The 115343-nt window shown below is 71.5% G+C and carries 103 protein-coding genes and 3 tRNA genes (2 of these 106 only partly in view); 43 read left to right on the top strand and 63 right to left on the bottom strand.

Going from position 1 to position 115343, the window contains the following annotated elements; genetic code table 11:
- The 3 genes from CP973_RS01670 to metG all read left to right on the top strand — a co-directional run.
- Positions 1-422, top strand: partial view of an MFS transporter gene (locus CP973_RS01670; protein WP_150236928.1) — the 3' portion only. The gene continues 1111 nt to the left of window position 1, outside the view; 422 of the gene's 1533 nt are visible here — the last part of the coding sequence; its start codon lies off the left edge, out of view; it ends in the stop codon at positions 420-422.
- A 61-nt stretch (positions 423-483) separates the two neighbouring features.
- The gene (locus CP973_RS01665) at positions 484-1254 is read left to right on the top strand and encodes a class I SAM-dependent methyltransferase (protein ID WP_150236926.1); all 771 of its coding nucleotides are present in this window, start codon (positions 484-486) and stop codon (positions 1252-1254) included.
- A gap of 172 nt (positions 1255-1426) precedes the next feature.
- A complete protein-coding gene (gene metG, locus CP973_RS01660) occupies positions 1427-3136 on the top strand; it encodes a methionine--tRNA ligase (protein ID WP_150236924.1) in 1710 nt (569 codons plus the stop codon).
- Between the two features lie 72 nt (positions 3137-3208).
- Here the strand turns inward: metG and CP973_RS01655 are convergent, their stop codons facing one another.
- Both CP973_RS01655 and aspS read right to left on the bottom strand, forming a co-directional pair.
- On the bottom strand, positions 3209-3892 hold the full coding sequence (locus tag CP973_RS01655) for a Uma2 family endonuclease (RefSeq protein WP_150236922.1): 684 nt from the start codon (positions 3890-3892) through the stop codon (positions 3209-3211).
- A 68-nt stretch (positions 3893-3960) separates the two neighbouring features.
- Positions 3961-5724 carry an aspartate--tRNA ligase gene (gene aspS, locus CP973_RS01650; RefSeq protein ID WP_150236920.1) on the bottom strand — a complete coding sequence of 588 codons (1764 nt, stop codon included), beginning with the start codon at positions 5722-5724 and terminating at the stop codon, positions 3961-3963.
- A gap of 174 nt (positions 5725-5898) precedes the next feature.
- Between aspS and CP973_RS01645 the strand changes: the two genes are divergently transcribed.
- Positions 5899-8130, top strand: a complete 2232-nt coding sequence (locus CP973_RS01645; RefSeq protein ID WP_150236917.1) for an ATP-binding SpoIIE family protein phosphatase — start codon at positions 5899-5901, stop codon at positions 8128-8130.
- On the opposite strand, the gene CP973_RS01640 is transcribed toward CP973_RS01645, so the two are convergent.
- The 3 genes from CP973_RS01640 to CP973_RS01630 all read right to left on the bottom strand — a co-directional run bounded on the left by CP973_RS01640 (position 8043) and on the right by CP973_RS01630 (position 10892).
- The gene (locus tag CP973_RS01640; protein WP_244409234.1) at positions 8043-9179 is read right to left on the bottom strand and encodes an AI-2E family transporter; all 1137 of its coding nucleotides are present in this window, start codon (positions 9177-9179) and stop codon (positions 8043-8045) included. The genes CP973_RS01645 and CP973_RS01640 overlap by 88 nt on opposite strands.
- A 94-nt stretch (positions 9180-9273) precedes the next feature.
- The gene (locus CP973_RS01635) at positions 9274-10230 is read right to left on the bottom strand and encodes a pirin family protein (protein WP_150236915.1); all 957 of its coding nucleotides are present in this window, start codon (positions 10228-10230) and stop codon (positions 9274-9276) included.
- Between the two features lie 191 nt (positions 10231-10421).
- Positions 10422-10892, bottom strand: a complete 471-nt coding sequence (locus tag CP973_RS01630; protein WP_003980379.1) for an SseB family protein — start codon at positions 10890-10892, stop codon at positions 10422-10424.
- 82 nt (positions 10893-10974) lie between these two features.
- Here CP973_RS01630 and CP973_RS01625 point away from each other — a divergent pair, with 82 nt between their 5' ends.
- The 6 genes from CP973_RS01625 (at position 10975) to CP973_RS01600 (ending at position 18646) form a co-directional block, all read left to right on the top strand.
- A complete protein-coding gene (locus tag CP973_RS01625; protein WP_150236913.1) occupies positions 10975-11433 on the top strand; it encodes a hypothetical protein in 459 nt (152 codons plus the stop codon).
- Between the two features lie 268 nt (positions 11434-11701).
- Positions 11702-13528 carry an acyl-CoA dehydrogenase gene (locus tag CP973_RS01620; protein ID WP_150236911.1) on the top strand — a complete coding sequence of 609 codons (1827 nt, stop codon included), beginning with the start codon at positions 11702-11704 and terminating at the stop codon, positions 13526-13528.
- 406 nt (positions 13529-13934) lie between these two features.
- Positions 13935-15230 (top strand): M18 family aminopeptidase, encoded by a 1296-nt coding sequence (locus CP973_RS01615; RefSeq protein ID WP_150236908.1) that lies wholly within the window; start codon positions 13935-13937, stop codon positions 15228-15230.
- Position 15231: 1 nt separating this feature from the next.
- A complete protein-coding gene (locus tag CP973_RS01610) occupies positions 15232-17229 on the top strand; it encodes an AfsR/SARP family transcriptional regulator (RefSeq protein WP_150236906.1) in 1998 nt (665 codons plus the stop codon).
- A gap of 348 nt (positions 17230-17577) precedes the next feature.
- Positions 17578-18318, top strand: coding sequence for a DUF4232 domain-containing protein (locus tag CP973_RS01605; protein WP_150236905.1), 741 nt, complete (start codon positions 17578-17580; stop codon positions 18316-18318).
- Positions 18319-18415: 97 nt separating this feature from the next.
- Entirely contained in the window at positions 18416-18646 is a 231-nt protein-coding gene (locus CP973_RS01600; protein ID WP_150236903.1) for a DUF6458 family protein, read from the top strand.
- A 27-nt stretch (positions 18647-18673) separates the two neighbouring features.
- Here the strand turns inward: CP973_RS01600 and CP973_RS01595 are convergent, their stop codons facing one another.
- The 4 genes from CP973_RS01595 to CP973_RS40645 form a co-directional block, all read right to left on the bottom strand.
- Positions 18674-18925 (bottom strand): DUF7848 domain-containing protein, encoded by a 252-nt coding sequence (locus CP973_RS01595; protein ID WP_244409233.1) that lies wholly within the window; start codon positions 18923-18925, stop codon positions 18674-18676.
- Positions 18926-19115: 190 nt separating this feature from the next.
- The gene (locus CP973_RS39815; protein WP_208853117.1) at positions 19116-19601 is read right to left on the bottom strand and encodes a hypothetical protein; all 486 of its coding nucleotides are present in this window, start codon (positions 19599-19601) and stop codon (positions 19116-19118) included.
- 93 nt (positions 19602-19694) lie between these two features.
- Entirely contained in the window at positions 19695-20897 is a 1203-nt protein-coding gene (locus CP973_RS01585) for a helix-turn-helix domain-containing protein (RefSeq protein ID WP_150236899.1), read from the bottom strand.
- A gap of 315 nt (positions 20898-21212) precedes the next feature.
- A complete protein-coding gene (locus tag CP973_RS40645) occupies positions 21213-21434 on the bottom strand; it encodes a hypothetical protein (RefSeq protein WP_244409232.1) in 222 nt (73 codons plus the stop codon).
- Between the two features lie 76 nt (positions 21435-21510).
- Here CP973_RS40645 and CP973_RS40640 point away from each other — a divergent pair, with 76 nt between their 5' ends.
- A complete protein-coding gene (locus tag CP973_RS40640; RefSeq protein ID WP_280119012.1) occupies positions 21511-21930 on the top strand; it encodes a DUF4232 domain-containing protein in 420 nt (139 codons plus the stop codon).
- A 52-nt stretch (positions 21931-21982) separates the two neighbouring features.
- Here the strand turns inward: CP973_RS40640 and CP973_RS01575 are convergent, their stop codons facing one another.
- Together CP973_RS01575 and CP973_RS01570 are read right to left on the bottom strand one after the other, a co-directional pair.
- Positions 21983-23833, bottom strand: coding sequence for an NHL domain-containing thioredoxin family protein (locus CP973_RS01575; protein ID WP_150236895.1), 1851 nt, complete (start codon positions 23831-23833; stop codon positions 21983-21985).
- Between the two features lie 68 nt (positions 23834-23901).
- Positions 23902-24090 (bottom strand): hypothetical protein, encoded by a 189-nt coding sequence (locus tag CP973_RS01570; protein WP_150236893.1) that lies wholly within the window; start codon positions 24088-24090, stop codon positions 23902-23904.
- Between the two features lie 228 nt (positions 24091-24318).
- Between CP973_RS01570 and CP973_RS01565 the strand changes: the two genes are divergently transcribed.
- Positions 24319-24813: an LURP-one-related/scramblase family protein gene (locus CP973_RS01565; RefSeq protein WP_150236891.1), complete on the top strand. Its 495-nt coding sequence runs from the start codon at positions 24319-24321 to the stop codon at positions 24811-24813.
- Positions 24814-24864: 51 nt separating this feature from the next.
- Here CP973_RS01565 and CP973_RS01560 read toward each other — a convergent pair whose 3' ends face one another.
- Complete coding sequence (locus CP973_RS01560; protein ID WP_150236889.1) at positions 24865-25653, bottom strand: carbon-nitrogen family hydrolase; 789 nt, start codon at positions 25651-25653, stop codon at positions 24865-24867.
- Between the two features lie 143 nt (positions 25654-25796).
- Here CP973_RS01560 and CP973_RS01555 point away from each other — a divergent pair, with 143 nt between their 5' ends.
- Positions 25797-26621, top strand: a complete 825-nt coding sequence (locus CP973_RS01555; protein ID WP_150236887.1) for a maleylpyruvate isomerase family mycothiol-dependent enzyme — start codon at positions 25797-25799, stop codon at positions 26619-26621.
- 186 nt (positions 26622-26807) lie between these two features.
- Here CP973_RS01555 and CP973_RS01550 read toward each other — a convergent pair whose 3' ends face one another.
- The 4 genes from CP973_RS01550 to CP973_RS01535 all read right to left on the bottom strand — a co-directional run bounded on the left by CP973_RS01550 (position 26808) and on the right by CP973_RS01535 (position 32396).
- Positions 26808-28127: an MFS transporter gene (locus CP973_RS01550; RefSeq protein WP_150236885.1), complete on the bottom strand. Its 1320-nt coding sequence runs from the start codon at positions 28125-28127 to the stop codon at positions 26808-26810.
- Positions 28124-28813 (bottom strand): GntR family transcriptional regulator, encoded by a 690-nt coding sequence (locus CP973_RS01545; RefSeq protein ID WP_150236883.1) that lies wholly within the window; start codon positions 28811-28813, stop codon positions 28124-28126. The genes CP973_RS01550 and CP973_RS01545 overlap by 4 nt, the downstream gene beginning before the upstream one ends.
- Positions 28814-29144: 331 nt before the next feature.
- Positions 29145-30806 carry an MFS transporter gene (locus tag CP973_RS01540; protein ID WP_244409230.1) on the bottom strand — a complete coding sequence of 554 codons (1662 nt, stop codon included), beginning with the start codon at positions 30804-30806 and terminating at the stop codon, positions 29145-29147.
- Between the two features lie 156 nt (positions 30807-30962).
- Complete coding sequence (locus tag CP973_RS01535; protein WP_150236881.1) at positions 30963-32396, bottom strand: UDP-glucose dehydrogenase family protein; 1434 nt, start codon at positions 32394-32396, stop codon at positions 30963-30965.
- 257 nt (positions 32397-32653) lie between these two features.
- Between CP973_RS01535 and CP973_RS01530 the strand changes: the two genes are divergently transcribed.
- Positions 32654-33340 (top strand): TetR/AcrR family transcriptional regulator, encoded by a 687-nt coding sequence (locus CP973_RS01530; RefSeq protein WP_150236879.1) that lies wholly within the window; start codon positions 32654-32656, stop codon positions 33338-33340.
- Positions 33337-35016, top strand: coding sequence for an MFS transporter (locus CP973_RS01525; protein ID WP_150236877.1), 1680 nt, complete (start codon positions 33337-33339; stop codon positions 35014-35016). The genes CP973_RS01530 and CP973_RS01525 overlap by 4 nt, the downstream gene beginning before the upstream one ends.
- On the opposite strand, the gene CP973_RS01520 is transcribed toward CP973_RS01525, so the two are convergent.
- Positions 34970-35953 carry an NAD-dependent epimerase/dehydratase family protein gene (locus CP973_RS01520; RefSeq protein ID WP_150236876.1) on the bottom strand — a complete coding sequence of 328 codons (984 nt, stop codon included), beginning with the start codon at positions 35951-35953 and terminating at the stop codon, positions 34970-34972. The two genes, CP973_RS01525 and CP973_RS01520, sit on opposite strands and share 47 nt — an antisense overlap.
- 160 nt (positions 35954-36113) lie before the next feature.
- Here CP973_RS01520 and CP973_RS01515 point away from each other — a divergent pair, with 160 nt between their 5' ends.
- Positions 36114-36899, top strand: coding sequence for a TetR/AcrR family transcriptional regulator (locus CP973_RS01515; protein WP_150236874.1), 786 nt, complete (start codon positions 36114-36116; stop codon positions 36897-36899).
- 62 nt (positions 36900-36961) lie between these two features.
- Here the strand turns inward: CP973_RS01515 and CP973_RS01510 are convergent, their stop codons facing one another.
- The 3 genes from CP973_RS01510 to CP973_RS01500 all read right to left on the bottom strand — a co-directional run bounded on the left by CP973_RS01510 (position 36962) and on the right by CP973_RS01500 (position 38747).
- Complete coding sequence (locus CP973_RS01510) at positions 36962-37258, bottom strand: hypothetical protein (RefSeq protein ID WP_150236872.1); 297 nt, start codon at positions 37256-37258, stop codon at positions 36962-36964.
- 297 nt (positions 37259-37555) lie between these two features.
- Positions 37556-37768, bottom strand: coding sequence for a DUF397 domain-containing protein (locus tag CP973_RS01505; RefSeq protein WP_150236870.1), 213 nt, complete (start codon positions 37766-37768; stop codon positions 37556-37558).
- Positions 37769-37901: 133 nt separating this feature from the next.
- On the bottom strand, positions 37902-38747 hold the full coding sequence (locus CP973_RS01500) for a GNAT family N-acetyltransferase (protein WP_150236868.1): 846 nt from the start codon (positions 38745-38747) through the stop codon (positions 37902-37904).
- A gap of 284 nt (positions 38748-39031) precedes the next feature.
- On the opposite strand from CP973_RS01500, the gene CP973_RS01495 reads away from it, so the two are divergent.
- Both CP973_RS01495 and CP973_RS39810 read left to right on the top strand, forming a co-directional pair.
- A complete protein-coding gene (locus tag CP973_RS01495) occupies positions 39032-39442 on the top strand; it encodes a GNAT family N-acetyltransferase (RefSeq protein ID WP_208853116.1) in 411 nt (136 codons plus the stop codon).
- A 207-nt stretch (positions 39443-39649) separates the two neighbouring features.
- On the top strand, positions 39650-39826 hold the full coding sequence (locus CP973_RS39810) for a hypothetical protein (protein WP_167538255.1): 177 nt from the start codon (positions 39650-39652) through the stop codon (positions 39824-39826).
- Positions 39827-39964: 138 nt separating this feature from the next.
- Here CP973_RS39810 and CP973_RS01490 read toward each other — a convergent pair whose 3' ends face one another.
- The 3 genes from CP973_RS01490 to pdhA (CP973_RS01480) are packed head-to-tail and all read right to left on the bottom strand — an operon-like array spanning position 39965 to position 43641.
- Positions 39965-41443: a dihydrolipoamide acetyltransferase family protein gene (locus tag CP973_RS01490; protein WP_150236864.1), complete on the bottom strand. Its 1479-nt coding sequence runs from the start codon at positions 41441-41443 to the stop codon at positions 39965-39967.
- Between the two features lie 21 nt (positions 41444-41464).
- Positions 41465-42448 carry an alpha-ketoacid dehydrogenase subunit beta gene (locus tag CP973_RS01485; protein ID WP_150236862.1) on the bottom strand — a complete coding sequence of 328 codons (984 nt, stop codon included), beginning with the start codon at positions 42446-42448 and terminating at the stop codon, positions 41465-41467.
- Positions 42449-42450: 2 nt separating this feature from the next.
- Entirely contained in the window at positions 42451-43641 is a 1191-nt protein-coding gene (gene pdhA / locus CP973_RS01480) for a pyruvate dehydrogenase (acetyl-transferring) E1 component subunit alpha (protein ID WP_150236860.1), read from the bottom strand.
- 353 nt (positions 43642-43994) lie between these two features.
- Between pdhA (CP973_RS01480) and CP973_RS01475 the strand changes: the two genes are divergently transcribed.
- From CP973_RS01475 to CP973_RS01465, 3 genes are all read left to right on the top strand, one after another.
- A complete protein-coding gene (locus CP973_RS01475) occupies positions 43995-44657 on the top strand; it encodes a response regulator (protein WP_150242979.1) in 663 nt (220 codons plus the stop codon).
- A gap of 324 nt (positions 44658-44981) precedes the next feature.
- Positions 44982-45398, top strand: a complete 417-nt coding sequence (locus tag CP973_RS01470) for a pyridoxamine 5'-phosphate oxidase family protein (protein WP_150236858.1) — start codon at positions 44982-44984, stop codon at positions 45396-45398.
- Positions 45399-45421: 23 nt separating this feature from the next.
- Positions 45422-46462, top strand: a complete 1041-nt coding sequence (locus tag CP973_RS01465; RefSeq protein WP_150236856.1) for a phosphotransferase — start codon at positions 45422-45424, stop codon at positions 46460-46462.
- 317 nt (positions 46463-46779) lie between these two features.
- Here the strand turns inward: CP973_RS01465 and CP973_RS01460 are convergent, their stop codons facing one another.
- Positions 46780-48444, bottom strand: a complete 1665-nt coding sequence (locus CP973_RS01460; protein ID WP_150236853.1) for a protein kinase domain-containing protein — start codon at positions 48442-48444, stop codon at positions 46780-46782.
- 472 nt (positions 48445-48916) lie between these two features.
- Here CP973_RS01460 and CP973_RS01455 point away from each other — a divergent pair, with 472 nt between their 5' ends.
- A complete protein-coding gene (locus CP973_RS01455; protein ID WP_150236852.1) occupies positions 48917-50650 on the top strand; it encodes a Stk1 family PASTA domain-containing Ser/Thr kinase in 1734 nt (577 codons plus the stop codon).
- A 319-nt stretch (positions 50651-50969) separates the two neighbouring features.
- On the opposite strand, the gene CP973_RS01450 is transcribed toward CP973_RS01455, so the two are convergent.
- The 9 genes from CP973_RS01450 to pdhA (CP973_RS01410) form a co-directional block, all read right to left on the bottom strand.
- Entirely contained in the window at positions 50970-51536 is a 567-nt protein-coding gene (locus CP973_RS01450) for a bacterial proteasome activator family protein (protein WP_030374491.1), read from the bottom strand.
- Positions 51537-51730: 194 nt separating this feature from the next.
- Positions 51731-52195: a hypothetical protein gene (locus CP973_RS01445; protein WP_150236850.1), complete on the bottom strand. Its 465-nt coding sequence runs from the start codon at positions 52193-52195 to the stop codon at positions 51731-51733.
- A gap of 811 nt (positions 52196-53006) precedes the next feature.
- The gene (locus CP973_RS01440) at positions 53007-53984 is read right to left on the bottom strand and encodes an NAD(P)H-quinone oxidoreductase (protein WP_150236848.1); all 978 of its coding nucleotides are present in this window, start codon (positions 53982-53984) and stop codon (positions 53007-53009) included.
- Positions 53985-54202: 218 nt separating this feature from the next.
- On the bottom strand, positions 54203-55348 hold the full coding sequence (locus CP973_RS01435) for a potassium channel family protein (RefSeq protein WP_150236846.1): 1146 nt from the start codon (positions 55346-55348) through the stop codon (positions 54203-54205).
- The gene (locus CP973_RS01430) at positions 55345-57351 is read right to left on the bottom strand and encodes a molybdopterin-binding protein (protein WP_167538254.1); all 2007 of its coding nucleotides are present in this window, start codon (positions 57349-57351) and stop codon (positions 55345-55347) included. Before CP973_RS01430 ends, CP973_RS01435 begins: the two co-directional genes overlap by 4 nt.
- A gap of 380 nt (positions 57352-57731) precedes the next feature.
- Entirely contained in the window at positions 57732-58808 is a 1077-nt protein-coding gene (locus tag CP973_RS01425; protein WP_425281924.1) for a DUF6457 domain-containing protein, read from the bottom strand.
- 45 nt (positions 58809-58853) lie between these two features.
- A complete protein-coding gene (locus CP973_RS01420; protein WP_150236844.1) occupies positions 58854-60428 on the bottom strand; it encodes a dihydrolipoamide acetyltransferase family protein in 1575 nt (524 codons plus the stop codon).
- Positions 60428-61462, bottom strand: a complete 1035-nt coding sequence (locus CP973_RS01415; RefSeq protein ID WP_150236842.1) for an alpha-ketoacid dehydrogenase subunit beta — start codon at positions 61460-61462, stop codon at positions 60428-60430. Before CP973_RS01415 ends, CP973_RS01420 begins: the two co-directional genes overlap by 1 nt.
- Entirely contained in the window at positions 61459-62655 is a 1197-nt protein-coding gene (gene pdhA / locus CP973_RS01410) for a pyruvate dehydrogenase (acetyl-transferring) E1 component subunit alpha (RefSeq protein WP_150236840.1), read from the bottom strand. The genes CP973_RS01415 and pdhA (CP973_RS01410) overlap by 4 nt, the downstream gene beginning before the upstream one ends.
- A gap of 227 nt (positions 62656-62882) precedes the next feature.
- On the opposite strand from pdhA (CP973_RS01410), the gene CP973_RS01405 reads away from it, so the two are divergent.
- Complete coding sequence (locus CP973_RS01405; protein WP_150236839.1) at positions 62883-63374, top strand: Lrp/AsnC family transcriptional regulator; 492 nt, start codon at positions 62883-62885, stop codon at positions 63372-63374.
- Positions 63375-63413: 39 nt separating this feature from the next.
- On the opposite strand, the gene CP973_RS01400 is transcribed toward CP973_RS01405, so the two are convergent.
- Together CP973_RS01400 and CP973_RS01395 are read right to left on the bottom strand one after the other, a co-directional pair.
- Positions 63414-64001, bottom strand: coding sequence for a TetR/AcrR family transcriptional regulator (locus tag CP973_RS01400; RefSeq protein WP_150236837.1), 588 nt, complete (start codon positions 63999-64001; stop codon positions 63414-63416).
- A 2-nt stretch (positions 64002-64003) separates the two neighbouring features.
- Positions 64004-65524, bottom strand: coding sequence for a 3-hydroxyacyl-CoA dehydrogenase (locus tag CP973_RS01395; RefSeq protein WP_150236834.1), 1521 nt, complete (start codon positions 65522-65524; stop codon positions 64004-64006).
- A 222-nt stretch (positions 65525-65746) separates the two neighbouring features.
- Here CP973_RS01395 and paaN point away from each other — a divergent pair, with 222 nt between their 5' ends.
- Positions 65747-67453 (top strand): phenylacetic acid degradation protein PaaN, encoded by a 1707-nt coding sequence (paaN, locus tag CP973_RS01390; RefSeq protein ID WP_150236832.1) that lies wholly within the window; start codon positions 65747-65749, stop codon positions 67451-67453.
- Between the two features lie 9 nt (positions 67454-67462).
- On the opposite strand, the gene CP973_RS01385 is transcribed toward paaN, so the two are convergent.
- From CP973_RS01385 to CP973_RS01375, 3 genes are all read right to left on the bottom strand, one after another.
- Positions 67463-68293, bottom strand: coding sequence for a TrmH family RNA methyltransferase (locus CP973_RS01385; protein WP_150236830.1), 831 nt, complete (start codon positions 68291-68293; stop codon positions 67463-67465).
- Between the two features lie 89 nt (positions 68294-68382).
- The gene (locus CP973_RS01380) at positions 68383-69648 is read right to left on the bottom strand and encodes an HTTM domain-containing protein (RefSeq protein WP_244409228.1); all 1266 of its coding nucleotides are present in this window, start codon (positions 69646-69648) and stop codon (positions 68383-68385) included.
- Positions 69649-70055: 407 nt separating this feature from the next.
- On the bottom strand, positions 70056-70724 hold the full coding sequence (locus tag CP973_RS01375) for a DUF5819 family protein (protein ID WP_150236828.1): 669 nt from the start codon (positions 70722-70724) through the stop codon (positions 70056-70058).
- Positions 70725-70891: 167 nt separating this feature from the next.
- Between CP973_RS01375 and paaA the strand changes: the two genes are divergently transcribed.
- The 6 genes from paaA to CP973_RS01345 all read left to right on the top strand — a co-directional run bounded on the left by paaA (position 70892) and on the right by CP973_RS01345 (position 75832).
- A complete protein-coding gene (gene paaA, locus CP973_RS01370) occupies positions 70892-71851 on the top strand; it encodes a 1,2-phenylacetyl-CoA epoxidase subunit PaaA (protein ID WP_150236826.1) in 960 nt (319 codons plus the stop codon).
- Entirely contained in the window at positions 71848-72240 is a 393-nt protein-coding gene (paaB, locus tag CP973_RS01365) for a 1,2-phenylacetyl-CoA epoxidase subunit PaaB (RefSeq protein ID WP_425281923.1), read from the top strand. The genes paaA and paaB overlap by 4 nt, the downstream gene beginning before the upstream one ends.
- A complete protein-coding gene (gene paaC / locus CP973_RS01360) occupies positions 72237-73058 on the top strand; it encodes a 1,2-phenylacetyl-CoA epoxidase subunit PaaC (RefSeq protein WP_425281922.1) in 822 nt (273 codons plus the stop codon). The genes paaB and paaC overlap by 4 nt, the downstream gene beginning before the upstream one ends.
- Positions 73052-73546, top strand: coding sequence for a 1,2-phenylacetyl-CoA epoxidase subunit PaaD (paaD, locus tag CP973_RS01355; protein WP_150236824.1), 495 nt, complete (start codon positions 73052-73054; stop codon positions 73544-73546). Before paaC ends, paaD begins: the two co-directional genes overlap by 7 nt.
- Positions 73546-74616, top strand: coding sequence for a 2Fe-2S iron-sulfur cluster-binding protein (locus CP973_RS01350; RefSeq protein ID WP_150236821.1), 1071 nt, complete (start codon positions 73546-73548; stop codon positions 74614-74616). The genes paaD and CP973_RS01350 overlap by 1 nt, the downstream gene beginning before the upstream one ends.
- 82 nt (positions 74617-74698) lie before the next feature.
- Positions 74699-75832, top strand: a complete 1134-nt coding sequence (locus CP973_RS01345; protein WP_150236819.1) for an acyl-CoA dehydrogenase family protein — start codon at positions 74699-74701, stop codon at positions 75830-75832.
- Between the two features lie 22 nt (positions 75833-75854).
- Here CP973_RS01345 and CP973_RS01340 read toward each other — a convergent pair whose 3' ends face one another.
- The 4 genes from CP973_RS01340 to CP973_RS01325 all read right to left on the bottom strand — a co-directional run bounded on the left by CP973_RS01340 (position 75855) and on the right by CP973_RS01325 (position 80253).
- On the bottom strand, positions 75855-76199 hold the full coding sequence (locus CP973_RS01340) for a rhodanese-like domain-containing protein (RefSeq protein ID WP_167538253.1): 345 nt from the start codon (positions 76197-76199) through the stop codon (positions 75855-75857).
- Positions 76200-76209: 10 nt separating this feature from the next.
- Positions 76210-77139: a hypothetical protein gene (locus tag CP973_RS01335; protein ID WP_425281983.1), complete on the bottom strand. Its 930-nt coding sequence runs from the start codon at positions 77137-77139 to the stop codon at positions 76210-76212.
- 169 nt (positions 77140-77308) lie between these two features.
- Positions 77309-78727, bottom strand: a complete 1419-nt coding sequence (locus CP973_RS01330; protein ID WP_150236817.1) for a DUF2252 domain-containing protein — start codon at positions 78725-78727, stop codon at positions 77309-77311.
- Between the two features lie 221 nt (positions 78728-78948).
- Entirely contained in the window at positions 78949-80253 is a 1305-nt protein-coding gene (locus tag CP973_RS01325) for an ABC transporter permease (protein ID WP_150236814.1), read from the bottom strand.
- 102 nt (positions 80254-80355) lie between these two features.
- On the opposite strand from CP973_RS01325, the gene CP973_RS01320 reads away from it, so the two are divergent.
- Positions 80356-80790: a MarR family winged helix-turn-helix transcriptional regulator gene (locus tag CP973_RS01320; protein ID WP_150236812.1), complete on the top strand. Its 435-nt coding sequence runs from the start codon at positions 80356-80358 to the stop codon at positions 80788-80790.
- Between the two features lie 70 nt (positions 80791-80860).
- Here the strand turns inward: CP973_RS01320 and CP973_RS01315 are convergent, their stop codons facing one another.
- The gene (locus tag CP973_RS01315) at positions 80861-81223 is read right to left on the bottom strand and encodes a winged helix-turn-helix transcriptional regulator (RefSeq protein WP_150236810.1); all 363 of its coding nucleotides are present in this window, start codon (positions 81221-81223) and stop codon (positions 80861-80863) included.
- Positions 81224-81342: 119 nt separating this feature from the next.
- Here CP973_RS01315 and CP973_RS01310 point away from each other — a divergent pair, with 119 nt between their 5' ends.
- On the top strand, positions 81343-81993 hold the full coding sequence (locus tag CP973_RS01310) for an FMN-dependent NADH-azoreductase (RefSeq protein ID WP_150236808.1): 651 nt from the start codon (positions 81343-81345) through the stop codon (positions 81991-81993).
- Between the two features lie 127 nt (positions 81994-82120).
- On the opposite strand, the gene CP973_RS01305 is transcribed toward CP973_RS01310, so the two are convergent.
- The 3 genes from CP973_RS01305 to CP973_RS01295 form a co-directional block, all read right to left on the bottom strand.
- Positions 82121-82807, bottom strand: a complete 687-nt coding sequence (locus CP973_RS01305; protein ID WP_150236806.1) for a response regulator transcription factor — start codon at positions 82805-82807, stop codon at positions 82121-82123.
- Between the two features lie 84 nt (positions 82808-82891).
- Entirely contained in the window at positions 82892-84682 is a 1791-nt protein-coding gene (locus CP973_RS01300; protein ID WP_244409226.1) for a sensor histidine kinase, read from the bottom strand.
- A 110-nt stretch (positions 84683-84792) separates the two neighbouring features.
- Positions 84793-86004: an MFS transporter gene (locus tag CP973_RS01295; protein WP_150236804.1), complete on the bottom strand. Its 1212-nt coding sequence runs from the start codon at positions 86002-86004 to the stop codon at positions 84793-84795.
- Positions 86005-86142: 138 nt separating this feature from the next.
- Here CP973_RS01295 and CP973_RS01290 point away from each other — a divergent pair, with 138 nt between their 5' ends.
- Positions 86143-87021 carry a LysR family transcriptional regulator gene (locus CP973_RS01290; protein ID WP_150242962.1) on the top strand — a complete coding sequence of 293 codons (879 nt, stop codon included), beginning with the start codon at positions 86143-86145 and terminating at the stop codon, positions 87019-87021.
- 114 nt (positions 87022-87135) lie between these two features.
- On the opposite strand, the gene CP973_RS01285 is transcribed toward CP973_RS01290, so the two are convergent.
- Positions 87136-87219, bottom strand: a tRNA-Leu gene (locus CP973_RS01285).
- Between the two features lie 630 nt (positions 87220-87849).
- On the opposite strand from CP973_RS01285, the gene CP973_RS01280 reads away from it, so the two are divergent.
- The 6 genes from CP973_RS01280 (at position 87850) to pknB (ending at position 95916) form a co-directional block, all read left to right on the top strand.
- Complete coding sequence (locus tag CP973_RS01280; RefSeq protein ID WP_150236802.1) at positions 87850-88710, top strand: FhaA domain-containing protein; 861 nt, start codon at positions 87850-87852, stop codon at positions 88708-88710.
- Positions 88711-88720: 10 nt separating this feature from the next.
- Positions 88721-89248 (top strand): FHA domain-containing protein FhaB/FipA, encoded by a 528-nt coding sequence (locus tag CP973_RS01275; protein ID WP_150236800.1) that lies wholly within the window; start codon positions 88721-88723, stop codon positions 89246-89248.
- 128 nt (positions 89249-89376) lie between these two features.
- Positions 89377-90876 carry a PP2C family protein-serine/threonine phosphatase gene (locus CP973_RS01270; RefSeq protein ID WP_150236798.1) on the top strand — a complete coding sequence of 500 codons (1500 nt, stop codon included), beginning with the start codon at positions 89377-89379 and terminating at the stop codon, positions 90874-90876.
- Between the two features lie 23 nt (positions 90877-90899).
- A complete protein-coding gene (locus tag CP973_RS01265; protein WP_003978841.1) occupies positions 90900-92297 on the top strand; it encodes an FtsW/RodA/SpoVE family cell cycle protein in 1398 nt (465 codons plus the stop codon).
- Positions 92294-93763 (top strand): peptidoglycan D,D-transpeptidase FtsI family protein, encoded by a 1470-nt coding sequence (locus CP973_RS01260; protein WP_150236796.1) that lies wholly within the window; start codon positions 92294-92296, stop codon positions 93761-93763. The genes CP973_RS01265 and CP973_RS01260 overlap by 4 nt, the downstream gene beginning before the upstream one ends.
- 146 nt (positions 93764-93909) lie before the next feature.
- A complete protein-coding gene (pknB, locus tag CP973_RS01250) occupies positions 93910-95916 on the top strand; it encodes a Stk1 family PASTA domain-containing Ser/Thr kinase (RefSeq protein WP_150236794.1) in 2007 nt (668 codons plus the stop codon).
- Positions 95917-96077: 161 nt separating this feature from the next.
- Here the strand turns inward: pknB and CP973_RS01245 are convergent, their stop codons facing one another.
- From CP973_RS01245 to CP973_RS01225, 6 genes are all read right to left on the bottom strand, one after another.
- Entirely contained in the window at positions 96078-96824 is a 747-nt protein-coding gene (locus tag CP973_RS01245) for a class E sortase (RefSeq protein ID WP_150236792.1), read from the bottom strand.
- A gap of 25 nt (positions 96825-96849) precedes the next feature.
- Complete coding sequence (locus tag CP973_RS01240) at positions 96850-98340, bottom strand: class E sortase (protein WP_244409683.1); 1491 nt, start codon at positions 98338-98340, stop codon at positions 96850-96852.
- Between the two features lie 113 nt (positions 98341-98453).
- Complete coding sequence (locus CP973_RS01235) at positions 98454-99104, bottom strand: aminodeoxychorismate/anthranilate synthase component II (RefSeq protein ID WP_150236790.1); 651 nt, start codon at positions 99102-99104, stop codon at positions 98454-98456.
- Entirely contained in the window at positions 99101-99277 is a 177-nt protein-coding gene (locus CP973_RS39805) for a hypothetical protein (RefSeq protein ID WP_030678019.1), read from the bottom strand. The genes CP973_RS01235 and CP973_RS39805 overlap by 4 nt, the downstream gene beginning before the upstream one ends.
- Before the next feature lie 93 nt (positions 99278-99370).
- Positions 99371-100069, bottom strand: a complete 699-nt coding sequence (locus CP973_RS01230) for a class E sortase (RefSeq protein ID WP_150242958.1) — start codon at positions 100067-100069, stop codon at positions 99371-99373.
- Positions 100070-100195: 126 nt separating this feature from the next.
- On the bottom strand, positions 100196-100966 hold the full coding sequence (locus CP973_RS01225; RefSeq protein ID WP_150236788.1) for a DUF881 domain-containing protein: 771 nt from the start codon (positions 100964-100966) through the stop codon (positions 100196-100198).
- Positions 100967-101115: 149 nt separating this feature from the next.
- Between CP973_RS01225 and crgA the strand changes: the two genes are divergently transcribed.
- On the top strand, positions 101116-101373 hold the full coding sequence (crgA, locus tag CP973_RS01220; protein ID WP_003978850.1) for a cell division protein CrgA: 258 nt from the start codon (positions 101116-101118) through the stop codon (positions 101371-101373).
- A gap of 436 nt (positions 101374-101809) precedes the next feature.
- On the opposite strand, the gene CP973_RS01215 is transcribed toward crgA, so the two are convergent.
- Positions 101810-102721, bottom strand: a complete 912-nt coding sequence (locus CP973_RS01215; protein WP_150236786.1) for a rhomboid family intramembrane serine protease — start codon at positions 102719-102721, stop codon at positions 101810-101812.
- Between the two features lie 152 nt (positions 102722-102873).
- Positions 102874-103401, bottom strand: a complete 528-nt coding sequence (locus tag CP973_RS01210; RefSeq protein ID WP_150236784.1) for a peptidylprolyl isomerase — start codon at positions 103399-103401, stop codon at positions 102874-102876.
- A gap of 320 nt (positions 103402-103721) precedes the next feature.
- On the opposite strand from CP973_RS01210, the gene CP973_RS01205 reads away from it, so the two are divergent.
- Positions 103722-104426 carry a DUF5324 family protein gene (locus CP973_RS01205; RefSeq protein ID WP_150236782.1) on the top strand — a complete coding sequence of 235 codons (705 nt, stop codon included), beginning with the start codon at positions 103722-103724 and terminating at the stop codon, positions 104424-104426.
- Between the two features lie 497 nt (positions 104427-104923).
- Here CP973_RS01205 and CP973_RS01200 read toward each other — a convergent pair.
- Positions 104924-104996, bottom strand: a tRNA-Ala gene (locus CP973_RS01200).
- 129 nt (positions 104997-105125) lie between these two features.
- Here CP973_RS01200 and CP973_RS01195 point away from each other — a divergent pair.
- Positions 105126-105674, top strand: coding sequence for a helix-turn-helix domain-containing protein (locus CP973_RS01195; protein ID WP_150236780.1), 549 nt, complete (start codon positions 105126-105128; stop codon positions 105672-105674).
- An 80-nt stretch (positions 105675-105754) separates the two neighbouring features.
- Positions 105755-107305: a protein kinase domain-containing protein gene (locus tag CP973_RS01190; protein ID WP_150236778.1), complete on the top strand. Its 1551-nt coding sequence runs from the start codon at positions 105755-105757 to the stop codon at positions 107303-107305.
- A gap of 27 nt (positions 107306-107332) precedes the next feature.
- Here CP973_RS01190 and CP973_RS01185 read toward each other — a convergent pair whose 3' ends face one another.
- The 7 genes from CP973_RS01185 to CP973_RS01155 all read right to left on the bottom strand — a co-directional run.
- The gene (locus CP973_RS01185) at positions 107333-108715 is read right to left on the bottom strand and encodes a hypothetical protein (protein ID WP_244409225.1); all 1383 of its coding nucleotides are present in this window, start codon (positions 108713-108715) and stop codon (positions 107333-107335) included.
- A gap of 263 nt (positions 108716-108978) precedes the next feature.
- A complete protein-coding gene (locus tag CP973_RS40345) occupies positions 108979-109113 on the bottom strand; it encodes a DLW-39 family protein (RefSeq protein WP_003958712.1) in 135 nt (44 codons plus the stop codon).
- Between the two features lie 230 nt (positions 109114-109343).
- Positions 109344-109420, bottom strand: a tRNA-Ile gene (locus CP973_RS01175).
- A gap of 117 nt (positions 109421-109537) precedes the next feature.
- Positions 109538-110257 carry a DUF3566 domain-containing protein gene (locus CP973_RS01170; RefSeq protein WP_150236776.1) on the bottom strand — a complete coding sequence of 240 codons (720 nt, stop codon included), beginning with the start codon at positions 110255-110257 and terminating at the stop codon, positions 109538-109540.
- A 15-nt stretch (positions 110258-110272) separates the two neighbouring features.
- Complete coding sequence (gene gyrA / locus CP973_RS01165; RefSeq protein ID WP_150236774.1) at positions 110273-112897, bottom strand: DNA gyrase subunit A; 2625 nt, start codon at positions 112895-112897, stop codon at positions 110273-110275.
- Between the two features lie 71 nt (positions 112898-112968).
- Positions 112969-115023 carry a DNA topoisomerase (ATP-hydrolyzing) subunit B gene (gene gyrB, locus CP973_RS01160; RefSeq protein WP_150236772.1) on the bottom strand — a complete coding sequence of 685 codons (2055 nt, stop codon included), beginning with the start codon at positions 115021-115023 and terminating at the stop codon, positions 112969-112971.
- A gap of 262 nt (positions 115024-115285) precedes the next feature.
- A protein-coding gene (locus CP973_RS01155; protein WP_244409223.1) for a DciA family protein crosses the window boundary here: on the bottom strand, positions 115286-115343 show its 3' portion. 518 nt of this gene lie beyond the right edge of the window; only the last 58 of its 576 coding nucleotides appear in the window; its start codon lies beyond the right edge, outside the window; the stop codon is at positions 115286-115288.

Genomic DNA, 115343 nt, shown 5'->3' with positions numbered 1-115343 from the left:
ACGTATCGCATGTGCTCCCGTCGGAGATTCTGGTCGGGCTGGGAATGGGCCTGATCTTCATGCCGGTGATGGCGACGGCCACGGCCGGGGTGGCGCCGCAGGATTCGGGCGTCACGTCGGCGACCGTCAATACGGCTCAGCAGGTGGGCGGTTCCATCGGTACGGCGCTGCTGAACACGATCGCCACGTCGGCGAGTGCGACGTACATCGGGAGTCATCTGGCGCGCGCGGCACGGGAAGCGGGCGGGCGCCTGACGCCCGCCGCGCGGGACGGGGTCGTGAAGGACGGCGTCGTGCACGGGTTCACGGTGGCCATCGGGTGGGGCGCGGGGATCATGCTGCTGGCGGCGGTCGTCGCGGGCGTACTGGTGAATGGGAAGGCGCCCAAGCATGGGGAGGGGGAAGGCGCCGAGGTCCCGTAGGTACACGGGACGCGCTCCGCGTACCGCTGCGGCAGCACCGACGGCTCAGTACGCTGACCCCGTGTTCTCTCCCCAGGGCCCCACGCTCCGCGAGCTGACCGCGCAGGCCCTCTCCTCCGTGGAGCGCGGCTACGACTTGCTGGCCCCGAAGTTCGATCACACACCGTTCCGCACCCCCGGCCGGATCCTCGACGCGACGGCCGAGGCGCTGTGTGGTCTCGGCCCGTCCGAGGGACGGTTCGGGGCGGGGCTCGACGTCTGCTGCGGCACGGGCGCGGGCATCGGCGTACTGCGGTCCCTGTGCCGGGAGCGGGTCGTCGGCGTCGACTTCAGCGCGGGGATGCTCGCGGAGGCCCAGGAGGCGGAGTACGGCCGTACGAGCGGCCCTGCCGTGGCGTACGGGCACAGCGGCACCCCCACCGTCACATACATCCGCGCCGACGCCCGCACCCTCCCCTTCACCACCGCCTTCGACCTCGCCGTCACCTTCGGCGCCCTCGGCCACTTCCTGCCCGCCGAGCGTGCCGCCGTCTTCGCCGGTGTCCACCGGGCCCTGCGTCCCGGCGGGATCTTCGCCTTCCCGATCGCCGCGCCGCCGCCCCCGCGCTCCGCGCTCTACTGGACGCTGCTCGGTTTCGACGCGGTGATGCGCGTGCGGAACGCGCTGTGGCGTCCGCCGTTCGTCATGTACTACCGGACTTCGTCGCTGGGGGCCGTACGCGCCGACCTGCGCGCGGCCGGGTTCGGCGTGGAAGTGGTGCCGGTACAGGGTGCCGCCCGGCGCCCCGACGGCAGCCCCGCCTGGGGGCTGGTCGTGGCCCGTAAGCCCTAACGGCCCCGTAAAGCCCTGAACGCCCCGTGAGCCCTGACCGCCGGCCCGGAACGATCAAGGGACGTACGGGACGCGGAAAACCGGGCGCGGCGGCCGGACACCGGTCCAGTACGATATTGACGTTCCGTAGAACAAAACCTCACTCACCGTAGCGACTTGGGAGCAGCCGGCAATGGCTCGACACCTCATCACCAGCGCCCTTCCGTACATCAACGGGATCAAGCACCTGGGCAACATGGTGGGGTCCATGCTCCCGGCCGACGTGTACGCGCGCTATATGCGCCAGCGCGGGCACGAGGTGCTCTACATCTGTGCCACGGACGAGCACGGCACCCCCGCCGAGCTGGCCGCGAAGGACGCCGGCCAGTCGGTCGACGCGTTCTGCGCCGAGCAGCACGACGCGCAGAAGGCGGTCTACGACGGCTTCCACCTGCGGTTCGACCACTTCGGGCGCAGCTCCTCGCAGCAGAACGTGGAGCTGACCCAGCACTTCGCGCGCAAGCTGCACGAGAACGGCTTCATCGAGGAGCGGGCCATCCGCCAGGTCTTCTCGATCGCCGACGACCGCTTCCTGCCGGACCGCTACATCGTGGGCACGTGCCCGCACTGCGGTTACGACAAGGCCCGCGGCGACCAGTGCGAGAACTGCACCCGCGTCCTGGACCCGACCGACCTGATCGACGCGCGTTCGGCGATCAGCGGCAGCAGTGACCTGGAGGTGCGTGAGACCAAGCACCTCTTCCTGCTCCAGTCCAAGCTCCAGGGCGAGGTCGAGAAGTTCATCGACGAGGCGGGCGACGAGTGGCCGACGCTGGCCTCCTCCATCGCCCGCAAGTGGCTGACCGAGGGCCTGCACGACCGCGCGATCACCCGCGACCTCGACTGGGGCGTGCCGGTGCCGGGCGACGTGTGGCCGGAGCTGGCCGCCGAGGGCAAGGTCTTCTACGTGTGGTTCGACGCGCCGATCGAGTACATCGGCTCGACGAAGGAGTGGGCGGACGCCGACCCGGCGAACCGCGACTGGAAGTCGTGGTGGTACGAGGCCGACGACGTGCGCTACACGGAGTTCATGGCCAAGGACAACGTCCCGTTCCACTCGGTGATGTTCCCGGCCACCCAGCTCGGCACCCGCGAGCCCTGGAAGAAGGTCGACTTCCTCAAGGCGTTCAACTGGCTGACGTACTACGGCGGCAAGTTCTCCACCTCGCAGCAGCGCGGCATCTTCACCGACGCGGCGCTGGAGCTGCTGCCCGCCGACTACTGGCGCTACTTCCTGATGGCCAACGCCCCGGAGTCCGACGACACCTCCTTCACCTGGGAGCTGTTCTCCTCCTCGGTCAACAAGGACCTGGCGGACACGCTGGGCAACTTCGTCAACCGGGTGCTGTCCTTCTCCCGCAAGCGCTTCGGCGACGAGGTGCCGGCGGGCGCGGCGGCCGGTGAGGCCGAGCGGAAGCTGGGCGAGCAGATCGCCGAGCTGCTGGCGGAGTACGAGAGCCACATGGAGGCCCTCCAGTTCCGCAAGGCGGCCGCGGCCCTGCGCGCGCTGTGGAGCGCGGGCAACTCCTACCTGGAGGAGAAGGCCCCCTGGCTGGAGATCAAGACCGACCAGGAAGCGGCGGCGCTGACGCTGCGCACCGCGATGAACCTCATCCACCTGTACGCGATCGTCTCGGAGCCGTTCATCCCGGGCGCCGCGAAGGCCATGCGCGGCGCGTTCGCGCTGGACGGCGACACGGCCGCCTGGGTCACGGCGGACGAGGCCCGCGCACTGGCCTCGGTCCCGGCCGGCACGGCGTTCACCGTGCCGCCGGTGCTCTTCGCGAAGATCACGGAGGACGACCTGGAGGCGTACCGGGAGCGGTTCGGGGCGGCGGAGTAGACCGGCCGATGACGTAGGGCGGGGGCCCGGAACCGGTGACCGGTTCTGGGCCCTCGGCATGCGGGGCGGCGCCTACGCGGACGTACCGCCGGTCCCGCCGTACGGGTGCCAGCCCGCCGTCCGTACCGTGAAGCCCATGGGTTCGGGCATGGGGATCTCCTGGCCGAAGATGCCCTTCGCGGTCTCGACGTAGTGGCGGCCGTCGAGCTGGAGCACATGCCAGGTGGCGTCGTTGGGGTCGACGATCAGGTAGACGGGGATGCCGGCCTCGGCGTACGCCTTGGGCTTCTCCTCGCGGTCCCGGCGATTGGTGTCGTAGTCACGGGAAGTGACCTCGACGGCCATGAGCACTCCCTCGGCATCCGCCCACTCACCCTGGCCGACGAAGGCATCGCTCGATGCGAGGCAGCCGTCGGGGCGGGCATTGCCCTTGCGGTACTTCTCGACCCGCAGGCCCTGCCCCACGTGAAGCCACCACCCTGCATCGATCTGGGTGCACAGACGCGTCAACCACGCGATGATCTCCGCGTGATCGCCGTCCGGTATGGGCTTCTCCCGGATCCTCCCGTTGATCAGTTCCAATCGCAGCGCCTCTTCCACACGCAGACCAAGGTGAGCCAGCTCTTCGAACTGCTCCTGGCTGAGGACACTCGCGTGCGCCTTGAGGACGCCCACGTCGGGCTCCTCCGGGACCGATGGTGCGTTGCACCGTACGCCCTCCCCCTCCGCCGCCGAAGCCACTCCGGTTTTCGCCATGCCCGGAGCGTGGCACGCGAAAGGGCCCGCGATCATAGGATCGCGGGCCCTTCACACGTACGAACGAACTACTTCACCTGGGGCTTCCGGATCGACAGGTGCAGCTCCTTCAGCCGCGACTCGTCGACCTCGGTCGGCGCGCCCATCAGCAGGTCCTGCGCGTTGCCGTTGAGCGGGAAGGCGATGGTCTCGCGGATGTTGGGCTCGTCGGCGAGGAGCATGACGATGCGGTCGACGCCGGGGGCGATGCCGCCGTGCGGCGGGGCGCCGAACTTGAAGGCGCGGAGCATGCCGCCGAACTCGGCCTCGACGGTCTCCTTCGAGTAACCGGCGATCTCGAAGGCCTTGTACATGACCTCGGGCTCGTGGTTGCGGATGGCGCCGGAGGACAGCTCGACGCCGTTGCAGACGATGTCGTACTGCCAGGCGAGGATGTCCAGCGGGTCCTTGGTCTCCAGCGCCTCCAGGCCGCCCTGCGGCATGGAGAACGGGTTGTGGGAGAACTCGATCTTGCCGGTGTCCTCGTCCTTCTCGAACATCGGGAAGTCGACGATCCAGCAGAAGCGGAACTCGTCCTCGACGAAGTGGCCGGTGCGCTTGGCCGCCTCGACGCGGACCGCGCCCATGATCTTGGAGACCTCGTCGAACTCGCCGGCGCCGAAGAAGACGGCCGAGCCGGGCTTCAGGTCCAGGGCCTCGACCAGCGCCTTCACGTCGTTCTCGGTGAGGAACTTGGCGATCGGGCCGGTGAGGGCGTTCTCCTCGCCGACGCGGACCCAGGCCAGGCCCTTCGCGCCCTGCTGGACGGCGAAGTCACCCATCTGGTCGAAGAACTTGCGCGGCTGGTCGGCGGTGTCCGGTACGGCCAGGGCGCGGACGTGCTTGTCGGCGAACGCCTTGAAACCGGAGCCGGCGAAGACCGACGAGACGTCGACCAGCTCCAGCTCGGCGCGCAGGTCCGGCTTGTCGGAGCCGTACTTGAGCATCGCCTCGCGGAACGGGATGCGCGGGAACGGCGAGGTGACCGTGCGGCCGCCGCCGAACTCGGTGAACAGCTCGGTCATCAGCTGCTCGATCGGGCCGAAGACGTCCTCCTGCTCGACGAAGCTCATCTCGACGTCGAGCTGGTAGAACTCGCCCGGCGAGCGGTCCGCGCGGGCGTCCTCGTCGCGGAAGCAGGGCGCGATCTGGAAGTAGCGGTCGAAGCCCGCGATCATCAGCAGCTGCTTGAACTGCTGGGGGGCCTGCGGCAGCGCGTAGAACTTGCCGGCGTGCAGGCGGGACGGGACGAGGAAGTCGCGGGCGCCCTCGGGGGAGGTCGCGGACAGGATCGGCGTCGCCATCTCGTTGAAGCCGAGCGCGGTCATCTTGTGCCGGATGGCGGAGATGACGGCGGTGCGCAGCATCAGGTTGCGGTGCATGCGCTCGCGGCGCAGGTCGAGGAAGCGGTATTCGAGGCGCTTCTCCTCGTTGACGCCGTCCTCGGTGTTGATCGTGAAGGGGATCTGCTCGGCGGCGCCGAGCACCTCGACCTCGGTGACCTCGACCTCGATCTCGCCGGTGGGCAGGTCGGGGTTGACGTTGTCCGCGCCGCGCGCGCTGACCTTGCCGTCGATACGGACGACGGTCTCCTTGGTCAGGGACGACAGCGCCTCGTTGGCGGGGGTACCGGGGCGGGCGACGAGCTGGACCAGACCGTAGTGGTCGCGCAGATCGATGAAGAGGATGCCGCCCAGGTCACGTCGGTTGTGCAGCCAGCCGCTGAGGCGGACGTCGGTGTCGACGTCCGCGGCTCGGAGCTCGCCACAGTTATGGGACCGGTACCGATGCATCGCTCATCCAAGTCGTCGCAAGTTGGAGTGTGAGAGTTAACTGCTCCAGGTTACCGGTCGGCACGGGCCGCCGATTGACATATACGCGTCAATGGGGCCATGCGAAGATAGGGGTGTCCGCCGCGGTATCCGCCGCGCTGGTCGGCTCCCGTCAAACCCACCTAAAGTGATGCAATGCGCACCAAGGACCTCCTGGCCGCCACCGCGACCGGCCTGTGGCGCTGGGACAACGTCTCGGGACAGGTGACCCTCGACGCCGAGACCGCCCGGCTGCTCGGGCTGCCCGCGGAGCCCGTCGAACTGTCCGAGGCGGCGGTGCGCTCCCACCTCCACCCGGCCGACTTCGCCGAGATCACCGGCATCGTCAACCTCGCCGTCACCGAGAGCACCATCGCCGAGGCCCGGCTGCGCGTGATGGACAGTGAGGGCCGGGTGCTGCGCGTCGTGCGCAGCCGCTCCCGCGCCTTCCTGCGCAGCGAGACCGACCACACGGACTACGAGCTGGTCGGCACCGTCCAGGAGATCCCCGAGACCCAGCCCGGCACCGCCTCCCCGCACGCCCCGGTCACCGGCGACTGGCGCCGCTCCCGCGAGGCGTTCCTCCTGGACGCGGGCCGCGCGCTGGCCGAGGCGCACTCCACCGCCGAGGTGCTGCGGGTCGCCGCCGGCCTGTCCATGCCCGGCTTCAGCCCGGACGGCCTGGCGGTCTTCGGCATCGAGGGCGACCGGATCTCCGTCATCGGCCACCACGGGCACCAGCAGGGCGACATCGAGCCTTTCGTCGACATGCCGCTGGACACCGAGTACCCGGCCGCCGAGGTGGTGCGGACCGGCCGCGCCATCTATCTGCCCACCCCCGAGGCCTACCGCCGCCGCTTCCCCGCCACCTGGCCGCTGGCCGAGCCCTTCAACCGCACGTCCTGGGCCTTTCTGCCGCTGGTCAGCGCGGGCCGCACGATCGGCGCCTGGATGGCCGGCTTCGGCACCCCGGTCGCCTTCACGCCCGACGAGCGCGCGGTGCTCACCACCGTCGCCCGGATGCTCGCCCAGGCGCTGGCCCGGGCCGGCGACCAGGAGTCGCGGCGCGAGCTGACCGACGGCCTCCAGCGCAGCATGATGCCGACCGTGCAGCCGGACATCCCGGGCATGACGGTGGCGGCGCGGTACGTGCCCACCGGCGGCGGGCTGGAGGTCGGCGGCGACTGGTACGACATGATCACGCTGCCGTCCGGCCGGATCGCGCTGGTCATCGGCGACGTACAGGGCCATGACGTACGGGCCGCGGGCCTGATGGGACAGCTTCGCATCGCCCTGCGCGCCTACGCCTCCGAGGGCCACCACCCGGACGCGGTGCTCTCCCGCGCCTCCCGCTTCCTGTCCGGGATCAACGACACCGAGTTCGGCGGCGAGGACCCGCGCTTCGCCACCTGCCTCTACATCGAGGTGGACCCGGCCACCGGCCTGCTGGACATCGCGCGGGCCGGGCATCCCGACCCGACCATCCGGATGGCCGACGGCACCGTGCTCGTCCGGCCCACCGCGGGCGGCCTGCCGCTGGGCATCGTGCCGGACACCGACTACCCCACCACCCGGCTGGTCCTGGAGCCCGGCGAGACGATGCTGGTCTGTACGGACGGGCTGATCGAGACCGGCGGGCACGACCTGGAGTCGGGCTGGGCGCGGCTGCGGCACGTGATCGAGACGTACGGGGCCGAGGACGCGAACGGGGAGCCCACGGAGACGGTGGTGGCCCCGGCCCTGGAGGACGCGGCGGGCCTGGAGCGGCTGGCCGACGCCCTCGTACAGGCCGTGCACGGCCCGTCCTCGTACCACACCACCGGCCCGTTCGTGGACCGGCGCGAGGACGACATAGCGATGCTGCTGCTGTGCCGCGAGGGCGGCAGCTGCGGGGTGGGCAGCGGCGGCGCGGCGGCGCACCAGCCCGTACGCCGTACGGTGCTCACCGTGCGGCAGGCCGAGCCCGAGCGCATAGCGGAGGCGCGCAACCAGGTGCGCGACGTGCTGCACGACTGGACCGACGAGGACCAGGTGGACTCCGCCGTCCTGATGGTCTCCGAGATGGTCACCAACGTGCTGATGCACACGGACGGCGACGCGCTGCTGGTCGCGGAGATCACCGGGGCGCGGGGCCACCGCCGTATCCGGGTCGACGTGGCGGACGGCAGCGACGAGCTGCCGCACCGCCGCACCCCGGGCGAGCTGGCGTCCTCGGGGCGCGGCCTGATGCTGATGGAGCTGCTGGCCGGCGCGTGGGGCGTGGACCCGCGCGGCGACGGCAAGTCGACGTGGTTCGAGCTCTACGAGGACGCGGCGGCCGGCGCCGAGCCGTCGCTGCCGGACCTGGACGCCTTCTCCGACGACTCGCTGCCCGAGCCCGCGGCGTAGTGCCGGCGCAGCTCCGAGAGCACGCCGAAGGCCGCCGCGGTCAGCGGTACGGACAGCAGCATGCCCATCACCCCGGCGACGCTGGCGCCCGCGGTGATCGCGAGCATCACGATCGCCGGGTGCATCTGGACCGTACGGCTCTGCACGATCGGCTGGAGGATGTGGCCCTCCAGGAAGAACACCACCAGGACGATGCCCAGCGTCCACAGCGCGATGGCCGGGCCGCGGTCGTCGGCGAACGCGACCAGCACGGCCACCGAGCCGGACAGGAACGAGCCCAGATACGGGATGTAGGCGCCGACGAAGACCAGCGCGCCCAGGCCGACCGCGCCGGGCACCTGGAGGATCAGCAGGCCGATGGTGATGCCGACGGCGTCGATCAGCGCGATCAGCGTCGTACCGCGCATGAAGCCCTCGATGGCCTGGAAGCCGCGGCGGGCCATCTGCTCCAGGCCCGGCCCCGAGTCGCCGGGCGCCCAGTCGTGCAGCGCGCGGACGGCCTTGTCGGCGTCGCGCAGGAAGAAGAAGGTGAGGAACAGGGCGAGCACGGAGGCGGCGAGCGTGGCCGCGACGACGCCGACGCCCTCCAGCAGACCGCTGGCCGCGGTGCCGCCGAACTTCCCTATGAACGGCTTGGCGTTCGAGACGATGTCGTCCAGTGACGTGCCCGCGGCGCCGAAGTGCCGGGACACCTCCTTGGCGGCGTCCTTGAGCGAGGCGAGGATCTGGTCGCCGGTGTCGATCAGCGCGCTGACGACGATGTAGCCGGCGCCGCCGACCACCACGACCAGCAGCGCGCAGGTCAGCCCGGCGGCCAGCGACCGGTTGAGTTTCATCGCCACCAGCCGCCGGTAGACCGGCCCGAGCAGCGCACTGCCGAGCAGCGCCAGCAGCACAGGGGTGACGGCGGCGCTCAGCAGCACACACAGCCAGACGCCGACGGCCACCACAGCGGCGACGAGCAGGCCCACACCGCACCAGGCCGCGGCACGGCGGGCGGCGACCGGGAGGAGCGGCTGACGGTCCGGGGATCTCAGATCGTTTCGCACCCTGCCAGTGGATCACGGGGCCGCCCGTACGTGACGGCATTCCGCGGGGAGCGGATGCGCTCCCCGCGGGGTACCGGGCCGCGCGTCCTCGTCCTCAGTGCCCCTCGGCCGGCACCGTCCCCAGCCGCCCCGCCTGGAAGTCCTCGAAGGCCTGGGCCAGTTCGGCGTGGGTGTTCATCACGAACGGGCCGTAGTGCATCATCGGCTCGCGGATCGGCTGACCGCCCAGGAGGACGACCTCCAGGTTGGGGCTGCGGGACTCCTGCGTGGCGTCCGCCCGGAGGGTGAGCGAGTCGCCGCCGGGGCCGAACACCACGGACTGGCCCATGCGGAACGGCCGTCCGACCGGCCCGGCGGTGCCGCGCCCGGCCAGCCCGTACGCCAGCGCGTTGAAGTCCGAGCGCCACGGGATGGTCACTTCGGCACCCGGGTTGACCGAGACATGCATCATCGTGATCGGTGTGTGGGTGATGCCGGGTCCCTGGTGACCGTCGATGTCACCGGCGATCAGCCGCAGCAGCGCGCCGCCGTCCGCCGACGTCAGCAGCTTGACCTGGCCGCCGCCGATGTCCTGGTAGCGCGGCGCCATCATCTTGTCCTTCTTGGGGAGGTTCACCCACAGCTGGAGGCCGTGGAAGAGCCCGCCGGTCATCACCAGTTCCTCCGGCGGCGCCTCGATGTGCAGCAGGCCGGAGCCCGCCGTCATCCACTGGGTGTCGCCGTCGTTGATCACGCCACCGCCGCCGTGCGAGTCGCGGTGGATGAAGCTGCCGTCGATCAGGTACGTGACGGTCTCGAAGCCGCGGTGCGGGTGCCACGGGGTGCCCTTGGGCTCGCCCGGCGCGTACTCCACCTCGCCCATCTGGTCCATCATGATGAACGGGTCCAGGTACTTGTAGTCGATGCCGGCGAAGGCACGGCGTACCGGAAAGCCCTCCCCCTCGAAGCCGCTGGGCGCGGTGGCCACGGCGAGCACGCCGCGCGGCCGGGCCCCGGCGGGCGCCGCGACACGCGGCAGGGTCAGCGGATTCTCTACGGTCACTGCGGGCATGACGGCCTCCTCGGTCGTTCGCCGTTCAATTTAGTTGAAGGCTGAACAACTAGCAAGGCGGCCGGCATTCCCCGCCGGGCCCCGGCGGGAAGCAATCGTTCCGGCAGCGCGAAAACGCAAAAAGCGGCGGCACCCTCCGGTGCCACCGCTCGAAACGGGCCTCAGCCGTACGTACGCGGCCGCGCGAAGCCTCAGCCGTACATTCGCCGCATCGCGAAGTCGACCATCTGCTCCACCGACTTGGCGTCGAAGACCATCCGGTGGTCGCCCTCCATGTCCAGGACGAAGCCGTAGCCGGTGGGGAGCAGGTCGAGGACCTCGGCGCCGGTGATGACGAAGTACTTGGACTCCTTGCCCGCGTACCGGCGCAGTTCCTTGAGCGAGGTGAACATCGGGATGACCGGCTGCTGGGTGTTGTGCAGCGCCAGGAAGCCGGGGTTGTCGCCGCGCGGGCAGTAGACCTTGGACGTGGAGAAGATGCCCTGGAAGTCCTCCGCGGACATCGACCCGGTGGTGAAGGCACGCACCGCGTCGGCGAGGGACGGCGGGGACGGCTCGGGGTACAGCGGCTGCTCGCCGTAGCCGCCGGGGGCCGGGTGCTGCGGCGGGGGCGCACCGTACTGCTGCTGCCCGGCGCCCGCGTTCTGGTCGTAGCCGTACATGCCGCACAGCGTACTGAGTCCGCACGCCCACTACGTTGGAACGGCCAACGAGACCGTCCCCCACCAGCCGAGGCCGCCACCGATGACCGACCGTGACCGCCGAAAACCGCGCATCACCCGCGGCGGCGTGCTGCTGACCGTCTCCGCCCTGACCGCCTGCGGACTGATGCTGTACGGCGCCGTCCAGCTCCGGGACGCGGGGGCCGCCTGGTCCCTGACGTACGAGGCCACGTCCACGGGCGGGCCGCCGCACGCGGCCAAGATGCGCTACCTGCACGACTCCGGCCCGGACCCGGGCGGCGAGCGGCGCGAGACGGAAGCCGGTGAGACGCGACTGCCGTGGCGAAAGACGGTCGTCGTGGACGGCGGGGAGGAAGCGCTGCTGGAGGTCACACCGGCCGGCAACGGCACCGCCTCCTGCCGGATCCTGCTCGACGGCGAGCGCCAGGTCGCCTCGGGGAAGTCGCCGGGTCCGGGCAAGCCCGCCGTGTGCCGGGTGACCACCAGCGACAGGTCGGGGAAGTGGTCGGACCGGCCGTGAGCATGCTGCGGGGTTCCGAAGGGGGCATGAGCATGCCGCAAGGCCTTGCAGGGTCATGAGCCTGTCGTGAGGACTGTGGGGTCATGAGCATGCCGTAGGACGGCAGGAGCGCGGAGGCGGCCCGGGGGACGCTCGTCACAGATGGGCGGTCAGGGGTTGCTTCTTATTACCGACGGGTAGCATCATCGGAGCTACTTGCTGGTATTGCGTTTGAGGTCCCTCGCTTCCAAGCGCTGGGTCTCCTCCCGAACCTTACGGAGCCGTACCCATGGGCCACTACAAGTCGAATCTCCGCGACATCGAGTTCAACCTCTTCGAGGTCCTCGGCCGCGACAGCGTGTACGGCACCGGACCGTTCGCGGAGATGGACGTGGACACCGCCAAGAGCGTGCTGAGCGAGATCGCCCGGCTCTCCGAGAACGAGCTGGCGGACTCCTTCGCCGACACCGACCGCAACCCGCCGGTCTTCGACCCGGACACCAACACCGCGCCGGTCCCCGACACCTTCAAGAAGAGTTACCAGGCGTACATGGACGCCGAGTGGTGGCGCCTGGGCATCCCGGAGGAGATCGGCGGCACCACCGCGCCGCGCTCCCTGCTGTGGGCCTTCGCCGAGACCATCCTGGGCGCCAACCCGGCCATCTGGATGTACGCCTCCGGCCCGGCCTTCGCGGGTGTGCTGCACGACGAGGGCACCGAGGAGCAGCGCAAGATCGCGCAGCTGATGGTGGACAAGCAGTGGGGCTCCACCATGGTGCTGACCGAGCCGGACGCGGGCTCGGACGTCGGCGCGGGCCGCACCAAGGCCGTCCGGCAGGAGGACGGCAGCTGGCACATCGAGGGCGTCAAGCGCTTCATCACCTCCGGTGAGCACGACATGTCCGAGAACATCGTGCACTTCGTGCTCGCCCGCCCCGAGGGTGCCGGTCCCGGCACCAAGGGCCTGTCGCTGTTCATCGTGCCGAAGTACGACTTCGACTGGGAGACCGGCGAGCTGGGCGAGCGCAACGGCGTCTACGCCACCAACGTCGAGCACAAGATGGGCCTGAAGGCCTCCAACACCTGCGAGATGACCTTCGGCGCCAACCACCCGGCCAAGGGCTGGCTGCTGGGCGAGAAGCACGACGGCATCCGCCAGATGTTCAAGATCATCGAGTTCGCGCGGATGATGGTCGGCACGAAGGCCATCGCCACCCTCTCCACCGGCTACCTCAACGCCCTGGAGTACGCCAAGGAGCGCGTGCAGGGCCCGGACCTGGCCGCCTTCACGGACAAGACCGCGCCGCGCGTCACCATCACCCACCACCCCGACGTGCGCCGCGCGCTGATGACGCAGAAGGCGTACGCCGAGGGCATGCGCGCCCTGGTGCTCTACACCGCGGCCGTCCAGGACGAGATCATCGCCAAGGAGGCCGCGGGCGAGGACGCCTCCGCCGCGACCCGCCTGAACGACCTGCTGCTGCCGATCGTCAAGGGCTACGGCTCGGAGAAGTCCTACGAGCAGCTGGCCCAGTCGCTCCAGACCTTCGGCGGCTCCGGGTACCTCCAGGAGTACCCGATCGAGCAGTACATCCGCGACGCCAAGATCGACACCCTCTACGAGGGCACCACCGCCATCCAGGGCCAGGACTTCTTCTTCCGGAAGATCGTCCGCGACCAGGGCCAGGCCCTGACCGCCCTCTCCGAGGAGATCAAGAAGTTCCTCGCGGAGGCCGTCGGCGGCGCGGAGCTGGAGGCCGCCCGCGGCGAACTGGCCAAGGCCGCCGCCGACCTGGAGGCCATCGTCGGCGCCATGCTGACCGACCTCGCGGCCACCGAGAAGGACGTGAAGTCCATCTACAAGGTGGGCCTGAACACCACCCGCCTGCTGATGGCCTCGGGCGACGTGGTCGTCGGCTACCTGCTCCTGAAGGGCGCGGCGGTCGCGAGCGAGAAGCTGGCCGGCGCCTCCGCCAAGGACAAGCCGTTCTACGAGGGCAAGATCGCGGCGGCGAAGTTCTTCGCGCACAACGTGCTGCCGGGCGTGTCCGTGCAGCGTGGCCTGGCCGAGACCGTCGACCAGTCGCTGATGGAGCTGGACGAGGCCGCGTTCTGAGGGGTCCCGAGGGACGTGGGACGCACTGAGGGCGTTCTAATGACGGCTTAAGCACCGTCCGGAAACGGACGGTGACCGGGACGCTCTCACAGCGTTCTCAGACAAGCGCGCAAGACTGGCGTTGCCCGCCTCCCATCCCCCGGGGAGGCGGGCATCGTCGTGGGGGACGGGGCGTACGGGAGTGGGTTCGTACGGGGTGGGTTCGTACGAGGGCAGCGTCGTGCGGAGCGAGCCGTACGGGGCGGAGCCGTACGGGCTGAGCCGTACAGGGCTGAGCCGTGATCCCGTGCCCGGACCACATTCCGGGGCCCTCCGCCTGCCCCAAAGGGCAGCGAGGTTCCCATACCGTGATGCATGCGGATTCGTATACCAGGGAAGGGCACCCGGCAGTCCTTATGCTGAAACCATGAGCCATTGCCCCCGCTTCGACCGCGGCCACACCGACGACCTGATGTCCTTCCTCGCCGCCTCGCCCTCGCCGTACCACGCGGTGGCCAACGCGGCCGAGCGGCTGGAGAAAGCGGGTTTCCGGCAGGTCGCCGAGACCGACGCCTGGGACGGGGAGAGCGGCGGCAAGTACGTGCTGCGCGGCGGGGCGATCATCGCCTGGTACGTCCCGGAGGGCGCCACCGCCGCCACCCCGTACCGCATCGTCGGCGCCCACACCGACTCGCCCAACCTGCGCGTCAAGCCGATCCCGGACACCGGCCACCGCGGCTGGCGGCAGGTCGCCGTCGAGGTCTACGGCGGCACCCTGCTCAACACCTGGCTCGACCGCGACCTCGGCCTCAGCGGCCGGGTCACGCTGCGCGACGGCAGCACCCGGCTGGTCAACGTGGACCGCGCGCTGATGCGCGTCCCCCAGCTCGCCGTCCACCTGGACCGCTCGGTCAACGCCGACGGCCTCAAGCTCGACAAGCAGCGTCACATGACGCCGATCTGGGGCCTGGGCGAGGTGCGCGAGGGCGACCTGATCGCCTTCGTCGAGGAGGAGATCGGCGCGGCCGCCGGCGGCATACGCGGCTGGGACCTGATGCTGCACAGCATCGAACCGCCCGCCTACCTGGGCCGCGACCGCGAGCTGGTGGCCGGCCCGCGGATGGACAACCTGCTGTCCGTACACGCCGGTACGGTCGCGCTGGCGACGGTCGCCACCGCCGCCGAGGAACCCCCGTACATCCCCGTGCTCGCCGCCTTCGACCACGAGGAGAACGGCAGCCAGTCCGACACCGGCGCCGACGGCCCGCTGCTCGGCACGGTGCTGGAACGTTCGGTCTTCGCACGCGGCGGCACCTACGAGGACCGCGCCCGCGCCTTCGCCGGCACGGTCTGCCTGTCCTCCGACACCGGCCACGCGCTGCACCCCAACTACACCGAACGGCACGACCCGGGCCACCACCCGCTGCCCAACGGCGGCCCGATCCTCAAGGTCAACGTCAACCAGCGCTACGCCACCGACGGCACCGGCCGCGCCGTCTTCGCCGACGCCTGCGAGCGGGCCGGCGTCCCGTGGCAGTCCTTCGTGTCGAACAACGCCATGCCCTGCGGCACCACCATCGGCCCGATCACCGCCGCGCGGCACGGCATCGCCACCGTCGACATCGGTGTGGCCATCCTGTCCATGCACTCGGCCCGCGAGCTGTGCGGCAGCGAAGACCCGCACATGCTGGCCGGCGCCCTGACGGCCTTCCTGGAGAACTGAGTTGGACTTCTCCCTGCTGGGCCCGATATCCGTCGCCACCGGCTCCGGTGAGCTGGCGCTCGGGCCCGCCAAGCGGCGCAGTGTGCTGGCGCTGCTGCTCCTGCAGCCCAACACCACCGTCCCGCTGGAGCAGTTGATCGACTCCCTGTGGGAGGACGAACCGCCCGAGCACGCCCGTACGGTCGTGCAGGGCCACGTCTCGCGGCTGCGCGCGACGCTGGCCGGGGGCGGCGCCGAGGCGTACGGCATCGAACTGGCCACCCACGGCTCGGCGTACCTGCTGCGCCTGCCGGAGGAGCTGATCGACGCCCACCGCTTCGGCGAACTGGTCGCGCTCGCCCGCCCGGAGGCGGCTCCCGGCGACGCGGTGCCGCTGCTCCGCGAGGCCCTCGGCCTGTGGCGCGGCCCGGCACTCACCGGCACCGTCACCAGCCCGCCGTTCGCCGCCGCCGCGCACGCGCTGGAGGAACAGCGGCTCACCGCTACCGAGGCCCTGGCGCGTGCCCACAGCGCGCTGGGCGAACACGAACAGGCCGCGGCGGTCCTCTACACCGCGGCGGTCAACAACCCGCTGCGGGAGGGGATGGTCGCCGACCTGATGCAGGCGCTGTTCCGTACGGGGCGGCAGTCCGACGCGATGGAGTGGTACCACCGGACGCGGCGGCTCCTCGACGAGGAACTGGGCGTCGGGCCGGGGGCGCGGCTCAAGAGGGCGTACGAGGAGATCCTGCGGGCCGAGGGTGCCGAGGGCGGCGGCAAGTCCGGCGGCGGGCGGGCCCAGGCCCGTACGGCCGGCAACGCCGCCCAGGCGGACCCCCGCGTACCCGCGCAGGCTGCCCCTCGGGCACCCGCCCTGGCGGACCCCCGGGCACATGCCCAGGCAGACCCTCGCGTACCCACCCAGTCGGACCCCCGCGTGCCCGCGCAGGCGGCAGGCGGCCCCGCCGCCATGGACACTCCCTCCGCCAGCCCCTCCGCCCCGCGTCTGCTCCCCCGCCCACCCGCCCGCTTCCTCGGGCGGGAGCAGCAGCTCACCGCGCTGAGCGCCGTGGTGCGGTCCGCCGTACCGGGTGAGAGCCCGCTCGCCGTCGTCACCGGCCCGGCCGGTGTCGGCAAGACCGCGTGCGCCGTGCAGTGGGCCCACGGGCACGCCGAGGCCTTCCCCGACGGGCAGCTCTTCGCGGACCTGCGCGGCTTCAACGAAGGCGCGCCCGCCGAACCGGCCGAGATCCTGCGGGACTTCCTGCTGGCGCTCGGCACGCCGCCCGACCGCGTCCCCACCTCCGCCCAGTCCGCGTCCGCGCTCTTCCGGTCGCTGGTGGCCGGGCGGCGGCTGCTGGTCGTCCTCGACAACGCGCAGAGTTCCGCGCAGGTACGCCCGCTGCTGCCCGGCGGCGAACACTGCGCCACGGTCGTGACCAGCCGCAGCCGCCTGGACGGCCTGGTCGCCACCGACGTCGCCCGGCCGGTGCCCCTCCAGGCGCTCGGCGCGGCGGAAGGCACGGCGCTGCTCGGCGCGATGCTCGGCGCGGAACGGGTCGCCGACGACCCGGACGCCGCGCGCGAACTGGTCGAGCTGTGCGACGGGCTGCCGCTGGCCCTGCGCGCCGCAGCCGCCCAGCTGACGGCCCGCCCGCGCTGGCGGCTGGCCCGCCTGGCCGCCGCGCTGCGCGACGAACGGCGTCGGCTGGCCCTGCTGTCCGCCGAGGACACCGGCGTCGCGGCGGCCCTTCGGATGTCCGTGGCCCGCCTCTCGGCGGACGACGCACGGCTGCTCAGGGCCCTCGCGGCCAACGCCGACGGCCACCTGAACGCCTCCGTCGCCGCGTCCCTGGCCGGCTCCGCCCCGGAGGACATCCAGGACGGCCTGGACCGCCTCGCCGAAATGCACCTGGTCGACGAGGAGGCCACCGACGTCTACACCATCAGCACGCTGACGCAGCTGTTCGCCCGGGACGAGGGGCCGGGCGGAGGGAGCGGCGGGAGCGGCGGAAGCTGAAGGCGGGCCGAGCGGCGCACCGGGGTTCGGGTCCCGGACCCCTACGTACGCGGGCATACGCGTGCGCCGCTCGGCCGATGGTCGACGCCCCGGGCACCCCACCGCAGGATGAAAGCCGCCTGAACCCGTGCGGTAGTACGCGACAGGCCGCATTTCGCCGCGAAACCGTCCACCCCGGCCGGTACCGATCCCCCCGGCCGGATACGGGCTGCCGTGGTCGGCGCGGTGGTCCGCACCGCCGCTGCCACTCCGTGCCGGTTCCGTTAGGGAAGCGTTAGTCAAGCGGCAGCCCGGCAGGTCAAGGTGGCATCGCAGCATGCAGCACCAGCAGCGACCCCGGGAGACCCCATGCCGCGCCGCACCGTTACGGAGGCAGCCACCGCACGCCGCGACCGCAGCCGCAACGGCGGCGGGCGCGCCCGTACCCGTACGCTCGCCGGCACCCGTACCCGTACGCTCGCCGACATCCGTACCCGCACCCGTACCCGCACGCTGCGGACCGCTGCCGCCGGGCTCACGGCGGTGGCCGCCCTCGGCCTGCTCACCGCGTGCGGCGGTCAGGAGGCGCTCAAGACGAGCGACGGCAGGCCGTTCCACCCCTTCGGCAAGGATTCCGGCGGCGCGGACGAACCCCTGGGCCCGGACATGACCGGCTCCCACACCAGCCAGGCCGTCACCGGCGGACACGCCTCCTGCGACCCGGCCAAGGTGACGCTCGCCGCCAAGCCGCTCCCCCAACCGCCCGGCCGCATCCTCCTCCAGGTCACCAACACCTCCGGTACCCCCTGTGACCTGCACGGCTTCCCCCACTTGCGGCCCGACGACGCGGACGCGGCCCTCGCCCCGCACGCCAAGCGCGCCCACCGCTCCTCACTCACCCTCACTCCGGGCGGCACCGCGTACGCCACCCTCACCCCGTCCGCCACCGGCCGTGCAACCCGCTCCCTGTCGATCGCCTTCACCGACCGCGACGGCCACACCCTCCCCGGCCCCCAGGCCCGCGTCCGGCTCCCGCAGGGCGTCCACCTGGACGACACCGCACGCGTCTCGCACTGGCAACGCGACCTGAACCCCGCCCTCGCCCCCTGACAACGGGCCCGCCGCGCCGCGCGATTGGTACTCGGGGCGCCGGGTACCCGGGCAACGACCGGCCCGGAACATCCAATCGCGTACGGAGGCGGAAACCATGGGCATCGGATGGTGCATCGGTCTACTCGCGATCGGGGGCATCCTGACCTTCGCGGTGGACTGGCACATGGCCGGGGTCAACGTGCACCTCGTCGGCCTGATCCTGATGGCCGTAGGCATCATCGGCATAGCGGCTTACGTCAGCATCTTCAAACGCCGCCGCATGCAGCCACCGAGCCCGGCGGCCCCGGTGGTGGAGGAGACGCATCGGATGCATTACGAGGACTGACGGGCGCGAGCCCGTACCGGCAAGTGATCACGGCGACCCAGCAGTCGTCCACGCCCACTCGGCAAAACCCGGCGGAGGCTGAAGCACCGCGTAATCCCCGAAATTCCGGCGATAGCGCCGGTGCCCGGTCTCCTGTGTGTGCTTGCGCTGCCACTCCTCGACCGGACCCGGCGCGTGGTACGTACCGGAGACCGCGCCGCATTCGGTTTCGTCCCCCGACACGCACCGGGCCTCGTACTCCGGCTCCGCCGTCCGGTCCTGCGTGATCGTGAAAGGCACGTACCGGAACGTCCGACGAGGCATCAGGAATGCTCCCGCCGCTGGTGCTGGCGCATGAGGACGTTGGCATCGGTCTGTGCGCTGGCGTCGAACCGGGCTCGGGCCTCTGCGCGCTGCGCGGCTAGTGCTGTGCATGTCTCACAGCCGGGCGCGGGTGCAGGCGGGCGGCTCATGTCTTCCTGCGGTACGGTCACGGCTTCCGCTCCTCCTGCTTGCGCCCCGAATCCCTGATGTGCAGGAAACCGCCGGCCTTTTCGACCTCACGCGCGATGGCGTCGTACTCCTGAGGCAATGGCGAGATCATCGAGCGCCATGCGGTGAGCACGGCACCGGCTTCGCCGAGCTGCACGCACTCGACTGCTCGCCGCAGCCCGTCGCGTCCTTCAGGGGGCAGCAACCCCATGTACTCCTCGATCACGTCGGTGATCTCCCACCCGAATCCACCGGCGTACTCGGTGCATTCCTTGCGGGCTGTGCCGAGGTCGGTGTCGGGTGCGCCGCACAGGTAGATCACGCAGCGGAAGCGGGCGATTCTCGCGGGGTCGGTGGGTACGGCGGTCCCGCCCGGTGACATGCCCGCTGCCGCGTCCGCGAGTGCCTGACGGCATCTCAGGGTGTGCCCGCTTCGACGGTGCGCGGTCTGTCCTTGCCTCTGTCCGCTCTCGACGCTGACCATGCACCAAGCGTGCCCACACACTCGCGCACGGTGAAGTGATGAGGCGTAGGACCGACGGCGGCCACCGGTCCCGGCTCGTACGCTCCGTGGGACTCATGCGATCAAGGGCACTCCGATCACCTCACCGATCCGTCGGACACGTGCCGTCGAGACGTTCGCGAGCCGCTTCCCGATGACGGCGGGCAACGCCTGGTGCCTGACCCATTCCGGAGCGTCGAGCCCGACTTCGACCAGCGTGTTGCCTGCCTGGTCGTGGAGGCCGGTCCCGCACTGGGCGAGGGCAACGTCGAGCTTGTAGCGGTTGCGCGCGAGTTTGGGCATGGAAGGTGGCAGTTCCGTGCGGGATGCCAGGCCAAGCGCCTTTCCGTAGTTTCCGAGCGCCACGGCGATTCCCACGGCTTCGGTGTTCGCCGCGGTGGGGCCGAAGTGGGTGCCGTACAGCGCCACGTCCCGACCGAGCCTCGCCGCTGCCGCGTGCGCCTGCGACAGGTAGTCATCCGCGGATACGGAATCGCCGCGTCGCGAGGCGGCGACCGCCGCGGAGATCATCAGCCGTCCGTATGCGAGCAGTTGCGGGCCGGACGCCTTGCTGAACGACGGCTCGATCCGCAGCGCGGCACGCTCGGCGACGGCCACCGCCCGGGAAACCTTCGCGCTACGCAGGTGGATCCATGACAACGTCGACTCCAGGAGCGCGGCCAGCACGACATCACCGGAGTCTTCGGCCAGGCGGCGCGCGGAGGTGAGTGCGCTCAGGGCGAGATCGCGCTGGCCGAGCAGGATCGCGGCCGACGACGCGAACTGGTACGTGCCGGCGAGGACCGACCCCAGTCGTTCGCGCTCGTACCCCGTCGCCTGCCCGTACCGGACGCTTCCTTCGAGCAGCACCTTGGCGATGAGCTCGCTCAACTCACCGTAGTCGCCGCGCCAGTACGTGACCTCCACGCGCTTGTGGGCGGCTGACAGCTCGCCGAGCGTGCTCGGCTCCCCCGCACCGTCCCAGTCCCCGAGGGCACTCTCGTGCACCGCGTCGGAAAGCCTCCGCAGCGCGGCCCTGGTGTCCCGGCTCGCGCCCCGGCGCGGTGCCTGTTGGCCCAAGACCACGGATACGTCCGTGTTCAGCGCACCGGCGATCCTGAGCAGCGAACCCACGGACAGCTCGCCACGGTCCTGCTCGGCCTTCTGCACCAGGGCGAGGGACACGCCCGCGGCCTCGGCGAGCCCCTGCTGCGTCAGGTCGGAACCCCGCAGGTGCTTGATGCGCTTACCAGTCGTGAAATCGGCCCAGTTGCTCACGATCACCTCGGTGGGTTCGATCAGGCTCGGCGGCTTACTCCGATGGTAGGGCCCGCCGCTGACACTCCAACGACGAGCAGAAGCCCCGGAATGCGAAACGCACCGACGCACCGACGCATATCCTGCCCGGAAATGCGACATTCCGCCGTACGTGATCAATGCAATCGGCTCACCCTTCGCGGACCGACCCTCAATACGAAGAAAAGCGACAAGGCCGGTCACTGACGACGAGGCGCCCCCGACGGCTCTGGCGTATCACCGGCCACTCGCTATGGTGTCGTTGCCATGACACCGTCACACGCACCACCGCCGCACTCATACCACTATTCGCAGTGACACCCCTGGGGGACCCATGACCGCACGCCGCTCCCGCCGCCCCGCCGCGTACGCGGCGCTCGCCGTCGCGATGGCCGGGTCGGTCGCTCTGACCGGCTGTTCCGGGAATTCGAAGAGCAGCAAGAGCTCGAAGAAATCGTCGTCGAAGTCGTCGTCGAAGTCGTCGAAGTCCTCGTCCAAGAGCAAGAAGAAAAAGATCATCGGCGGTGGGGCGGCGGCCGGTGCGGGTGCCGGTGCGGCGGCCGGGTCAGGCGGTGCGCGGGCGTGCGGGCCCGGGATGTTCCGGTTCGAGATTTATTCGCACGCGCCCAACGATCATGTGGTGATCAAGGCCGTGAATACCAGCAGCACCCGCTCCTGCCTGGTCTACAACCACCCGCTGGTCCGCTTCAACGGGGCGAAGGACCCGCTGCCGCTGCTCAAGGACAGCAATGTCATGGGCGGGGACGTGGAGACCGTACGGCCCAAGGGGACCATCTGGGCGAGCATTCCGACCGGCACCGCCGCCGAAAAGGGCAGCGGCAAGAAGACGTACGCGACGGTCGAGTTCAGTGGCAGTGATGTGAACGGCAGCCCGAAGGGGCCGCCGCAGCGCGTCGACTTCCGTAACGCGCCGGTGGCGGTGGGCGCCTCCCAGGTCACGTACTGGCAGAGCACGCTGAACCGGGCGGAGAGCTATACGAAGCCGAAGGGGTAGCGGTGGGGCGGACGGCGGGCGGCCCGGGCGAGGGCCGCCCGTCCCTGACCGGCTACTGCTGGGCCGCGCCCTCGTCCATCCCCGCCAGCACCAGCGCCAGCCGCTCCGTCCCGCCCTCGACGACCCGCACCGGGACGCCCCAGTCCTGCTGGTGCACATGGCAGGCCGGGTACTCGATCGCCGGGTCGTCGTCGCAGGACGCCGCCATCGCGGAGACGTGCAGCACGCCCTCCGTCACGCCGTCCGCCAGGACCAGGTCGCGGGCGAGGTCGGTGTCCGCGCCGTCGCCGGAGGCCAGGAGTTCCGGGGGCGTGGAGCTGACCAGGAGGCGGGTGGACGGGCCGTACCGGAGGTCCAGTTTCTGGCCGGCCGGGGCCTGGAAGATGACGTCGAGGCGGAGTTTGCCGGGGCCGACCTCGGTCGCCGCGCGCTGCGTGCGGTGGGCGACGGACTCGACCCGTACGGCCTCCTCGGGCAGCCGCAGGCGGGTCAGCCGGTGCCGCGCCGACTCGACCACGACGATCTCCGGGTCACCGGAGCCCTCGCCGCCCACGAGTACCGCGTCGGACGGTTCGCGCAGGTCCGTCGCGAGCGTGCTGACCTCGCCGGTCGCGGGGTCGTAGCGGCGCAGCGCGTGGTTGTACGTGTCGGAGACGGCCACCGAGCCGTCGGGCAGCGCGGTGACGCCCAGCGGGTGCTGGAGGAGCGCCTGGGATGCCGCGCCGTCGCGGTGGCCGAAGTCGAACAGGCCGGTGCCGACCGCGGTGTGCACGACGAGGTCCGTGTCCAGCCAGCGGACCGCGCTGGTCTCGGAGTCCGCGATCCACAGCCGGTCACCGGCCGCCGCCAGGCCGGACGGCTGCGCGAACCACGCCTCCGCGGCCGGCCCGTCCACCAGGCCCTCGTTGGTCGTACCGGCGGCCGCCCCGACGGTCCCGGTGGCCGGGTCGTACGTCCACAGCTGGTGTACGCCCGCCATCGCGATCCACAGCCGGTCCTGCCACCAGGCCACGTCCCACGGCGAGGACAGATCGACGTCGAGGGCGGGGCCGGAGGTCGCCGAACCCTGCCACCACTGCTTGCCGGTCCCGGCCACCGTCGCGATCTCGCCGGTCTCCGGGTCGAACGTACGGATCGCGTGGTTGACGGTGTCGGCGACAGCCACCTTGCCGTCCGGCAGCAGCGCCAGGCCCTGCGGCTCGCTGAAGGAGTCCGGGCCGAAGCCGCGCTCGCCGCTGCCGATCCGGCGCAGTACGGTCTCGCCGTCCGCGGCCAGCTCCACGAGCTGGTGGCGGGTGGTGTCGGAGACCAGGAAGGTGCCGCCGGGCAGGCGCAGCGCCTTGCCCGGGAAGCGCAGGTCGGTGGCGACCGGCTCCGGCGGTACGTACGGCCCGTCGCCGCGCCGCAGCGTCCCCTTCGCCTCGTGCTCCGCCTCCAGCTCCGCCACCAGCGTCTCGATGGCGTGGGCGTGCCCCTCACCGGCGTGCTGGGCGACGACGTAGCCCTCGGGGTCGATGACGACGAGCGTCGGCCAGGCCCGCACCGCGTACTGCTTCCAGGTGGCCAGCTCGGGGTCGTCCAGCACCGGGTGCTCGACCTCGTACCGCTCGACGGCGTCCACGACGGCCTGATGCTCGGCCTCGTGCACGAACTTCGGCGAGTGCACCCCGATGATCACCACGGTGTCCCGGTGCCGCTCCTCCAGCTCCCGCAGCTCGTCGAGGACGTGGAGGCAGTTCACGCAGCAGAAGGTCCAAAAATCCAAGATCAAAATGCGACCTCGGAAGTCGGCGAGGGTGTATTCCTTACCGCCGGTGTTCAGCCAGCCGCCCTTGCCGATCAGCTCGGGGGCGCGGACACGGGCGCGGCGCGGGGTGTTCGAAGCGGGGGCGGCGTCGTTCATGGTTCAAGGGTGCCACTTGGGCATGAACACGCGGTCACGGGTGTACGACACACGGCCCCGGGCCGCCCTCACGTCCACCCCACCTCCAGTACCGTCCCGTGATCCCTGTGCATGTGCTGTCTGATCAGCACGCGGGCGTCCGTCTCGGCGCTGCGGTCGTGGATGGCCTTCGCGTGGCGGCGGGCCATGTCGAGGGTGGTGCAGCGGGAACAGCCCGCCTCGGGAGTGAACCGACGTGTGGTGACCGCTTCTGCCATGGGGCCATGGTCCGCGCGGGGCGGCGCGGGGTGGTGAAGGACCCGCGAGGGGGGAGCGGAAGGTCACCTGGCTGTACGGGCCGCCGGGTCCTGTGATGGCGGGTCGGGGAGGGGCGGGGAGGGGAGGGGAGGGAGGAGGAGAGCGAGGAGGGGAGGGGTGTGGACCGGTGGGGAGTGGTGCGGTGTGGTGTGGGCCGCTGGCGGGTGGTGGCCGGGAACATGTCCGGCATGAGGTTTCTCATTCATGACCGGATCTTCGGCATCGGTGACGATTACTGGATCGATGATGAACACGGGCGGCACGTTTATCTCGTCGACGGGAAGGCGCTGCGGCTGCGCGAGACCTTCGAGCTGAAGGACGCCCAGCGGCGCGTCCTGGTGACCATCCGCAAGAAGTGGCTCGCCCTGCGCGACACCATGACCATCGAGCGGGACGACCGGCCGCTGGCCACCATCCGGCGCAAGCGGCTGTCGCTGCTGCGCAACCACTACCGCGTGGAACTGGTGGACGGCACCGAGCTGGATGTCAGCGGCAAGATCCTGGACCGCGAGTTCGCCGTCGAGTACGACGGCGAACTGCTGGCCGACATCTCGCGCCGCTGGCTGTCCGTACGGGACGCCTACGCGGTGCAGGTGGTGCGGGAGGACGCCGATCCCCCGCTGCTCATCGCCGTCGCGGTGGGTGTGATCCGGCTGGCGGAGCGGGAGCGGGGGGAGGGCTGAGGCCCGGCGCCGGCATACGGTTAAGGGGGCGCCACGCCCGGACCCGCACGGTCACGGAGTCGCCAGGCCCAGTACCCGGTCGCGCAGCGCCGGGAAGTCGGCGCGGGTCTTGCTCACCTTGGCCGGATCCAGCTCCACGGTCAGCACTTCCTCGTACGGGCCGGCCTCCGCCAGCACCTCGCCCCACGGGTCCACGGCGACGCTGTGGCCGGCCTGCTCGACGCCGCCGTTCGTGCCCGCGGTGCCGCAGGCCAGTACGTAGCTCTGGTTCTCCACCGCGCGGGCGCGGGCCAGCAGCGACCAGTGGGCGCGGCGGCGGGCGGGCCAGCCGGCGGGGATGACGAGGGTCTGTGCGCCGGCGTCCACCAACTGGCGGAAGAGTTCGGGGAAGCGCAGGTCGTAGCAGGTGGCCAGGCCGAGGGTGGTGTCGGGGAGCGGGACGGTGACGGGCTTGTCGCCGGCGCCCATCAGGACCGCTTCGCCCTTGTCGAAGCCGAAGCGGTGGATCTTCCGGTAGGAAGCGGCGAGCCGTCCGTCGGGGGAGAAGACGAGGGAGGTGTTGTAGAGGGTGCCGTCGGGGGAGTGCTCCACGAAGGAGCCGGCGTGCAGCCAGACGGCAGCGTCCCGGGCGGCTTCGGACATCGCCTGGTACGTGGGGCCTTCGAGCGGTTCCGCCTGGTCGGCGAACGTCTCGAACGCGAAGGCGCCGACCGGCCACAGCTCGGGGAGGACAACGAGATCGCTGGTCGCGCGCTCGCGGACCAGCGAACCGGCCCGCTCGCGACGTGCGTTGACCGGTTCCGCCGTGTCCACGTGAAGCTGGATCAGTGAAGCGCGCACAGTACCACCGCCTAAGCATTCGAGCCGGTTCGCCGTCAAAAATCGACCTACGATGGTCACCCGAAAGCACTGCCGGGGTGCCCGTGCGCAGCGTAACTTAACTGCACAGACAGCAGCCCGCGTACGACCGTCCGAGGGGTTCCGTGACCGTCCATCCCAGCCTGCAGCCCTCAATCGACGCCTGGACGCACTCCATCGAAGCGATATCCGAGCTGGTCAAGCCACTGGTCGAAGGCGAGTGGAACCGGGCGACGGACCTTCCGGGGTGGTCCGTGCGCGACATCGTCTCGCACATCATCGGCCTGGAGAGCGAGATGCTCGGGGACCCCCGGCCCATCCACTCCCTGCCGCGCGACCTCTATCACGTACGTACGGATTTCGCCCGCCGGATGGAGCTCCAGGTGGACGTCCGGCGGCACCACACCGGCCCGGAGATGACCGCCGAGCTGGAGTACATGATCATCCGTCGCGCGCGGTCGCTGCGCAACGAGACCCGTGACCCCGAGACGGTGATGCGCACCCCGCTCGGCGAGGACCGCACGCTGGCGTACGCCCTGCGGCAGCGGGCGTTCGACGTATGGGTCCACGAACAGGACCTGCGCCACGCGCTGACCGTGCCCGGCAATCTCGACTCGCCCGGCGCGCAGCTCACCCGCGACCTGCTGCTGCTCGCGCTGCCGAAGGTGGTCGCCAAGCACGCGGGCGCGCCCGCCGGTTCGGCCGTCGTCTTCGATGTGAGCGGCGCGCTGGAGTTCATGCGGACGGTCCGGATCGACGCGCAGGGCAACGGCTCGATCGACGAGAGCGTCCCGCTCGGCCCGGCCGTGACGCTCTCCATGGACTGGGAGACGTTCTTCCGGCTGGCCTGCGGCCGGGTGCGGCCCGCCGCCGTCGCCGACCAGGTCAAGATCGACGGCGAGCGGGCGCTGGCGGAGGCGATCCTGGAGCGCTTCGCGATCACGCCGTAGGGCCGCCGCCGCGCGCTGCCGGCTCCGGCCGCCCCGGCACACCGGTATGTGCGCTGTCCTGTTACGCCGGTACGTGCACTGCTCTGTTATGCCGGTATGCGCGCTGCCCTGTTACTCCGGTACGTGCACTGTCGCGTTACGCCGGTAGGTGCGGTGCCCTGTTACGTCGGTACGCGCGCTGCCTTGTTACGCCGGTACGTGCACCGCCTCCACCCGGCTCGTCACCAGGCGTTCCCGCTCCCGCCGGTGCGCCCGCCCGCGCAGCCGCAGGATCTGGGTGACGCCGAGCGCCTGGAGGACGAAGACCGAGACGAACGCGACGCGGTAGTTGTCGCCGGTGGCGTCCAGCAGGACGCCGATCGCCAGCAGCGTCGTCATCGAGGCCGTGAAGCCGCCCATGTTGACGATGCCGGAGGCGGTGCCCTGGCGCTCCGGCGGGTTGGCCGGGCGGGCGAAGTCGAAGCCGATCATCGAAGCGGGACCGCAGGCGCCGAGCACCGTGCACAGCACGATCAGCAGCCATACGGGCGCGTGGTCGGCCGGCCAGGCCAGCGTGGCCGCCCACAGCAGGGCGGTCACGGCGACGGTGCCGAGCGCCAGCGGCGTACGGGCGGCGTGGTGGCGGGCGATGACCTGTCCGTAGACCAGGCCGACGACCATGTTGGACAGGACGACGAGGGTGAGCAGTTCGCCCGCCTCACCGCGCGTCAGGCCCTGGGCCTCGACGAGGAACGGCAGGCCCCACAGCAGCAGGAAGACCATCGCCGGGAACTGGGTGGTGAAGTGCACCCACATGCCCAGCCGGGTGCCCGGCTCGCGCCAGGCGTCGGCTATCTGGCGGCGGACGAACGCGGCGCCGGTGTGTGTGGCGGGCGCCGGGGCGGGCTCGTAACCCTGGGGGTGGTCCTTGAGGAAGGCCAGCACCAGGACGAGTACGACGATGCCGCCCAGCGCGCTGGCCGCGAAGGTCGGGGTCCAGCCGAAGGTGTGCAGCAGCCGGGCGAGGACCAGGGTGGAGACGAGGTTGCCCGCCATCCCGATGAGGGCGGCGATCTGGGCTATCAGCGGGCCGCGCCGGGCCGGGAACCAGCGCGCGCCCAGGCGCAGCACGCTGATGAACGTCATCGCGTCACCGCACCCGAGCAGCGCCCGCGAGCCCAGCGCCATGGCGTAGGACTCGGACAGCGCGAAGCCGAACTGGCCGACGGTGTACAGCACCACGCCCAGGATCAGCACCTTCTTGGTGCCGAGCCGGTCGACCAGCAGGCCGACGGGTATCTGCATGCCCGCGTAGACGAGCAGTTGGAGGATGGAGAAGGTGGAGAGGGCGGAAGCGTTGATGTGGAAACGATCCGCCGCGTCCAGTCCGGCCACGCCGAGGCTCGTACGGTAGGTGATCGCCACGAAGTAGACGGCGACGCCGATGCCCCAGACCGCCATGGCCTTGCGGCCGCCGGGCGGGTCGCCGGGGAGGAGGGCGCCCTGACTCGTGGTGGAGCCGCTCATCGGACGTCTCCCTGGGCCAGGTTCCGCACCCAGCTGACGTGGCGGTGCACGGCGTCCACGGCCGCGTCCGCGTCCCCGGCGCGCAGCGCCCGCAGGATCTCCCCGTGCTCGGCGATGTTCTTCGCGATCCGGTCCGGATTGGCGTGCATCACGGCGACGCCCATCCGCAGCTGCCGGTCGCGCAGCTGCTCGTACAGCCGGTCCAGGATCCGGTTGCCCGCGCTGCGCACGATCGCCGCGTGGAAGCAGCGGTCGGCGACGGAGACGGCGGCGAGGTCGCCGGAGGCGGCCAGCTCCTCCATCTTCGCGAGCTGCTCCTCCAGCTCGGTGATGAGCGCGGGCGGGGCCGGCACGGCCTTGCGGGCCGCGTGCTCCTCGACCAGCAGGCGGGTCTCCACGACGTCCGCGATCTCCTGCGCGGAGACCGGCAGGACCATGGCGCCCTTCTTCGGGTAGAGCTTCATCAGCCCCTCGACCTCAAGGCGCAGCAGCGCTTCCCGTACGGGCGTGCGGGACACGCCTACGGCCTCGGCCAGCTCGCCTTCGGTGAGCAGCATGCCGCCCTCGTAGCGCCGTTCCAGTACGGCTTGCTTGACGTACGCGTAGACGCGCTCGGCGGCGGGCGGGGTTTTCGCGGGGGTGGGAGATTCCGGGACGACTGTGACCGGAGCGGCGGCTGATGGCATGCGCACAGCATAGATACAACACGTATGCGTCGGGCAGGGTGGTCCAGTATTCGGGACGGGCGGGGAGGGGGGACGGGGCCGTCAGGCCCTGGTGGGCGGCAGTCCTGTGTGCCTGTACCGCCCTTCAGCGCCGATGGGCTGACAGCCCTGCGTGCCTTGCCCGCCCCTTCATGTCGGCGGGCCGACAGACCTATGGGCCTGTACCGCCCCTTCATGCCGGCGGACCGACAGACCTACGGGCCTGTACCGCCCCTTCATGTCGGCGGGCCGACAGACCTACGTGCCCGTACCGCCCCTTCGTGGCGGCGGGCCGACAGCCTTGCCCGCCCCTTCAGTGCCGGTGGGCCGACAGTTCCCCGTCGTTCGCCGTCATCCCCCCGTCGTGATCCGACAGCTCATCGCTGCGATCGAGCGCGTACGCCCAGATCAGGTGGCGTACGCGAGGGGCGGTGCCCGGCCGGGTCAGGCCGCGGGCGCGCAGTTCCAGCTCCTGGTCCTTCTTGGTGCCGCGTTCCAGGTGCTGGCGCAGGTGCTCGCGTTCGGAGACGACGGTGAAGGTCTCCAGGAAGACCGTCGGGTCGTCCATGTCCTCGTACAGGCCCCAGATCGTCGCGCCGGTACGCCGCCGCGCCTGCCCGACCGGCCGCATGGCCTGGATGAACGCCTCCGCGTTGGCCCGGTCCACCTGCCATTCCACGATGACCAGCACGGGCCCGAGGTTCCGGCCCGGCGTCTCCATGCTCTCCGGCTCGGGCCAGTGCTGGACGTGCTCCATGTCGATGTGCCCGGCGGGCAGCGGCATCGTCCGCATGCCCGCGACGGTCGCCAGCACCAGCCCGATGCCCGCGATCACGAACGCGCTCTGCACGCCGAACCAGTCGGCCACCAGACCCCAGCCCACGCCGCCCAGCGCCTGCCCGCCCATGAAGACCAGCTGGTAGTAGGCGAGCGCACGGGTGCGTGCCCATACGGGGAGCAGGATCTGCGCCGAGGCGGAGAGAGTGGACAGCACGGCCACCCAGGCCAGGCCCGAGACGATCAGGGCGAGCGCGGCCACGATCGATGAGTTCACCAGGCCGATCACCGCCATGGTCGCCGCGTACAGCACCATGGCGACGGTGACCAGGCCGTTCGTCGTCGTACGGGGCCGTACGGCGGGCAGCGCGAGCGCGCCGGCCACCGCGCCCACGCCGACACAGCCCAGCAGCAGCCCGTATCCCCCGGCACTCATGCCCAGCGGGCCGCGCGCGACCGCCGGGAGCAGCGCCCACAACCCGCCCGCGAACAGCATGAAAAGCCCGGAGCGGCCGAGTACGGCACCGAACTCGGGCGCCCTGCGCACATACCGGGCTCCCGCGCGGATCGCGCCCCGTACGTGCTCCGAGCCCAGCGGCCGGTGGGTGGCGGGCCGTCGCCAGGCGTAGAGCACGACCATGACGCCCAGGAAGGACAGCGCGTTGATCCCGAACGTGGCCGCCGGGCCCGCGGCCGAGATGAGCAGGCCGCCCAGGGCCGGTCCGGCGGCACGCGCGACGTTGCCGTTGGCGCTGTTCAGCAATGCCGCCTGGGGGATCTCCTCCTTGCTGACCAGCTCGGGCTGGATGGCCTGGAAGGAGGAGATGCAGAACGCCTCGCCCACACCCATGAGGGCGGTGAGCAGGAGCAGCAGGGTCGGGGTCACCTGGTCGGCGCCGGTGACGGCGGCCAGCCCGGCCGCCCCGAGGAACATCAGCAGCTGCCCGCCGAGGAGCAGCCGCCGCTGGTCGAGGATGTCACCCAGCGCGCCGGCCGGTACCACCAGCGCGAAGACCGGCAGCGTGGTGGCCGTCTGGACGAGGGCCACCTCCAGCGGTCCGCCGCCGAGGTCGCCCATCAGCCATTGGGCGCCGACCGTCTGCATCCAGGTGCCCATGTTGGCCGCAAGCTGGGCCGTCCACAGCGCCCGGAACATCCGGCGGCGCATGGGCGCCCATGCCGACGGCTCCGCAGGCATCGCCTCCGGGGGGCCCGGGGGGACTCCGCCCGGAGGCGGATCGTCCAGCGTGGGTGGCTGTTTCACGTGAAACGCTCTTCTCGCTGTGGGACCGACCGCAGTGTCCCTGTGCCCGTACCCACAGCGAGCGGCACATGGTCCCTTACCTCCCGAGATTCACCGGTCTGGGAGAGGGGGTGGCGGCTCCGGAGGGAGTTCGCGGACGGCGACTTCCGGTGCCGGCTCGGCGCCACCGCGGGCACCGGCCGTGGCCGCCGGTCCGGCGCGCCCGTCGACGGCCGAGGCGGGCAGCCGGGTACCGACGCTGCGGTACCGGACGGACAGCTCGCCCATCCGCTCGGGATTGAGGCAGTTCTTGCCGTCGATGATCAGCCGCGGCTCGTGGAGCAGGGCGGCCAGCGCCTGCCAGTCGGCCTCGATCGCCTGCGGCCACTCGGTCAGCACGACGACGGCGTGCGCACCCTCGACCGCCTCCGTCAGCCCCTCTGCCGCACGGGCGCCGGGGAACAGCCCGGTGATGGCGTCCGCGTCGGTGCCCGGGTCCCAGACCCGCACCCGCGCGCCCTGGCCGAGCAGCGCCGGGACCACCGTACGGCTGGGTGCCGCGCGCAGGTCGTCGCTCCAGGGCTCGTACCGTACGCCGAGTACCGCTATCTCCGCGTCCGCCAGGCCGTCGGCGGGTCCGTCGCCGAGTTCGGCGCGCAGCATCTGGATGGCCAGGCCGAACTGGGCGTCGTTGACGGCGATGGTGGCGCGCAGCAGCGGTGTCGCCAGGCCCTCGGTGCTCGCCCAGTGGGCCAGTGCGTGGGTGTCCTTGGGCAGGCAGGAGTCGCCGTACCCGAGGCCGGGCTGGAGGAAGGCGTGGCCGATACGGGGGTCGAAGCCGACGCCCAGCATCACGTGGTCGATGTCGATGTCCGGACCGCAGCACATGCCGGCCACCTCGTTCGCGAAGCTGATCTTCGTGGCGAGGAAGGCGTTGCTCGCGTACTTGATCATCTCCGCGCCGGAGGGTGTCGTCTCGACCCAGGGCGCGGACACCTCCGCGTACAGCTCGCGCAGCGCCCGCAGTCCGTTCTCGTGCCAGGTGCCGACCACGATCCGGGCGGGGACGGCCCAGTCCTCCAGCGCACTGCCCTGGTTGAGGAACTCCGGGTTGTACGCGAAGCGTTCGCGCAGCCGCGGGTAGGCCTCGGCGAGCATGGCGCTGGTGCCGGGCGGCACGGTCGACTTGAGCACCACGCAGGGCGCGGGCAGCAGTTGCAGGACCTCGTTCAGTACGGAGGTCACCTGCGTCAGGTCGGCGGAGCCGTCCGGCGCGGGCGGTGTTCCGACGGTGACGAGGACGATGTCGAACGGTGTCCGCCGGTGGGTCTCGGTGACGGAACGGGCGAAGCGGAGCCGGCCGGTGGCCTGTGCGGCCGTCAGCTGCTCCGGCAGCCCGGGTTCGAAGACCGGCGCCCGCCCCGCTTCCAGGACGCGCAGCCGGTCCGGATCCTGTTCGATCCCGGTGACGTGATGCCCTTGGTGGGCCAGGGCGACCGCTCCGGTCAAGCCCACGTATCCCTGTCCTATGACGGCGACTCGCATCCCAAATCAGCCCCTTCGGTCCTGCTGATTTGATGCGCCCCGCCGGTGGATTCCCCCGTGCGACGAGGCAATTGTTCCCAGTGTGCGAGGTGCGGTGCGGGTACGCAGCCGGAGAAGGCCTCCTGTACGGGAGAAGGCGTGCGGTGCGGCCCTGAAAGGCCGCTTAACGGCCCTGAAAGGCCGCTTCACGGCCCTTCCTTCACGGCCTTTCCTCACGCCGAGTAGACACTGTCTACTCGGCCTGGTAGACAGTGTCTATGGACAGGACGAACGCGCCCGGCGCGCCGGAACAGGAAGACGGCGGCCTGCGCGCCCGCCTGGTCACCGTCGGAGCCGAACTCGTGGCGGCCGAAGGGGTACAGGCGCTGACGCTGCGGGAAATCGCGCGCCGCGCGGGCGTCTCGCACGGGGCACCGCGCCGCTATTTCCCGACGCATCTCTCTCTGCTGTCCGCCATCGCCCGGCGGGGATTCGAGGAATTGTCGGAACACTTGGCAGCAGAGGCGGACGCGCAGCCGCAATCGAACCCGCGCGCCCAACTTCTCGGCATGGCCCGCGCCTACCTCGATTTCGCCCGTACGCATCCCGGCATGTATGAGCTGATGTTCCGCCACGATCTGCTGGAGAGCGGCCATCTCGGGCTGCGGGAGACCAGTCTGCCGATGTTCACCACCCTCGTCGACTTGGTCGCCCGGGTACGGTCGCGCTCAGAGGCCGGCACCCGCCCGACCGTCGGCACCTGGCCGACCACCGACACCCGCCCGACCACTGACACCTACCCGTCCGCCGAACCACAGTCCGTCGCGGGCGCGCTTTGGGCGAACCTGCACGGCATCGCCCAGCTGTGGAGCTGGGGCGCGCTCCAGCTGGCGACCGGCGCCGGCGACGTCGAGCCGCTGCTGCGCGCCGCGCTCGACGCCCACCTGGGCCCGGCCCCCCGGTGAACCCGCGCCGCCTCCAGCACCTCACCCTCATCAGCAGCATCACCGGAGCGGTGATCGTCGCCCTGGACGGCACGGTGCTGACCGTCGTACAGCCCACCCTCCAACGCGACCTGGGCGCCTCGTTCGTGCAGGTCCAGTGGGCGGGCACCGGCTATCTGATCGCCGTGGCGGGCCTGCTCGTCCTCGCGGGCCGCCTCGGCGACCGGTACGGCCACCGGCAGGTCTTCGCCACCGGAGTGCTCGGTTTCGCCCTCACCTCGGCGGGCATCGGACTGGCCACCGACATCCACTGGCTGATCGGGCTGCGCGTCGCCCAGGGCGTGTTCGGCGCGCTGCTGCAACCGGCCACGCTGGGCATGCTGCGGGCCGTCTATCCGCCCGACCGGATCGGTACGCCGATCGCCGTGCGGACGAGCGCGATCGGGCTGGCCGCCGCGGCCGGGCCGGTCCTCGGCGGCGCGCTCGCCGCTCAACTGGGCTGGCGAGCGGTCTTCTTCCTCAACGTCGTACCCGCGCTGGCCGCTTGTGGCTTGGCTGTCGCCGTACGGATGCCGAAGCGGACGGAGGCCTCCTCCCTTGCCGTACGGATGCCGAAGCCGACGGGGACAGCTTCTCCGGCCGTACGTCTCGACCTGCCCGGCGCGCTGCTGCTCGCCGTGGCGCTGGGCGGGCTGGTGCACACACTCGTCGGCCTGCCGGAGAGCGGCTGGGCACCGGCCACCGTGCTGGGGCTCGCCGTCGCCGCCGTGGCGGGCGGCGTCTTCGTACGGCACGAGCGGCGCACCCCCGGCCCGCTGATCCCGCCGGACGTGCTGCGCGCACCGGGCGTCACCCCCGCGCTCGGCCTCCTGGTCACGGCGACGGCGGCCATGTTCGGCGCCCTGTTCCTCTGCACGTACTACCTCCAGGACGTACTCGCGCTGGACCCGTTCCGCGCCGGGCTGGAAACCCTGCCGCTCGCCGTGATGATGGTGGTGGGCGCCCCGGTGTCGGCCGCGGTGCAGCGGCGGCTCGGCACGCGCCGTACGACGACGTGCGGGGCGCTGCTGCTCACCGCCGGCGTCCTCCTGTTGTCCCGCCTCGACCAGGATGCGGGCACCGTGGCCATCGGCGGCTGCTTCCTCCTGCTGGGCGCCGGATTCGGGACGGTGATGGTCACCGCGACGGCCGCGATCGTGCGCCAGGCCCCCGCGCACACCGCCGGGGTGGCGGGCGGCCTCCAGCAGACGGCGATGAACGTCGGGCCGGCGGTGGGGGTGGCCGCGGCGACGATGCTGATGACCGCGTTCGCGGGGGCGGGGACGGCGGGGGCAGGCGCGGGAGCCTCGCCCGCCACCTGGTCCTCCGCCTCTGCCCCCACCTCTTCCCCCGCCTCTCCCTCCGCCTCCGCCTCCGTCTTCGCCTTCGTCTCGGCGATGGGCCCCACGCTGTTGATCCTCGCGGGGGTGGCGGCCGTCGGCGTACTCCTGGCGCTTCGACTGCCGGGACGTACGGAAGTGGCCGGGGTATCCGGGCTGCCCGGGGTATCCGGGGCGGCCAGGGTGTCCGAGACGGCCGGGGCGGCCGGGGCGGCCGGGGCGGCCGGGGCGGCCGAGTTGGCCAGGGCGTCCGGGGCGTCCGGGGCGTCCGTCAGGCCGCCGCGCCGCCCGCACCGCCCGCCCCACTCCGCTCCATGAGCCACCCGCGGTACCAGTCGACAGTCGCGCCGATCCCCGCGCGCAGGGGCATCGGCGCCATGCCGAAGCGCTGCTCGAACGCGTCCGAGACCATCGTCTGCCCCTCGGTGTGCTGGTAGAACAGCTCGGCGTACTCCGCCATGAAGACCTCGTCGAACGGCCCCCAGGCGCGCGGTTCCGTCAGCACCTCGGTCTCGAACGGCGTCCCGACGCACTCCCGCACCAGGTCCAGCACCTCACGCACGGTCGGCGCGGGGGCCGTCGGCAGGTGCCAGACCCGCCCGTACTCGTCCGGCTCCTGGCCGAGGCGGGCCAGCCCCCGGGCCACATCCCCGATGTACGTGAAGCTGTGCGGCAGGTCCAGCGTGCCGATGGCCATCACCGTGCCGCCGGTCAGGGCGGGCGGGAAGGTCGTCGCGCCGAGCGTCGAGTTGAGGACGCGCGGCCCGTAGAAGTCGGCGGCGCGGGCCAGCACGACCGGCAGCCGCCCCGCCTCGTGCGCCGTCAGGTACGCCTCGTCCAGCTCCGCCCGCATCCGGCCCTTGCGGGAGGTGGCCCGCCACGGGGAGTTTTCGGTCAGCAGCTCGCCGCCGGACGGACCGTACGGGTACAGGGTGTCCATCACGACCAGGCGCGCGCCCGCCGCGGCCACGGCGTCCACGATCACCTTCTGGAGTGCGGGCATCACCTCGACCTGGAGCTCGTAGGCGACGTTCACGCAGTGGTAGACCACCTCGGCGCCCCGCACGGCCTCCCGCGCGGCGTCCGGGGACCCGAGGTCCGCGGTGACGGCCTCCGCGCCGGGCAGCACGGTGCGGCCCGTGCGGTCGACGGTCCGTACGCGCAGGCCCTGACGCAACAGGACCTGGGCCAGCGTGAGGCCGGCGGGGCCGGTGCCGAGGACGACGTGCAGCGGGCGGGCGGGCTTGGCAGGCATGGCGAAACCTCTTCGTCCAAAGGAACGCGACTCCGGAGCACGGGCGCGCTAACACCACTCAATATAGCTACAAGCTCTAACCAAATCTACAGCCGATACCATCTCCCCTGGAGAACACTCCCTTGGAGAACACCCCGTCCGTGACCGCCGGAGCCGCCCCATGCCGCCGTCCGCCAGCCCCACCCCCGCGCCCAAGCCCGCGTCCACCCCCACGTCCACCCCCGCGCCCGCTCCCGACCCCGCCCAGACGCCACGCCAGCGCTACCGGGCGCAGGTCCAGCAGGAGATCAAGCAGGCCGCGCTGGCGCAGATCGCGGCAGGCGGCATCGAGGCGCTGAGCATCAACGCCATCGCCAAGACCCTCGGCATGTCGGGCCCGGCCCTCTACAAGTACTTCCGCAACCGCGACGACCTGCTCACCGCGCTCATCAGCGACGGCTACGAGGACGCCGCCGAGGCCATCCGTACGGCGGCGCACCGGGTCGCCGCCCGCTCACCCCGCGAGCGCCTGCTCGCCCTGGCCCACGCGTACCGCGACTGGGCCCTCGCCCAGCCCCACCGCTACCGGCTCCTCGCGGGCACGCCCGCCGTGGCGTACGAGGCGCCCGCCCACACAACGGACAGCGCCCGCGCGGTCATTGGGCCGTTCGTGGCCGTCCTGGCCGAGGGCGCGCCGTGGCCGGCGGCGGAACCGCTGTACGGCGAGGTACGCGCCTGGGTGACGGACACCCCCGCGGTCGCCGACTGGGTCGCCGCCTACGCCCCCGAAGCCGCCGACCCGGTCCCCGCCCTCGCCGCTTCCGTACTCGCCTGGACCCGCATGCACGGCATCGTCAGCCTCGAAGTCCAGGGCAACTTCAAGGGCATGGGCCACGACGCGGGCACGCTGCTGGACCTGGAAATGGGTGCGCTGGCCGATGCGGTGGGTCTGGCCGCCGGCACCTGATCCACAAGGGAGGGCCCTGGCGACCGTAGCCGCCAGGGCCCTCCCTCCCGTACGTGGCGCCCCTACCGCGCAGCGCCCTTCTTGCACGCGGGCACCGAGTGCTTGTTCTTCACGTGCAGCGACTCCAGCCGCGTCCGGCAGATGTCGAGCGAGTACGCCGACCCTTCACCGTCCTCCGCGATCGAGCACGCCTTGGCGGCCTCGCCGCCGGTGGGGACGCTGTAGCCCTTCTGCCGCAGGTACTTCTGGCAGTCCGCCGACCACGCCTGCGCCGGACTCGCCACCACGAGCGGCAGCACCCCCGCGGCAACCGCCCCACTCGCGGCCACCGAAATCCGCCGCACCCACTTGCTTCGCATCACACGTTCCTTTCGACACTGAGTCGTGCGGGGCGCGCCTGCCCGGGGAGGGGGTGGGGTATGCCATCACGGACCCGCCGGGTACGGCACTCCGTCGATACGGTTACGGGAGCGATCCAGCAGTGTGAGCACCGCCCCCGAAGGGCCACCCGACCTTTCTTTCCCCGTCCTGTGGCGCTGCTGTGACCGAAGCGGGACCCGGCCTGATTCACACGCGCGACTGCGGCGATCCGGACTGGCGGGACGCGATGGATGAAATCAGCGCGGTGTATGCCGAGGCTCGGCGGGCGGTTTCTGTCACGTGATGAGGGCCGCCGGGCGCGTGCACCCGGCGATTATGGCGGACCGGAAGACCAGCCACTCGCGGTCACCGAAAAGCAAGACGGGACCCGACGCGTCCTTGGAGTCGCGGACAGCCACGACGGCGGGCACGTTGGTTGCCGCCTCGACGCAATCCTGGCCCGGGTTGCCGCCGCTGTAGCTGGACTTTGTGAAGGCGAAGTCGGACACAGAAGCTACATCTCCTTGAGGACGCCGGCGATCAGTGCTGCCGAGTTGTGCTGCGAGGCCGATGCCCTGCACCACCGAGCCATCTTCGACCGCATCACGCGCCTGAGCGCCGAATTGGAGCTGCGGGCCGCCGTTATGCGGCCATGCGGCCCTCGGCGATCAGGCGGTTGACCACCTGCATGTGTGCCGGGGCGCAGCGTTCGCGCGACTCGTGGCGGTCGAACCATGCGTACTCGGCGATTTCGCGGCCGGGGGCGGGGTCTATGTCCTGCGGGCCGCCGGTGAAGCAGGTCATGTGGAGGCGGCGGCCGGCGTTCACGCCGTGCGCGGTGGCGTGGATGGTGAAGGCCTGTCGCAGTTCGCCGGCCGGCACGTGCAGGCCCAGTTCCTCCGCGAGTTCGCGGGACAGGGCCTCGGGGGCGGTCTCGCCCGGTTCGTACTTGCCGCCGGGGAGGTAGAACGTGTCGTTGCCGCGCGTACGGACGCTGAGCAGGCGGCCGTCCCTTACGTGCAGCCAGGAGACGGAGCGGAGGGGCGCCGGGCGGTCCAGGGCGACCAGGATCTCGCCGGTGGACTCGTCCGTACGGCGCGAGCGCTCCGTGAAGCCGAGGTGGGTGTAGAAAGCGCGCGCCGCTTCGTTGCGTTCGAAGGCTTCGAGGGTGAGGGCGCCTCGAAGGGCGGCGGCGTGTTCGAGGAGCTGGGTGCCGATGCCGCGGCCCTGCGCCTCGGGGGCTACGAACAGGCCGCCGACCTCGGAGCCGAGCAGGCCGAGGAGACCGAGGACCTTGCCGTCGCGCTCGTCCTCGGCGACCCAGTTGTCCGCCTGGACGAGGTAGACCTCCCGGAGCAGCCGCGCGCGCTCACCCGTGCCCTCGCCCTCGATGAAGGGGTGGGCCTTACGTACCGCGCGGGACCAGAGGTCGGTGACATCCGGTTCGTCCTCGGGGCGGTAGGGGCGGATGATCGTCGGGCTGCTCATCCGGCCGACGATAAGCAGGCAGGGCAGCGTCGGCAACTCCATTTGGGACGGGAGGGGGCCTCGCCCGTAGCCTCCTCGTGCCCAGACGCATTTGCCGTCGGCCTTTCCCTTCGCGGATCGCCTTTCCCTTCGCGGATCGCCTTTCCCTTCGCGGATCACCGGGTGGTCGATCATGCTGGTGCGGCAGGTCAACCGGAAACCCGGCCGGGAGTGGGACCTACCGGCCGGGGGTGGACTCACCCGCTCCGGCGAGGCCCGGAGAAATGGCGAAGGAGACGCCCCTTATGTGGAAGTGTGAGCACGTTGTCGGCGCCAGCCTGGACGTCGGGGAAGCCGCGGCCCTCTACCGCGCGTCCACCCTCGCCGAGCGCCGCCCGGTGGAGGACGCGGAGCGCTTCACCCGCATGCTGGCCGGCGCCAACCTCGTCGTCACCGCCCGTACCGAGGACGGCCGTCTCATCGGCATCGCCCGCTCGATGACCGACGGGGCCTACGCCACGTACCTCAGCGACCTCGCTGTCGACGCCGAGTTCCAGGGGCAGGGCGTCGGGCGCGACCTCATCCGCGTCACGCGGGAAGCGGCCCCGCAGGCCAAGCTGATCCTGCTCTCGGCACCGGGCGCGGTCGGCTACTACCCGCATATAGGGTTCAACCACCACGATTCCGCCTGGACACTGCCCGGGCTCAGCGCCTGAGGCCCGTCCCCCGCCCCGGGGCCAGCCGGGGAAGTGGCCCGTCGTCGGACCCGCGATCTGTCGGAGGATGTACCCAGGGACCGGCCGGTGTCCGACTTAAGGCTGACGTGAGTCTGTACCTGGCGCGTACGAAATCGGCGTTCTCCCGTGACGTAATGGAAGGGAGGGGCCGGTCAGGCTCCGAACCGTACGCAAGGGGAGACCACCATGCAGTCCAGGACGACCGCCGGCCGACGTGCTCGGACCACCGTCATGGTCGCGCTGCTCGTGGCCGCGCTGTGGGGCGGGATCGCGCTGACGAAGGGCGCGGCCCAGGGCGGCCACAACGCGCCGGACGGGCCCGTGGGGCACCTCGGCCGCGCAGTGGAGATCATCCGGGGCTGAGAGACGCGAACGCCTCATCCGGGGCCGGCGGACACAGCCGCCTCATCCGGGGCTGACCAGACACAGACGCCACCGGGCGGGCCCGGAGACGACCATGCCGGTCGCTCCGGGCCCGCCCGCTTGTCAGGCCGGTACCGCTTACGCCCAGGTGATCAGGCGCTTCGGGTGTTCGAGGATCGCGGCGATGTCCGCGAGGACCTTCGAGCCCAGTTCGCCGTCGACCAGGCGGTGGTCGAAGGACAGCGCCAGCGTCGTGACCTGGCGGGGCTTGACCTTGCCCTTGTGGACCCAGGGCTGGAGCTTGACCGCGCCGAAGGCGAGGATCGCGGACTCCCCGGGGTTGAGGATCGGGGTGCCGGCGTCCACGCCGAAGACACCCACGTTGGTGATCGTGACGGTGCCGCCGGCCATGTCGCCGGGAGCCGTCTTGCCCTCGCGGGCCGTGCTGACCAGCTCACCGAGGGCGGCCGCCAGCTGCGGCAGGGTCTTGGCCCCGGCGTCCTTGATGTTCGGGACGATGAGACCGCGGGGGGTGGCCGCCGCGATGCCCAGGTTCACGTAGTCCTTGCGGACGATCTCCTGGTTCTCCTCGTCCCAGGCCGCGTTGATCTCCGGGTTGCGCTTGATGGCGACCAGCAGGGCCTTGGCGACGAGCAGGAGCGGGTTGACGCGCAGGCCCGCCATGTCGGGGTCCTGCTTCAGCTCCTGGACGAGCTTCATCGTGCGCGTCACGTCGACGGTGATGAACTCCGTGACGTGCGGCGCGGTGAAGGCGCTCTTGACCATCGCCTGGGCGGTGGCCTTGCGTACGCCCTTGATGGGGATACGGGTCTCGCGGGCGCGGACGGCCTCGGAGCCGCCGGTGGCCACGGAAGCGGCCGGGGCCACCTCGGCCGGGGCCTCGGCGGCAGGCGCGGCAGCCGACGCCGCCGCGTGGACGTCCTCGCGGGTGATCACGCCGTCCGGACCGGTCGGGGTGACCGCCGCCAGGTCGATGCCCAGGTCCTTGGCCAGCTTGCGGACGGGGGGCTTCGCCAGCGGCCGCTCCGCGGTGGGAACGGCGGAAGCCGCAGGGGCGGCGGAAGCGGCCGGGGTGGCGGGAGCCGTGGGGGTGGCGGGCGTGGCGGGAGCGGCGGGCGCCGGGGCCGCAGTCCCCGCGTGCCCGTTCAGTTCCGCCTGCACCGCCGCGGCGGCCGGCGCCGCCCCGCCCGGCTGCGCCTTGCGCGCCCGGCGCTTGGTGGACGACGGCGCCGCGCCGTAACCGACGAGGACGGCCTGCCGGCCCTGCGGCTCGGCTTCTTCCTCCGCCTCGGCGGCCGGCGCGGACTCGGCCGCCGGAGCCTCGGCCGGGCCCGCGCCCGGGTCGGTGTCCACCACGATGATCGAGGTGCCCACGTCGACCGTGGTGCCCTCCTCGAAGTGCACCGTGCGCACCACGCCGTCGTACGGGCAGGGCAGTTCCACGGCGGCCTTGGCGGTCTCCACCTCGCAGATGACCTGGCCGTCGGTGACGGTGTCACCGGGCTGGACGTACCACTTGAGGATTTCGGCCTCGGTGAGTCCCTCGCCCACGTCGGGCATCTTGAACTCGCGGAAGCGCTGCTCGGTTGCAGTCATGGTCACTACTCCTCAAGCCCTTCAGTACGCCAGCGCGCGGTCGACCGCGTCGAGCACCCGGTCGAGACCCGGCAGGTATTCGTCCTCCAGCCTGGACGGCGGGTACGGCGCGTGGAAACCGCCGACCCGCAGCACCGGGGCCTCCAGGTGGTAGAAGCACCGCTCCGTGATGCGGGCGGCGATCTCCGAGCCCGTACCGAGGAAGACCGGTGCCTCGTGGACGATCACCAGGCGACGGGTCCGCTCGACCGAGGACTGGATCGCGTCGAAGTCGATGGGCGAGATCGTGCGCAGGTCCAGGACCTCGACCGACTTGCCCTCCTCGGCCGCGACCTTGGCCGCGTCCAGACAGACCTTGACCATCGGGCCGTACGCGGCGAGCGTCAGGTCCGTACCGGGCTGCGCCACCCGCGCCTTGTGCAGCGGGTCGGGGATCGCCTCGGTGTCCAGGCGGCCCTTGTCGTGGTAGCGGCGCTTGGGCTCGAAGTAGATGACCGGGTCGTCGCTCTCGATGGCCTGGCGCATCATCCAGTACGCGTCGGAGGCGTTGGAGGGGGAGACGCACTTCAGGCCCGCGACGTGCGCGAAGAGCGCTTCCGGGGACTCGGAGTGGTGCTCGACCGCGCCGATGCCGCCGCCGTACGGGATACGGATGACGACCGGGACCTTGACCTTGCCGAGGGCGCGGGCGTGCATCTTGGCGAGCTGGGTGACGATCTGGTCGTACGCGGGGAAGACGAAACCGTCGAACTGGATCTCCACGACGGGCCGGTAGCCGCGCAGGGCCATGCCGATGGCGGTGCCGACGATGCCGGACTCGGCGAGCGGGGTGTCGATGACCCGCTCCTCACCGAAGTCCTTCTGGAGGCCGTCGGTGACGCGGAAGACGCCGCCGAGCTTGCCGACGTCCTCGCCCATGACCAGGACCTTGGGGTCGGCCTCCATGGAGGCGCGCAGCGACTCGTTGATCGCCTTGGACAGTGTGATCTTCTCGAAGACGGCCATGGTCAGTTCTCCTCCGCGTCCACGAACGACGCCTGGTACGCGGCGAATTGTGCGCGTTCCTCGTCCACGAGCGCATGCCCGTCGGCGTAGATGTTCTCAAAGATCGCCATGTTGTCGGGGTCCGGCATCGCCCGGACCACCTCACGCACCCGCTTGCCCAGCGCTTCGCTCTCCTCCTCGATGGAGTCGAAGTAGGCCTGGTCGGCGAAGCCCTCGTTCAGCAGGTAAGTGCGCAGCCGCAGGATCGGGTCCTTGGCCTCCCACGCCTCGCGCTCCTCGTCGCGGCGGTAGCGCGTCGGGTCGTCGGAGGTGGTGTGGGCGCCCATCCGGTACGTGAACGCCTCGACCAGCGTCGGACCCTCGCCCGAGCGGGCCCGCTCCAGGGCGGCCTTGGTCACCGCCAGGCAGGCCAGCACGTCGTTGCCGTCGACCCGGACGCCCGGGAAGCCGTAGCCGCGGGCCCGCTGGTAGAGCGGGACGCGGGTCTGCTTCTCGGTCGGCTCGGAGATCGCCCACTGGTTGTTCTGGCAGAAGAACACCACGGGGGCGTTGTAGACCGCGGAGAAGGTGAAGGACTCGGCCACGTCGCCCTGGCTGGACGCGCCGTCGCCGAAGTACGCGATGACCGCCGAGTCGGCGCCGTCCTTCTGGACGCCCATCGCGTAGCCGGTCGCGTGCAGCGTCTGCGAGCCGATGACGATCGTGTACAGGTGGAAGTTGTTGCTGTTGGGGTCCCAGCCGCCGTTGTTCACACCGCGGAACATGCCCAGCAGGTTGGTCGGGTCCACGCCGCGGCACCAGGCGACCCCGTGCTCCCGGTAGGTCGGGAAGACGTAGTCGTCGTCGCGCAGCGCGCGCCCGGAGCCGATCTGAGCGGCCTCCTGGCCCAGCAGCGAGGCCCACAGGCCCAGCTCGCCCTGGCGCTGGAGGGTCGTCGCCTCGGCGTCGAAGCGCCGCGTGAGGACCATGTCCCGGTACAGGCCGCGGAGTTCGTCCGCCGACAGGTCGATCGAGTACTCCGGGTGCTCGACCCGCTCACCCTCCGGGGTCAGCAGCTGTACGAGCTGGTCCTGCTCCGCCTCGGCGGGGGCCGCGGCCGCCGCCTTCTTCTTGGCGGGTGCTGCCTTTTTCGCGGTGGCGCGCTTCCCGCCGCCGCGGGTCGTCTTCCGCGCGGCAGTGCTCTCCACGGTCACGTGCTGCTCCTCCGTCTGTCCGGCCCCCGGGGTCCGCCGGTGGCCGTATTGCGGCTCACCCGGTATCCGATACGGCGCACGGGGTGTGTGCGGCACGACGTGGCCCGGGTGGAACAAGGTGTCCCGGCCACGGCCTGCCGGAAGGCGGGCGGTGTGCCCTATTTCCGGAGCCTAGGCGAAAAGGGAGCTGACCTGCGACTTTGCTTGGGGTTCCAAGTAATTTGCTTGGATTTCCGAGCAAGTGGCCGATCAGTCGGCTATCCCCTGTTCTCAGCGTTGCAGCCCGCCGGGACAACGGCACGTTATATCGGTGACCAGGAGCATTGGAAGAGTTCGTGTGTGAGACTGAGCAGGTGCGCGAAGACGGAAAAATCACGGTATTCCTGCTGGACGACCATGAGGTCGTCCGGCGCGGCGTCCACGAAATGCTCTCCGTTGAGGAGGACATCGAGGTGGTCGGCGAGGCCGGCACCGCCGCAGATGCCCTGGTCAGGATCCCTGCGACCCGCCCCGACGTGGCCGTACTGGACGTCCGGCTGCCGGACGGCAGCGGCGTCGAGGTCTGCCGGGAGATCCGGTCCCAGGACGAGAGCATCAAATGCCTGATGCTCACCTCCTTCGCGGACGACGAGGCCCTGTTCGATGCCATCATGGCGGGTGCGTCGGGGTACGTGCTCAAGGCGATCCGCGGCAACGAGCTGCTGACCGCCGTACGGGACGTGGCGGCCGGCAAGTCGCTGCTGGACCCGGTGGCCACCGCCCGCGTACTGGAGCGCCTGCGGGACGGCGGCAACGCCCGCGGCGACGAGCGGCTGGCGAGCCTGACCGACCAGGAGCGCAAGATCCTGGACCTGATCGGCGAGGGGCTGACCAACCGGGCGATCGGCGAGCGGCTGCACCTCGCGGAGAAGACCATCAAGAACTACGTCTCCAGCCTGCTGTCGAAGCTGGGCATGGAACGGCGCTCGCAGGCGGCGGCGTATGTGGCGCGGATGAAGGCGGAGCGGCACGGATGAAGGCGGAGCGGCACTAGGGGCACGGACCGGAACCGGTAACCGGAGGGCGGAGCCGGAAGCGGGAGGCCGGGAACCGGAAACCGGGGGCTGGAAACCGGGGGCCGGAAGCCGGAGGCCGGACGATGGCCGGGTCGGAAAGCGGAATACGGCCTTCCGCTCCGCCCGCAAACCGGTCCGCCACAAGAAATCCGCCCCCGCCACACCGCTCCGACCATGCAAAACGCTCGGAACTGACAAACTCCCGCCCTATTCAGGACCAACGTCCCGTTTCCGCCGGGGCGGGGGCCTCTACTTTCCCGCGGCCCGGCACGGCAGGGTGTACGCATGCCCACCGACGACTACCGCGCCATCGAGCTGCTGGCCCGCACCCCCTACGGACGGGTGTCGGCCAGCCTGCGGGCCCTGCCCTTCACCGCCGTCACGCGGCACATCGTGGTCGACGGCCGGCTCCTGCTGCGGCTGCACCGCGGCTACGGCTACCACCGCGCCCTGGACGGCAACGTCGTCGCCTACGAGGCCGACAACGCCAACTCCGGCGCCGCCGACACCTGGTCCGTACAGTTCACCGGCACCGCCCGCGCCATCGCGCCGACGCCGGACGAGTTCGAGCAGTTCGGCCGCACCCCCCGGCTGGCCGACGGAGAGCCCTTCGACCCGGTTTTCCTCCGCATAGAACCGGAGTTTGTCAAGGTCCACCACCTCTCCGATGTCCCTGTGTTCCGATACGCCCACTCAGCGTGACGCGGTGATCTAACATCTGGCGCGTGCTGCGCTCATCCGATGTCCGGACGGCGGCCCCTCCCGACGGACACACCCTCGGCTCCCTGCTGCGCCGCTACGGCGCCGGGGAGCCGTTGTCGTGCGTACCGGTCGCCGAGGGGCTGCTCAACCGCGGCTACCGCCTCGCCACCACACACGGCCGCTACTTCCTCAAGCACCACCTCGACGGCGACCAGGCCGCCATCGCCCGCCAGCACCGCGCCACGCGCCGCCTGGGCGCGCTCGGCCTGCCCGTCGCCCCGCCGCTCGCCGACGCGGACGGCCGCACGGTCACGGTCCTCGGCGGCCGCTGCTACGCGCTGCACCCCTGGGTCGAGGGCCGGCACCGCGACGGCGCCGCGCTCACCCGCCACCAGTCGCGCCGCCTGGGCGCCCTGCTGGGGCATGTGCACCTGGCGCTGGAGCAGGTCATAACGCGCGACACGGCGGGGCCCGGTGCCCCGTACGAGCACGCGGGCGCCGACCCCGCGCGCACCTTCGAGATGATCGACGAACTGCTGGCGCTCGCCCGCCGGTCCCGGCCGCGCAGCAGCTTCGACGAACTGGCCGAACACCGGCTGCTGGAGCGCCGCGCCCTGCTGGAACGGGTGGCCCACCGCCGCCCCGGGGCGGACCGGGTCCCGGCCGCCGGCTGGGTGCACGGCGACTTCCATCCCCTCAACCTGCTCTACCGGGACGCCGAACCGGCCGCCATCGTCGACTGGGACCGGCTGGGCGTGCAGCCCCGCGCCGAAGAGGCCGTACGGGCCGCCGCGATCTTCTTCGTCCAGCCCGCGGGCACCCTGGACCTGCCGAAGGTACGGGCCTACGCGGGCGCCTACCGCCGCGCCTCGGGGGCCGGTGCGGGGGAACTGGCCGACGCCGTGCGCCGGGTGTGGTGGGAGCGGCTCAACGACTTCTGGATGCTCGACTGGCGCTACCGGCTGGGTGACCGGCGGGCCGATCCGCAGTTCCCGGCGGCGGCGGCGCTGGCGGTGTGGTGGACGCGGGAGTACGGGGCGGTGCGGGCGGCTTTCACGGAGTGAGGGCGGCGGGAGTCCGTAGCGGTCCGGGACCCGGACCGGTCCGGGGCCCGTAACGGTCCGGGGCCCGTACCAGTCCGGGACTCGTAAACGGTCCACAACCCGTAGCGGTCCACAACCCGTAGCGGTCCACAACCCGTAGCGGTCCGGAATCCGTAACAGTCCGAGACCCCTACCAGCCCTGGGCCCGTACCAGTCCGGGGCCCCTGACGGTTGCTCCGGCCGCCCGTCGGCCCTGGTACGCCGCGACGGGCGGCCGGGGATCCGGCCGCCCGTCGTGGTCAGGCGCTCAGGAGGGGTGCCGCGGGGCGGCGGTGCGGTCAGCTGCCGTCCGAATCGCCGATCGCGCCGGTGCCGGCCGGGCCGCCGCTGCCCGAACCGCTCCCCTGGGTCGTACCGCCGTTGCTCGTGGTGCCGCTCGTCGTGCCGCCCTTGCTGTCGCCGTTGTTACCGCCCTCGGTGCCGGCGTTCGTGCCGCCGTCGGTCGAGCCGCCGGTGGACGACGAATGGGAGGGCGGCGGGGACGTCGGGGGCTTGGACGACGGCGTGGGCTTCGAGGAGGGCGACTGGGACGTGCGCGGCGTGGTCGGCTGGCGCGTCGACGGGCGGTTCCACGTACCCGAGTCGCCGCCGGTGCCGCCGGGCTGCGTGTGCGGGGTCGACGGCTCCTCGGACGGCGTCTCCGAGCTCTGGTCCTCGGTGCTCTGCGAGACCGACGGGCTCTTGGTCGGCTGCGGGTCCTTCTGCTTGCCGTCGCCGCCCGCGCTCTTGATCGCGATGGCCACGCCGACCGCGATGGCGATCACCGCGAGCGCCGCGATCAGCCAGATCTTGCCGCGGCCGCCCTTGGCGGGCCGGGGACCGCCCTCGTAGCCGCCGTCGCCGTCCCGCATGCCGGGCGGCAGGATCGGCTGCGCCGCGGTCTGCCCGTGGTCCGGGTGCGGCAGGGCGGTGGTGGCCGCCATCGAGCCCATCGCCGGGGTGTGCCCGCCGTCGTGCACGGCGACCGGGCCGGTGTTCCACGTACCGCTGTGGCCGCCCTGCTCGTGCAGCATCTGAAGGGCGTACTGGACCAGGCCGCGCATCTCCTCCGCGGTCTGGAAGCGGTCGTCCGGGTCCTTGGCCAGCGAGCGCATGACCAGGCCGTCCAGCTCCGGCGGCACCGAGGAGGAGACCTCCGAGGGCGGCACCGGCATGTCCTGGACGTGCTGGTAGACGACCGACAGGGGGGTCTCGCCGGTGAAGGGCGGGCGCAGCGCCAGCAGTTCGTACAGCAGACAGCCGGTCGCGTACAGGTCGGAGCGGGTGTCCACGGTCTTGCCGAGGGCCTGCTCCGGGGAGAGGTACTGCGGCGTGCCCATGACCATGCCGGTCTGGGTCATCGTCGACTGCGCGCCGTGCAGCGCGCGGGCGATGCCGAAGTCCATCACCTTGACCGCGCCGCCGTGCGTGATGATCACGTTCGCGGGCTTGATGTCGCGGTGCACGATGCCGTGCTGGTGGCTGTAGGCCAGCGCCTCCAGCACCCCGGAGACGATGATCAGCGCCTGGTCCGGCGGCGGCGCGTCCGCGTTCAGCAGCAGGTCGCGGATGGTGCGGCCCTCGACCAGCTCCATGACGATGTACGGCACCGTGTTGCCGCCGACGTAGTCCTCGCCGGAGTCGTACACCGCCACCACCGCGTGGTGGTTCAGCCCCGCGACGGACTGTGCCTCGCGGGTGAAGCGGGCCTTGGAGACCGGGTCCTCCGCGAGGTCGGCCCGCAGCAGCTTGACGGCGACGGTGCGGCCGAGGCGCACGTCCTCGGCGGCGAACACCTCCGCCATGCCGCCACGTCCGAGCCGGCGCGTGAGCCGGTAGCGTCCGTCGCCCACCAAACCGCCATTGCCCCACATCTCCGGCGCATCGGGGAGATTCGCATCGGGAGAGTGGGAGCCGGTGGCATCAGGATCGGACGGGCCCTGTGGGCTCTGCGTCGGTGCCATCGGTCCTCGCCGTCGTATCAATCCGCATCACAGCGGTAAGGTCTCGGTCTTCGCTAGAGCACGCTACAGGCTCCGCGGCATACACCGGTCCCGTGATGGACCGGTCATCACACCTTCTGCGGGCCCATTGTCGCAAGTTAACCCGCGGTAATCACGGGCCGATCGGCGGTCCGAACGGTTCAGGACCGTAATGGGATCTTGCGCATCTGGTCACGGAACGGGCACACGGCTTGACGTGTACCGGCCCTGGGGCAGACTGGGCTCCGGTTCAACCACCGATCTCGAACAACCCATACTGATCTCGGCACGTCCACAGGCGCACGAGCCGCAGCCCACGACGTTGAGTAACGTCTGTACGTACACGTCATCACGTCAGAAGCGCTGCACGGACGGGCACAGCAGCAAAGAGCCACGAGGCGCGGCGCGCCGCAACACGTGCGCGGGAACAGCGCGCCAAGGGGGAAGCGGAACCATGAGCCAGGACGGCGCTCAGGGCCGGTACGAGGGCCGTTCGGTGGGCGGTGGACGCTACCAGCTCCGCGATCTTCTGGGCGCCGGCGGCATGGCGTCCGTGCACCTCGCGTACGACAGCGTGCTGGACCGCGAGGTCGCGATCAAGACCCTGCACACCGAGCTGGGCCGCGAGCAGGCCTTCCGCGAGCGCTTCCGGCGCGAGGCCCAGTCCGTGGCCAAACTCACGCACACCAACATCGTCTCGGTGTTCGACTCCGGCGAGGACGAGCTCGACGGCGGCATGGTGCCGTACATCGTCATGGAGTACGTGGCGGGTCAGCCACTCCGCTCCGACCTGGACCGGGACATCGCCCAGCACGGCGCGATGCCCACCGAGAAGGCGCTGAAGATCACCGCCGATGTGCTGGCCGCCCTGGAGGTCAGCCACGAAATGGGGCTGGTCCACCGGGACATCAAGCCCGGCAACGTCATGCTGAACAAGCGCGGCGTGGTCAAGGTCATGGACTTCGGCATCGCCCGCGCCATGCAGTCCGGCGTCACCTCGATGACGCAGACCGGCATGGTCGTCGGCACCCCGCAGTACCTCTCCCCCGAGCAGGCGCTGGGCCGCGGCGTGGACGCCCGCTCGGACCTGTACTCGGTCGGCATCATGCTCTTCGAGCTGCTGACCGGGCAGCTGCCCTTCGACGCGGACTCGCCGCTGGCCATCGCGTACGCGCACGTCCAGGAGGAGCCGCCGGTCCCCTCCAGCATCAACCGGTCGCTGCCGCCCGCCGTGGACGCGCTGGTCGCCCGCGCGCTGAAGAAGAACCCCAACGAGCGGTTCCCCACCGCCGAGGCGATGCGCGACGAGTGCCTGCGCGTCGCCGGGTCGGGCCAGCCCGGCGCGACGCCGCTCATCATCAGCGAGGGCCCGCGCGCCCGTAACAGCGGCTCCTCGGTGTCCTCCGCGGTCTTCCCGGCCGCCTCCGCGAACGCCGCGGGCCCGCACACCCCGGCGCCGCCGAGCGTGCAGACGCCTTACCAGCCGACGCAGGCCGCGCCCCAGGCGGGCCCGCCGATGGGCCCGGGCCCGGCGGCGAACGGCGGACCCGGCTTCGGCCCCTCCGCGCCGTCCACGCCGCCGCCGGTGAACGCCTTCCAGCCGCCGGGGCCCATCCCCTCCCAGGGCCCGGGCCCGGCCCCGTTCAACAACAGCTTCCAGACCCCGCCCCCGTACGCGGGCCCCTCCACGCCCGCACCCGCGCCCGCGCCGGTCGGTCCCGGCCCCGGCCCCGGCGGCAACCGCTCCGGCAAGAGCAACACCCCGGTGATCGTGGTCTCCGCCGTCGTCGGCGTGGTCGTGGTCACCGCGATCGCCATCGGCATCGGCCTGAGCAGCGGCGGCGACAGCCCGAACCCGCGCCCCACCGGCGCGTACAGCTACTCGCCGTCCCCCTCCGACTCGGTCCGGCCCGAGGACCCGACGGCCACGATCTCGACCACGCGCTGCACCGACCCGGTCAAGAGCTACAGCCAGAAGGGCAAGATCTTCCTGCCGTCCTTCTACGGCAAGAACCTGGACTCGGTGAAGAAGTGCATGGAGGCGGCCGGCTGGTCGTACGACATCTCCGAGCGCAACAACTCCCTGTACGGCAAGAACACCGTCATCGGCCAGTCGCCGATCTCGATGTGGGACCCGTCGTCCGGCGAGAAGATTCACCTGACCGTGTCGACGGGGCGCAGGTCGTAGGACCACGGGGCGCAGGTCGTAGGACCGGCGGCAGGTCGTGGGACCGGCGAAGGCGGATCTTGGGACCGGCGGCGGCAGGCCTTGGGACCGGCGGTGGCAGGTCTTAGAACCGGCGGCAGTCGGCCGTGGTTGACCGTCCGGACCGATGGGAAGGGCCCGGCGCGCGGGGTGCGCGGCGGGCCCTTTTCCGTTGGGCGGGACCGGTGAAGGGTTTGCGGGCCGTTGACGGGTTCGCGGGGCTGTTGCGGGCCTTGCCTTGCAGGACTTGCGGGGCCGTTGCGGGCCTTGCCTTGCAGGGTTTGCGGGGCCGTTAAAGGTTTTAAAGATACGGGCCGGAGCGGGCGCCGCCCTGGCTCTGCTGGGCCTGCTCCAGGTCCTCGGACGGCACCGCACCGGGCGGCAGCGCGCGGCGCATCTGCTCCAACTGGGCGCGGGCCGCCATCTGCTGGGCGAACAGCGCCGTCTGGATACCGTGGAAGAGGCCTTCCAGCCAGCCGACCAACTGGGCCTGCGCGATGCGCAGTTCCGCGTCCGTGGGCACCGAGTCGTCGGTGAACGGCAGCGACAGCCGCTCCAGCTCCTCGACCAGCTCGGGCGCCAGGCCGTCCTCCAGCTCCTTGACCGAGCTGGAGTGGATCTCCTTCAGACGCACCCGGCTCGCCTCGTCCAGCGGAGCGGCCTTCACCTCTTCGAGGAGCTGCTTGATCATGCTGCCGATGCGCATGACCTTCGCGGGCTGTTCGACCATGTCCGTCACGGGAACCTCGCGGGACTCGTCGTCGCCGTCCCCGCCACCGGAGCCGGCGCTGCCGAGAGCCATCCCGTCCGGGCCGACAACCAGGACGTGCGGGCTCTCCTGCGACCGTTCGTTCATCGGCATATCCATGCCGCCATTCTCTCGTACAGCTGACTAGGAACGGTTGTGCCCTGGGAGAAAGATGATCCAACCTCCGGAGGGGGATGAGCTTTGGGGTGAACTCGGGGTGTGCCCGGGGCGGGCCCAAGGTGAGCCCGGGGCGGGCCCAAGGTGAGCCCGGGGTGGGCCCGGGGTGGGCTTCGGGCCGGGGAGCGGCGGGCCGGTCACGAGCGTCTGAGCCGCAGGGCGATGAAGGCCAGCCCGAGACCGGTCAGGGCCATACCGGCGCCCAGCGGCAGCACCCGGTGGACGCCGTTGCCCGGCCCGGCGGCGGTGCCCGGGGTGCGCTTCGCGGCCGAGGCGGCGCCGGGTACGGCACCGGGCGCGTAACGGGAAGGGCCGTGCGGCCGGGCGAGGGCCGACGAGGCGGGGGCCTGGAGGGGCGGCAGCGGTACGTAGGGCCGGTTGGCGAGGCGTCCGGCGAGGTCGCTCCGGCGGGGCCGCGAGGGGGCGGGCGAGGGCCTTCCGGGGGACTTGGAGGCCGCGGGGGACGGGGGCCGGGACGCGTGGCCGTTCTGCGGGTCCCCGTCGGCCGAGACGCCGTTCGGGGCGGACGGGCCGGGCGCCGGCGGAAGGGCCGGGCGAGGGTCGTCCGCACCGGAGCCGGACGCCGGTCCGGAGGAGGGCACCGGGAGGCCGGGGACGAGGGGGACCAGGCGGCTGAGGGCGTCGAGGGGGGTGGTGGGGCGCGGGGTGGGAGTGGGGGTGGGGGTAGGGGTGCTGGTTCCGGTGCCGGTGCCGGTATCGGTTCCCGCGTCGGTTTCCGGGGGTTCCGCGTGGTCGGCGTTGTCAGGGTGGGCGGGGCCCTGGTTGCGGTCGGGGAGCGTACGGGCCTGGTCCGCGGCGTTGTGTGTGAGAACGCTGTGGCGCGGGGTCGCTGCTGATGCTGTGGCCGCTGTGGCCGCTGTCGCGTACGGGAGGGGCAGCAGGGCCGTGGCGAGCAGCAGGCGGGCTGCGAGGCGCGGGCGGGGCCGGTGGGGACGGAGCCGGAGCCTACGGGGACCGGGCCGGAACCTACGGGGACGGAGCGGTCGGGGACGGCACCGCCGTCCCGCTGCCAGGGCCACGGATATCGAGCGCACGGGCACCGGAGTGATCGGTACCGGGGGAAGGTATTCCGGGAGGCGGTATTCCGGAATCTTGCCCTCCGGCAGGTGAACCGGCCGGTGGTCCGGCAGATGATCCGGCCGGTGGTCCGACTCGTATCCCTGGGTCACGAGTTCCGACGTCACACCCATGACCTCCCGTACCCGCGGAGTGGTCGCCTGACGTCCTCAGCGTCACACGGGGGGATATACGCGGCATCCCGGACGGTGCGGGGGTGTGGTGCAGCGGCTCCACAGAGGTGACAGAGATGGCAAAGGTGACAGAGGTGACAGAGGTGAACGCGCGGTGGTGCCGTGCCCCGGCACCACCGCGTCGCGCGCCCGTGCGCCGGGCTCAGACCGTCAGGACGACCTTGCCCACATGGCCGCTGGCGTCCACGATCCGGTGCGCCTCGGCCGCCTCGGCCATCGGCAGCGTACGGTCCACGATCGGCCGGACCTGACCGTTCTCGATCAGCGGCCAGACGTGCTCCCGTACCGCCGCGACGATCGCCGCCTTCTCGGCCAGCGGGCGGCCGCGCAGCGAGGTGGCGGTGACCGCGCCGCGCTTGGTCAGCAGCGCGCCCAGGTTCAACTCTGCCTTGGCGCCGCCCTGGAGGCCGATGATCGCCAGGCGCCCGTTGGTGGCCAGCGCCCGGACGTTCGGGTCGAGGTACTTGGCGCCCATGATGTCCAGGATGACGTCCGCGCCGTTGCCGTCGGTGGCCTTGCGCACCTCCTCCACGAAGTCCTGGTCGCGGTAGTTGACGAGGATGTCGGCGCCCAGTTCGGCGCAGCGGGCCAGCTTGTCGGCGCTGCCCGCGGTGACCGCGACGCGCGCGCCGACCGCCTTGGCGAGCTGGATCGCCATCGTGCCGATGCCGCTGGAACCTCCGTGCGCGAGCAGCGTCTCGCCGGGACGCAGGTGCGCGATCATGAAGACGTTCGACCATACGGTGCACGTCACCTCGGGCAGCGCCGCGGCGGCGGCCATGTCGAGGCCCTTCGGCACGGGCAGCAGCTGGCCCGCCGGTACGACGACCTGCTCCGCGTACCCGCCGCCCGAGAGCAGCGCGCACACCTCGTCGCCGACCGCCCAGCCGCCCACCCCCGGGCCGAGCGCCTTGATCCGGCCGGCGCACTCCAGGCCGGGGTACGGGGACGCGCCGGGCGGCGGGTCGTAGAAGCCCTGGCGCTGGAGGAGGTCGGCACGGTTGACGGCGGTGGCCGCCACCTCGACCAGAACCTCCCCTTCGGACGGCTGCGGATCGGGCACCTCGGCCCATACGAGGGCGTCGGGACCGCCGGGTTCGGGAATGGTGATCGCACGCATGGCCGCGAGGCTACTCGCCCCCGGGGAGCGGCGGACGGAGGCGGGTGCCGGGCGCGCGGTCACCGAGGCCGGGCGGCGGACGGAGGCGGGGGCGGAGCACGCGGTCACCGAGGCCGGGCAGCAGACGGAGGCGGGTGCCGGGCACGCGGTCACCGAGGCCGGGCAGCAGACGGAGGCGGGGGCCGGGCACGCGGTCACCGAGGCCGGGCGGCGGCGGTCTAGTCGTCCCGGCGGACGGGTGCCATCGGGGAGACCCCCGTCCCGGGGATCACCGGCTTCGCGCCGGACCTGGACGACCCGTCCGGCTCCTCCGGCGGTACCGCCCGCACGATGGTGATCACCCGGTCGGCGGGCTGAAGCGGGCTGGCCGCCGGGTCGTCGTACCCGAGCAGCCGGTGACCGCGCAGCACCGAGACGATCAGGTCGTCCGTCTCCCGTACCGACTTGCCGACCTCGGCCTTCACCACCGGGCGCTCGATCAGGTCCAGGCCGCTGCCCTGCTGGATCAGGTCTTCCAGGACCGTGCCGGCGCTGGGGCTGTGCACCGACAGGCCCAGCAGGCGGCCGGCCGCGCTGGCCGAGGTGATGACCATGTCGGCGCCGGACTGGCGCAGCAGCGGCGCGTTCTCCTCCTCCCGTACGGCCGCGACGATGTTGGCCTTCTTGTTGAGCTGGCGGGCGGTGAGCGAGACCAGGACGGCGGTGTCGTCGCGCTGGGTGGCGATGACGACCTGGCGGGCGCGCTGGATCTCGGCCCGCAGGAGGACGTCGCTGCGCGTCGCGTCGCCGACCACGCCCGCGAAGCCCTCGGCCACCGCCGAGTCGATGACCTTGGGGCTCGGGTCGACGATGACGATGCGGTCGCGGGTCAGGCCCGTCGCGCGCAGGGTCTGGGCCGCGGACCGGCCCTTGGTGCCGAAGCCGACGATGACGGTGTGGTCGCGCAAGGCGTTTCTCCAGCGGTTCAGTTGCCACTGCTCGCGGGTGCGCTCGGTGAGGACTTCGAGAGTGGTGCCGACCAGGATGATCAGGAAGAGGACCCGGAGGGGCGTGATGAGCAGGATGTTGAGCAGCCGCGCACCGTCCCCGTACGGGACGATGTCGCCGTAACCGGTGGTCGAGAGCGTGACGGTGGCGTAGTAGACGCAGTCCAGGAAGTCGACGGAGCCGTTGGCGTTGTCGTGGTACTCGTCGCGGTCGATCCAGACGATGGCCACCGTCGCGACGAGCACGAGCAGCGCCATCAGCAGGCGGCGGGCGACCTGGCGCAGCGGCGCCATGGGGGCGCGGCGCGGCAGCACGACGCGGTGGCTGTGGCCCTCGGGGATGTCGCGGGCCGCGGCGTCGTGGGTGGGGAGCTTCACGCGGCGCCTCCGCCGGTCGGGTCGGGGTCGGGGTGGGGGTCGGCGGGCGAAACGTTCGGGCGGTCGTGCGGCCCGGCTCCGGGGTGACGCGGGTCCGGACCGGGGCGGTTCGTGGCGGGGCGGCTCGTGGCGGGGCGGTCTGGGCCGGAACGGTCCAGGCCAGGGCGGCTCGTGGCGGGGCGGTCAAGGCCGGGGCGGTCCGAGGCAGGACGGTCCGGGCCGGGGCGGTCCGAAGCAGGACGGTCCAGGCCGGGGCGGTCCGAAGCAGGACGGTCCGGAGTGTCGGCCGCCCAGTCCGTCACCGCCTCCGCCGCCGAGCCGTCGCCGGTCCACGGCAGGTCGAGGAGTTCCACGTCGCGGCCGCGCTCCGCGCCGCCGGGCGGTACGACGGCCATCGCGTCGGCCGCCGCGATGCCGCGCAGCATGGCGGGCCCGCTGAACCGCAGCGGTACGACCGCGCCACCGTCCCCGTCGTCGGCCGCGCCCTCCCGGAAGGCGACCGGCACGAGCCGCGTGTCGTGCGGGTGGCCGGACACCGCGGCGGTCAGCGGCGCCCGGTAGGCGGGCGTCCGGCGGCGCGCCGCGAGCGTACGCAGCGCCGGTTCGGCCAGGGTGACCAGGCCCGACACGGCGGCCAGCGGGTTGCCGGGCAGGCCGACCAGCAACCGGTCGGCGGTCAGCCGGGCGAGCAGCATGGGGTGCCCGGGGCGTACCGCCACGCCGTCCACCAGCACCTCGGCGCCCAGCCTGCGCAACGTGGGGTGCACATGGTCGACGGGCCCGGAGGCCGTACCACCCGTGGTGATCACCAGGTCGGCGGTGGACGAGGCGAGGGCGTCGTACAGCGCGTCGGCGTCGTCGCCGAGGTGCCGGGGCGGCCCGGCGTCCGCGCCCAGCGCGCGCAGCCACGGCGTGATCATCGGCCCGAGCGCGTCCCGGATGCGTCCCTCGGCGGGCAGCCCGGCGTTCAGCAACTCGTCACCGAGGACGAGGATTTCGACGCGCGGCCGGGCGTACGCGACCAGCTCGTCGTACCCGGCCGCCGCGGCCAGCCCCAGCACGGCCGGGGTCACCAGCGCGCCCGCGGGCAGCAGTTGGTCGCCGCGGCGGCACTCCTGGCCGCGCGGCCGGATGTCCTGGCCGGGCGGCACGGGCGCGGGCGCGTACAACTGCGCGCCGCCGTCGGGCCGCTGCCGTACCTCGCCGTGCTCGCTGCGCAGCACGGCCGTGACGCCCGGCGGGATGCGGGCACCGGTGGCGATCGGCACCGCGTCCCCGTCGGCGACCGCCTCGGATGCCTCGTGACCGGCCAGGATGCCGTGCTCGTGCTCGTCCGGACGGCTCCGGGCGGCGAGATGCCAGGGGCCGGGCCCGGCGACCGCCCAGCCGTCCATCGCGGAGGTGTCGAAGGACGGCAGGTCGGTGAGCGCGGTCAGCGGCTCGGCGAGGGTGCGTCCGAGGGCCGCGGCGCCGAGCGGGCAGGCGACCGGGGGCAGCGGTCCGCGCGGCGCCCGGGCGGCGATCCCACGGGCCGTACGCCAGGGGGTCGGCGCGGGGTGGTCGTGCCGGGTGCGGCGGCCGTGGTGGGTGGGGTGGTCGTGGCCGGGATTCTCCGTGGTGGAGGAGGGCGGATCGTAGGGCGGTCCGAAGGGCGGCCCGAACGGTGCTCCGCGGGTGGCCGGCTCGGTCTCGGGTCGCGGTGAAGGAGGGTGGGAACCGGGCGGGAGCGGCCCACGCGGCCCGTCTTCACCACCGGGTACGGACGACGGATCGCCCGCCTTCAGGGCCGGTGCGGTGTCCCACGGTGTGTACGGGCCGCGACGCGCGTCGTCGTCCAGGCCCGTACCGGCCGTCGGCTTCCCGCCGGACCGGCCGGTCGTCCGGGTGGGCTCCCGGTCGTCGAAGATCCACGAGTAGCCGTCGTCGAAGACGGGGGCGTGACGGTCGGAAGCGGGTACGTGGGGGTCGGCAGGGACGCGGGGGTGACGGTCGGAAGCGGGCACGTGGGTGTCGGCAGGTGCGGCGGCGTGACGATCGGAAGCGGACGCGTACGGGTCGGGGGTGGACCCGTACGGGGTGTAAGCAGACGCGTATGGGGCAGCGGCGGGCGCGTAACGGTCGGAGGCAGGCGCACAGCCGTCGGAAGCGGGTGCGCGGCGGCCGGAAGCGGGTGCGCGGCTCCCGCCGGGGGGAGCCGCACAACCGTGGCGGCCGGGGGCCGGTACGGGTCCGTCACCCTCGTGCCCCGGAAGGCCGTCACCACGGCCGCCCCACACCCGGTGATCGTCGGTACGGCTCCCCGGCGACCGGCGGTCCTCCGGGCGCGGCGGCACGACCGGGCCCCCGTTGGCCAGCGCCAACGCGTCGTCGAACTCGCCCTCCATCATTCCGCCGGCTTCGCCTTCGGCTTGGCCTCGGGCGCGGCCTCCGGCGTGGCGTCGGCGTCCTCGGCGGCCTCGGCGGCCCACCGGTTGGCCAGCGCGGCCGCCTTGGCCGCCAGTACGGACACGTCCCGGCCCTGCTGAGCGGCGGCGTAACCGACCAGGAAGGTGGTCAGCGGCGCCGCCGGCCGCGCCACACCGTGCGCCGCGTCGCGGGCGAGGTCGAGGAGTGCCGCCGTGTCCACATCGAGTTCGATGCCCAGTTCGGCCTTGGCTGCGGTGATCCATTCGTCCAACACGGTCCCATGCTCCCTGATACGGGCGCGTGCCGCTCTGATGCGGGCGCGTGCCGCCTCGATGTCCTCCCAGGTGTCGCAGTCGAAGGACGCGGTGGACGTCGGATCGGGCACCCGGCGCGGTGACAGATGGGCCAGCAGCGCACGCAGCGGCTGCCCGGCGAGCGTGCCGCGTTCGGCCCGTACGGCGGCCAGCGCACGCCGCAGCGGCTCGGCCCGGTACGCGGCGACCAGCGGCTGGTCCTTGCCCTCCGCGTCCCGCAGCAGCGCGGCGTCGACCCTCCCTTCGGCCCCTTCAGCTCCTTCTACCCCTTCGGTCCCTTCTACCCCATCGGCCCTTTCCACCCCCTCGGCTCCCTCGCCCGCTTCGACCGCCGCGCGCAGGGCCCGCACCGTCGCGCCCGTCAGGAACGGCAGGTCGGCGGAGAGGACGAGGACGACGGGGGCGGTGGTGTGCCGCAGCCCGGCGTCCAGCGCGGCGAGCGGCCCGCCGCCGGGCGGGTCCTCAAGGGCCTGGATGACCGGCCGCGCGGTGGGCCGCGGCGGCCCGACGACCACGGCGGTCGCCGCGTCCGCACAGGCGTCGAGCACCCGGTCCAGAAGCGAGCGCCCGCCGACGGACAGCCCGGGCTTGTCCACCCCGCCGAGCCGCCGGGCGGCGCCCCCGGCCGGGACGATGACGTCGTACGTACCGGAAAGCGCGGGGGCGGGCGCGGCGACACCGTGGAGCGCGCCGTCGGCCGCGCGCGGGTCCCGGTCCTGAGCGGGCTGCTGGTCGGTCACCCCACGAGTATCGCCGGGACCGCCCCGGTCACCGACCGGGACCGCTCACAACGTGCGCAACAACACCGCCGGCCGCTCCACGCAGTCCGCCACGAACCGCAGGAACCCGCCCGCGGTACCGCCGTCGCACACCCGGTGGTCGAAGGTGAGCGACAGCTGCACGACCTGGCGTATGGCCAACTCCCCCTCGTGGACCCAGGGCTTCGCCGCTATTCGGCCCACGCCCAGCATGGCCGCCTCGGGGTGGTTGATGATCGGCGTGGAGCCGTCGACGCCGAAGACGCCGTAGTTGTTGAGCGTGAAGGTGCCGTGGGTCAGCTCGGCGAGGCCGAGCGAACCGGCCCGCGCGGCCTCGGTGAGCCGGGCCATCTCGGCGGTCAGCCCCTCGGCCGTACGGCGGTGGGCGTCCCGTACGACCGGCACCACCAGCCCGCGGTCGGTCTGCGCCGCGAAGCCCAGGTGGACGGCGGGCAGCCGCACGATCTCGTTGGCCGCCGTGTCGACGGTCGCGTTGAGCTGTGGATACCGCGCGAGCGCCGCCGTACAGACACGGGCCAGCAGCGCGAGCAGCGACACCTTGGCGCCGCCGACGGCGTTCATCTCCCGCCGGGCCGCGAGCAGTTCGGTCGCGTCGGCGTCCACCCAGCACGTCGCGTCGGGGATCTCCTGACGGCTGCGCCGGAACTTCTCGGCCGCGGCCCCGCGCATGCCCCGCAGAGGTATCCGCTCGGCCTCGCCGGGAAGACCTTCGTACGCCGCCGTTCCGCTCTCCGCACCGGTCACGCCGGACGATCCGGGGGCCCCGGGGGCTCCGGTGGCTCCGGTGGCTCCAGCGGTGCCGGTCGCGGCAGGTGCGCCGGTCACGCCAGGTGCTGCCGCACCGGCCCCCGCCGCGCTCCGTGCGCGCACCGCACGTTCCACGTCCGTGCGCAGGACCAGCCCCTCCGGGCCCGAGCCCCGTATCTCCCGCAGGTCCAGGCCGTGTTCCCGTGCCAGCCGCCGCACCAGCGGAGAAATGACCGGCACCGGGCCTTCGAGCGCGGCCTGCCGGCGCGCTGGCTCCACCGCCCCGGCACCCGCCGCCCCGGCACCCGCCGCCCCGGCGTCCGCCGCCCCGGCACCCGCCGTCGGCCGGACCCGCCGACGGCGCGCGGACGCGGCGCTGGTGCCGTATCCGACGAGTACGTTCCCTGAGCCCTCGGCCGCTCCGCCGGCCTTGGTGCCGCCTGCCTTCCCGGCCCCGCCGGCCTCTCCAGCCACACCAGCCTCTCCAGCCCCACCGGCCTCCCCGGGCCCGCCGGTCGCGGCGTCCGTGTCGCCCGTCCCCTCCTCGGGCGCCCGGTCACCTCCCGTTTCCTGTCCGGCCGGTGCGGTGGATCCGACCGCCACCGTCAGCAGCGGCGATCCGACGGGCAGTTCGGTGCCCTCGTCGCCGTACCGCGCGGTGACCACGCCGCCGTACGGGCACGGCACGTCCACCAGCGCCTTCGCGGTCTCCACCTCGACCACCGGCTGGTCCACGGCGACCACCTCGCCGACCTCGACCAGCCACCGCACGACCGTCGCCTCGGTAAGGCCCTCTCCGAGATCGGGCAGTGTGAACTCACGGACCTCGGCCATCAGTCACCGCTCCCCTCGGTCCGGTCCGCCTCCCACTGGAGACGGCCGACGGTGTCCAGGATGCGGTCCACCCCGGGCAGGTGGTGGCGCTCCAGCATCGGCGGCGGATACGGGATGTCGAAGCCCGCGACCCGCAGCACCGGCGCCTCCAGGTAGTGGAAGCAGCGCTCCGTGACCCGCGCGGCTATCTCCCCGCCGGGGCCGCCGAAGCCGCTGGCCTCGTGGACCACGACCGCGCGGCCCGTCCGCCGGACCGAGGCGCAGACGGTCGCGTCGTCGAACGGCTGCAGCGAGCGGAGATCGACGACCTCCAGGTCCCAGCCTTCCGCCGTGGCCGCCTCGGCGGCCTCCATGCAGACCGGCAGCGACGGCCCGTACGTGATCAGTGTGGCGCCGCTGCCCGGCCGCCGGATCTCCGCGCGGCCCAGCGGGGCCACCGGCGCCGGTGCGTCGGGGGACCAGTCGGCCCGCGACCAGTAGAGCCGCTTCGGCTCCAGGAAGGCCACCGGGTCGTCGGAGGCGATGGCGGCGCGCAGCAGCCCGTACGCGTCGGCGACCGTGGCCGGGGTGACGACCTGGAGCCCCGGAGTGGCCAGGTAGTACGCCTCGGAGGAGTCGCTGTGGTGCTCCACGCCGCCGATGCCGCCCCCGTAGGGGACGCGGATGGTCAGCGGCAGCGGCATGGCGCCCCGGGTGCGGTTGCGCATCCGCGCGACATGGCTGATCAGCTGCTCGAAACCGGGGTACGCGAAGGCGTCGAACTGCATCTCCACGACCGGCCGCAGCCCGTACATGGCCATGCCGACCGCGGTGCCGAGGATGCCCGCCTCGGCGAGCGGCGTGTCGCCGCAGCGCTCCTCGCCGAACTCCTTCACCAGGCCGTCGGTGATCCGGAAGACCCCGCCCAGCTCGCCCACGTCCTCGCCCATCACATGGACGGCCGGGTCGTCGGCCATTGCGTCGCGCAAGGCCCGGTTCAGGGCTTGCGCCATGCTGACGGGCTTGCGCCCGGCCTCCGTTGCGGTCGCGGTCATGGCCGTTCCTTCCCCGTCGTGTCGTGCGCCGCCCCGCGGCCCCGTGACGCCTCGTCCTCGGCCTCCGCCGCCAGCTCGGCCCGCAGCTGCGCCTCCTGCTCCCGCAACTGGGCGGTGGGCTCCGCGTAGACGTGTGCAAACAGGTCCATCGGGTCCAGTGCGGGGTCCTGGTTCATCCGGTCGCGCAGGCCCGCGGCCAGCTCCTCGGCGCCGTCCCGCACCTGCTGCGCGAACGCGTCGGTGAGCAGGCCGCGCTCCGACAGCTCGCGCTCCACCAGGGCTATCGGGTCGTGCCCGCGCCACTGCTCGACCTCGTCCTCGGTGCGGTAGCGCGTGGCGTCGTCGGCGTTGGTGTGCGCCTCGACGCGGTACGTGATCGCCTCGACCAGCGTCGGGCCGCCGCCCCGGCGGGCCCGCTCCACCGCCTCGGAGAGGACCTGGTGCAGCGCGGGCGCGTCGTTGCCGTCCACCAGGCGGCCGGGCATGCCGTATCCGACCGCCTTGTGGGCGAGGGACGGCGCGGCCGTCTGCTTGGCCAGCGGCACGGAGATCGCGAAGCCGTTGTTCTGCACCAGGAAGACCACCGGGGCCTGCCACACCGCGGCGAAGTTCAGCGCCTCGTGGAAGTCGCCCTCGCTCGTGCCGCCGTCACCGACCATGGCCAGCGCGACCACGTCGTCACCCTTCAGGCGCGCGGCGTGCGCGAGGCCGACCGCGTGCGGGAGCTGGGTGGCCAGCGGCGTGCACAGGGGGGCGACGCGGTGCTCGCGCGGGTCGTATCCCGTGTGCCAGTCGCCCCTCAGCAGGGTGAGGGCCTGCACGGGGTCGAGCCCGCGGGCCACGGCGGCGAGGGTGTCCCGGTAACTGGGGAAGAGCCAGTCCCGCTCCTCCAGCACCAGCGCGGCGGCCACCTGGCACGCCTCCTGGCCGGTGGACGACGGATACACCGCCAGCCTGCCCTGCCGGGTCAGCGCCGTGGCCTGGGCGTTGTAGCGGCGGCCGCGCACCAGGTGCCCGTACAGCTCCGTCAGCAGCCCGGACTCGACCCGGGCGGCGGCGTCCGTGCCCAGCAGGCGGTACGGCTCCGCGTCGGGCAGGAGGGGCGCGGGATCGACGCGAGGGCGCCAGGCGGGCGGCGGAGCGGGCCAGTGGCTCTCGTTCCGGCTGCTGCCGCGCTGCTCAAGGACCGTCATGACGAGCACCTCCTTGGAACTTCGGAAAGAGTGACGCCGAGCGCCCCGCCGAGGGCGGTGAAGGACGACGGACGGGTAAGCAATGCCATGGGACGGGCGGCGGCCCGTACCTACCGATTGTTCGGTCGTCGGCACATTTTGGCTACAGGCGGGCTCAGCCTGTGGACAATCGGTTCTCCACAGCCTGAGATGAGGACAGAGCGTCCACCAAGGGGAGGCGAGCCGGTATGCCGGACGAACAGATGGCCAGTAATGGAGGGAACCGCCCCGCGCGCCCCTTGGACACCATCGACCGCGCGATCCTGAGCATGCTCCAGACCGACGGGCGGGCCTCGATACGCTCCGTCGCCGAGCGCGTACACGTCTCGCGCGCCAACGCCTACGCGCGGATCAACCGCTTAATCGACGACGGTGTGATCCGCGGTTTCAGCGCCCGTATCGACCAGGAACGCGCCGGTCAGGGCGCTTCCGCGTATGTGACGCTGAAGATCGTGCAGAACTCCTGGCGCACGGTGCGCGCCCAGCTCACCGCGCTTCCGGGGGCCGCGCACATCGCGCTGGTCAGCGGCGATTTCGATGTCCTGCTGCTGGTGCACACCAAGGACAACCAGGAGCTGCGGGAGCTGGTCCTCACCCGTATCCAGTCGATACCGGAGGTGCTGAGCACCCGCACCCTGCTCGTCTTCGAGGAAACCGACCTGGGGGCGGAGCAGGGCTAGGACGCACCGGCGACGGGTGCGGCGCGCCCGCCGCCGCGGCTACTTCCGCAGTCCCGCGAAGGCCGTGCGCACCACGGCCTCCGCGACCTCCTCACTGGTCGCCGCGCCGCCCCGGCCCGGCCGGTACCACTCCACAATGGAGTTGATCATGCCGAAGAGCAGCCGGGTCGCCAGCCGGACATCCACGTCCGGGCGCAGGTCGCCGTCAGCCGCCGCCTGCTTGAGCAGCTCGGTGACCTGGCCGTCGAACTCCCGCCGGCGCTCCATGGCCCAGCGCTCCGTGTCCGTGTTGCCGCGCACCCGCAGCAGCAGGGTCACGTACGGCAGCTCCTCCATGAGGACCTCGGTCTCGCGCCTGGCCACGTACTCCAGGCGCTCGATGGCCCGCCCCGTACACGCCCCGGGCTCCTGGAGGACCCCGAACAGCCCGTCCAGCGCCCGGCTTATGGCACGGTGCAGCAGCTCTTCCTTGCTGCGCACGTGGTGGTAGATCGAGGACTTGGAGATGCCGGCCGCCCGGGAGAGGTGCTCCATGGAGGTGCCGTCGTATCCGCGCTCGTTGAACACCGCGACGGCGACCGCCAGCAGCGAATCGGGCGTGTAGGTGTCGCGCTTGGCCATGGTCATGATTAGAGCATCCGGCGGTTCGGCATCAAACTGCGGCGCAGGGCCCAGGACGGCGCGTAGCGTCCGCCGGCGTACTGGTGGTGCATGCTGTCCAGCAGGTGCCACAACCAGTGGCGGCCGATGTCCGCGGCCCACTCCGAGGGGCCGCCGGGGTAGTTCACGCCCAGCCGCATGGCCGTGTCGATGTCCTCGCGGCTCGCCACCCCGCGCGCCTCGGCGTCCGCGGCGAAGTCCACGATCATCGCGACCGTACGGGCGACGATCAGGCCCGGTACGTCCTCGACGACGCTGACCGCCTTGCCGAGCGCCTGGAAGAGCCCCACCGCCTCCCGCACGTCCTGGGACGACACCTCCGCGCCGGGCGCGAGGGCGATACGGGTCGCGGCCCGGTAGTCCAGCGCCAGGTCGAAGCGGATCGTGGGGCCTGACAGGTCGCCCGTGGCGGGCTGGCCGTCGGTCAGGGCCAGGCGCGCGCCGCCCGGCAGCCGGATGCAGCCCTCGTGCTCCCCCGGCGCGCGCTCCCGGGTGACCTTGATGCCGGCCTCCTCGATCAGCTCCTGGAGGGCGGTGGCCGGCCCGGCGAGCTGGGTGTGGACCGCCACCGCGGCCGGCGCCGGGCAGGGCTCCGCGGTGTGCGGCAGCTGCTCGGCGGCGTCCTCGGCGTAGTCGTACCAGCCCCGCCCCGCCTTGCGCCCCAGCAGACCGGCCTCCACCAGGCGCCGCTGCGCCAGTGAGGGCGTGAACTTGGGGTCGCGGAAGAAGCCCTCCCACACCGAGCGCGTGACGGCCTCGTTCACGTCCTGTCCGATGAGGTCCATCAGCTCGAACGGCCCCATACGGAAGCCGCCGGACCCGCGCAGCACGGCGTCGATGGTGGCCGGGTCCGCGGCCCGTTCCTCGTAGACGCGCAGTGCCTCCGCGTAGAAGGGGCGGGCGATGCGGTTGACGATGAATCCGGGGGTGTCGGCGCTGCGTACGGGGGACTTGCCCCAGGCCGCGGCCGTCTCGTACGCGGTGGTGGCCGCCGCCTCGTCCGTCGCGAAGCCGCTGACCACCTCGACCAGGGGGAGCAGCGGCGCCGGGTTGAAGAAATGCAGGCCGACGAAGCGCCCGGGGCGGCGCAGGGCGCCCGCGACGGCCGTGACGGACAGGGACGAGGTGTTGGTGGCCAGGAGGCAGTCCTCGGATACCACGTCCTCCAGAGCGGCGAACAGCTCCTGCTTGACGCCCAGTTCCTCCACGACCGCCTCGACGACGAGTGCGACATCGGCAAGTTCGGGGAGTGCGGTGGCGGGCAGGAGGCGCGCGCGGGCCGCTTCGAGCTCCGCGGGCGGCAGCTTGCCCTTCTCCACCATCCGGTCCAGACGCCGCCCGATCGACTCGGCGGCCTCGGCGGCCCGGCCCGGCAGCGCGTCGTAGAGCCGGACGGGGTGACCCGCGACCAGCGCGACCTGCGCGATTCCCTGGCCCATGGTGCCCGTGCCGACGACCGCGACGGTGCGTCCCGCTTCGATGGCTGTCATGACGGCTGATCCTCCCCGACGGAGTTGTCCACAGGTTCGCCGGACCCTCTTGCCCCGACCGATCGTTCGGTTACTCTAGCCCCGTCGCCGAATGTGTTCCCAGCCCTGTCCTCGGGCCTGTCCGTGAAGTGGCGTCGCTTCCCCGGTGTGGCGTCCGCGCCCGCGGGGCGGGTGACCCGTGACGGCAGGCCCCAGAGCCGCCCGACGAGGAGTTGGTCTTCGATGGCCGCCGAACTGACCGCAGCGCAGCTGCGCGAGAAGCACCGCACGACGCTCGACCAGGCGCTGGAGGCGATCCGCAGCCGGGCGTACTGGTCCCCGCACCCCGAGCACCCCAAGGCGTACGGCGAAACCGCCCCGGCGGACGGCGAGGCCGCCTTCGAGGCGCTGCGCGGCAAGCGCTTCGACCTGGACCAGCCCGGCACGGACGACTGGACCGGCGCCGAAGTCTCGCCGTACGGCATCGCCTTGAACATCACCTATCCGCACCCCGACCCGGACGTGCTGCTGCCCGCCATGCGCGCCGCGATGCCCGCGTGGCGCGACGCCGGGCCGGAGATCCGGGCCCTGGTGTGCCTGGAGATCCTGTCGCGGATCAGCGCGCGCACCCACGAGTTCGCGCAGGCCGTGATGCACACCAGCGGCCAGGCGTTCATGATGGCGTTCCAGGCGGGCGGGCCGCACGCGCAGGACCGCGGCCTGGAGGCCGTCACCTACGCCTACGCGGAGCAGACCCGCACCCCGGACCGGGCCGCCTGGTCCAAGCCGCAGGGCAAGCGCGACCCGCTGGAGCTGACCAAGACCTTCAAGGCCGTCCCCCGCGGCGTCGCCCTGCTGATCGGCTGCAACACCTTCCCCACGTGGAACGGCTACCCGGGCCTGTTCGCCTCCCTGGCCACCGGCAACGCGGTCGTGGTCAAGCCGCACCCGCGGGCCGTGCTGCCGCTGGCGCTCACCGTCCGGGTGGCGCGCGAGGTGCTGGCCGAAGCCGGGTTCTCCCCCGACCTGGTCGCCCTGGCCGTGGACCGCCCCGACGAGGGCCTGGCCAAGACCCTCGCGGTCCGCCCCGAGGTGCGCATCATCGACTACACGGGCTCGACCGAGTTCGGCGACTGGCTGGAGGCCAACGCGCCCCAGGCGCAGGTCCACACGGAAAAGGCCGGCGTCAACACGGTCGTCATCGACTCGACCGACGACTACAAGGGCATGCTCGGCAATCTGGCCTTCTCCCTGTCCCTGTACAGCGGCCAGATGTGCACCACCCCGCAGAACCTCCTCATCCCCCGCGACGGCATCTCCACGGACGCCGGCCCCAAGTCGTACGACGACGTGGTCGCCGACCTCGCCACCGCGGTCGACAAGCTGCTCGGCGACGACGCGCGGGCCAACGCGCTGCTCGGCGCCATCGTCAACCCGCAGGTCAAGGAGCGGATCGAGGCGGCGTCCGGGCTGGGCGAGGTGGCCCTGCCCTCCCGCGCGGTCACCAACCCCGACTTCCCGGACGCCACGGTCCGCACGCCGGTGCTGGTCAAGATGGACGGCGCGCGCAAGCTCTGGGAGGGCGCGGGTGCCGACGCGCCCTACCTGTCGGAGTGCTTCGGCCCGGTCTCCTTCGCGGTGGCCGTCGACTCCCCGGCGGACGCCGTGGACCTGCTGCGGCGCACGACCCGCGACAAGGGCGCGATGACGGTCGGCGCGTACACCACCTCGGCGGAGGTGGAGAAGCTGGTGGAGGAGGCGTGCCTGGAGGAGTGCGCGCAGCTCTCCTTGAACCTGACCGGCGGGGTGTACGTGAACCAGACCGCCGCCTTCTCCGACTTCCACGGCTCGGGCGGCAACCCGGCCGCGAACGCGGCGCTGTGCGACGGCGCGTTCGTGGCGAACCGGTTCCGGACGGTGGAGGTGCGCAGGCCCGGTCAGGAGAGCTAGCGGGCCCGTTCAGGAGGGCTGGAAGCCGGGGAACGACGGTCCGGCCGCCTCGGCGGCACCCGCCGCAGCGGCCGGCGCCGCCGAGGCGCGGGACATCCAGTGGAAGAGCCCCATGGCCACGCTCGTGGCCAGGTTGAAGCTGGAGACCCGCGCCTGCATCGGCACCGCGACCAGCGCCGTCGCCCGCTCCCGCAGTTCGTCCGAGATGCCCTGGCGCTCGGACCCGAAGGCCAGGATCGCGTCGTCGGGGAAGGTGACGGTCCGGATGTCCACGCCCTCGGGGTCGAGGGCGTAAAGGGGCCCCGGCGGCAGCTCCGGCAGCGTCAGGCGCTCCACGGCGCTCGCGAAGTGCAGGCCCGCGCTGCCGCGTACCGCGTTGGGGTGCCAGGGGTCGAGCGACCCCGTGGTGACCACACCGGTCGCGCCGAAACCGGCCGCCAGGCGGACGACCGCGCCGATGTTGCCCAGGTTGCGCGGGTTTTCCAGCAGGACGACGGGGGAGGGGCGCGGCGCGGCCCGTAGGCGGGCCAGGTTCGCCTCGGCATCGGGGCGTACGGCCAGCGCCGCGACGCCCGTGGGGTGGACCTTCGGCAGCAGCGTGCGCAGCGCGGCGAGGGGCACCTGCTCCGCCAGCGTGTCCAGGGTGTCGGTCAGGTCATCGGCGAGTTCCCCGGCCAGCGCCAGCAGGGCGGCCTTGTCGCCGGTCAGCACCTGCCGTACGTCACCGCCGAAGCGCAGTGCGTGCTTGAGCGCGTGGAAGCCGTCCAGGAGGACCGAGGCGGGGTCCCCGGCGCTCGCGCGCCAGCGCCGTACCGGATCGTCGGTCCCGTTCTCGATCATTTCCCCACTATCTCAACTGCCCGCCGGGCGGACATACGGCGCACCCGTCGACGGGCACCACCGACGGCACAGCACGTGACCGCGCGCCCTCAGGGCGCCCCTGCCGGGGCCGCCACCCCGCTTTCCCCGTCCCGCGTACGCCGGGGCAGCACCCGGTCGCGTACGGCGGAGACGCGGGCGCCCAGCCAGACCAGGAACACCGTCGGCAGGAACACCGCGTCCGCCGTGATCATCGCGAGCGAGAAGAACGGCAGGCCCAGCAGGAACGCGATCGACAGGTGCTCGCAGATCATCACCACGAGCAGCACGTTCTTCAGGCGTCGGTTGAAGAGCGTGAAGGGGAAGGCGACCTGCACGATCACCGTGCCGTAGGTGATCAGCATGATCATCAGGCCGTTGTCGGCGAGCACCCGGGACAGCTCCGGCCAGGGCGAGAAGTAGTCCAGGTGCATCGGGTAGTAGACCGCGGTGCCGTCCTGCCAGCGCGAACCCTGGATCTTGTACCAGCCGGCGGTGGCGTAGATCAGGCACACCTCGACGACGATCACCAGCATGGCGCCGTTGTGCGCCAGCTTGCCGAGCATGTCGAGGACGACGCGCGGCTCCCCGGGCGCGTACCGCCGCACCGCCCACCAGACACCGTGCGCGCACCACAGCACCCACAGGGCCAGGCCCCAGCCCACGCCCGGGAACGGCCCGGCACCGAACCAGGAAAGCCCGGACAGCCCCATGACCTGGGCGACAGCGAGGGACAGACCGAGAACCGCCCACAGCACGACACCTGTGATGTCACGCTCCGGGAGGCCGAGGGCACCCTCCTGCGTACGCTTCGCCGCGCGGCGGGCGTCCAGCGACCACACCTGTCCGCAGCGGGTCAGCACCAGGTATATGGCCATCAGGTGGATGACGTTGTCGCCGCCGTCCCCGATGAAGATGCTGCGGTTCTGTAGCGACAGCACACCCACCATGAACAGCACCGACATGGTGCGGGTGCGCCAGCCGACCAGCAGCAGGGCGCTGCTGACGATCGCGAGGGCATAGACCAGCTCGAACCAGCCGCGCCCGTCGGACCAGGTCAGCACGGAGAAGGCCTGGTTGTCGGCGAGGAGCCGGCGCGCCATGTCGCCGCTCCAGGGGCCGTTGGGCCCGTACAGCTCCTGACGGTTCGGCCACTCCCGCACCAGGAAGAGCAGCCAGGTCGCGGCGAAACCGATGCGGACGACGGCGGACTGGTACGGGGCGATGACCCTGCCCGTGACGCGCCGGAAGGCGCGGCCGAAGGCGCGCTCTATCCGCGTTTCTTCGGGGCGGGGGCGCGCGTCGGCGGTGGAGCGCGCGTCGGCGGCAGGGTGCACGTTGGCGGCGGGGTGCGCTGGGGCGGGTGGTGGGGGGAGGGTCGGCCATGCGCTCTTGGCGGGGGCGGGCGGCGCTGGGGAGGCGGGGGGCGTTGCATCTGCCGCGGAGGCGGAGGCCGTTGCGTCTGCCGGGGGCGCCGGGGCGGGCACGTGTGCCGAGGCGGGCACGTGTGCCGGAGCGGGTACGCGCGCGTCGGCCGGGTTCGCCGGGGAGCTGGTGTTCGTGGGGGAGCTGGTGTCCACGGATGGGTCGGTGTCCACCGCGCTGACGGTGTCTGCCGGAGTACCGGTATTCGGCGCCCCCAGAACCTCCGCCCCACCCGAAGCGTCCGCCCCACCCACCGCGCCCGCCCGGGCGTCGGCGTCCGCCGTCCCGCCTGTCGTCTGCGGAGGCAACCTGCGCGCTGTCACTGGATCCTCGCTCCTTCGGGCAGGTCGGCTTCGGTGACCTGCCACCAGGGCACCTGGCGGTACCGGGGCTTGTCGCTGATCTTCTCGGTGCTCCACGGCGGCGGGCTGACGGCCGTCGTCATCGAGCGGACCTGCACCTGCTCGACCGCGCCGCGCGCCGTCCACCGCGCGCTCATGCGCTGCATCACGATCCGCCGGACGTACTGCTCGGCCAGTTCGCCGCGCATGCCCGTGGAGCGGTCCTGGGCATCATGGGTGTTGAGGTAGTACTCCCAGGCGCGGCGCAGTTCGTTCTGCTGGGTGTGGCTCGGTACGGGGTTGTGCAGCAGGGCCCGGCCGTCGAGGGCGGTGAGGTCGGTCCAGCCGGTGGTCAGCCGGTCGCCGTCCTTCGTACGCAGCTGGGCGCGCGCCTGCACCGCGATGTTCTGCTGGAGCGGGTTGGGCGCGAACAGCTTCCAGTTCTGCTCGTACTCCGGGAAGACGTAGTCGTTGATCGCTTCGCCGTGCTGCTTGCTCAGCGTGTTCGACGGGGCGACGTGCAGGAACATCATCGCCAGGTGAATCGCGACGGCCAGCGTGACGGCTCCGGCCGCCACGGTCACCACGATGCGTGACGGCAGCGAGAGCGCGGCGGGTGGCCGCGATTCGTCCCCGTATAGCTGCATTCCTGCCCCGTTTCCAGTCACCGAGCGGCTTTCCGCCGCTCCGGAACCGTACCTAGGCCGCCCCACGCGGCACACCCTCCCCCGAGTTATCCACAGGCTTGACACCCCACGCGTCCGACCACACCATTGAACCGAACGATCGGTCGGTCGGGAGCTAGGGGGATCACATGACGACGATCGCGGCGGGCACGGAGTCCCTTGCGGCCCTGGAAGCCGGCTTCGAGGCGGCCGTGGCCACGGACGAGCGCATCGAGCCCCGTGACTGGATGCCGGACGCCTACCGCGCCTCGCTGGTGCGCCAGATAGCGCAGCACGCCCACTCCGAGATCATCGGCATGCAGCCGGAGGCGAACTGGATCACGCGCGCGCCGTCGCTGCGCCGCAAGGCGATCCTGATGGCGAAGGTGCAGGACGAAGCGGGACACGGCCTGTATCTCTACAGCGCCGCCGAAACCCTCGGCGTCGGCCGCGACGAACTTCTCGACAAGCTCCACTCCGGCCGCCAGAAGTACTCCTCCATCTTCAACTACCCGACCCTGACCTGGGCGGACGTCGGGGCCATCGGCTGGCTGGTGGACGGCGCCGCGATCACGAACCAGGTCCCGCTGTGCCGCTGCTCCTACGGCCCCTACGCCCGCGCCATGGTCCGCGTCTGCAAGGAGGAGTCCTTCCACCAGCGCCAGGGCTACGAGCTCCTGCTCGCCCTGAGCCGGGGCACGGCCGCCCAGCACGCCATGGCGCAGGACGCGGTGGACCGCTGGTGGTGGCCGTCGCTGATGATGTTCGGCCCGCCCGACGACGAATCGGCGCACTCCGCCCGCTCCATGGCCTGGAAGATCAAGCGGCACTCCAACGACGAACTGCGCCAGCGCTTCGTGGACATCTGCGTGCCCCAGGCCGAGTCCCTGGGCCTCACGCTCCCGGACCCGGACCTGACGTGGAACGAGCAGCGCGGCCACTGGGACTTCGGCCCCATCGACTGGGACGAGTTCCGCGAGGTCCTCAAGGGCAACGGCCCTTGCAACGAACAGCGCATCACCCAGCGCCGCCGGGCCCACGAGGACGGCGCCTGGGTGCGCGACGCCGCGGCTGCCTACGCGGCCAAGCACGGGGAGGGAAACCGATGACCACGAACGGCACGGCGGACGGCGCGCGTCCGGACAGCCGTACGGGCCAGGGCGAGCCGGAGCCGGCCGCCGCGGCTTCGCAGGCGGCAGCCGGGGCGTCGGCGGGCCCCGCCGACTGGCCCTTGTGGGAGGTCTTCGTCCGCAGCCGGCGCGGCCTGTCGCACACCCACGCCGGCAGCCTGCACGCCCCGGACGCAGAGATGGCCCTGCGCAACGCCCGCGATCTGTACACCCGCCGCTCCGAAGGCATCTCGATCTGGGTGGTCCCCTCCGCCGCGATCTCCGCCTCCTCCCCGGACGAGAAGGACTCCTTCTTCGAGCCGGCCGCCGACAAGCCCTACCGCCACCCGACGTTCTACGAGATCCCGGAGGGGGTGCAGCACCTGTGAAGCCCGCACCGAACGCTGCCGCCCCGGCCGCGACCACCCCGCCCGCGACCGCCTCGGCCGCCACGGGCACCGCGACCCCCGCCCCCGCGGGCTCGCTGGCCCGGGACGTCGCCGCCGCTGCCCCGGCCCTGGCCCTCGGCGACGACGCCCTCGTCCTCTCCCACCGGCTGGGGGAGTGGGCCGGACACGCCCCCGTCCTCGAAGAGGAGGTGGCGCTCGCCAACATCGCGCTGGACCTCCTCGGCCAGGCCCGCGTCCTGCTCTCCCTCGCCGGTGACGAGGACGAGCTGGCGTATCTGCGTGAGGAACGCTCCTTCCGCAACTGCCAGCTCGTCGAGCAGCCCAACGGCGACTTCGCCCACACCATCGCCCGCCAGCTGTACTTCTCCACCTACCAGGAGCTGCTGTACGCCCAACTGGCCGTAGGCGACGGCCCCTTGGCACCGCTCGCCGCCAAGGCGGCAAAAGAAGTCGCCTACCACCGCGACCACGCCGAGCAGTGGACCCTGCGCCTGGGCGACGGCACCGAGGAGAGCCACGAGCGCATGCAACGCGGCCTGGACGCCCTGTGGCGCTTCACCGGCGAGCTCTTCGAGCCGGTCCCGGGCCTCGACCTGGACCTCACCGCCCTGCACGACGACTGGATCACGCGCATAGCCTCCGTCCTGACCCGCGCCACCCTCACCGTCCCCCAGGGCCCGAGCCGCGGCGCCTGGACCGCGGGAGCCGGACGCCAGGGCCTGCACACCGAACCGTTCGGCCGGATGCTCGCCGAGATGCAGCATCTGCACCGCAGCCACCCGGGGGCGACATGGTGACCACCCCCCTCGAAGACCGGCTGCGCGACGTGGCCGGCTCCGTCCCGGACCCGGAGCTGCCGGTGGTGACCCTGGCCGAGCTGGGCATCCTGCGCGGGCTGCGGATGACCGGCCCCGGCCAGGTGGAGGTCGAGCTGACCCCGACCTACACGGGCTGCCCCGCCATCGAGACCATGTCCGCCGACATAGAGCGCGTCCTCCACGACAACGGCGTTTCCCACGTCGAAGTGCGTACGGTGCTCAGCCCCCCGTGGACGACCGACGCGATCACGGCCGAGGGCCGCCGCAAGCTGGCCGAGTTCGGCATCGCCCCGCCCCGCCCCACCGGGCCGGCCGGCGGACCGGTGCCGGTGGCGCTGGCGATCCGCTGCCCGCACTGCGGATCGACCGACACCACCCTGCTCAGCCGCTTCTCCTCCACCGCCTGCAAGGCACTGCGCCGCTGCGAGTCCTGCCGGGAACCGTTCGACCACTTCAAGGAGTTGTGATGTTCCACCCGCTCCGGGTCGCGGAGCTCGAACGGCTCACGGACGACGCCGTCGCCGTCACCTTCCAGGTGCCGCCCGACCTCCGCGACACCTTCCGCCACATCCCGGGCCAGCACATCGCGGTGCGCCGCACGGTGGACGGCCGCGAAATCCGCCGTACGTACTCGATCTGCACCCCGGCGAGCGACGACGAACCCCGGCTGCGCGTGGGCATCCGGCTGGTCGAGGACGGCGAGTTCTCCACGTACGCGCTCAAGGAACTGGCCGTCGGCGACACCGTCGAGGTCATGGCCCCGGCCGGCCGGTTCGTGCTGGAGCCCCGCCCCGGACGGTTCGCGGGCATCGTCGGGGGCAGCGGCATCACCCCGGTGCTGTCCATCGCCGCGACGCTGCTCGACCGGGAGCCGGACGCCCGCTTCTGCCTGGTCCGCAGCGACCGTACGGCGGCCTCCACGATGTTCCTGGAGGAGGTCGCCGACCTCAAGGACCGCTTCCCGGACCGCTTCCAGCTGGTCTCCGTCCTCTCCCGCGAGGAGCAGCAGTCCGGCCTGCCCTCCGGCCGCCTGGACGAGAGGCGGCTGCGGGAGCTGTTGCCCGCCCTGCTGCCCGTCGGGTCCGTCGACGGCTGGTATCTCTGCGGCCCGTACGGCCTCGTCCAAGCCGCGGAACGGGCCCTGCGCGGCCTCCAGGTCCCCCGCGGCCGTATCCACGAGGAGATCTTCCACATAGCCGAGCCCACGGATGCGGAGAGCGTTTCCTCCCCCACGGGCGGCGCAGCTCTCCGTACCCCCGCTCACAGCACCGTGACCGCGACCCTGGACGGCCGGGCGGGCAGCTGGCCCGTCCGGGACGGCGAATCGCTGCTGGAGGCGGTGCTGCGCAACCGCGCCGACGCCCCGTACGCCTGCAAGGGAGGCGTCTGCGGCACCTGCCGAGCGTTCCTGGTGTCCGGCGACATACGGATGGACCGCAACTTCGCGCTGGAGGACGAGGAAGTCGCGTCCGGATATGTGCTGGCCTGCCAGTCCCACCCCGTGACGGAGGAGGTCGAGCTGGACTTCGACCGCTGACCCCATTCCCATTCGCTGCAACCTGTTCTAACTTGACGCCCCGTCAGGTAGTCGCCGCGTGGGAACACGGGAGGACAGGCCAGTGGACTTCACCTTCACCGAGGAGCAGCAGGCGGCCGTCGAGGCGGCGCAGGCCGTCTTCGCGGATGTCCCACCCGACAGCGTGCCCAGTCCCGCGCTGACCACCGGAGCGGTGGCCGACGACTTCGACCGCGCCCTGTGGCGCAAGCTGGCCGACGCCGACCTGCTGAGTCTGCTGCTCACGCCCGAGTACGGCGGCGCGGGCCTGGACCCGATCGCCCTCTGCCTCGTACTGCGCGAGTCCGCTCGGGTGCTCGCCCGCGTACCGCTGCTGGAGAACAGCGCCGCGGCGCTCGCCGTGCAGACCTACGCGGACGCCGAGCTGCGCGCCGACATCCTGCCCGGTGCGGGGCGCGGCGAGCTGGTCCTCACCGTCGCCCCCAACGGCCGTACCGGCCACGACCCCGCCGAGCTGGCCGTGACCGCCCGTCAGGAAGGCGCCGACTGGCTGCTCGACGGCATGCACACCGCCGTGCCCTGGGCCCAGAGCGCCGACCGCGTCCTCGTACCCGCCCACACCGGTGACGGAGCCGCCGTACTCGCCCTCGTCCCCCGCCTCCGGGACGGCGTCAGCCTCCACGACCAGGTCTCCACCACCGGCGAACGCCTCGCGGAGGTCCGGCTGAACTCCGTACGGGCGGCCCCCGGTGAAGTGATCACCGACCCCGGCGCCTGGGAGTGGCTGCGCGACCTCCTGACCACCGGCACCTGCGCGCTGGCCCTCGGACTGGGCCAAGCCGTCCTGGCCATGACCAGCGCATACACGTCCAAGCGGGAACAGTTCGGCTTTCCCGTCGCCACCTTCCAGGCGGTCGCCGTCCAGGCCGCCGACCGCTACATCGACCTGCGCGCCATGGAAGCCACCCTCTGGCAGGCCGCCTGGCGCATCGGCAGCGCCGCGAACGGCGCACTGCCCCCGTCCGGGGACGTGGCGGTGGCCAAGATCTGGGCCGCGGAAGGCGTACGGCGCGTCGTGCAGACCGCACAGCACCTGCACGGCGGCTTCGGCGCGGACACGGACTACGCGCTCCACCGCTACCACGCCTGGGCGAAGCAGCTCGAACTGTCCCTGGGCCCCGCCGCGGCCCACGAGGAAGCACTGGGCGACCTGCTGGCCGCCCACGCCCTGGGCTGAGCCGCGGGACGACCGCAGCGGGTCAGACGACCGCGCCCGGCTCACCCTTGCTGTTCTTCACCGGGCGGCCCGCGGCCTCCCACGCCTGCATGCCGCCGTCGACGTTCACCGCGTCGATGCCCTGCTGGATCAGGTACTGGGCGACCTGTGCGGACCGGCCACCGACCCGGCACAGCACATAGACCCGGCCGCCGTCGGGCGCCTGCTCCGTGAACTCGCCGTACCGGGCGACGAACTCGCTCATCGGGATGTGCAGCGCGCCCTCGGCGTGCCCCGCCTCCCACTCGTCGTTCTCGCGTACGTCCAGGAGGAAGTCCTGCGAGGTGAGAGCGTCGACACCGACCGTGGGCAGAGAACCAAAGCGCATGGGTCCGACGCTACCCGACCAGCTGCGCGAGATATGCCTCGCGCTCCGCCACATCCGCGAGCAGCTTCTCGGCGATCTCGTTGAGCAGCGCGTCCGGGTCGTCCGGCGCCATCTTGATCATCGCGCCGATCGCGCTCTGCTCCATCTCGGTGACCATCGCGGCCAGCATCTCCTTGCGCTCCGCCAGCCACTCCAGCCGCGCGTACAGCTCCTCGCTCTCGCTCGGCCGCTGCTCCTGCGGGACCGGACCGGCCGCCCACTCGCGGGCCAGCTCGCTCAGCGCGGCCTCGTCCCCGGCCCCGTACGCCGCGTTGACCCGCACGATGAAGGCGTCCCGGCGAGCGCGCTCGGCCTCGTCCCGTGCCAGGTCGGGGTGCGCCTTGCGCACCAGGTCACGGTAGATCCGCCGGGCCTCCTCGCTCGGCCGCACCTTCTGCGGCGGGCTGACCGGCTGCTCGTTGAGCATCGCCTGAGCCTCCGGATACAGCCCCTCGGACCCCACCCAGCCGTGGAACAGCTCCTCCACGTCGGGCATCGGCAGCACCGCCGCCCGCGCCTCGTGGGCCTTGCGCACATCCTCGGGATCACCCGTACGGGCCGCGACCGCCTCGGCGATCTGGGCATCCAGCTCGTCCAGCCGCGCGTACATCGGGCCGAGGCGCTGATGGTGCAGCCGCGAGAAGTTCTCCACCTCCACTCGGAAGGTCTCCACCGCGATCTCGAACTCGATCAACGCCTGCTCAGCGGCCTCCACCGCCTGCGCCAACCGCCGCGTGGCAGCCGCTTGCTCGTCGGGGGTGGGATGGGACGGGGAGCTGGTGTGGGGCGGGGTATCGGCGTGTGGCGGGGTGTCGGGCTGCTGTGAGGGGTGCGCGCCGGGAGAGCCGTGGTTCGCGGCGTACGCCCCCTCACGATCCTGGCTCTCCTGCGAAACGTACAAACCGTCCTGACCGTGCCCGGCCGGGGAAGCCGGGACCCCCTGATCGGTCACCCCCGCAGAACCCGCGAAGCCCGCGGTCCCGTGGTCAGCATGGGGGTCCTGGCCGTCCTGCGCGTTCTCCGCCTGCGAGTTCGTCACCCGGCCACCCTACGGCCCGGGCCGCCCCCGTTCAGACCCCCGTCTCCGCGGCTATCCGCCCCTTCCGTATCGCCGCGACCAATTCCGCGTGATCCGCCTCCGTACGATCCGCGTAGGCCACCGCGAACCCGGCCACCGCCTCGTCCACCGCGTCACCCTTGCCGCAGTACCCCGCGACCAGACGTGGATCGGCACTGTGCGCATGAGCTCGGGCCAGCAAGGCGCCCGTCATGCGTGCGTAGTCGTCGATCTGGTCACCGGGGAGGGCGGCGGGGTCGACGCTGCCCTTCCGGTTCCGGAACTGCCGCACCTGGTGGGGCCTCCCCGCCCCCGCCCCCTCCCCCACCCCCGGCTCGTGAACCGTCGTCCACCCCAGCAGGTTGTCGCTGACGACCTGCATGCGTCGCTGGCCGCGTACGATGCGTCGGCCCTCGTGTCCTACCGGCGGAGCGGGGAAGCCGGCCTTTTCCGCGTACGGTGCCAGGGCTGAGCTGCGTGCCTCCTTCACCTGGAGTACCAAGGGCTCGCCGCGGTGGTCGAGCAGCAGGACCACGTAGGAGCGCAGGCCCACGCTTCCCGTGCCCACCACCCGGAACGCCACGTCCTGCACCTCGTACCTGGCCATCAGCGGGAGCCGATCCGCCGGCAGGGTGTCCAGATAGCCGGTGAGCGATGCGGCGACCGCGGCGGCCTCCGCGTCCGGTATGCGGCGCAGTACGGGTGGGGCGTCCACGAAGCGCTTGCCGCCTTCGGGTATGCGCTCGGTCGACTTCGCCGCGAAGCGGGCGCTGGTGTTCTTGCGCGCCTTGGCCGCCACCCGTTCCAGGGTGCCCAGCAGGTCACGGGCGTCGGCGTACGAGACCAGTTGCTCGTCGGCTATCGCGTTCCAGGCGTCGGCGGCCGGCATGCCTGCCAGCAGCCGCATTGTGCGCCGGTATGCGCCGGCCGCGTCCAGGGCCGCTTCCCGGCACTGTTTCTCACCGGCCCCGGCCTCCCGGCCGGCCAGCACCAGCGAGGCCGCGAGCCGCTTCAGGTCCCATTCCCAGGGCCCGTACAGGGTCTCGTCGAAGTCGTTGAGGTCCATCACCAGCTTGCCGCGGGCGTCGCCGTAGAGGCCGAAGTTGCCCGCGTGCGCGTCACCGCATATCTGCGCACCGATGCCGGTCACGGGGCTGTTCATGAGGTCGTACGCCATCAGCCCCGCGGATCCGCGCAGGAAGGCGAAGGGGCTCGCCGCCATGCGTCCGACCCGTATCGGCACCAGGTCCGGAAGGCGGCCGGCGTTGGACTCCTCGACCGTCGTCACCACGTCCGGCCGCCCGGCGTCGGGTGCGAACCGGCCCTGTGCGGAGCGTGGCGTCCGCTCCCGGAGCGCCTTGCCGACCGCCTTCGGCGACGTCCCCCGCTCCGCCGGCTCGGCGAAGCCCGGTACGTACGGCAACCGCGACATCGCGTGCCACCTCCCCCTGCGTTCCGTGCATCGTCACCGGACCCGGTCGTCCGGCCGCGTCGGAACGTCGACAGAACCCCCTCGACCGCCGGTCGCCGGGCGCTGTCTCCGCCGCGTGTGCACGACGGTACAGACAGGCCCCGCCTCGCGGCAGGGCCTGTGGATAACTCTCTGTAGCGGGGTTGTGGAAAAGCCGGGGGCACGTTCCGGGCGCCGTCGGCTCAGACGCCGACCGCCTCTTCCATCTCCTCCTCGACGGCGGCCGCGCTCTCGCCGTTCGCGCTGGTCGCGGCGTGGGCCGGACGGCGTTCCGGCACCGTGGCAGCCACCGCGGCAGCCGCCACGGCCGTCGCGTTCGCCGCCGCGTTATCGGCCGCGCGCCGCCGGCGTGCCTCGGCCAGGGCCGCGACACCGACCATCACGAAGCCCACGACCAGCCACAGCACCAGCGTCCAGACGTGCCCGGCCAGCCCGTTGCCGTCGAAGTAGACATGGCTGCGGACGCCCTCCACGAATCCGGCGCCGTTCCAGAACGCGTGCAGGGAGGCGAAGAAACCGTTCTGGAGCTCGGGGCGGAAGACGCCGCCCGCCGAGGTGAAGTTGAGCATCACGAACAGCGCCATCACGCCCAGCGTGGTCCAGCGCTTGAGGAAGGTGTGCAGCCCGGTGCCGATCAGCAGGATGCCCGCCGAGTACAGCCAGGCCATGCTCCACAGCCCCCACAGACCGTGGTCGACGAGGTGGAAGACCGGCCCCGCGAACAGCGTCCCGAGAATGCTGACCACGAAGGAGGTGCCGACCGCCAGCATCGCGCGCATCCGGATCGGCAGCACGGCACCGGCACCGCCGATCACCGCGACCGACGCGTACGAGCCGATGCTGATCGCGACCATCAGGAAGAAGAGACCCTGGGCCGTCGGGTCGTCCTCGGCCGGCGGGGCGACATCGGTGACCTTGAGCGGCACACCCTGCTGGGCCGCGACGGGTGTGAAGATCTTCTGCACCACGGACGCCGTGGTGTCGGACCCGGCCGTCGCGACCACGAGCTCGGGCACCGGCTCGGCCCCGCCGCCCTTGGCCGCGGCCGCGGACGCCGAAGCACCGGCGGAGGACGCCGAAGCACCGCCCGCCTTCCCGGGCGAAGCACCGCCCGCCTTCCCGGCCGGGGCGCCGCCGCTCTTCGCGCCGGACGCGCCGTCGCCGGACGCGTGCGTGTCCATCACATACGCGCCGAAGATCTCCTGGTGCTTGAGCTGGTCCACGGCCTCGGCCCGGCTGGCGACAGTGCGTACGTCCAGACCGCCGTGCGCCTTGTCGTTCATCGACTGGGCCAGCACCTGCGCCTGGGATCCCGAACCGACGACCGCGACCGGCAGGTGGTGCGGCTCGGGGTGCGCGAACGCGCCCAGGTAGGCCAGGCCCATCCCGGCGCACATCAGCAGCGGGGTGATCAGGTGGGTGAGGACGTGCCGCAGATCGGCTCGGTGATCAGGGCGGTGGTGGTCGGGACGTCGGACCGAACTCATGCGTCGTGCCTTCTCAAGCTAGTCGCTCAGCTTCGAGTAGTTGGCTTATACAACTCTCATTCCACGTTGTACTATACAACTACTTCAACGAAAGGCAAGCCCGTGGCTCCCAGAGACACATCCGTCGAGACCATCCAGCAGGAGATGACCGCGTTCGCCCGCCGAGCCCGCGCCACCGCCGCCCGTACGCACCCGGAGCTGTCGCTCGTCTCGTACACACTGCTGGCACACCTCGACGACCAGCAGGGATGCCGCGCGACCGACCTCGCCGCGCACTACCTCCTGGACAAGTCCACGGTCAGCCGGCAGATCTCCGCCCTGGAGAAACTCGGCTTCGTCGAGCGCCGCGTCGACCCGGACGACCACCGCGTCCAGGTGCTGCACCCCACGGCCAAGGGCGCGCAGATGCTGGCCAACGTGACCGCCAGCCGCCGCCAGGCGTTCCATGAGCGGCTCGCCGACTGGGACGAGGAGGACCTGGACCGCTTCGCGACCTACCTGCTGCGCTACAACGCCGCCCAGGCGCGCCACGGCTGAGGCCGCCCGTCACCGGACCTCGAACACCTCGGGCGCCCGGCACACCCCGCGCGCCCCACGCCCCGCTTCCTCATTCGCGGAAGCGCGCCGGGCACTTCCCGCCCTCCACGAGGTACGCCTCCGCCCACCGGCCCAATTCCTTGAGCGCGGGCTCCAGCGCCCGGCCCGCCTCGGTCAGCCGGTACGAGACGCGCAGCGGCGGGCCGCCGTCGACCTCCCGTAGGACCAGACCGGCTTCGGCCAGCTCCGTGAGCCGGTCCGAGAGCATGCGCTCGCTGATGCCGGGCACCGCGCGCCGCAGCTCGGCGAAGAAAACCGGCCCCTCCAGCAGGACGGACACGACCAGGCCGGTCCACCGCTTGCCGAGCAGCCCGAAGACCCGTGCCATGCCGGTGTCGACCTGCCTGCAGGTGCCTTCGCCGTGATCCGCCATGTGACCAGCGTACTGCCTTACCGTTGGGTACTGCGGAAAAGTAAGCTACTGTGTTAAACATAGGAACGCACGGAACTCTTCATCAGGCCGCGCGTCGGCCGCGAACGAAGGACCGCCCCATGGCCACGCTTCTGCACCTCGATTCCTCCCTGTTCCCCACCGACGGATCCGCTTCCCGCGCGGTGACCGCCGCCTTCCGCGAGGCATGGGAGGAGGCGCACCCGGGCGGCACCGTCATCTACCGCGACCTCGCCGCGGACCCGCTGCCCCACCTCGACGCCGCCGGCTTCTCCGCCGCCTTCGCCGACGCGGACGCCCTGACCCCCGAGCAGCAGACCGCGTTCGCGCGCCGCCTTGAGCTGGTCGAGGAGCTGGAGAAGGCGGACGCGGTTCTCATCGGCGCCCCGATGTACAACATCACGATCCCCTCCACGCTCAAGGCATGGCTGGACCACATCATCATCATCGGCCGCACCGCCGGTGAGGAGTCGTCCATCAAGGACAAGCCGGTCACCGTCGTCGCCAGCCGCGGCGGCTCCTACAAGCCGGGCACGCCCCGCGAGGGGCTCGACTACGTCGAGACCTACCTGCGGGCCGTGCTGGGGACCCTGCTCGGCATGGAGGTCGACTTCATCGTCCCCGAGCTGACGATGGCGCCCACCAACCCCGCGATGTCGGAACTCATACCGCTGTACGAGGCCTCCCGCGACCAGGCCTTCCAGGAAGCCGCCGAGAAGGCCAAGGCCCTCGCCGAACGCCTCGCCGCCTGACGGCACCGCACCGCTTGCCGGCACCGCACGTCTGACGGCACCGCACCGTCTGACGGCACCGCACCGCCCACGGCCCGGCCTCACAGGCCGGGCCGCCCGGCATACCGGCACCGGGTCGCCCGAAGCCCTACGCCCCCAACCCCGCGTCCCTCGCCAACAGCGCCGCCTGGACCCGGTTCTCGCAGCCCAGCTTGGCCAGGATGCGGCTGACGTACGTCTTGACCGTCGCCTCGCTCATATGGATGCGCTCGCCCGCGTCGGCGTTCGAGAGTCCCTCGCCGAGCAGGGACAGCACCTCCATCTCCCGCTCCGTCAGGACCGAGAGCCGCCGTCCGGCCTCCGCCGCGCGACGGGCCGTACGGGCCGCAGCGCTCTCCCCGCCGAAGTCGCCGCCCCGCGCCACCAGCGAATCGGCCACGTGCCGCGTCGCCACCGGTGACATGTAGGCGTGGCCGTCGGCCGCGGCGCGCACCGCGCGGATCAACTCGTCCGGCGCGGAATCCTTGAGCAGGAAGCCCGCACTGCCCTCGCCCATCGCGCGCAGGACGTTCTCCCGCTCACCGAACGTCGTCAGGATCAGCGCCCGCACGGACGGCGCCACACGGCGCAGTTCGGCCAGCGCCGTCAGCCCGTCCATCACCGGCATCTGGATGTCCAGCAGCACCACGTCCGCGCCATGGCCGCGCGCGGCCTCGACCGCCTCTCTGCCGTTCCCCGCCTCCGCCACCACCGAGATGTCCCCGGCGGAGGTGAGAATCATCCGGATACCGGCCCGGATGAGCGGCTCGTCATCGGCGACGATCACCTTGATCACTCGTACTCCCGCACCGGCCCGGCCCACACTTCCCACGGACAGCGCCATCATCCCCCCGTTTCGCGCCGGTCCGTCCGGCCGCTCTCAGGTCTTCCCCATGAAGGTCCGCTTCTCCACCAGCTTCCCGTCCTTGAAGCAGAACCGGAACGCCCGCTCCTCCTCCCAGCTCGCCGACGGCTCCGTGGACGTGAACGTCTCGCAGCGCGCGCCCGCCGGCTTCGGGGGCCCCTGGTCGTTCAGACCGCTGTTCACGAACGACCCCGGCGGCAGCTGCTCACGGACCTCCGCCTCCGGCCGGCCGATCCGCAACTGCCCGTACGTGTCCGGCGACACCGAACCCTCCTCTATCGCCTTGAACAGCTCCACCATCCCCCACGCCGTCAGCACCCCCATGGCCACGACCACACCCGCCGCCAGACCGCACCCAACGGCGAACCCCCTGCGCCGCTCGTCCCCGCGGAACATCGCCGTGTCCGGGGCCGCGTACACCCGGGACCAGTCGATGACCGGCCGGCCGTCCTTGCCGACCCGCACCGCGGGCCGCCCGGCGCCGGAGCCTGTGTCCCCGGTGCCGGGCCCCGGCGGCGGTGGCACCGGCTCCGCCACGGTCGACGCCACCGTCACCGGTCCGTACGGCAGCACCCCGGCGAGCCGGAAACCGCCGTCCGGCAACGAACCGCTGTGCACCATGCCGCCGACCAGCCGGGCCCGCTCCCGCAGCCCCGTCAGCCCCTGCCCGCCACTGACCTCGGGACCGGCGGCCGAACCCGGCGGCACCGGCCCGTTGACCACCTCGACCAGCAGCGAATCCGGTTCATACCGCAGCGCCACCGTCACCGGCGCCCCGGCGGCGTGCTTGTGCGCGTTGGTCAGCCCCTCCTGCACGATGCGGTACGCGGCCCGGTCGACGGCCGGTGCCAGCGCGCGCGGCTCCCCGGAACGGGAGACGGATATTCGCGCCCCCGCGCCGCGCGACGCCTCCACCAGCCCGTCCACCTGGGCCACCCCGCGCCGCCCCGCGTCCGGAGCCGTACCGGCGCCGACCGGCGGGGGCACCGCCGCCGCGTCCTCCGTCTCGTCCCGGAGCAGGCCGACCACCTCGCGCAGCTCGCGCATCGCCGCCACCGAGGCCCCGCGCAGCACGCCGACCGCCTCCCGCTGCCGCGCGTTGAGCGCGGAGTCCACCTCCAGCGCACCCGTGTGCACGGCGATCAGGGTGAGCTGATGGCCCAGGCTGTCGTGCATGTCCTGCGCGATGCGCTGCCGCTCCCGCAGCTGCGTCTGACGGGCGATCATCGCGTTCTCCCGCAGGAGTTGTGTGCGCTGGGCGTGCAGCGTGTCCACCAGAGTGCGGTGCTGGGACCAGTACCGGCTCGCTATCCCGGGCATGGCCACTATCGCCAGGAAGGACACCGCCAGGATCATCAGCTTCTCCGGCGACACCCGCGGGAGGTCCTGCACCACGGGCACCGCCATGCTCAGCACCAGCGCCACCGCGAACACCACCAGCGCCCGCGCGCTGCCCGCGATCCGCCGCCCGGCCGACCACCCCGCCACGATCAGCAGCGCCGATATCCCCACGAACAGCCAGCTCAGCGACGCCGCGAGGATCAGCACCGCACCGGGCAGCGCGCGGCGCAGCGGCGCGAGCGCCATCACCGCCACCGTCACCAGCCACGTACGGGCCTCGCCGCTGCCGGCGACCTCCTCCGCACCGAGCGCGATCAGCCCCAGCAGCAGGGCCAGCAGCAGTTCACCGAAGACGCGGTACGGCGGCCACTGCTCCCGGCGGACCAGACGCCGCCACGCCCGCCCGCCCGCGGCCCGGAGCGCCGTGCCCCGGGCCGCCACCTGTGCTTTCCCCGTGATGTTCACGTATTGAGCGTAGGAAAAGCCCACCGTCCGGCGCAGTCATCGTTCGTCGCTCGCTGCCGCGACGAAAGTCGCTGGTTGAAGATCGCTGTTTTCACGGGAGCCGCCGCTCCTCACCGCGACACCGCCCCAGACCCCGGCCCCCGCCCGGCCGCGACCGCCACCAGCGCCCCCGCGGCCAGCGCGCCTCCGAGCCACAGCACCCCGGTCAGCCCCCACCCGTCCACGGCCCGGCCCCCGCCGAACGCGCCCAGCGCTATCGCCGCGTTGAACACCCCCACGAACAGCGCCGACGCCGCCTCCCGCGCCCGCGGCGCCACCGCCATCAGCCATGTCTGCGTACTGACCGACACCCCTCCGTACGCCAGCCCCCACACCGCCAGCAGCGCCACCGCCCCGGGAACGCCCACCCCCAGCACCGGCACCAGGAGCACCGCCCCGGCCAGCACCCCGCTGATTACCAGCAGCATGCCGCGCGGTGACCGCCCCGCCCCGGCACCGCCCACGAAGTTCCCGGCCACCCCGGCCGCCCCGTACACCAGGAGCAGCGTGCTGATCGCCCCGGGGCCGACCCCGGACACCTCCTCCAGCACCGGCCGCACATACGTGTACGCCGCGAAATGCCCGCCCACCAGCAACGCCACCACGACCAGCCCCGTGCGTACCCGCGCGTCCCGGAACAGCCGCAGCACCCCGTCGAGCCGTACCGCTCGCTCGGCCGGCAGCGGCGGCAGCAGGACCGCCAGCGCCACCGCGACCAGCGCCGACAGCGCGGCCACCGCGGCGAACGCGGCGCGCCAGCCGCCGAGTTGCCCGATCAGGGTGCCCGCCGGCACGCCGAGCACCGACGCGACCGCCACCCCACTGAAGATCAACGACGTCGCCGCGGCCACCGACCGCGCCGCCACCAGCCGCACCGCCAGCCCCGCGGCGAGCGCCCACACACCGCCCATGCCGACCCCGACCAGCACCCGCGCCACCAGCATCACCCCGAAACCCGGTGCCCAGGCGGCCAGCAGATTGGCCACCGCCAACATGGCCAGCAGCCCGCACAGCACGTTCCGCCGGTCCGCCCGGCCCACCGCCAGCGTGAGCACCGGCGCCCCCACCGCCGCGACCACACCCGTCACGGTGAGCGTCAGCCCCGCCGTACCGTCCGTGACCCCCAGCGCGCCTCCGATGGGCGTCAACAGCCCCACCGGCAGCATCTCCGACGTCACCACCGTGAACGTGGCCGCCGCCAGCGCCGTCACCGCGCCCCAGCCCGCGCCCCTGCCCCGCCGCAACTCACCGTCGCGGCCCGTCGTTTCCTCGATCGTCGTCATGCACCCCAGCCAATGCGCAGCCACCCGTGGGAACAACGGCGAACAGCTCACGCTTTCATGAGCGTGGCTCATCGATCCCGAAGTACCCGGAGTACCCCGACCGCCCCGCGCGACACCGCGCCCGCCACCCCCGGCGGGCTGGAGATCCGTGAACTGGAGTGCTTCCTGGTCCTCGCGGAGGAACTGCACTTCGGCCGCGCCGGCGCCCGCCTGTACGTCTCCCAGAGCCGCGTCAGCCAGCTCCTTCGCGCCCTGGAACGCCGCGTCGGCGCCCGCCTCGTGGAGCGCACCAGCCGCCGGGTCCGCCTCACCCCGCTCGGCACGGACTTCCTCGCCTCCCTGCGCCCGGCCTACGAAGCGCTGCGCGGCACGGTCGACGCCACCATCGCCGCCGCCCGCGGCATCGAGGGCCGGCTGCGCATCGGCTTCCAGGGCACCGCCGACGCATCGATCATGAAGTCCATCGACGCCTTCCACGCCCGCCACCCCGGCTGCGCCACGGAGATCGTCGAAATCCCCCTCCAGGACCCGTTCGGCCCGCTGCACCGTGACGAGGTCGACGCCGCCGTCGTCCTGCTGCCCGTCGAAGAACCCGGCCTCGTACTCGGTCCGGTCTTCTCGAAGCAACAGCAGACACTCGCCGTCTCCGTACGCCACCCGTTCGCGTCCCGTACCCGCCTCGACGCCGAGGAACTGGCCGACGGCCCCCTCATCGCCGTGGAAGGTCCGGCCCCCGACTACTGGCGCTGCGCCCAGGCCCCCACCAGCACCCCCGGCGGCCGCCCCATCCCGCCCGGACCGGCCGTCCGCACCCTTCAGGAGGGACTGACCCTGGCCGCCGCCGGCCGCGGCGCGATGCTGCTCTGCCGGCCCACGGCGGACTACCACGGCCGCCGCGACCTCGCCTTCGTACCGGTCGACGGACTGCCGGACTCCGTACTCGGGCTCGTCTGGCACCAAGACCGCGAGAGCGCGCGCACGCGTGCCTTCAGCGCGGCCGTCACCGATGTGACGTAGCCCTCATCGGTGCTTTTCGGACAATGAACGGCTGGCCGCCGGACCACGGAACGAGACGGCCGGGGACAACGAAAGACCCCCGGTCCGGGAATCCCGGACCGGGGGTCTCATCTGTGCGCGAGGGGGGAGTTGAACCCCCACGCCCTTTCGGGCACTGGAACCTGAATCCAGCGCGTCTGCCTATTCCGCCACCCGCGCATTGGGTGTGTCGTCAGATTCTCTCACGAGATCCGGGCTGTTCCGTCCGGGTCTTGCGCTCTCGCCTGCCGACACCCAGAACATTAGCACGCTGTCCGGGGTGCAATCACATCCGTTCTCCGGAGCCCGCTCGCGACGCCTTGTGAGCGGCCCACCCGCGCACCCGTCACCCCACCCGCCGTCCCCCGGCCGGGCCGCTCCGCCGACCGGCCCACCCGCCGCGGCACCGCGACGGCCCGTCCGGCCCGGTCCGTATTCCGCCCCGCGCCCACTGCCCCGCCCGGTCGGTGAACCCGGCGGTTGCGGGACACTGTGAGTGGGGCACATCTACGATCGCAGTGCCATCGCAACGTCGGCGCGGTCACATCGCGAAGCCATCGCGGTGCCGCGGCCCGCCCCGGGGCGGTGACACAGCACGATTCACCACGGCGGCACCGCGGCCCCATCGCGGTGGCACCGGAGTGACGCACCGGCAAGCAGGCGTGAGCAACCTTGTGAGGGGCGACACTCGTCCTCACGGCGGGAAAGGGGAACCAGCCGATTTCCCGGCGCGTGGATACGATCAGTAAGCAGTATCAGGACGACCCTGTCGAAGACCGACCTGACGAAGACTGAGGAAGGAGGTGCCCCGTGGGAGTACTGAAGCGCTTCGAGCAGCGTCTCGAAGGTCTCGTCAACGGCACCTTCGCCAAGGTGTTCAAGTCCGAGGTGCAGCCCGTTGAGATCGCCGGCGCGCTCCAGCGCGAGTGCGACAACAACGCCACCATCTGGAACCGCGACCGCACGGTCGTCCCCAACGACTTCATCGTCGAACTGAGCACCCCCGACTACGAGCGGCTCAGCCCGTACAGCGGCCAGCTCGGAGACGAGCTCTCCGGCATGGTCCGCGACTACGCCAAGCAGCAGCGCTACACCTTCATGGGCCCGATCAAGGTGCACCTGGAGAAGGCCGACGACCTCGACACCGGCCTGTACCGCGTCCGCAGCCGCACCCTCGCGTCCAGCACGTCCCAGGAGCACCCGGGTGCCGCCGCCGCGGCACAGCGCCCCACCGCGCCCCGGAGCAGCCCGTCCGGTCCCGGCGGACACGTGGGCCCGCCCCCCATGCCCACCTCGCCGCCCCCGTCCCGGACAGGAGCGCCGGGCGCCGGTGCCCAGCCGGCCTCCGACGGCTGGTACCAGGGCCGGGGCGGAGCGGACCGGGGCGCGCAGACACGGCGCTGGATCGAGATCAACGGCAACCGCCACCAGATCTCCCGCCCCACGCTCGTCCTGGGCCGCAGCACCGACGCCGACGTACGCATCGACGACCCGGGAGTCTCCCGCCGGCACTGCGAGATCCGCGTCGGGGCGCCGCCGACGGTCCAGGACCTGGGTTCTACCAACGGCATCGTGGTAGACGGACAGCACACCACCCGCGCTACGCTCCGCGACGGCTCGCGGATCGTCGTGGGCAGTACCACCATCGTTTACCGGCAAGCCGAAGGGTGAAGCGGGGGCAATGTCAGAGCTGACCCTCACGGTCATGCGGTTGGGTTTCCTCGCCGTACTGTGGCTGTTCGTCATCGTGGCCGTCCAGGTCATCCGCAGCGACCTGTTCGGCACGCGCGTCACACAGCGCGGCGCCGCCCGCCGGGGCGGCCAGGAGGGGCGCGCTCAGCAGCGCCAGCAGGCCGCCCCGCCGCAGCAGCGCCGCCAGGAGGGCGGCCGCGGCAACAACCGTCAGCGCCGCGGGGCCCCCACAAAGCTGGTGGTCACCGAGGGCACGTTGACGGGCACGACCGTCGCCCTCCAGGGACAGACCATCTCCCTGGGCCGCGCGCACGACTCCACGATCGTGCTGGACGACGACTACGCCTCCAGCCGGCATGCCAGGATCTACCCGGACCGTGACGGCCAGTGGATCGTCGAGGACCTCGGGTCCACCAACGGCACGTATCTCGACCGGACCCGACTGACGACCCCGACACCGATTCCGCTGGGAGCCCCGATCCGCATCGGCAAGACCGTCATCGAGCTGCGGAAGTAGTGCTACGTCATGAAAGAGCGCGAGCGGAGCGAGCGAGCCGCGGCGGTCCACTCGACGGACCCGAGCGTGCTCCCGACCGGAGGGTGGGCACCGTGCGGATGTACCCCGAGCCGACGGGCGAGGTGCGTATGAGTCTGTCACTGCGCTTCGCCGCCGGATCGCACAAGGGCATGATCCGGGAGGGCAACGAGGACTCCGGTTATGCCGGCCCCCGCCTGCTCGCCATCGCCGACGGCATGGGCGGCCAGGCCGCCGGCGAGGTCGCCTCCTCCGAGGTGATCTCCACCCTCGTCCAGCTCGACGACGACGTCCCAGGCTCCGACATCCTCACCTCCCTCGGTACGGCCGTCCAGCGCGCCAACGACCAGCTGCGCGTCATGGTCGAGGAGGACCCGCAGCTGGAGGGCATGGGCACGACCCTGACCGCCCTGCTGTGGACCGGGCAGCGGCTCGGCCTGGTGCACGTCGGCGACTCCCGCGCGTACCTGCTGCGCGACGGCGTCCTGACGCAGATCACGCAGGACCACACCTGGGTGCAGCGGCTCGTCGACGAGGGCCGCATCACCGAGGAGGAGGCCACCACCCACCCGCAGCGCTCCTTGCTGATGCGCGCGCTGGGCAGCGGTGACCACGTCGAACCGGATCTGTCGATCCGTGAGGTCCGGGCCGGCGACCGCTACCTGATCTGCTCCGACGGCCTGTCCGGCGTGGTCAGCCACCAGACCCTCGAAGACACCCTCGCCAGCTACCAGGGGCCGCACGAGACCGTGCAGGAACTGATCCAGCTGGCGCTGCGCGGCGGCGGCCCGGACAACATCACCTGCATCGTCGCGGACGTCCTGGACGTCGACGCGGGCGACACCCTCGCCGGCCGGCTCAACGACACCCCGGTCGTCGTCGGCGCGGTCGCCGAGAACCAGCACCAGCTCAACGACCCCAGCACCCTGCAGACCCCGGCCGCCCGCGCCGCCGAGCTGGGCCGCCACCGGGACGCGCCGCAGGGCGCGCCGGGCGGCGCCTTCGGCCCGCCGGGCAGCGGCGGCAACGACGTCGCGGGCCCGCCGCAGGGCTCGTTCGGCGCGTTCACCGACGAGGACTTCCTCAAGCCGGAGCGCCGCGGCGGCAGATGGATCAAGCGGTCGCTGATCATCGTGCTGGCGCTCGCCGTGGTCGGCGGCGGGCTGTACGCGGGCTACCGCTGGACGCAGACGCAGTACTTCGTCGGCGCCAAGGACGACCACGTCGCGCTGTACCAGGGCATCAGCCAGGACCTGGCCTGGATCAAGCTCAACAAGGTCGACGAGGACCACCCCGAGATCGAACTCAAGTACCTCCCCGTCTACCAGCGCAACCAGGTCAAGGAGACCATCGCGGTCGACAACCGCAACCAGGCGGTCGAGAAGGTCACCGAGCTGGGCAACCAGGCCGGTGCCTGCCGGTCCAAGGAGCAGCGGGACGCGGCCGAGCGCAAGGCGGCGGAGGACCGCAAGAAGGCCGAGGAAGAGGCCCGCAAGAACAAGGGCAAGCCCGGGAAGCCGGCAACCCCGACGCCCACTCCCACCACCAGCCAGACGCCCCCCTCCGAGGAGCAGCAGAAGCTGGAAAAGAATTGCAGCACCCAGCAGTGAGGGCGTAGGGGGCCGTAGAACTGATGAGCAGTACCACCACCACGACCACCGTGGGCACCATCGGTGCCCCGAGCCGCCGCAACACCGAGCTGGCCATGCTCGTCTTCGCGGTGCTCATCCCGGTCTTCGCCTACATCAACGTGGGTCTGGCCAAGGAGGGCTCGGTCCCGGCAGGCATCCTGGGCTACTCCCTCGGCCTCGGCCTGCTGGCCGGCGTCACCCACCTCGTCGTACGCAAGTGGGCCCCGTACGCCGATCCGCTGATGCTGCCCATCGCCACCCTCCTCAACGGTCTCGGCCTGGTCTTCATCTGGCGCCTCGACCAGGAGCCGCAGATCACCACCAAGCAGCTCGGCGGCGCTCTGGCCCCCGGGCAGATGATGTGGTCGACGATCGGCGTCGCCCTGTTCCTCGGTGTCCTGATCTTCCTCAAGGACCACCGTGTCCTGCAGCGCTACACCTACATCTCGATGGTCGTCGCGCTGGTCCTGCTGATCGCCCCGATCTTCTTCCCGGCCAAGTTCGGCGCCCGCATCTGGATCACCATCCCCGGTGTCGGTTCGCTGCAGCCCGGTGAGTTCGCCAAGATCGTCATCGCGATCTTCTTCGCGGGCTACCTCATGGTCAAGCGCGACGCGCTCGCGCTGGCCAGCCGCCGTTTCATGGGCCTGTACCTGCCGCGCGGCCGCGACCTCGGCCCGATCCTGGTCATCTGGGCGCTCAGCCTGATGATCCTGGTCTTCGAGACCGACCTCGGTACGTCCCTGCTCTTCTTCGGCCTGTTCGTGGTCATGCTCTACGTGGCCACCGAGCGCACCAGCTGGATCGTCTTCGGCCTGCTGCTCAGCGCCGGCGGCGCGGTCGCGGTGGCCACCTTCGAGTCGCACGTGCAGACCCGTGTGCACAACTGGCTCAACCCCCTGGAGCTGCTGAACGGCGGCGTCACCGAAACCGCCCAGGCCATGTACTCCTTCGGCTCCGGCGGCATCCTCGGCTCCGGCCTCGGCCAGGGCTACTCCCGCCTCATCGGCGGTATCGCGCCCAAGAGCGACTACATCCTCGCCACCGTCGGCGAGGAAGCCGGCCTAGCCGGTCTGATGGCGATCCTGCTGCTGTACGGCCTGCTCATCGAGCGCGGCATCCGTACGGCGCTGGCCGCCCGCGACCCGTTCGGCAAGCTGCTGGCCGTCGGCCTGTCCGGCGCCTTCGCCCTCCAGGTCTTCGTCGTCGCCGGCGGTGTCACCGGCCTGATCCCGCTGACCGGTATGACCATGCCCTTCCTCGCGCAGGGCGGCTCCTCCGTCATCGCGAACTGGGCCCTGGTCGCGCTGCTGCTGCGCATCAGCGACACCGCGCGCCGGCCCGCCCCGGCCCCCGCCCCCTCCACCGACGCCGAGATGACCCAGGTGGTCCGCCCGTGAACAAGCCTCTGCGCCGCGTCGCGATCTTCTGCGGCCTGCTGGTTCTCTCCCTGCTCATCCGCGTCAACTGGGTGCAGTTCGTCCAGGCCGACGAGCTGAAGAACGACACGAACAACCGGCGGGTGGCCATCGAGCGCTACAGCCAGCCGCGCGGCAACATCATCGTCGACGGCAAGGCGATCACCGACTCGACGACCAACGACAGCGGCGACTTCAAGTACAAGCGGATCTACAAGGACGGCGCGATGTGGGCGCCGGTCACCGGCTACGCGTCGCAGGCGTTCGGTTCCAACCAGCTGGAGAAGCTCAACGACAGCATCCTGTCCGGCACCGACGACAAGCTCTTCTTCAGCCGTACGGTCGACATGTTCACCGGCGAGAAGCAGAAGGGCGGCGACGTCGTCACCACCCTGAACCCCAAGGCGCAGAAGGCCGCCTTCGAGGGCCTGGGCAAGAGCAAGGGCGCGGTCGCCGCGATCAACCCGGAGACCGGCGCGATCCTCGCCCTGGCCAGCACCCCGTCGTACGACCCCTCCACCTTCGCCGGCATGTCCGACAAGGACGCCAAGGCCTACAACGCCCTCCAGAAGAAGAACAACCCGGACGACCCGATGCTCAACCGGGCGCTGCGCCAGACCTACCCGCCGGGCTCGACGTTCAAGGTCGTCACCGCCGCCGCCGCGCTGGAGAACGGCCTCTACACGGACATCAACGCCAAGACCGACTCGCCGCTGCCCTGGTACCTGCCGGACACCGCGCACCAGCCGCTGAACAACGAGGGCAACATCCCCTGCGAGAACGCCAGCCTCAAGGAAGCCCTGCGCTGGTCGTGCAACACCGTCTTCGGCAAGATCAGCGCCGATCTCGGCAACAAGAAGATGAAGGCCGAGGCGGAGAAGTTCGGCTTCAACGACTCCAAGATCGACACCCCGGTGCGGGCCGCCGAGAGCGTCTACCCCACCGACAACCGGCCGCAGAACGCGATGGCCGGCATCGGCCAGGCCTCCAACCGCGCCACCCCGCTGCAGATGGCCATGGTCACCTCGGCCATCGCCAACGGCGGCAAGCTGATGAAGCCGTACATGGTCGACAAGCTGGTGGCCCCCAACCTCAACGTCGTCCAGCAGCACACGCCGGAGGCGATGAGCCAGCCGCTCAAGCCGGAGAACGCCCAGAAGCTCCAGGAGATGATGGAGGGCGTCGTCAAGAACGGCACCGGCACCAACGGCCAGATCGACGGCGTCACCGTCGGCGGCAAGACCGGTACCGCCCAGCACGGTGAGAACAACAAGGACAACCCGTACGCCTGGTTCATCTCCTACGCCAAGACCTCCAAGGGCACGCCGGTGGCCGTCGCCGTCGTGATCGAGGGCTCGGACACGCTCCGCGGCGACATCGCGGGCGGCAGGCTGGCCGCGCCCATCGCCAAGAAGGTCATGGAGGCGGTACTCGACGGCAAGAAGTGACCCCGGTCACGCCAATACCGGTCGGATATCAGGTGCCGGTCGCGGCCGGGCCCCGCACGGCGTGCCGGGTACGGTATGCCCGAACAGCACACCGCCGGACCACACACGGGTGCGGTCGGGACTGACGGAGAGGGCTGGAGAAGCTTATGGAAGAGCCGCGTCGCCTCGGCGGCCGGTACGAGCTGGGCTCGGTGCTCGGCCGCGGCGGCATGGCCGAGGTCTACCTCGCCCATGACACCCGCCTGGGCCGCACCGTCGCCGTGAAGACACTGCGGGTGGACCTCGCCCGCGACCCGTCCTTCCAGGCCCGGTTCCGCCGTGAGGCCCAGTCGGCCGCCTCGCTGAACCACCCGTCGATCGTCGCGGTGTACGACACCGGCGAGGACTACGTCGACGGCGTCTCCATCCCGTACATCGTCATGGAGTACGTCGACGGCTCCACCCTGCGCGAACTGCTGCACTCCGGCCGCAAGCTGCTGCCCGAGCGGTCCCTGGAGATGACCATCGGCGTGCTCCAGGCGCTGGAGTACTCCCACCGGGCCGGCATCGTCCACCGCGACATCAAGCCCGCCAACGTCATGCTGACCCGCACCGGCCAGGTGAAGGTCATGGACTTCGGCATCGCCCGGGCGATGGGCGACGCCGGCATGACGATGACGCAGACCGCCGCGGTCATCGGCACGGCGCAGTACCTCTCCCCCGAGCAGGCCAAGGGCGAGCAGGTCGACGCCCGCTCGGACCTGTACTCGACCGGCTGTCTGCTCTACGAGCTGCTCACGGTCCGGCCGCCGTTCGTCGGCGACTCGCCCGTCGCCGTGGCCTACCAGCACGTACGCGAAGAGCCGCAGCCGCCGAGCGCCTTCGACCCCGAGATCACGCCCGAGATGGACGCCATCGTCCTCAAGGCCCTGGTCAAGGACCCCGACTACCGCTACCAGTCGGCGGACGAGATGCGCGCCGACATCGAGGCGGCCCTCGACGGGCAGCCCGTCGCGGCCACCGCGGCCCTCGGCGCGGTCGGTTACGACCAGGACCAGCCGACGGCGATGCTGCGCCCGCAGGACCCGGCCGGCCAGACCTCGATGCTGCCGCCGATGAACCCGGACGACGGCGGGTACGGCTACGACGAGCGGCCCGACCGGCGCCGCGGCGGTGGCGGCCAGAAGAAGAAGCACACCTCGACGATCCTGCTCGTCATCGCGGGCATCCTCGTCCTGGCCGGTGCGATCTTCATCGGCAAGGCCATGTTCACCGGCAAAAACACCAGTGACGACGTCAAGGTGCCGGACCTGACGGGCGAGACCTTCGACCAGGCCAAGCAGCGCGGCACCAACGCCGGCTTCAAGGTCGTCAAGGGCGGCAGCACCGCCTGCGAGAACGCCCAGAAGGACCAGGTCACCAAGCAGAAGCCGGCCGCCGGGGAGACGGTCGGCAAGGACGAGACGGTGACGGTGACGATGTGCACCGGGCCGGAGAAGGTCACCATTCCCGACGTCACGGGCCTGACCTTCGACAAGGCGAAGGACGACCTGAACAAGAAGGGCTTCCAGGACGTCCAGAAGACCGAGCGGGTCTCGGACCGCCCGGAGGGCACGGTCGTCGACCAGGACCCCAAGGGGCAGAGCGAGGGCACCAAGAAGACCAAGATCACCCTGGTGGTCGCCAAGAAGTCGCCGACGACCACGGTGCCGCAGGTGACCGGCCAGGACTTCAACGCGGCGCAGAAGCAGCTGACGGACATCGGCTTCCAGGTCGCCAAGAACGAGCAGGAGACCTCCGACCCGAACCAGGTCGGCAAGGTCATCTCGCAGTCCCCGAACGGCAACACGCAGGCCAGGCCCGGCTCGACGATCACCCTGACCGTCGGCAAGGCCGCCGAGCAGAAGACGGTGCCCAGCGTCGTCGGCCAGACCGTGAAGGACGCCAAGAAGGCGCTGCAGGGCGCCGGTTTCACGAACATCCAGTTCGCGAACGGCAGCTCGCAGGACGACAAGGCCCGCGTGATCACCCAGGACCCGCAGCCCAACACCCCGTCCGACCCCGGCTCCACGACGGTGACGCTCACCACGGTGGGCGATTCCCCCAGCGGGGACGACGACGGCGGTGACGACGGCGGCATATTCGACAAGTGGTGGGGCCGGCACAAGCACTGACCGGTGAACACGCTGCTACGGGAAAGCCCCGGCCCCCTTTCGAGGGGCCGGGGCTTTGTCGTACGGCTTCGATGCGCGGCCCGGTGTCGGATCCGGGGCTTCGGTGCGCGGCCCCGGCGTCGGGTCCGGGGCTTCGCCGTACGGTGCGGCTCGCCTCGCCGTCAGCGCAGTTCCTTCGGCGGGGTGCGCTTGGCGTCGACCTTCTCGGTGCGCTCCAGCTCGCCCCAGACGATGTAGCGGTACGTGGAGGTGTAGACCGGCGTGCAGGTCGTCAGGGTGATGTAGCGGCCCGGCTTGCGCTTCCCGGACTCCTTGGGGACCTCGTCCAGGACGTCCACGTTGTACTTCGAGGTCTCGTCCAGCGACGCGTAGACCTTGTAGATGTACCAGGTGTCCTTGGACTCGAAGACGATCGCGTCGCCGTTCTTGAGCTTGTCGATGTTGTGGAACTTGGCGCCGTGCCCGTCGCGGTGCGCGGCGAGCGAGAAGTTGCCCTGCTTGTCCTGCGGCAGGGCCGACTTCACCGGCTCGGTGTAGTAGCCGGCCACGCCCTCGTTGAGGATGTCGGAGTCGATCCCCTTCTTGACGAGCACCTCGCCGTTCTTCATCGCCGGTACGTGCAGAAAGCCGATCCCGTCCTTGGTGTCGAGCGCGCCCGGGCCCGTCGGCGTCTTCGCCCAGTTCCGGCGCACCGTGTCGCCCTGCTTGTGCGCCTCACGGTCGGCGAGGACGTTCGTCCACCACAGCGAGTAGGCGACGAAGAGGGCCAGGATCAGCCCCAAGGTGATCAGCAGCTCGCCGATGACGCTGACCACGGCGGCCACGCGCCTGCGCACGCGGCGCGGCGGCGCGGACGCCGGCTCCTCCGCCGCCCGGCCGGTGTCCTCGTCGTGTCCGGTGGCAGTCACCGCGTGGTACCCCTCTTACGTTCGCTCAGCTGACGAGCGCATCCGGCTTTCCCTTGCTCCGCGGCCGCTCCTCGACCATCTTGCCCCAGACGATCATCCGGTAGGTACTGGTGAATTCCGGAGTGCAGGTCGTGAGCGTGAGGTAGCGGCCGGGGCCGGTGAACCCGGAGCCCTTCGGCACCGGGGCGATCACCCCGATGTTCCGCGGCGAGGTCTGCGGGAGGATGCTCTCCATCGTGTACGTGTAGTACGTGCTGCGCGTCTCGACGACGATCTTGTCGCCCTTGGTGAGCCTGTTGATGTAACGGAACGGCTCGCCGTGGGTGTTGCGGTGCCCGGCCACGGCGAAGTTGCCCTGCTTGTCCCAGGGCATCGCCGTCTTCACGCTGTTCTTGTCGTAGTGGCCCACCATGCCGCGGTCCAGCACCGCGGGCTTGCTGATGCCCTCCGCGATCGGGACCTTCACGTCCAGCTTGGGGATATACATGATCGCGAAGCCCTGGCCCGGCGAGAAGGCGTCCGGCTTACGGTCCTCGCCGCCCTCGTCCCACTCGTGCTCCAGGTTGCTGGCGGTGCCGCCCGCCTGCTGCTGCGCCCGGACGTTCGTCCACCACAGCTGGTAGGTGACGAAGAGCAGCATCAGGACGCCGAGGGTGATGAACACCTCGCCCACGGCGCGGCTCGCGATGACGCCGGGGCTCTCCTTGCGCGCCCGCTCGGCCCGCCGGGCCTCCAGCCGCGACATGGGCGCGGAAGCCGCCTCAGCGCCCGAGGAGGAGGCGACGGCGGCATCCGACGGGGAACCGCGCCGTTTACGCCTGTTGCCGCGTTTGGCGGCCTCCTGGGCGGCTTTACGGCGGGCGGCGCGGCCGCCGGTCGCGGGCGGGGTGACGGGCGACGCGTCGGTTTCACGTGAAACAACGTCCGGCCCACCACGGCCGGTATCTTCCTCGGCCTGCCGGAGCGCCATGGTCTCGGCGTCGGGTATCGGGTCGTACCCACCGGGCTGCCCGGGCTGATCCTCACCCGGACCGGCCTGTTCTACGTACGGGCCGGCCTGCTCGATGTACGCGTCAGCCTGCTCGACGTGCGGGTCGCCCTGCTCAACGTAGGGGTTGGCCTGCTCGACGTGCGGGCCGACCCGATCGACGTACGGACGGGCCAGGTCCTCGTACGGACCGGGCTGCACCGCGGCCTCGGGTTGGGGCGAGGGCGGTGACTGCGGCTGTGACTGTGGCTGCGGCTGCGGCTGCGGCTCGGGAATCGTCGCCTGGGTCTGCGTCGCCGCCTGACGCGGGCGGAACCACGGCGAACCGCTGCTCGCGGAAGCGGAACGCGACGGGGAGGACGACGGGGAGTGCGACGGGGAGAGCGGCGGGGAAAGCGACGGGGAGGGCGTGGCGTTCGGCCCGGCCTCCGGACGGCTGGGGGCAGAACCGGGGCCGGGGCCCTGCACGTTACGGTCGGCGTCCGGCCGCGGCCGCGCCGCCGGCGGGGGACCCGGCAGCGGGTCCATCAGCGGATCGGCCAGCTGTCCCACGGCCGCCTCGAACGCCTCCCGGCCGTACGTACCGTCGGCATCGCGCGACGATCCGTAGGACCTCCCCTCCCGTTCGGGGCGGAGGTCAGTCACGCGCCGACCTTGCCGACCACCGGGGCGAGCCCCGCCGAACGCTCCACCGCACCGGGATCGCCGCACTCCGCCAGCCAGTTGGCGAGCATCCGGTGGCCCCACTCGGTCAGCACCGACTCGGGGTGGAACTGGACGCCTTCCACCGGCAGTTCCCGGTGCCGCAGGCCCATCGCCACGCCCGTCTCGGCGTCGTCGCCGGTCCAGGCGGTGACCACCAACTCGTCGGGGACGGTGCCGGGCCGCACGGCCAGGGAGTGGTAGCGGGTGGCGGTGAAGGGCGTGGGCAGGCCCTTGAAGACGCCCACACCCTCGTGGGAGACCAGGGACGTCTTGCCGTGCAGCAGTTCGGGGGCCCGGTCCACGACACCGCCGTACGCGACCGCCATCGACTGGAGTCCGAGGCAGACGCCGAAGACCGGCACGCCCGTGTCGGCGCAGTGCCGGACCATGTCGACGCAGATACCGGCCTGCTCGGGGGCGCCGGGCCCGGGCGAGAGCAGCACGCCATCGAAATTGTCCTGGACGTGCCGCAGCTCGACCTCGTCGTTGCGCAGCACCTCGCACTCGGCGCCGAGTTGGTAGAGGTACTGGACGAGGTTGAAGACGAAGCTGTCGTAGTTGTCGACGACGAGGATCCGTGCGGTCATCGGACGGCGCCCATCCCTCGGTCGACCGTGACGTCGTTGAAGGGGAGCAGCGGCTCCGCCCACGGGAAGACGTACTGGAAGAGCACGTAGACGATCGCCAGCACGAGCACGAGTGACACCAGCGCCTTCACCCATGCGTTGCCCGGCAGATGCCGCCAGATCCAGCCGTACATGCTGTCGCTGTCCCTACTCGCCGATGACGATGACCGTGCCGATCGATGCCGATCGCCCCACCAGACTAAAGGGCGAGGGCTCGGACCGGGGGCTCAGCCGGTCAAAGCCGACGGCCTGCCACGCTCCACGGGTTGGGTGGAGTCCAGGTGCGCCCAGGCGATCAGCCGGTGGCTGTGACCCCACTCCGGTTCGCAGGTCGTCAGCGTGAGATAGCGGCCCGGCCCGCTGTATCCCGATTTGCGCGGTACGGGGTCGATGACGCCGGTGTCGGTGGGCAGCGTCCGGTACGGGCGCCGGTCGATCCGGTACGTGAACCATGTCGTGCCGTCCGTCAGGACCACCGCGTCCCCCGGCCGCAGCCGCGGGAAGTCCTTGAAGGGGTCGCCGTAGGTTCGGCGGTGCCCGGCGACCGCGAAGTTGCCCGTCCCACCGAGCCGCGCGGTGCGCTCGTAGTGCCCGAGGCCCCTCTTGAGGACATCCACCGCGGTGCCCTCCAGCACCGGCTTGCTCCAGTCGGCACCGAAGCGGGGGATGTACATCACGGCGAAGGACGAGCCGTACTCGTACGGCGGCTGCTTCCCGGGCCCGCTCGGCCGCCCGGCGGTGCCCCCGGACGTTCCGGTGGCGACCGGGCCGGTGGACCACTGGTCCTGGAGCTTGCCGAGTTCGCCGTCCATCGCGCTGTCGGCCCGTACGCCCGTCCAGAACAGGACGTAGACCACGAAGAGCACGATCAGCGTGCCGGCGGTGACGCACACCTCGCTGACCGTCCGGACGACCAGCCGCGCCACCCCGCCGGGCCGTCCCCGCGCCCCCGGCCGTCCCCGCGCCCCGGACCGCGCCGCCGCACCGGACCGTACCGTCATCCCGGACCGCCCCCTCCCCGGCCGCCGGCGCCGGTGCGGGCGGCCGGCGGGTCACGGCTTCACAGGCTGTGCGTAGTGGAGATCCACTGTGCCGGAGTAGCCGGGCAGAGTCACCGCCTCCTGCTGCTCGACTTTCCAGCCGAGGCCGTAGGCGTTCACGTACTGGAGGTAGTTCTGGATGGCCGGGGAGGCGGTCAGCGCCCGGTTCAGCCGGTCGCGGTCGCCCACGGCGGTGACCTTGTAGGGCGGCGAGTAGACGCGGCCCTGGAGGATCAGCGTATTGCCGACACAGCGCACCGCGCTCGTGGAGATCAGCCGCTGGTCCATGACCCGGATGCCCTTCGCCCCGCCCTGCCACAGGGCGTTGACCACGGCTTGCAGGTCCTGCTGGTGGATGACCAGGTCGTTGGGCTGCGGCTCGGGCACGCCGGGGATCTTGGCGGTGGCGTTCGGCGGGGCGTCGGTGAGGGTGACGGTCAGCCCCTGACCGGCGACCGGCTTGGTGCCCGCGTTCTTCTCCAGCGCCGCCAGCTTGGCGTCCTCGGCCTTGGTGCTGCCGCTGTCCTGGTGCGCGAGGGTGTCGACCTCGTCGCGCAGCGCGGCGTTGCGCTCGTCGTGGGCGCCGTTCTTGTGGCTGCGTTCCTGGATGAGGTCGGACAGGCGCAGCATCGAGTCGTCCGAGCGCAGGTCCGTGCCGCGCGCGGTGTCGAAGCTCAGCCAGAAGATCAGCCCGGCCAGTGCGAAGACGGCCAGCGTCAGCAGACGCACCGGTCGCAGACGGCGGCGCGACGGGCGGCCGGGGGAGTCAGCGGAAGTGCTCAACGTACCCTTGCTCCTTACGACGCCGCGGAAGCACTACGCTAACGGACGCCCGGGGAGGGAAACCGCTCCCCGTCACCTCCCGCCCCGCCCGTAAGCAGCATCATCCGCCCCCAGTGCGGTCACGCAGAGCATCGACAGGAGAGTTCCTCGTGCCGAAGTCACGGATCCGCAAGAAGGACGACTTCACGCCCCCGCCGGCGAAGCAGACGACCAATCTGCGCATGAGTTCGGGCCGGGGCTGGGTGGCTCCGGTGATGCTGGCGCTGTTCCTGATCGGTCTGGTGTGGATCGTGCTCTTCTACGTGACCGGGGGCGATCTGCCCGTCAAGGCGATGGGCAACTGGAACATCGTGTGCGGCTTCGGCTTCATCGCGCTGGGCTTCGGCGTATCCACGCAGTGGAAGTAGCGCGCACGACCACCGTCGTCGGGCCCGGCCGGTAACGCGGGCCCGGCCGGTAGCGCGGTCCCGACGAGGTCGCCGGGCCGCCGTCCGGCCCGGTGCGCCGACCGCCGCGCGCTGTCCGTACCTCGCCTCGGCGCAAGCCCTGCCCAAGGCCATCCACACAGTTATCCACAGCCGGGGAAAACTTCAGAAGATCTGTGGATAACTTCCCGGCCGTTGACGCCGGTGTGACTGGCGGCCCGTCCCCCTTGCCACCGTCCCACCCTTCCCTTCCTGGGAAAACAGGCTTCGCCACGGTGGGTGAGCGGCCTTTTCCACCCGGTGCACAAGATTGGCCGGACGCTGTGGACAACCCGCCGTACCCACGGCTGTTCACAGGCCGGAACCGGACGGCGGCACCCCGTGTCCACGACGCCGGCTCGGCCGTCGGACCGAGCGGTCAGCCCATGAGCTGGCCGGTCCGCACCCACACCACCGCGACGATCACCAGGAACGCCACCGCGCACGTCGCGCCCTGTACGAGCGTCCGCCGCGCACGCGGGGCGTGCACCATCCCGTACGTCACCGCGGCGCCCACGACCAGCCCTCCGACGTGCGCCTGCCAGGCGATGTTGGGCCAGGCGAAGGTGAAGACCAGGTTGAGCGCGAGCAGGATCAGCACCGGCCGCATGTCGTAGTTCAGGCGGCGCATCAGTATGACCGTCGCGCCCAGCAGCCCGAAGATCGCGCCGGAAGCCCCCAGCGACGGCTGGTTCTGCGCGGCGAGCAGATACGACAACGCGCTGCCGCCGAGGCCGGAGAGCAGGTAGAGCGCCAGGAAGCGGACCCGGCCGAGGGCCGCCTCCAGCGGCGGGCCCAGCCACCACAGGGACAGCATGTTGAAGGCGATGTGCATCGGGGCCTGGTGGAGGAACACCGCGGTCAGCAGGCGGTACCACTCGCCCTCGGCGACGCCGATGAACCGCAGGTCCTCCCGGGTGAAGGCGCCGCCGATCATCTCCAGGTCCTGCACCAGGCCGCCGCCCACCGCCAGCACCGCGATGAACACCGCGACGTTGATGCCGAGCAGGATCTTGGTGACCAGCCGGGTGTCCGCGGTCAGCGTGCCGCCGGCCAGCGTCCGGGGGGCGGTGGCCTGCGCCGTACGGCCCGTGCCGCTGCCGCCGCGTACGCACTCCGGGCACTGGAACCCGACCGACGCGCTGACCATGCACTCGGGGCAGATGGGCCGCTCACAACGCGTACACGTGATGCCCGTCGTGCGGTCCGGGTGGCGGTAGCAGCCGGACGGCGCGGCATCGCCCGGCCGCGCGTCCCGCGGCTCCTGCGGGCTGCCTGGCACCTGGTCCATGGTCCCCTCGGTCCCTCGTCGCGATCCATGCGGACGTCCCCGCACGAACGAAGTGCGCGCCCCACCCGATCTACGACCGGGCAGGGCGCAATGGTTCCCGTACACCCGCGGCCCGCGCGCACCTGAGTCCGCCCGGGGCCGGGCGCCGGGCGTCAGCGGCTCTCGACGACGACCGACTCGATCACGACGTCGTTGACCGGACGGTCCGTACGCGGGTTGGTCTGGGTCGCCGCGATGGCGTCCACGACCTTCTTGCTCGCGTCGTTGGTGACCTCGCCGAAGATGGTGTGCTTGCCGGTCAGCCAGGTGGTCGGGGAGACCGTGATGAAGAACTGCGAGCCGTTGGTTCCCGGGCCGGCGTTGGCCATGGCCAGCAGGTACGGCTTGTTGAAGGCCAGGTCGGGGTGGAACTCGTCCGCGAACTCGTACCCGGGGCCGCCGGTGCCGTTGCCCAGCGGGTCGCCACCCTGGATCATGAAGCCGCTGATCACCCGGTGGAAGACCGTGCCGTCGTACAGCTTCTCCATGGACTTCTTGCCGGTCTCCGGATGGGTCCACTCCCGCTCACCCTTGGCGAGCTCGACGAAGTTCTTGACCGTCTTCGGCGCGTGGTTCGGCAGAAGCCGAATCTCGATGTCGCCCTGATTCGTCTTCAGGGTGGCGTAGAGCTGCTCAGCCACGATCTACCTTCCATAAGTCTGCACTGACGGTTCCCGATCCTCGCACGGACGCCCGCCCGGCACCCGTACACCGGCCCACGTTCCCGCTCGTTCCCACTTCCTTTCCGGTCACCAGTACCCGCCGAACCGGCGCACGGACCGGCAAAGCGTGGCATTGTCATCCCAAGGCTCCTGAAGGTCCCCAATGACCCGGATGCCCGCTCGCACATGCCGTGTGGCGCGTGTGCAGGCATGATCTTGAATTGGGTGGACAGGCGACACAGCAGACATTGGGGAACAACCCCCGAGCCCCCGGACACGCCACCGAGGAGGAGGATCCCGTGACCCGCAAGGACAGCGTGCGCGCGGCGACCAGTTCGGCCAAGGACAGCGTGCGGCACGCGGCGGAGGTGGTGGCTCCGTATGCCGGTACGGCCAAGGACACCGCCGCGCACTACGCGCACGAGGCCCGTACGCGACTGGCACCCAAGGTGGCCGAGGCCGCTCACCAGGCACGCAGCCAGTACGACACCCATGTGCAGCCCCGCCTGGAACACGCCCGCGGCGCCCTGCCGCCGAAGGTCGACAAGGCCGCGAGCAAGGCCGCCGTACGCACCCGCAAGGCCGCGCGCCAGGCCGCCGACTACACGGCGCCGCGCGTGGAGCACGCCGTGCAGAGCGCACGGGCCGCCGCCGAGCCGGTCCGCGACCAGGCCGTGGCCCGCGGCACCGCCGCCCTCGCCGCCCTGCGCGGCCAGGTGTCGGCCAAGGAGATCGAAAAGATCGTCAAGAAGCACAACCGCCGTCGGCGCGCCGGCAAGGCCGCCAAGCGCCTCGCCGTCGTCGGCCTCCTCGCGGGCGGCGCCTTCGCCGCCTGGAAGTGGTGGGACAAGCAGGCCAACCCGGACTGGCTGGTCGAGCCCCCGGCCGCCACGGAGGTCAACGAGCGCACCCCCCTGACCGCGGTCGACGCGGCCGTCCTGGACCCGGAGGTCCAGGCCAAGCAGGCCGAAGCCGAAGCCGACGACCGCGGCAACACCCCCTGACCGCGCCCGGCACCACCCCGTCCGTCACCGTCCGCAGGTCCGGGCCGTGCCAGGGTTCCGTCGGAAGGGCCTGTGGCACGGCCCTTCCGACAGGTCGCGACCGTCGCCGTAACCTCCACCGTTCGGCCTCCCGTCCGAGCGGAACCTGAGCACCTGGGACTATTTGGGCAGTCGACGAGGACGCGGCGTCGAACGGCTTGCCCCTACCTTTCGGCCAGGTTTAGGCCCCACAAGGTCGAATCTCGCCGTACTCCTGTTTCACGACTCCTATGCCCCGCCCGTATCAGCGTCCGCGACCCGCCCGACCCCGTACCGGCGGCCCGGCCCTGCGTGCGGCCGGTGGCCGGATCCGTCATGGCTGCCGCGAACGGCCGGCGCACCCGCCGATCACCACGGCACGGGCCACGACCACCGCCCGGCGACAGCGCGCCGACTGCCCACGCGCAACAGAAAACCCCCTTCAACCTGCGGTTCCGCGGGATGAAGGGGGTTGGACGTGGAGCCTAGGGGAGTCGAACCCCTGACATCTGCCATGCAAAGACAGCGCTCTACCAACTGAGCTAAGGCCCCGTCGCGAACCAGGGTACCCGGTGCCCGCGAGGTTTCCCGACCGGGTATCGCCGCGCGCAGGTGCTCTCCGTAGGATGCTCCGCGAGATTCGCGGCAGCGAAGCGCGATCGGGGAGACAGGGGAGACGCCATGGACGCAGCACAGCAAGAAGCCACCGCGCGTGCTCGGGAGCTGCAGCGGAGCTGGTACGGGGAGCCTCTTGGGGCGCTGTTCCGTCGTCTCATCGACGATCTCGGTCTCAACCAGGCGCGGCTCGCGGCCGTGCTGGGTCTGTCCGCGCCCATGCTGTCCCAGCTGATGAGCGGGCAGCGGGCGAAGATCGGGAACCCGGCCGTCGTCCAGCGCGTCCAGGCGCTCCAGGAACTGGCCGGACAGGTCGCGGACGGCAGCGTCAGCGCCGCCGAGGCCACCGAGCGGATGGAGGAGATCAAGAAGACCGCGGGCGGTTCGGTGCTGAACAACACCGCGCAGACCGCCGCCTCCACCGGGGCGACGACCGTACGGCGCGTGGTCCGCGAGATCCAGTCGCTGCTGCGCTCGGTTTCGGCCGCCGGCGACATCATCGACGCCGCGAACACCCTCGCCCCCACCCACCCCGAACTGGCAGAGTTCCTCCGGGTCTACGGGGCGGGACGCACCGCCGACGCGGTCTCCCACTACGAGGCGCACCAGAGTTAGACGGCGGGCGGCCGGGGCGGCGCACGCGGCGTACTCCGGAAGCCGGGCAGTTCGGTGGTTCGATACGCGGACGGGACGCAATGGGTGAGGTCTTCGCCGGTCGGTACGAGCTGATCGACCCGATCGGGCGGGGCGGCGTGGGCGCCGTCTGGCGCGCCTGGGACCAGCGCCGCCGCCGCTACGTGGCGGCCAAGGTGCTGCAGCAGAGCGACGCGCACACGCTGCTGCGCTTCGTGCGCGAACAGGCCGTACGGATCGACCACCCGCACGTGCTCGCCCCCGCGAGCTGGGCCGCGGACGACGACAAGGTCCTGTTCACCATGGACCTCGTGCACGGCGGCTCGCTGGCCCACCTGGTAGGCGACTACGGGCCGCTGCCGCCGAACCTGGTGTGCGTCCTGCTCGACCAGCTGCTGTCCGGCCTGACCGCGGTCCACGCGGAAGGGGTCGTGCACCGTGACATCAAACCCGCGAACATCCTGCTGGAGGCCACCGGAACCGGCCGCCCCCACGTACGGCTGTCGGACTTCGGCATCTCGATGCGCAAGGGCGAGCCGCGGCTGACCGACGCCAACTACGTGGTGGGCACGCCCGGTTACTTCGCCCCGGAACAGATGCTGGGTGCCGAACCCGACTTCCCCGGCGACCTCTTCGCGGTCGGCCTGGTCGCGGTGCACCTGCTGACCGGCTCCAAGCCGGACACCCAGGGGCTCGTCGAGCACTTCGCGCAGTACGGGACGCCGGACGCGCCCGAGGGCATCGCGGAGCCGCTCTGGCAGGTGCTGGCCAACCTGCTGCAACCGGACCCGGACCTGCGCTTCAAGACGGCCGCCGGGGCGCGCAAGGCACTGCTCGCGGCCGCCGAGCTGCTTCCGGAAGCGACGATCGAGGACGAGATCATCGAGGTCTTCGACCACATCGGACCGCTGCCGGCGGGGTTCGGGCCGGATGGGCCGTTGCGGCCGAAGGGGGAGCGGCCGAAAGGGGAGCGGCCGAAAGGGCATCCGTCGGAAGGGGATCGGCCGGAAGGGGAGGGAGCGGGGAGCGACCCGCGTGCGGGGATGGCCGGTTCGCGGGCTGCGGCGGAGCCGGGTGCGGGAGCTGGTACGAGTGTGAGTACGGGTACCGGTACGGGCGTGGGCACGGGTACGGGCGCACCGGAAGCAGCGCCTCCGTTTCCGGAAGCCCCGGCGCGCGGTGGCAACGTATCGCCGCCCCCGCCCTCCGTACCGCCGTTCCCCTCCACGCCACCACCGTCGGCAACGGACACGTCCGACAACGGTGACTTCCCGCTCGCGCCGCCGTCCACGGGTTTGCCCGCCCCGCAACGCCCCGTCCCGCAACCCCACACCGGTCAGGCGCCGGTTTCGCAGCACCCGGTACCGCAGCACCGGCCCCCACTACAGGCGCCCCCGCAGCACCCGACCCCACAACAGCCCACGTCCCAGCCCACCCGCCCCTACACCCCCGACCGGCCGCATCCTCTGCCGTCCGCCGGCCGCGCTCCGGGCCGACGGCACCGGGCCCTTCCGCAGCGCCGGCCCGGGCCGCCACCCAAGGTTGCCGTACCGGTAATCGTCGTAGCGCTGCTGTGCATTGCGGTCGGCGTCTGGGCGTTGGCCGTCAGCTGAGCCGGCCAACGCCCCGCATCCTGCCCGTCAGGTGCGCCCGCCCCTCCAGCGCGCCACCACCGTCCACACCCCCAGCGCCAGCAGCAGCACCGTACCCGTGCTGATCCCGCCGTAGCCCACCAGCCGCAACGTCCCTTGCTGCGTCGCCTGTTGCACCGACATGCCGTCGTCGGCCGCCACCCGTTCCTGAGGCGTTACGGAGAATTCGGTGGCCTTCTCCCGGTAGTCGGGGCCGGGTTGCGGGCGGCCCATGGGGTCGACCCGCAGAGTGATCGGCGCTCCGTCCTTGAAGTACTTCGCGGCATCCGGGTGCAGCGATACGGCCAGGTAGTAAGAGCCCGCGAAACGCATCGCGCTGACAGGGGCGGCCGCGTTGTAGCGGTTCCCGTAGGCCACCGGGGCCGTGAAGAGCTTCACGGCGGCCGGCTTCCCGTCGTACGGGACGAAGCGGGTGCCGCTGACCGGGCCGCGTGCCGGGTTGTAGACCCCCAGCCCCAGCGCGCTCGCCACGAGCCGCGAACCGGCCACCACACCCGCCCCGGAACCCGATCCCGGTCCCGATTCCGAACCCGGCCCCGGCCTCCCACCGCCCTCCACCAGCTTCCCCGCCCCCAACTCCGCACTCACGTTGAGCTGCTGTCCCCAGTCCACCGGCACCCGGTAGAACCGGGTCTCCCCCGGCCTGATGCGGTCCTGCCACACGCCCTTGCCGATCGGTGCGGCGTCGTTGAAGCCGGTGCCGCCCTCGGTGTCCTTCTTCGTGCCTCCGTCGAGCGGCACGGGGGTCGTTGTGGACCAGGTGCCGGGGCCGGGCTGGGCGGGCGGGGTGCCGGTGAGGCCGGGCTCGCGCTGGTGGCGGAGTTCGACGGGCCAGCGCCCCGCGCCCTCGGCGGATGCCGTGCCGACGCGCTTGACGACGAAGTAGTAGGTGCCCGCCCGTTGGCAGTTGGTGCGCGGGCCGTCGATGCGGCGGGTGGCGTAGTCGGCGATCGGGTACGCCATGCCGCGGCCGTGGAAGGCCGTACTGCCGCCCGCGGAGCAGGTGTTGCCGTCGGCGTCCCGGATGCTGACCTTCAGGCTGTCGGTGTGGTCCGCGACCTCACTGCCGGGCCGGGGAGCGGCCACCGCCGAGAGGTAGGCGCTGGACTTCGCGTCCAGGTGCACGGCGTAAAACTTCTCGTCGCCGCGGGCGAGGGAGTCGGTGTACGTCCCGGGGGCGAGCCGTGGGGCGCCGGACGGGCTCTCGGCACCCCGTACGGGCCGGGCGCCGGGCGCTGTCCTGTAGGCGGGCGGATCGCCCCGTAAACCCTCTGCCGACGCCGCCACCGCGGCACCCGTCAGCCCGGGTATGGATATCACCGCGGGCAAGAACGCCAGCACCGGCACCAGTACGGGCATCACTACGGGCATCAGGACCGGTGTCGCCCTTCCGGCGCGCCCGTCCCTGATCGTGCGCCCCCTCACCACGAGCCACCCCTCACCACATTTGCTTTTGCAAGCTACTTATGTGCTATGGCAAACCCGTCGGCACGGCCGCGCCCCGCGTGACGTACGGCGCTCCCCGCCCCGCACGCCCCCGCCGCGCGCCGTCCCGCCCCCGGACGCACGAGACCCCGGTCACCGTCGCGCGGTGGCCGGGGTACGTACGTTGGATGACGAACTGCTGCGTCGTCTCACACACCCGAACCTGCGGGCACGGAGTCGGTCGCCTCCGTCCACAGATCCTGCTCGGCGCGATCCGCCTGGATCTGGCGGTACACGAGGAGCCCGCCGATGGCGGCCAGTGCGACCAGGAGAAGCTTCTTCACCGCGCGACCTCGTCTTTCGTTGACGTAGGGGACCTCTGGGGGCCGATGATACACACCGGTCGATACCGTTCGGTGACCTAGGGCCGGACCGATGCGCGGCGGCCCGCCGGCCGCGCCCGGGAGGCGCCGCGCCACCGCCGACCGGAACGAAACGTTCCGGAGCGCTCCGAGCCGCATCCACGCCCGAACGCGAAAGAGGTCCCACCGTCTCCGGTGGGACCTCTTCGCGCTGGTGGGGCTAACAGGACTTGAACCTGTGGCCTCTTCCTTATCAGGGAAGCGCTCTAACCGTCTGAGCTATAGCCCCGCGCTGCACCGAAAGATTAGCGCACTTCAGAGGCGTTCCCAAAATCGTGTCCCCCGGGCCCGGGGAACGCCCCCGGACGGGGCCGCAGCGCGGCCCCCTCCGGGACGGCCTCGGCCGTCACTCGTCCTCGGCGAGGGTCAGCTCCACACCGCCCACGAACCCGGCCGAGATGTTGTAGATGAAGGCCCCGAGCGTGGCCAGCGCCGTGGCGAGCACGACGTCGATCACCGCGATGACCGCCGTGAACAGCAGCACCCGCGGCAGCGACAGGAACGTCTGGAGGTCGAAGCCGCCGCCGTCACCCGAACCCGTCGCCTCGCTGATCGTGCCGCCGACGGTGGTGAACACCCCCATCGCGTCCATCACCATCCACAGCACCGCGACCGCCACGATCGTGCAGATGCCGAGCGCGATGGACAGCAGGAAGCTGACCTTCATCACCGACCACGGGTCGGCCCTGGCGACCCGCAGCCGAGCCTTGCGCGTACGCGGGGTCGTACGCGCGCCCGTACGCGGCACACGCACCCCCTGCTGCGCCCCCGCGCCCTGCCCCGCACCCGAGCGGTACGCCTGGGGCGGCTGATACGGCTGCCCGCCGCCCTGGGCCCCGGAGGCCTGCCCCTGTGCGGGCGGCTGCGGCTGGGATCCGGAGTGCGGCTTCTGTGGATACGGCTGACGCGTGTCGGTCACGGTTCCCCCCTGGTAGGAGTCCTCGGACGAGGTGCCGCCGGACGTGGCGGAGCCACGGGCGCTGTCCTTCGTCACGGTCGCGGGTCCCGGCCGGGAATTCTTCCGTTTCCCCGACCCACCCGCCGCAGCGCCCGTGGCTCCACTCACGACCTACTCCTCGCGTTACTCCGCCGAAGGCTCGCCGCCTTCGGCCACCGCGGACTCGGTACCCGCCGCCTCGTCGGCCGACTCGGGCTCGGCGCCCCCGTCGACCTCTTCGGCCTCGCGACCGGCCTCGGCGTTACGGGCGATACCGACCACGGCATCGCGCTTGCCCAGGTTGATCAGTTGGACGCCCATGGTGTCACGGCCGGTCTCCCGGACCTCGCTGACCCGCGTACGGATCACACCACCGCCGAGCGTGATGGCCAGGATCTCGTCCGTCGCCTCGACCACCAGGGCGCCGACCAGCTCACCCCGGTCCTCCACGATCTTGGCGGCCTTGATGCCGAGACCACCGCGGCCCTGGACGCGGTACTCGTCCACCGAGGTGCGCTTGGCGTAGCCGCCGTCGGTGGCGGTGAAGACGAACGTACCGGCCCGCACCACATTCATCGAGAGCAGTTCATCGCCCTCGCGGAAACTCATGCCCTTGACACCCGAGGTGGCGCGTCCCATCGGACGCAGGGCTTCATCCGTGGCGGTGAACCGGATCGACTGCGCCTTCTTGCTGATGAGCAGCAGGTCGTCCTCGGCGGAGACCAGCTCGGCGCCGATCAGCTCGTCGTCCGCGCCCTCCTCCGTCTCACGGAGGTTGATCGCGATGACACCGCCGGAGCGCGGCGAGTCGTAGTCCTTGAGCGGCGTCTTCTTCACCAGACCGCCCTTGGTGGCGAGCACCAGGTAGGGCATGGCCTCGTAGTCGCGGATCGCCAGGATCTGCGCGATCTGCTCGTCCGGCTGGAAGGCCAGCAGGTTGGCGACGTGCTGGCCGCGCGCGTCCCGGCCGGCGTCCGGCAGCTCGTACGCCTTGGCCCGGTAGACCCGGCCCTTGTTGGTGAAGAACAGCAGCCAGTGGTGGGTGGTCGAGACGAAGAAGTGGTCGACGATGTCGTCTTCCTTCAGCTTCGTGCCCCGTACGCCCTTGCCGCCGCGCTTCTGCGACCGGTAATCGTCGGTCTTCGTCCGCTTCACATAGCCGCCACGGGTGATCGTGACGACGATGTCCTCCTCGGCGATCAGGTCCTCGACGGACATGTCGCCCTCGAAGGGCACCAGCTTCGAGCGCCGGTCGTCGCCGAACTTCTCGACGATCGCCGCCAGCTCCTCGCTGATGATCTGCCGCTGCTTCTCCGGCGAGGCGAGGATCGCGTTGTACTCGTTGATCTTCGCCTGCAGCTCGTCGTGCTCGGCGGTGATCTTCTGGCGCTCCAGGGCGGCCAGCCGGCGCAGCTGCATCTCCAGGATCGCGTTGGCCTGGATCTCGTCGATGCTCAGCAGGCCCATCAGGCCCTCGCGCGCCACCTCGACCGTCTCGCTGCGCCGGATCAGCGCGATGACCTCGTCGATCGCGTCCAGCGCCTTGAGCAGACCACGCAGGATGTGGGCCCGCTCCTCGGCCTTGCGCAGCCGGAACTTGGTCCGCCGGACGATGACCTCGACCTGGTGGTTGACCCAGTTGCGGATGAACGCGTCCAGCGACAGGGTGCGCGGCACGCCGTCCACCAGCGCGAGCATGTTCGCGCCGAAGTTCGTCTGGAGGTCGGTGTGCTTGTACAGGTTGTTCAGCACGACCTTGGCGACGGCGTCCCGCTTGAGGACGATCACTAGCCGCTGGCCCGTACGCGAGGAGGTCTCGTCCCGTACGTCGGCGACGCCACCGATCTTGCCGTCCTTGACCAGGTCGGCGATCTTCTGCGCGAGGTTGTCCGGGTTGACCTGGTACGGCAGCTCCGTGACCACCAGGCACTGGCGGTTCTGGATCTCCTCGACCTCGACCACGGCGCGCATCGTGATCGAGCCGCGGCCGGTGCGGTACGCGTCCTCGATGCCCTTGCGGCCCACCACCAGCGCGCCGGTCGGGAAGTCCGGGCCCTTGATGCGCTCGATGAGCGCGTCCAACAGCTCCTCGTTGGACGCCTCGGGGTTCTCCAGCGCCCACTGGGCACCGGCGGCGACCTCGCGCAGGTTGTGCGGCGGGATGTTGGTCGCCATGCCGACCGCGATGCCGGCGCTGCCGTTGATCAGCAGGTTCGGGAAGCGCGACGGCAGGACCGTCGGCTCCTGGTTGCGGCCGTCGTAGTTGTCCTGGAAATCGACGGTCTCCTCGTCGATGTCCCGCAGCATCTCCATGGAGAGCTGCTTCATCTTGCACTCGGTGTACCGCATGGCCGCGGCCGGGTCGTTGCCCGGCGAGCCGAAGTTGCCGTTGGAGTCCACCAGCGGCATGCGCATCGACCACGGCTGGGCCAGGCGCACCAGCGCGTCGTAGATGGAGGAGTCACCGTGCGGGTGGTACGTACCCATGACATCGCCGACGACGCGGGCGCACTTGTAGAAGCCCTTCTCGGGGCGGTACCCGCCGTCGTACATCGCGTACAGGACGCGGCGGTGCACCGGCTTGAGGCCGTCCCGTACGTCCGGCAGCGCGCGCGAGACGATGACGGACATCGCGTAGTCGAGGTAGGAGCGCTGCATCTCCGTTTCGAGCCCGACGGGCTCGACGCGCATGCCCACGCCTTCGATGGCGGGGGCCGCGCCCTCGGCGGTCACGCCGTCCGGGGTCACAGGGGGGTTCTCGTCGGCCATTGCTGTTCAAAGTCCTTTCGAGCTGCGGCTGCTGCGGTCCCCGCCGGCGGGCGGGGGAGGGCCGACAGGGCTCAGATGTCGAGGAAGCGGACGTCCTTGGCGTTGCGCTGGATGAAGGAGCGCCGGGCCTCGACGTCCTCACCCATCAGCACCGAGAACAGGTCGTCGGCGCGCGCCGCGTCGTCCAGCGAGACCTGGCCGAGCACCCGGCTGTCGACGTCCATCGTCGTCACCCGCAGTTCCTCGGCGTTCATCTCGCCCAGACCCTTGAAGCGCTGGACCGAGTCGTCCTTGATCCGCTTGCCGTTCTGCTTGCCGAGCTCGATCAGGGCGTTGCGCTCCCGGTCGGAGTAGGCGTACTCGTGGTCGTCCCGGCCCCACTTGATCTTGTAGAGCGGAGGGCGGGACAGGTAGACGTGCCCGGCTTCCACCAGCGGCCGCATGAAGCGGAAGAGGAAGGTGAGCAGCAGGGTGTTGATGTGCTGGCCGTCGACGTCGGCGTCCGCCATCAGAATGATCTTGTGGTAGCGGAGCTTGTCGATGTCGAAGTCCTCGTGGACCCCGGTACCGAAGGCGGAGATCAGCGCCTGCACCTCGTTGTTGTGCAGGATCTTGTCGACGCGGGCCTTCTCCACGTTCAGGATCTTGCCGCGGATCGGCAGAATGGCCTGGTACTGCGGGTCACGGCCGGACTTGGCCGAGCCGCCGGCGGAGTCACCCTCGACGATGAAGATCTCGCACTTGGTGGGGTCGTTGGACTGGCAGTCCGACAGCTTGCCGGGCAGCGACGCCGTCTCCAGCAGCCCCTTGCGGCGGGTCAGGTCCCGCGCCTTACGGGCCGCCACCCGCGCGGTCGCGGCCTGGATGCCCTTGCGGATGATGTCCGCGGCCTCGTTCGGATTGCGGTCCAGCCAGTCCGCCAGGTGCTCGTGGACCACCTTCTGCACGAAGGTCTTGGCCTCGGTGTTGCCCAGCTTGGTCTTGGTCTGGCCCTCGAACTGCGGCTCACCCAGCTTGACGGAGATGATCGCCGTCAGGCCCTCGCGGATGTCCTCACCCGTGAGGTTGTCGTCCTTCTCCCGCAGCAGCTTCTTGTCCCGGGCGTAACGGTTGATCAGACCCGTCAGCGCCGCGCGGAAACCCTCCTCGTGCGTGCCGCCCTCATGGGTGTGGATGGTGTTGGCGAAGGAGTAGACACCCTCGGTGTACTGGGTGTTCCACTGCATCGCGACCTCGACCGAGAGCATCCGCTCCTTGTCCTCGGCCTCGATGTCGATCACCGTGGGGTGCACGACCTCGCCCTTGCGCGAGTTCAGGTACTTCACGAAGTCGACAATGCCGCCCTCGTAGTGGTACTTGACCGTGAGCGGCTTGCCCTCCTCGTCCACATGGGCCTCGCGCTCGTCGGTCAGCGCGATCGTCAGGCCCTTGTTGAGGAACGCCATCTCCTGGAAGCGGCGCGAGAGCGTCTCGAAGCTGTACTCGGTCGTCTCGAAGATGTCGCCGTCGGCCCAGAACGTGACCGTCGTACCGGTCTCGTCGGTGGCCTCGTTACGGGCCAGCGGCGCCGTCGGCACACCGAGCTTGTAGTCCTGCGTCCAGCGGTAGCCGTCCCGCTTGACCTCGACGGACACCTTCTGCGACAGCGCGTTGACGACGGAGACACCGACGCCGTGCAGACCACCGGAGACCGCGTAGCCGCCGCCGCCGAACTTGCCGCCCGCGTGCAGCACCGTCAGCACGACCTCGACGGCCGGCTTCTTCTCCGACGGCACGATGTCCACGGGGATGCCACGGCCGTTGTCGACGACGCGCACGCCGCCGTCCGGCAGGATCGTCACGTCGATGGTGTCCGCGTGCCCGGCCAGCGCCTCGTCGACGGAGTTGTCGACGACCTCGTACACGAGGTGGTGCAGACCACGCTCGCCGGTCGAGCCGATGTACATACCAGGGCGCTTACGGACCGCGTCCAGGCCCTCAAGGACGGTGATCGCGCTGGCGTCGTACGACTTCTCTTCCGGAGAGTCGCCACTGGCGCCGGCAGGAACCCCCTCTTCAGTAGAAGCCGTGTTGTTCTCGTTGAGGTCGCCGGAGTCGGCCACGAAGCGCCCTTTCTGGCACAGCACGAGCCGCCTTCCATCAGAAGCAGGGCGGCTGCGTCGTTCGACATGTTCCGCGAGTGGGCGGGATTGCTACCAGTCTACCGGTAGCGCCGACACTAATGGGGGTTTGCGGGCGCCTGAGTCGTCATGTGCCGCCCTGAAGTGCCGTTGGCCGACTCCCCATATCTGCGACGGGCCCTCAGGACGCTGAGGAGGGCGTTCAGCGCTTCGGGCTGTCAACCTCCGGCTACCGTGAGCGGAGTCTCACCCGCCCCACCCGTACACCTCAGCCGTACGTGTCACCCGGGCCCTTGCTCCCGGGCGCCCGCAGCGGCCCGTACCGC

Origin of the sequence: Streptomyces albofaciens JCM 4342, assembly GCF_008634025.1 — a bacterium.
GTDB lineage: Bacteria > Actinomycetota > Actinomycetes > Streptomycetales > Streptomycetaceae > Streptomyces > Streptomyces albofaciens.
Note: the sequence above shows the minus strand (reverse complement) of the source record. Positions and strands in the feature narration are given on the sequence as shown.

Excerpts from the sequence above, each read along its gene's own strand:
- metG (WP_150236924.1), top strand. The coding sequence starts at position 1,427 with ATGGCTCGACACCTCATCACCAGCGCCCTTCCGTACATCAACGGGATC.
- CP973_RS01655 (WP_150236922.1), bottom strand. The coding sequence starts at position 3,892 with ATGGCGAAAACCGGAGTGGCTTCGGCGGCGGAGGGGGAGGGCGTACGG.
- aspS (WP_150236920.1), bottom strand. The coding sequence starts at position 5,724 with ATGCATCGGTACCGGTCCCATAACTGTGGCGAGCTCCGAGCCGCGGAC.
- CP973_RS01645 (WP_150236917.1), top strand. The coding sequence starts at position 5,899 with ATGCGCACCAAGGACCTCCTGGCCGCCACCGCGACCGGCCTGTGGCGC.
- CP973_RS01635 (WP_150236915.1), bottom strand. The coding sequence starts at position 10,230 with ATGCCCGCAGTGACCGTAGAGAATCCGCTGACCCTGCCGCGTGTCGCG.
- CP973_RS01630 (WP_003980379.1), bottom strand. The coding sequence starts at position 10,892 with ATGTACGGCTACGACCAGAACGCGGGCGCCGGGCAGCAGCAGTACGGT.
- CP973_RS01625 (WP_150236913.1), top strand. The coding sequence starts at position 10,975 with ATGACCGACCGTGACCGCCGAAAACCGCGCATCACCCGCGGCGGCGTG.
- CP973_RS01620 (WP_150236911.1), top strand. The coding sequence starts at position 11,702 with ATGGGCCACTACAAGTCGAATCTCCGCGACATCGAGTTCAACCTCTTC.
- CP973_RS01615 (WP_150236908.1), top strand. The coding sequence starts at position 13,935 with ATGAGCCATTGCCCCCGCTTCGACCGCGGCCACACCGACGACCTGATG.
- CP973_RS01605 (WP_150236905.1), top strand. The coding sequence starts at position 17,578 with ATGCCGCGCCGCACCGTTACGGAGGCAGCCACCGCACGCCGCGACCGC.
- CP973_RS01600 (WP_150236903.1), top strand. The coding sequence starts at position 18,416 with ATGGGCATCGGATGGTGCATCGGTCTACTCGCGATCGGGGGCATCCTG.
- CP973_RS39815 (WP_208853117.1), bottom strand. The coding sequence starts at position 19,601 with ATGGTCAGCGTCGAGAGCGGACAGAGGCAAGGACAGACCGCGCACCGT.
- CP973_RS40645 (WP_244409232.1), bottom strand. The coding sequence starts at position 21,434 with ATGATCTTTTTCTTCTTGCTCTTGGACGAGGACTTCGACGACTTCGAC.
- CP973_RS40640 (WP_280119012.1), top strand. The coding sequence starts at position 21,511 with ATGTTCCGGTTCGAGATTTATTCGCACGCGCCCAACGATCATGTGGTG.
- CP973_RS01575 (WP_150236895.1), bottom strand. The coding sequence starts at position 23,833 with ATGAACGACGCCGCCCCCGCTTCGAACACCCCGCGCCGCGCCCGTGTC.
- CP973_RS01570 (WP_150236893.1), bottom strand. The coding sequence starts at position 24,090 with ATGGCAGAAGCGGTCACCACACGTCGGTTCACTCCCGAGGCGGGCTGT.
- CP973_RS01565 (WP_150236891.1), top strand. The coding sequence starts at position 24,319 with ATGAGGTTTCTCATTCATGACCGGATCTTCGGCATCGGTGACGATTAC.
- CP973_RS01550 (WP_150236885.1), bottom strand. The coding sequence starts at position 28,127 with ATGAGCGGCTCCACCACGAGTCAGGGCGCCCTCCTCCCCGGCGACCCG.
- CP973_RS01545 (WP_150236883.1), bottom strand. The coding sequence starts at position 28,813 with ATGCCATCAGCCGCCGCTCCGGTCACAGTCGTCCCGGAATCTCCCACC.
- CP973_RS01540 (WP_244409230.1), bottom strand. The coding sequence starts at position 30,806 with ATGCCTGCGGAGCCGTCGGCATGGGCGCCCATGCGCCGCCGGATGTTC.
- CP973_RS01535 (WP_150236881.1), bottom strand. The coding sequence starts at position 32,396 with ATGCGAGTCGCCGTCATAGGACAGGGATACGTGGGCTTGACCGGAGCG.
- CP973_RS01530 (WP_150236879.1), top strand. The coding sequence starts at position 32,654 with ATGGACAGGACGAACGCGCCCGGCGCGCCGGAACAGGAAGACGGCGGC.
- CP973_RS01520 (WP_150236876.1), bottom strand. The coding sequence starts at position 35,953 with ATGCCTGCCAAGCCCGCCCGCCCGCTGCACGTCGTCCTCGGCACCGGC.
- CP973_RS01515 (WP_150236874.1), top strand. The coding sequence starts at position 36,114 with ATGCCGCCGTCCGCCAGCCCCACCCCCGCGCCCAAGCCCGCGTCCACC.
- CP973_RS01510 (WP_150236872.1), bottom strand. The coding sequence starts at position 37,258 with ATGCGAAGCAAGTGGGTGCGGCGGATTTCGGTGGCCGCGAGTGGGGCG.
- CP973_RS01500 (WP_150236868.1), bottom strand. The coding sequence starts at position 38,747 with ATGAGCAGCCCGACGATCATCCGCCCCTACCGCCCCGAGGACGAACCG.
- CP973_RS01495 (WP_208853116.1), top strand. The coding sequence starts at position 39,032 with ATGTGGAAGTGTGAGCACGTTGTCGGCGCCAGCCTGGACGTCGGGGAA.
- CP973_RS39810 (WP_167538255.1), top strand. The coding sequence starts at position 39,650 with ATGCAGTCCAGGACGACCGCCGGCCGACGTGCTCGGACCACCGTCATG.
- CP973_RS01490 (WP_150236864.1), bottom strand. The coding sequence starts at position 41,443 with ATGACTGCAACCGAGCAGCGCTTCCGCGAGTTCAAGATGCCCGACGTG.
- CP973_RS01485 (WP_150236862.1), bottom strand. The coding sequence starts at position 42,448 with ATGGCCGTCTTCGAGAAGATCACACTGTCCAAGGCGATCAACGAGTCG.
- CP973_RS01470 (WP_150236858.1), top strand. The coding sequence starts at position 44,982 with ATGCCCACCGACGACTACCGCGCCATCGAGCTGCTGGCCCGCACCCCC.
- CP973_RS01460 (WP_150236853.1), bottom strand. The coding sequence starts at position 48,444 with ATGGCACCGACGCAGAGCCCACAGGGCCCGTCCGATCCTGATGCCACC.
- CP973_RS01455 (WP_150236852.1), top strand. The coding sequence starts at position 48,917 with ATGAGCCAGGACGGCGCTCAGGGCCGGTACGAGGGCCGTTCGGTGGGC.
- CP973_RS01450 (WP_030374491.1), bottom strand. The coding sequence starts at position 51,536 with ATGGATATGCCGATGAACGAACGGTCGCAGGAGAGCCCGCACGTCCTG.
- CP973_RS01440 (WP_150236848.1), bottom strand. The coding sequence starts at position 53,984 with ATGCGTGCGATCACCATTCCCGAACCCGGCGGTCCCGACGCCCTCGTA.
- CP973_RS01420 (WP_150236844.1), bottom strand. The coding sequence starts at position 60,428 with ATGGCCGAGGTCCGTGAGTTCACACTGCCCGATCTCGGAGAGGGCCTT.
- CP973_RS01415 (WP_150236842.1), bottom strand. The coding sequence starts at position 61,462 with ATGACCGCGACCGCAACGGAGGCCGGGCGCAAGCCCGTCAGCATGGCG.
- pdhA (WP_150236840.1), bottom strand. The coding sequence starts at position 62,655 with ATGACGGTCCTTGAGCAGCGCGGCAGCAGCCGGAACGAGAGCCACTGG.
- CP973_RS01405 (WP_150236839.1), top strand. The coding sequence starts at position 62,883 with ATGCCGGACGAACAGATGGCCAGTAATGGAGGGAACCGCCCCGCGCGC.
- CP973_RS01400 (WP_150236837.1), bottom strand. The coding sequence starts at position 64,001 with ATGACCATGGCCAAGCGCGACACCTACACGCCCGATTCGCTGCTGGCG.
- CP973_RS01395 (WP_150236834.1), bottom strand. The coding sequence starts at position 65,524 with ATGACAGCCATCGAAGCGGGACGCACCGTCGCGGTCGTCGGCACGGGC.
- paaN (WP_150236832.1), top strand. The coding sequence starts at position 65,747 with ATGGCCGCCGAACTGACCGCAGCGCAGCTGCGCGAGAAGCACCGCACG.
- CP973_RS01385 (WP_150236830.1), bottom strand. The coding sequence starts at position 68,293 with ATGATCGAGAACGGGACCGACGATCCGGTACGGCGCTGGCGCGCGAGC.
- CP973_RS01375 (WP_150236828.1), bottom strand. The coding sequence starts at position 70,724 with ATGCAGCTATACGGGGACGAATCGCGGCCACCCGCCGCGCTCTCGCTG.
- paaA (WP_150236826.1), top strand. The coding sequence starts at position 70,892 with ATGACGACGATCGCGGCGGGCACGGAGTCCCTTGCGGCCCTGGAAGCC.
- paaB (WP_425281923.1), top strand. The coding sequence starts at position 71,848 with ATGACCACGAACGGCACGGCGGACGGCGCGCGTCCGGACAGCCGTACG.
- paaD (WP_150236824.1), top strand. The coding sequence starts at position 73,052 with ATGGTGACCACCCCCCTCGAAGACCGGCTGCGCGACGTGGCCGGCTCC.
- CP973_RS01350 (WP_150236821.1), top strand. The coding sequence starts at position 73,546 with ATGTTCCACCCGCTCCGGGTCGCGGAGCTCGAACGGCTCACGGACGAC.
- CP973_RS01340 (WP_167538253.1), bottom strand. The coding sequence starts at position 76,199 with ATGCGCTTTGGTTCTCTGCCCACGGTCGGTGTCGACGCTCTCACCTCG.
- CP973_RS01330 (WP_150236817.1), bottom strand. The coding sequence starts at position 78,727 with ATGTCGCGGTTGCCGTACGTACCGGGCTTCGCCGAGCCGGCGGAGCGG.
- CP973_RS01325 (WP_150236814.1), bottom strand. The coding sequence starts at position 80,253 with ATGAGTTCGGTCCGACGTCCCGACCACCACCGCCCTGATCACCGAGCC.
- CP973_RS01315 (WP_150236810.1), bottom strand. The coding sequence starts at position 81,223 with ATGGCGGATCACGGCGAAGGCACCTGCAGGCAGGTCGACACCGGCATG.
- CP973_RS01310 (WP_150236808.1), top strand. The coding sequence starts at position 81,343 with ATGGCCACGCTTCTGCACCTCGATTCCTCCCTGTTCCCCACCGACGGA.
- CP973_RS01295 (WP_150236804.1), bottom strand. The coding sequence starts at position 86,004 with ATGACGACGATCGAGGAAACGACGGGCCGCGACGGTGAGTTGCGGCGG.
- CP973_RS01275 (WP_150236800.1), top strand. The coding sequence starts at position 88,721 with ATGTCAGAGCTGACCCTCACGGTCATGCGGTTGGGTTTCCTCGCCGTA.
- CP973_RS01270 (WP_150236798.1), top strand. The coding sequence starts at position 89,377 with ATGAGTCTGTCACTGCGCTTCGCCGCCGGATCGCACAAGGGCATGATC.
- CP973_RS01265 (WP_003978841.1), top strand. The coding sequence starts at position 90,900 with ATGAGCAGTACCACCACCACGACCACCGTGGGCACCATCGGTGCCCCG.
- pknB (WP_150236794.1), top strand. The coding sequence starts at position 93,910 with ATGGAAGAGCCGCGTCGCCTCGGCGGCCGGTACGAGCTGGGCTCGGTG.
- CP973_RS01240 (WP_244409683.1), bottom strand. The coding sequence starts at position 98,340 with ATGGACCCGCTGCCGGGTCCCCCGCCGGCGGCGCGGCCGCGGCCGGAC.
- CP973_RS01235 (WP_150236790.1), bottom strand. The coding sequence starts at position 99,104 with ATGACCGCACGGATCCTCGTCGTCGACAACTACGACAGCTTCGTCTTC.
- CP973_RS39805 (WP_030678019.1), bottom strand. The coding sequence starts at position 99,277 with ATGTACGGCTGGATCTGGCGGCATCTGCCGGGCAACGCATGGGTGAAG.
- CP973_RS01215 (WP_150236786.1), bottom strand. The coding sequence starts at position 102,721 with ATGGACCAGGTGCCAGGCAGCCCGCAGGAGCCGCGGGACGCGCGGCCG.
- CP973_RS01195 (WP_150236780.1), top strand. The coding sequence starts at position 105,126 with ATGGACGCAGCACAGCAAGAAGCCACCGCGCGTGCTCGGGAGCTGCAG.
- CP973_RS01190 (WP_150236778.1), top strand. The coding sequence starts at position 105,755 with ATGGGTGAGGTCTTCGCCGGTCGGTACGAGCTGATCGACCCGATCGGG.
- CP973_RS01185 (WP_244409225.1), bottom strand. The coding sequence starts at position 108,715 with ATGCCCGTAGTGATGCCCGTACTGGTGCCGGTGCTGGCGTTCTTGCCC.
- gyrA (WP_150236774.1), bottom strand. The coding sequence starts at position 112,897 with ATGGCCGACGAGAACCCCCCTGTGACCCCGGACGGCGTGACCGCCGAG.